Origin of the sequence: Mesorhizobium sp. M4B.F.Ca.ET.143.01.1.1 (genome assembly GCF_004792275.1) — a bacterium.
GTDB lineage: Bacteria > Pseudomonadota > Alphaproteobacteria > Rhizobiales > Rhizobiaceae > Mesorhizobium > Mesorhizobium abyssinicae.
This window is the reverse complement of sequence record NZ_SRSR01000008.1, coordinates 114,361-229,703: the sequence shown is the minus strand read 5'-3', so window position 1 is coordinate 229,703 and position 115,343 is coordinate 114,361. Positions and strand designations below refer to the sequence as shown.

Here is a 115,343-nt window from a genome sequence, read left to right as displayed (position 1 = left end):
CCGAGACCATTTTCGCAGCTGAGGCGGCCGGGCTTGCCGGCTGCTCGATCGAGGACCACACCGGCGATCCGGAAAAGCCCATCTATGAATTTTCGCACGCGGTCGAACGCGTCGCCGCCGCTGTCGAGGCGGCGCGGGCGCTGAAGCATGACTTCGTCTTCACCGCGCGGGCCGAGAATTTCCTGTGGGGCCGGACCGATATCGACGATACGATCAAGCGGCTGCAAGCCTTCGAGCAGGCCGGCGCCGACGTGCTCTATGCGCCAGGGTTGAGCGACGTCGAGACGGTGCGGATCGTCTGCTCGTCGGTGAACAAGCCGGTCAACGTCATGGCGCGGCCAGGCTTCACCACCGCCGACCTTGCCCAGGCGGGCGTCAAGCGCATCTCGCTCGGACCGTGGCTGACCAACTTCGCCTTCGGCATGCTGGAGACGGCGGCGCGCGAGATCCAGCAGGACGGCACGTTCGGCTTCACCCGCTCCGCGATGCCGTTCGGCAAATTGCAATCGCTGTTTGGCAAGCCGGGCGACTGACGGCCGGATAGAGTTACGCCTTTTCCCGTGCCGATACCGCCTTGTGCAGGTTGACCATCATGGCGGCGGCGAAGAGCGGGGTCAAAAGATTGAGCAACGGCACGGCGAGGAAGGCGGCAATGACCAGGCCGGCCAGGAACACCGTGCCGGCATGTTTCCTGCGCAGCGCCTTGGCCTCTGCCTCCGGGCGGAAGCGCATGGCGGCGAATTCGAAGAACTCGCGCCCGAGCAAGTAGCCGTTGACGATGAAGAAGGCGGCGATGTTGATGCCCGGCACCAGGAGCAGCAGCAGGGCGACTATGTTGCCGAGGACAACGACGCCGAAGAATTTTATCGCCAGCACCAGCGCGTGCAGCGCTGGCACGGGACGGCCCGGCGGATCATCCGGATAGTCGATACGCTCGACCACTTCGGCGATGTCGTCGAGGAACAGGCCGGCGATCACGGCCGTCACCGGCGCGACAAGAAGAGCCATCCCCATCGCCAGAAGGATGCCGGCGACAATGGCGCCCAGCCATCCGGCCCAGGACGGCAGGCCGGGCCCCTGCAGCCACGGCCAAGCCAGCCATTCGAGCAGGCTCTCGATGCCGAACCAAAAGGCCACCAGCGCCAGCAGGGTCAGCCCCAATGTCTTAAGGAAGACGGAGCGGAATTCGGGCGAGAACAGCCGGCTGGCGGCGGCGCGGGCAGCGTCGAGGATCACGGCGTCTCCAACCTCTCATCGACAAAGACGCTTCCGAGATAGGCACCCTTGTCGAGCGGCGCAACTATTGCGCAAGCTTCCTCTGCCGCGCGGGGATGGTCATCGCCGCGACGCCGACGACGACGAAACCCATGCCGAACCAGGCCGTCGGACCGAGGCTCTCGCCCAGGAAGAGCGCGCCGATGCCGACGCCGATCGGCACGCGCAGATAGGCCTGCGACGTGGTGCCGACCGAGCCAAGCGTGTGGATGAGGCGGAAGAAGATCGAGAAGGCGAGCGCGGTGGAGAAGACCGAAAGTCCAATCAGCGCAAGGATCGATGCCGTCGATGGCGAGAGCGTCCACGGCCGGTCGAAAACAAGGCTCAGCGGGATCAAAATCGCGGCGCCGCAGATCATCGAGCCGGCGGCCGGCAGCATCGGGTCGAGCCCCCTGAAGTTGCGCCCGAAAATTGCGGCGCCCGCATAGCTGACGGTGGCGGCGATGACGGCAAGCTGCGCCCATAGCTGATGGCCGAGGCCGCCGAGCGCCTCCGTGCCGACGATCAGGCAGATGCCGGCAATACCGGCGCCGACGCCGACCAGCTTGCGCAGCGTAACCGGCTCGTGGCGGGTGATCAGCGCCGTCAGAAGGAAAGTGAAGATCGGCGATGTGGCGTTGAGGATGGTGGCGAGGCCGGCATCGATGGAGCGCTCGGCGGCGGCGATCAGGGTGAAGGGTACGACGCTGTTCAGGCAGGCCTGGAAGGCGAAGCGACGCCAGGTTGCGGCGTCCCTCGGCATGGCGAGACCGCGCCAGCGGATGATGGCGAGCAGGATGGCGCCGGCGATCAGGGTGCGCGCGGCGATGAAGGTGACCGGCGGGATCGTCTCGACGCCGACCTTGATGAAGCTATAGGACGCGCCCCACAGCACGGCCAGCACGCCAAGAAGAGCCAGTTCGGTGGTCATGTCGGTCTTTGCGGGCATTGCCGGTTCGCGCTTTTCAGAAACTTCGATCGGATCGCTTCTAGCCGACGGCCAGGCGGAAATGTTTCGATCCCGATGCAACCATAGCCGCCATCGTCACGGCCGATATGGTCCAGTTTGATGCGATGGCTGAAGCAGCCGGCGAATAAGCGCAGCCATTGGCCGGCATGGCGGAACCCGATGCCGATTTTCGGGGTAGGCAAAAGGACGGCAACTCGCTAGACCCGCGCCCGGCCGGCATGGCAGAAAGCCGGCAGGTTCCCAGGCGGAGAGATTGATGCCGGATTATGACGTGCTTTGCATCGGCAATGCCATTGTCGATATCATCGCCCAGTGCGACGACGCCTTCCTCGAGACCAACGGCATCATCAAGGGCGCGATGAACCTGATCGACACCAGGCGCGCCGAATTGCTCTACAGCCGCATGGGCCCGGCGATCGAGGCGTCCGGCGGCAGCGCCGGCAACACGGCGGCGGGCATCGCCAGCTTCGGCGGCCGCGCCGCCTTCTTCGGCAAGGTCTCGAACGACCCGCTCGGCGAAATCTACACCCACGACATCCAGGCCCAGGGCGTCGCCTTCGACACCAAGCCACTCCAGGGCCAGCCGCCGACGGCGCGCTCGATGATCTTCGTCACGCCGGACGGCGAGCGCTCGATGAACACCTATCTCGGCGCCTGCGTCGAGCTCGGTCCCGAGGATGTCGAGGCCGACAAGGCCTCCGGCGCCAAGGTTACCTATTTCGAGGGCTATCTGTGGGATCCGCCGCGCGCCAAGGAAGCGATCCGGCAGACGGCGAAACTGGCGCATGAAGCCGGACGCGAAGTGTCGATGACGCTGTCGGACTCGTTCTGCGTCGACCGCTACCGCGACGAGTTCCTCGACCTGATGCGCTCGGGCACCGTCGACATCGTCTTCGCCAACAGCCACGAGATCAAATCGCTCTACCAGACCTCGTCCTTCGAGGACGCGCTGGCGGCGATCCGCAAGGATTGCAAGATCGCAGCCGTCACCCGCTCGGAAAAGGGCTCGGTCATCGTGCGCGGCGATGAGACCGTCACCATCGAGGCAACGACGATCCGCGAACTGGTCGACACCACCGGCGCCGGCGACCTCTATGCCGCCGGTTTCCTCTACGGTTACACTGCTGGACGCAGCCTGAAGGATTGCGGCAACCTCGGCTCGCTGGCGGCCGGGCTGGTGATCCAGCAGATCGGGCCGCGGCCGCGGCAGAATTTGCGCAGCGCGGCCCAGCTGGCGGGGTTGCTTTAGGTCTCTTAGCTCTCCCCTTGTGGAAGAAGTCGGATTGCCCCGATTTGTCCTTCACAAATCGGCTGGCAATCCGGGTGAGGTGGATGCTGGCGCCAAGCTGGAACACCCCTCAACCGTCTCGACGCTGCGCGCCGAACCACCTTCTCCAACAGGGGAGAAGGAAGAACGCGATTTGTCGCACGCCTGTCATAGAGCACACCTACACGCAGACTGAGGCGTCCCGTGACTGACATTTCGGGATGTCCAGTTGGGGTGCAAGAAATGCAAGACAGCAACCTGTCGGGTCGCTGTGTTTGTCGTTGCTGCCATTTTCGCTTCCTGCTGTAGCCATTTCAATCGGCCGCAGCTGGGGAGGAGCGCGCGTGGCCTGCAAGACAGATACATGACCAGATTTCAAAATCCGACGGATGCGATATCGCAGGATGCCCTGGCGGGCCTCGTGGCCGAGGCGGTGCAACAGGCACTAATCCAGCATGGGGTCGTTCTTGACGCACAGACCCTGGGTTCAACCAGCGCCTTCGCCGGCAATGTTGCCGCAAGCCTGCCTTTCCTTCCGCAGGCACAGCGGCTCGCGATTGGCTCTTTCAAGGGCGAATGGAGCGCCTTGGCCTCGGAACTGGTCCATGCAGTAACGGCCGCACAGCGCGACATGGCGAATACCTCGGATGACATCGCTGCTTTGGCATCGGCAGGCGACAGCCGGAAACCCGCTTCCCCCGACCCGCGCGAGCGAACCAACGATCTCCAATCGGTGCTGATCGAGGATTGGGCCGGCGAGGTCGCAGGGTCGACCTATCTGGAAGAGAATTTCCGCATACCGCGCTCGACCCTGCATCGCTGGCAACGGCGAAACGAGGTCATTGCCTTGCGCAAGGGCGGTCGCAAGCATGTCTTCCCGCTCGCCCAGTTCGTCGACGGCAGGCCGGCGCCGGGGATCAGCGAGGTGCTTTCGCTAATTGCCAATCCAAGGCTGGCCTGGTTCTGGCTGATCCGCCCTTCGCCCGATCTCGGTGGTCGCACTCCCATTGAAATGCTCAAGCACGACATGGTGCGCGAGGTGGTGCAGGCCGCACGCGAGTTTACATCGGCAGACAGTCTCAGCGGCGCTTCAGTCTGATTTTCGGGCTTCAAATCAAACGGTTGGCCAATTGTTGATGCCTCGGTTAATCGACTAAATTCCCCTCATCAGATAGTCATATTTAAGCTTACTCTAGGTTGTGCAAATCTATCTTACTGTTTCATTCGTACTGTTTGTTCCGTTTGTGCCAAATTCGGCGAGATATTCGTGGTATTTGCGCAACAATACTTTTCGAAGAATCCAAAAGCCGTTTTCCAGACATGATCTCTGTTGAATAGCGCTCCCGCTTGGGCCATGTCGGGGACGAAAAGGGCGGCGCGATGCGCGTCATTTTCAACAGTGGGGACGGGGCGGCAACGCTTGCCCTTCAGCAAAGATATCAAACCCGTTTAACTTTTGTCTGGAGATCAGAAAATGAACATCAAGAGCCTTCTTCTCGGCTCAGCTGCGGCCCTGATCGCAGTTTCCGGTGCGCGCGCCGCCGACGCCGTTGTCGTCGCCGAGCCGGAACCGGCCGAATACGTCAAGATCTGCGACGTGTACGGCTCGGGCTACTTCTACATCCCCGGCACCGAAACCTGCCTGCGCATCGGCGGCTATGTCCGTTACGACGTCGGCATGGGCGACGTCGGCTCGTTCGACGGCGCGAAGTCCTTCGACCACCAGGACGGTGACCAGCAGGACACCTGGAAGAAGAATGCCCGCTTCACCTTCAAGACCTGGACCGGCCAGGAAACCGAACTCGGCACCTTGAAGACCTACACCGAAATGCGCTTCAACTTCGGCAACAGCAACGGCTATGGCACCCTCGCCTCCGGCAATCCCGCCGTCGACAAAGGCGTCTCGGTGAAGTTCGCCTGGATCCAGCTCGGTGGTCTGCGCGTCGGTAAGGACGAATCGGCCTTCGATTCGTTCATCGGCTACGCGGGCGCCGTCATCCAGGATACCCTGGTTCCGTACGGCGATTTCGACACCAACGTCGTCCAGTACTACTTCGACGCCGGCAACGGGTTCTCGGCCGTGGTCTCTCTCGAAGAAGGCTCTGGCGTCGTCGGGACGATCGACAGCTATGTTCCGCATGTCGTCGGCGGCGTGAAGTACACGCAGGGCTGGGGCGCCATCACCGGCGTCGTCGCCTATGACAGCAACTATGAAGAAGTCGCCGGCAAGGTCCGTCTCGACGTCAAGCCGATGGACAACCTGTCGCTGTTCATCATGGGCGGCTACGGCACCGACGACAATCTCAACGACGACGCCGGAAACGTCATCGACGCGCACGGTCGCGGCTTCTACAAGCAGTGGAGCGGCAACTGGGCAATCTGGGGCGGCGGCACCTATACCATCAACGAGAAGACCTCGCTCAACGCCCAGCTCTCCTATGACGAAGGCAAGAACTTCGGCGTCGCGGCCAACGTTGCCTATGAAATCGTCAAGGGCTTCAAGATCACGGCCGAAGTCGACTATCTGCATGTCGGCGAGGACACCGTCACCAACTGGACCAAAGCCGACAAGGAAAACAGCGTCGGCGGCATCCTCCGCTTCCAGCGCTCGTTCTGATCAGTCCTACAGTCTCGAAAGAAGGGCCCGCAGCACGTCGCTGCGGGCCTTTTCGTTTCAACTCAAGCCGGCCTGCCTTAGCGCTGAATAGACCCGCTGGCGCAGATCGTCCGGCACCTGGCCGACGACCGCGTCGAACGAGGCGACCGTCAGCCCCTGGTCCATGCGCCTTGCCTCGGCGATGACGGTCCTGGCTTCCTCCGCGCGGCCGAGCGCGACAAGGGCGGCGGCCAGCCCCAGCCTCGACCAGGTCTCGCGCGCATTGAGCGCGGTGGCACGCCGGGCGGCAGCCTCGGCGGCGGCGAAATCGTCCAGCCAATAGTGGCAGAACGACTGCAGCGTCATGAACATCGAGCCGAGCGGATCCCTGGGGTTCAGCCGCACCGCCTGGCCGATATGATGCAGCGCCTCGCGCGGCCTGCCCGACCAGAAGTGCAATTGCGCCATGCCGAAATAGGCCTGCGCGAAACTCGGGCTGAGATCGATCGCCATCGAAAGATGGTGGGCGGCGCGCGGCCGTTCGCCGATGAAGGTCAGCAGGCGTCCGAGCACGACATGGCTGAAGGCGTCGCCGGCATCGAGCGCCAGCGCCTTCTCGGCCTGCGCTATGCCGGCGCCGAGCGTCTGCCCGACATCGGCGGTGAAGTGCCAGGTCACCGCCGACAGGCAGACATAGGCGAGGCCGGCATAGGGCAGGCTGAACCCCGGCTCCAGCTCGAGGGCACGCTCAAAATGCCCCTGCGCCAGCTGATGATCGTCCCTGGTGAACCGGTAGGCATGCCACATGCCGCGATGGAACAGTTCCCAGGCATCGAGGTTTTCCGGCCGCTTGCGCGCCGCGCTTTCGCGCTCCGCCGCCCGCACCTCGGCGTCGATGTTGGCGATGATGCGCCTCACCACCTCGTCCTGCAGGTCGAAGACGTCCTGCGCCGGCCGGTCATAGCGCTCCGCCCAGACGCAGCGGTCGCCGGACGCATCGATCAGCTGCACGGCAACGCGAAGCTGGTCGCCGCCGCGCCGCACGCTGCCGGCAAGGATGTATCTGACGTCGAGGTCGCGCGCGGCGATGCCAGCCTCGCCGGCGCCGCTGCCATAGCCGACGGTCGACTGCGGCGCGATGACCAGGAAATCGCGCTGCCGCGACAATTCCGTGATGATGTCCTGCGAGATGCCGTTGGCGAGGAAATCCTGCTCGCCATCGCTCTTGCCGGCAAAGGGCAGGACGGCGATCGACAGGCCGCGCGGCCGCTCGGTCGGCCAGCTTGGGGCTGTCTCCCGGGCCGCTGGTGAACCGGGGCCGTCCGCCGGACGGACGGCCGCATCCCCCGCCGAGGCAGCATCGGACGCGATCTGGCGCGAAAGCCGCACTGTTTCCTGCGACGGCTCGACGCCGAGCTCGCGCTTGAGCAGTTCGCGGCAACCCTGGAACTGGGCCAAGGCACGCGAGCGTTCGCCTGCCCTGGCGTAGAGGCGCATCAGCAGCCGGTGGCTTTCTTCGCGCAGATTGTCGATGGCGAGCAGGCGCTGGCCGACGGACTGTGCCTGCGAAAGGTCGCCGGCATCGGCCAGCCGGAGCGCCATGCCTTCGAGAACGGTCTGCGCCAGATTGCGGCAGCGGGTGCGTTCGAAGGTCAGCCAGTCGGAGAACTCGGCGCTGGCCGACGGACGGCTTTCGAGGAATTCGCCGTAGCGCCAGACCGGAGCAGCCCCTTCGACTATCCCGGCCGGGTTGCTGGCAAGGCTGGCGAGCCGGTCGGCGTCGACGGCAAGCGCGGCCGGATCGAGGGTGACGGCATCGCGGTCTCCGCCGAGCGCCTGCGGCCCGAGCGCGGCGCGCAGCGACGACAGCGCCTTCCTCAGGCTGCCGCGCGCCTGCTCCTCGTCGCGATCGCTCCAGAACAGCGCCGCCAGCTTGTCGCGGCCATGCAGCCGCCCGGCGGGCATGGCCAGATAGGCCAGCAGCAATTCGCATTTGCGTGTCGGCAGTTCGACAGGCTGCCCGGCCGCGTCGCGCAGCGAAAACCCGCCCAGCAGGCACAGTTCGAACGGCCCGCGATCGGTCGTCGGGCTCGCCCTGTCATGCGCCGGGACGCTTTCCCCCACCCGCCACAGCTCCTTTTCGCGACGATTTCCCGAAGATTTCACGCTTCGCGAACGCCGGCTTCCCGGCCGTCGCCGATATCCGGCCCATAGCGATCACGGAGATCGCGCCAAACCGGAGAAGACCAATGACCCTGCATAGCATGAAAGACACCCTGCCCCTAGCCGCGACGCCGGCCGGATGGATGTCCGGCATTCTGCGCCGCACCATCACGCGCTCCGTCAGCGACGCGGCGCGGGATGAGGCCGTTCGCCGCAGCCTGCGCCATGTCGGCGGCTTCGACGACCGCCTGCTCCGCGACATCGGCGTTGGCCGCGACGAGATCTTCAACGTCGTCGCGCTCGGCATCAAGCCGGCCAGTCGCCTCGGCTGAGCCAACCAAACAAACAAATCCAAGGAAAGATGAGATGTTCACCAAGACAAATACGTCCAACCTCGCCGGCGCCGTCATCGTGCTGGCGGCGATCGTCGGTGCCGGCGCGCTCACGAGCGGCGCCCATGCCGGAGATTTCAAGGTCAAGCACGGCATCGCGCATGCGGTGACGCAGGGCGGCGGGGTAAATGTGCATGGCCGCCCTGCACCCAGCCCCGGCGGCTTCAAGGCGGCGAGCAGACTGCCGTCGCTGGTCGACAGGGTGCAGCCGCGCATCCACGCCAAGATCGACTGCGTGCCCAACGGCTGCAAGTCGGGTCCGCCCGACCTCTACAAGCACAAGAAGCTGCCGTGCGAGCTCTTCGGCTGCAAGCCCGACCATGGCGGCCACCATCACGGCCACCACAAGCACGGCGCCTGGGGCTGGGGCGGAGTGACCATCGTGGCCTCCGACCACGGCGGCTGCGGCTATGAATTCTGGAAATGGAAGGTGACCGGCTGGCGCTTCTGGAAGCACGCCTATCTCGCCTGCCGCGACTGGGAGTAGGGTTTCGCAACGCCTTCAAATGCCTTGCCTTCCCCTCGCCTTGCGGGGGGAAGGTTTTCGGCCGGTCCGTCCTGCTCGATGGATGCCCCGCCCGTCGGGGCTAGGCGATGCGACGCTGGCGGCGCGACGACTGGCCGCCGCTGGCCCCGGACTGCTCCAGCGCCAATTGGTCGGAAGTGACCAGCCGGCCACGGCCTTCCTTCTTGCCGACATACATCAGCCGGTCGGCGAGCGCGACCAGCGCGTCGGGATCGGCGGCTTCCGTCGGATAGATGGCGACACCGACGGTGCAGCCGACCTGGATGTCGCCGTTCGGGGCCGGAACCTTGATGCGCAGCCGCTCCAGCACGCGCTCCGCTACGCGCACCGCCTTCTCGCTGGCCAGGTCCGGCTTGCCTGAGAACAGGAAGGCGAACTCGTCGCCGCCGAGCCGCGCGACGAAGTCGGCGCTGCGCAGGATCGTGCGCAGCTTGTCCGACACGCGCTGCAGGAGCGCATCGCCGGCCTCGTGGCCAAGCGTGTCGTTGACCTCCTTGAAGCGGTCGAGGTCGATGAACAGCAGGCCCGCCGCGTCGCCGGTTGCGGCGCAGCGGCCGATCACCGATTTGAGCTCGTTGTGAAAGGCGCGCCGGTTGGGCAGGTCGGTCAGAAGATCGTGGTTGGCCGAATGGTCGCTCTGCTGCTTGGCCAGCTCGATCTCGCGCTTTTGCACCGACAGTTCCTCGTTGGCAGCCTTGAGGTCGAGCAGCAGCTGGGCGTTGAGGTCCTCGACGACCTTGCGGTCGCTGATGTCGACGACGAAACCCTCGAGAAATTCGAGCTCGCCGGCCTCGTCCCAGACACCGCCGCCGATCTCGCGGACCCAGAGCGGCTCGCCGACCCTCGGCACGATGCGGTAGTCGACGTTCCAGTTGCAGCGCGCCTCGAGCGCGTTGTCGACGGCGGCGTAGACAGCGGCGAGATCGTCAGGATGGATGGCCGAGACGTAGTCGCGCACCGCATTGTGGATGAAATCGCTCGGCCGGTAGCCGCTGACGGTGAAAATGCCGTCGCTGATATAGAGCATCGTGTAGGACTGGTCGTTGCGGCAGCGGTAGAGATAGCCGTCCATGCGACCGGTGATGCTGAGCAGCGCGTCCAGCCGCTCGTCGTGGTGGCCCCCCTGGCCGACCGCGGATGCAGAAACCCCGTCATGCTTCATGGCCGCACCCCCGAGTTGGCGGTCTGAGCGCGCCGTAGATGCCGTTACGGCAAGTCGGCAAGAGGTCTTCTATATCAGGTGAGTATTATCAATCTGTTATGGCGATGCGCCCTTAGTGCACCGCTTCTCAGTTGCCCGCCGTGTAAGCCGCGATCGCCGCCATGTTGACGATGTCTGAATCCTTGGCATTCAGCGAGACGATCTGCACCGGCTTGTTAAGGCCGACCAGCAGGGGGCCAATGACGGTCGAGCCGCCGAGCTCCTGCAGCATCTTGGTCGAGATCGAGGCCGAGTGGAACGCCGGCATGATCAGCACGTTGGCCGGGCCGGTCAGCCGGATGAACGGGTACTGCGCCATGGCGCGGGCGTTGAGCGCCACGTCGGCCGCCATCTCGCCGTCATACTCGAAATCGACGCGGCGCTTGTCGAGGATGCGCACCGCCTCCTGCACGCGCTCGGAGCGCTCGCCCTGCGGATGGCCGAAGGTCGAATAGGCGAGCATGGCAAGTCTCGGCTCGTAGCCCATGCGGCGGGCGAAGCCTGCCGCCTCCTCGGCGATGTCGGCGATCTGCTCGGCGTTCGGCATGTCGTGCACGGCGGTGTCGGCGACGACGACGGTACGGCCCCTGGCGAGCACGATCGAGACGCCGATGACGCGGTGGCCGGGCTTGGCGTCGATGACGCGGCGGATGTCGTCGAGCGCGGTCGAATAGTTGCGGGTGACGCCGGTGACGATACCATCGGCATCGCCCAGCGCCACCATGCAGGCGGCGAAATGGTTGCGGTCGTTGTTGATCAGGCGCTGGCAGTCGCGGAACAGGAAACCCTTCCGCTGCATGCGCTCATAGAGATAGTCGGTGTAGATGCCGTTGCGGCGCGACAGCCTGGCATTGATGATCTCGATGCCCTGCTTGTTGAGCTCGATGCCGGCGTGCTTGGCGTTTTCCTTGATGACGTCGTCGCGGCCGAGCAGGATCGCGGTGCCGAGATTCTGGTTCACATAGGAGACGGCGGCGCGCATCACCTGCTCCTCCTCGCCCTCGGCGAAGACGATGCGCTTGGGCTGGCGGCGCACACGGTCGTAGATGCGCTGCAGCGTCGAGGCGATCGGATCGCGGCGGGCGGAAAGCTCCTGCGCGTAGCGGCCGAGATCGAGGATCGGCTTGCGGGCGACACCGGACTCCATCGCGGCCTTGGCGACAGCCAGCGGGATCGCCGCGATGAGGCGCGGGTCGAACGGCACCGGGATGATGTAGTTGGGGCCGAATTTCGGGCGGTTGCCCTGATAGGCGGCGGCGACGTCGTCGGGCACGTCCTTGCGCGCCAGCTCGGCCAGCGCGCGGGCGGCGGCGATCTTCATCTCGTCATTGATGGTGGTGGCCCGGACATCCAGCGCGCCGCGGAAGATGTAGGGGAAGCCGAGCACGTTGTTGACCTGGTTCGGATAGTCCGAACGCCCCGTGGCCATGATGGCGTCGGTGCGGATCTCGGCCACTTCCTCGGGCGTGATCTCGGGATCGGGATTGGCCATGGCGAAGATGATCGGGTTCTTGGCCATCGACTGCACCATGGCGGTGGTCAGCGCGCCCTTGGCGGAGAGGCCGAGGAAGACGTCGGCGCCGTCCAGCGCCTCGGCCAGGGATCGCGCCTCGGTCTTGACGGCATGCGCCGACTTCCACTGGTTCATGCCCTCGGTGCGGCCCTGGAAGACGACGCCCTTGGTGTCGCACAGAATGATGTTTTCCGGCGAAAAGCCCATCGCCTTCATCAGCTCGATACAAGCGATGCCGGCCGCGCCGGCGCCGTTGCAGACCATCCTGGTGGTCTTCATGTCGCGGCCGGTGATCTCCAGCGCGTTGATCAGGCCGGCTGCGGAGATGATCGCGGTGCCGTGCTGGTCGTCGTGGAAGACGGGGATGTCCATCAATTCGCGCAGCCGCTGCTCGATGATGAAGCATTCCGGCGCCTTGATGTCTTCGAGGTTGATGCCGCCGAAGGAGGGGCCGAGGAAGCGCACGCAGTTGATGAACTCGTCGGCGTCCTCGGTGTCGACCTCAAGGTCGATGGAATCGACGTCGGCGAAGCGCTTGAACAGCACCGACTTGCCTTCCATCACCGGCTTGGAGGCGAGAGCGCCGAGATTGCCGAGGCCGAGAATGGCGGTGCCGTTGGAGATGACGGCGACCATGTTGCCGCGCGTCGTGTAGTCGAAGGCGCGGCTCGGATCCTCGGCGATGGCGCGAACCGGAACGGCGACGCCCGGCGAATAGGCGAGGCTGAGATCGCGCTGCGTCGCCATCGGCTTGGTGGCGACGATCTCCAGCTTGCCGGGGCGGCCCATGGCGTGGAATTCCAGCGCCTCCTGCGCGCTGACGGACGGACCGCTGTTTTCGGTTTTCCTGGCCATGATCTCTTGATTTCCTCACCGGTGCGGCGCCCTTGAGATGGGCGCCATGTTATTGAGCTTCCGGATTAAGGCCAGAGGCCGCCGCTGTAAACCGCCAAGCTCGGCAAAGCTCGCCCTACGCAGACGAAGCCGCCCAGGAACGTCCCGCAGCCGCCGCGGATGCCGCGATCTCGCGCGCATGTTGGCGTACCGTTGCGTAGCGCCGCAACGACCCGGTTCCGGGAAAGGGCCATTGCGAAAGCGTTGGCTCGGCGCTTCCCATGCGCTCGCGCAGCGCCGACAGGAATTCCATCAGCTCCCGCCGCTGCGGCCACACCTTGGCCATGGTGCGGCTGCGGATCTCGTCGCGCGGTATGGCGCGGTCGCGCAAGGTTTCGACGGCGCGCCTGATCGCCGCCGGTTCGGGCTCGGCGATGATGCAATAGTCCGGATCGAAATAGACATCGCGGCCGCCGACGCTCGGCGTGCTCACCACCGGCAGCCCGGCCATGAGATATTCCATGCTCGAGCACATCGCCCCCTCGACGGCCGACAGGCAGAGCCCGACCGCGGCCTGGGCGTAGACGCGATTGACTTGTTGCGGCGTCAGCCGGCCGGTCCGGCCATCGACGATCGGATTGGCGATCCGGTGCAGCGGCGACTGCGCCTGCAGGCGCCGGATGAAGGCGCGGTCGCCGGCCGGCGGCAGTTCTCCGATCGAGATGGCAATATGGACCAGCCTTTCGATGTCGAAGCCGAGATAGTGGCGCTTGGTGTTCGAGATGCGGCCGTTGTAGACGGCATCGAATTCGACCGGGACATCCGGCAGCGGCCGGAAGATGTCCTCCGAGACCATCAGATTGTGGTTGGAGAAAATCGCCGTGCCCCCGACCGCGGCAACGAGGCGGCGCTCCGCCTCGTTGTTGCAGAGAAAAATCAGCTCGTGGAGCGGGAAGTGCTCGCGATACCAGGCGATGTCCTGGCCGAGCCTGGCGATGACGTGCGGCCGTTCGAGTGTCCAGCTCGGCATCAACAGGAATGCGGCGCGCCGAGAGGCAAGGTGCCTGCCGATCGCCGCAGTCAAGCTGAGCGGGCGCTCGCCGCCGATCGGCATGTAGATCAGCAGCGGATCATGGCTGAGCACATGGATCGCGACCTTCATGCCGCCGCCGAGGCCGGACAGCGGGCCGTGGCCGGGAAGCAGGAAAGGCAATCGCTTTTGCACCGACTGATTGAGACGGCCAAGCCTGTGGCCGGCGCGCCGCTGCAGGCGGTCGAGCGGCGTGCCGGCCGACCCGACCATTTCCTCGAATGACTCCTGACCGAACCTGTCCATCGACCCCGCCCCCGAGCTCCATGGATGATTATGCCGGCCGCCGGCGCGTTGCAATGCCGGCACGCCCTGGCCGCTGCCGGCCGGAGCTACGCGGTCTTCCCCTGCTTTTCGAGCAGCCGGCATTAAACCCGGCAACCACATCTGCTAGCGTGCCCCAATGAACATGCACATGCCGACCGATAACGACGCCCCGGACACGATGGCGCCGGCGCCCGCAGTGGGCGGCGTCACGCCGATGATGGAGCAGTATATCGAGATCAAAGCGGCGAACCCGGATTCGCTCCTGTTCTACCGCATGGGCGATTTCTACGAGCTGTTCTTCGACGATGCCGAGAAGGCAAGCCGCGCGCTCGGCATCGTGCTGACCCGGCGCGGCAAACACCAGGGCCACGACATTCCGATGTGCGGCGTGCCGGTGCATGCGGCGGATGACTATCTGCAGAAGCTGATCGCGCAAGGCTTCCGCGTCGCCGTCTGCGAGCAGACCGAGGACCCGGCGGAGGCCAAGAAGCGCGGCTCGAAATCGGTGGTGCGGCGCGACGTGGTGCGGCTGGTGACGCCCGGCACCATCACCGAGGACAAGTTGCTGGCGCCTTCCGAATCGAGCTTCCTGATGGCGCTCGGACGCGTGAAAGGTGTGGCGGAGCATGCCTTCGCGCTGGCCTGGGTCGAGATCTCGACCGGGGTCTTCCGCGTCGCCGAGACCACCGCCGACCGGCTGCTCGCCGACATCTTCCGCGTCGACCCGCGCGAGCTGATCGTCGCCGAGCCGGTGTTTTACGACCCCGAGCTGAAGCCGCTGTTCGACGTCATCGGCCGCGTCGCCAGCCCGCAGCCGCCGTCGCTGTTCGATTCGGCCTCGGCGGCGGGACGCATCGCACGCTTCTTCGCGGTGGCGACGCCGGACAGTTTCGGGACGTTTTCGCGCGCCGAGCTGTCGGCCATCTCAGGCACCATCGCCTATGTCGAGAAGACGCAGAAGGCCGAGCGGCCGCCGCTGTCGCGACCGGAGCGCGAGGAGAGCGGCTCGACGCTGTTCATCGACCCGGCGACGCGCGCCAATCTTGAGCTCTTACGCACGCTGTCGGGCAGCCGCGACGGCTCGCTGTTCAAGGCGATCGACCGCACGGTGACCGGCGGCGGCGCGAGGCTCTTGGCCGACCGGCTGATGGCGCCGCTGACCGATCCGGCGGCGATCGGCGCCAGGCTCGATTCCGTGTCGTTCTTCCGCGCCGAGACGCGGCTCTGCCAGGCGGCGCGGACAAGCCTGAAGAGCGTCGCCGACATGCCGCGCGCGTTGTCCAGGCTGGCGCTCAATCGCGGTGGTCCGCGCGATCTCGGCGCGTTGCGCGCCGGCTTCGAGGCGGCCGACGCAATCGTGCATCTGTTTGCGGCGACCACCCTGCCGCGGGAACTTGCGGCGGCGCTGGCCTCGATCAAGGCCTTGCCGCGCGATCTGCGCGACCATCTCAGCCAGGCGCTGGACGAGGAATTGCCGCTGTTGAAGCGCGACGGCGGCTTCGTGCGGTCGAGTTACAATGCCGAGCTCGACGAGATGCGGGCGCTGCGTGACGAGTCGCGCAAAGTGATCGCCGGGCTGGAGCGCTCGCTGATCGAGGAGACCGGCATCCGCTCGCTGAAAATCCGGCACAACAACGTGCTCGGCTACTACATCGAGGTCACCGCCAATCACCATGCAGCGATGACCGGCAGCGACGAGGCCAAGGGGCGCTTCATCCACCGCCAGACCATGGCCAACGCCATGCGCTTCACCACGACGGAGCTGGCCGAGCTGGAATCGAAGATCGCCAACGCCGCCGACCGGGCGCTGAGCATCGAGCTCGCCGCCTTCGACCGGCTGACGGCCGAGGTTGTCGGCGAAGCCGACAGCATCCGCGCCGGCGCCGAGGCGCTTGCCGCGCTCGACGTGTCGGCCGCCCTTGCGCTGCTTTCGGAAAGCGAGGCCTGGTGCCGGCCGGAAGTCGATTCCAGCCTCGCCTTCGAGATCGAAGGCGGCCGGCATCCGGTGGTCGAGCAGGCGCTGCGGCGATCGGGCGAAGGCCCGTTCGTCGCCAACGACTGCGACCTTTCGCCGGAAGGCGGCGCCAAGGCCGGCGCCATCTGGCTGCTGACCGGTCCCAACATGGGCGGCAAGTCGACCTTCCTGCGGCAGAACGCGCTGATCGCCATCCTTGCCCAGACCGGCTCCTTCGTGCCGGCCGAGCGCGCCCACATCGGCGTCGTCGACCGGCTGTTCTCGCGCGTCGGCGCCTCCGACGACCTGGCGCGCGGCCGCTCGACCTTCATGGTCGAGATGGTCGAGACGGCGGCGATCCTCAACCAGGCGGGCGAGCGGGCGCTGGTCATCCTCGACGAGATCGGCCGCGGCACGGCGACCTTCGACGGCCTGTCGATCGCCTGGGCGGCAGTCGAATATCTGCACGAGAAGAACCGCTGCCGGGCGATATTCGCCACCCATTTCCACGAGATGACGGCGCTGGCCGGCAAGCTCCCGCGCCTCTCCAATGTCACCATGCGGGTCAAGGAATGGGAAGGCGAGGTGGTGTTCCTGCACGAGGTCGGCAAGGGCGCGGCGGACCGTTCCTACGGCGTGCAGGTGGCGCGGCTCGCCGGCCTGCCGGAAGCCGTGGTCGCCCGCGCCAAGGAGGTGCTGCACCAGCTTGAGGAAGGCGAGGTTTCGGGCAAGGCCAACCGGCTGGTCGACGACCTGCCGCTGTTTTCGGTGGCGGTGAAGCGGGAGGCGCCGAAGCCGGTGAAGAACGACGCGCTCGGCGCCGCGCTCGGCGACATCAACCCCGACGAGATGACGCCGCGCGAGGCGTTGGAAGCGCTATACCGGCTGAAAGGATTGATCGGCAGTTAGCGCGAGAAGTCTACGCTCAAAGAGATTTTTGACGGCCGCCCGCCTTGGTGATTTAATATATCTTCACAAGAAGACATGAGCGCTCTTACGTTCTTTTCCGAGAGGATGTGCGTTCTCGCGACCTCATCCGCCAGATACATGAAAAGGATGTGATCCTCGCTATCACTGTTTTCATTTACGATACTTATCGAGGCATAATTCGTATTTCTTATGTCGTATAGATTTTCTGTTTTTATAAAATTGTATCCGTATCTTTTGAAGATCGACCTGATAACTTGTTTCAGCACAGCAGCGCTCCAGACAGACAGTCAGGCAGGCAGGCAAATTTGGTCCTCATCCGAGTCGGCGTGCAAAAACCCTCGACGAGAGGCGACAAAGCCATAGCACGCTATTCGACTTGACGTCATTGTACCGGTCGGTACAATCTCTCATCGAAATTGCCCAATGGAACACCGCCATGAGCCGTCCGCCGCTGCCGCCCTTTACCGCCGAAACCGCCGCACAGAAGGCGCGCATGGCCGAAGACGCCTGGAACAGCCGCGACCCCGAACGGGTCTCGCTCGCCTATACTGAGGACAGTACCTGGCGCAATCGCGCCGAGTTTGTTTCAGGCCGCAGCGAGATCGTCGGTTTCCTCACCCGCAAATGGGCGCGCGAACTCGACTATAGGCTGATCAAGGAGGTCTGGACCTGGAACGAGAACCGCATTGCGGTGCGCTTTGCCTATGAATGGCGCGACGACAGCGGCCACTGGTTCCGCTCCTACGGCAATGAGAATTGGGAGTTCGACGCGGCCGGGCTGATGCGCCGGCGCGTCGCCAGCATCAATGACCTGCCAATCACCGAGGCCGAGCGCAAATATCACTGGCCGCTCGGCCGCCGGCCCGACGATCATCCGGGCCTGACCGAACTTGGCTTGTAAGGCGCCTATGCGCAGGATCGCGCCCGAGCGCGCCGATCTGCCCTCCATCATCGGCGAGGTCTTTCGCGAGCACGGCTATGAAGGGGCGAGCCTGGCGCTGATCGGCGCGGCGACGGGATTGGGTAAGGGCAGCCTCTATCACTTCTTTCCCGGCGGCAAGGAGGAGATGGCGAGAGCCGTCATTGCCCATATCGACGGCTGGTTCGAGGACAATGTCTTTGCGCCTTTGCGCGACAACGCCGATCCGCGGGCCGGGATCGAGCACATGTTCGAGGCGACGGACAGCTTCTTCCGCTCGGGGCGCCGGGTTTGCCTCATCGGCGCCTTCGCGCTGGATGATTCGCGCGACCTGTTTTCCGGCCAAATAAGGGACTATTTCGGCCGCTGGGTCGCGCGTCTCGCCGAAGCGCTGACGCGATCCGGGTATCGACCGGGCGAGGCCAGCGAGCTGGCCGAGGAAGCAGTCGCCGTCATCCAGGGTGCGCTCACGCTTGCCCGCGCCGCCAACGACCTCGATATATTTTCAAGGGCATTGCGGCGAGTGCGCATGCGGCTTGAGCCTCCGGCCAAGATCTAGCCGGAACCCCTACAAAGGCTCGAAGCGGAAGGCTGTCTCGGTTCGAAAAATCCGACCGACGCCCGGTGAATCGAGATGCGCTCCCGCCACGCACCAGGCATTGTCGGCGGCAAGGGCAAAGATATGCAGCCGGCTCGCCCGCGCCTGCGCCTGGTCGGCGTCGAATTCCCATGCGACCTCCGGCCGATCGAACTGAAGCGACGGCACATGCACGAGGTCGCCCCAAACCAACAATGTTCCGCCGTCGCTCGTGACACGAAAACATGTGTGACCAATTTCGTGGCCTGGCGCCGCGACCGCCTCGACATTCGCGCTCAGGCGCTGCCCGGGGTCCAAAGGTTCTGCTCGATCATGGAAGCCGCTCAACCTCGCTACCGACCGGAACATGTCGAGCTCGGCTCGAGGCACGAGCAGGCGGGTGAGTTGCGGGAAACTGTCCCGGCCATCCGGACGGACGATCCCGTGGATATGATCGAGATGGGTGTGGGTGAAAGCGACCGTCCGAACTCGGCCAATGGCGATCCTCGCCTCGCTCAGCGCCTGCGGAAGAAGCCCCATCGTCGGGTGCCAGGCGTTCGAGGACCCCGTGTCGATCAGCATGACGTCTTGGCCGTCGTCGATCGCAAAGGCATTGACCGACAATCTCAGCGCGCCGTCGAAGAGCGGCACCTGCGACGGGAGATCGTCGCCAAAGGGCTCGTCTCCCGGATGGCGCAGTCGGCGGATCGGCATGTCGACATAGCCGTCGCGCAACGACGTGACGCTAATGCCCCCGATCTTGTACGTCGTGTGATGCGGCCCGGCTGAGATTCGTTCCAACGCTTGCTCTCTTTACCACGATTGCGAATGCAGATTTCGCTCAAATCATCTCCAGCCCGCGCTTGCGCGTCGGCGGCGGGAAGGCGCGGTCGAGATCGGCGAAATCCTCGGGCGTCAGCTTGATATCAAGCGCGGAGGCGTTCTGGCGAACATGCTCCTGCCGACTAGCCTTCGGAATGGCGATGACGCCTTCCTGTGCCATCACCCAGGCGAGGGCGATCTGCGCGGCCGTCACGTTGTGGCGGGCGGCGATGGCTTCCAGCCTGGCATTGCGCGCCAGCGCGCCCTGCTCGACCGGCGAATAGGCCATCAGCGGAATGCCGCGCTCTCGGCTCCAGGGCGCGAGATCGAACTCAGGGCCACGGCGCGAGAGATTGTAGAGCACCTGGTTGGTCTGGACGTTGCCGCCGTCCCGCAGGCCGACCAGTTCCTCCATCTCATCCGTGTCGAAATTGCTGACGCCCCAATGGCGGATCTTGCCGGCCGCCTTCAGTGCCTCGAAGGCCTCGACGGTCTCGGTCAGCGGCACGCTGCCCGGCCAGTGCAGCAGATAGAGGTCGATGCGGTCGGTGGCGAGGCGCTTGAGGCTGTTCTCGCAGGCCCGCCGGACGCCGGCGCGCGAGGCGTTGGAGGGCAGCACCTTCGAGACCAGGAAGGTCTCGTCGCGGCGCCCGGCAATCGCCTCGGCCACCACCTCCTCGGCGCCGCCGCTGGCATACATTTCGGCGGTATCGATCAGCGTCATGCCGAGATCCAGCCCGAGCCGCAGGGCCTTCACCTCGTCGGCGCGGCGACGGGCGTCCTCGCCCATCTTCCAGGTGCCCTGGCCGAGCACAGGCAAGGGTTCGCCCGAGGGCAGCGTGGTGGTTCTGACGGTAGATGCCATGGCAGGCTCTCATTGACGGCGGGATCGCATCACAGGCGAAGCAAGAAATCCAGTCCCAAGCCCCGCCCGGACTTCCGGCGTGCTAAATCTAGTCCGCCTGATGGGCCGCGAGCCAGGCCCGCATCTCCTTGATCTCGGCCTCCTGCGCCTTGATGACCGCTTCGGCCATCTTGCGGATTTCCGGGTCCTTGCCGTTGGCCAATTCCACCTTGGCCATGTCGATCGCGCCCTGATGATGCGGGATCATGCCGCGGACGAAGTCGACATCCGGATTGCCGGAATAGACATTTGCCATCATGTCGGCATGCATCTTGTCCATCGCCGCCTTGTAGCCGGCGGTCGATGGGCTCTCCGCGCCCATCGCCATGCCGGACATGTCGTGCTTCATCTCCTGCGATTGCGCCGGAACGCTTTCGAGGAAGACGGCGAGCAGCATTCCGGCCGCCATCAAGAGCAGCACAATCTTCTTGGCCAAGGTCATCCATGATCTCCTGTTGATGGACTGTCGTATTTGGGGGCTTCGCTCAGAGTTTCAACGTTCTGAGGCGCAAGGCGTTGCCGATGACCGAGACCGAGGACAGGCTCATCGCCGCCGCGGCCAGCATCGGCGACAAAAGCGTGCCGGTGAGCGGATAGAGGACGCCGGCAGCTATCGGCACGCCGAGCACGTTGTAGAGGAATGCGAAGAACAGGTTCTGGCGAATGTTGCGGATCGTCGCCCGGGCCAGCGTACGGGCCCTGACGATGCCGTTGAGGTCGCCCTTGACCAGGGTGATGCCGGCGCTCTCGACCGCGACATCGGCGCCTGTGCCCATAGCGATGCCGACATCGGCGGCGGCCAGCGCCGGCGCGTCGTTGACGCCGTCGCCGGCCATGGCGACGCCGGCGCCCTTGGCGCGCAGTTCCTCGACCAGCGCTCCCTTCTGCTCGGGCAGCAGGCCGGCGCGCACCTCGTCGATGCCAAGCTTGCCGGCGATGGCGCGCGCCGTGCGCTCATTGTCGCCAGTCGCCATGATGATCCGCAAGCCGCTGTCGTGCAGCGCGCCGATCGCCGCAGCCGTTGTCGGCTTGACCGGGTCGGCGACGGCGACGAGGCCGGCGAGCACGCCGCCGACGGCGACGAACATCGCCGTCTTGCCCTCGCCCCGCAGCGCGTCCGCCTGCGCCGAAATCGAGACCGTGTCGACGCCGAGGTCGGCCATCATCGCCGCATTGCCGAGCGCGACCTTGCTGCCGGCCACCGTGCCGGACACACCCTTGCCGGTGACCGCCTCGAAATCGCCGGCATCGGCGACCGTCACGCCGCGTTCGACCGCGCCCTCGACGATCGCCTCGGCGAGCGGATGCTCCGAACCCTTCTCAAGCGCGGCGGCCAGCGCCAGCAGTTCGTTTTCCGCGATGCCCCCGGCGGCGAAGACGTCGGTGAGCTTTGGCCGACCCTCGGTCAAAGTGCCGGTCTTGTCGACGATCAGCGTATCGACCGAAGCGAAGCGCTCGAGCGCTGCCGCCTCCTTGATCAGCACGCCGGCATGGGCGCCGCGCCCGGTCGCGGTCATGATCGACATCGGCGTCGCCAACCCCAGCGCGCAGGGACAGGCGATGATCAGCACCGACACCGCCGAGACGATGGCGAAGATCAGGCTTGGCTGTGGGCCGAGGATCGCCCAGGCGGCGAAAGCGGCGAGCGCGACCAGCACAACGGCCGGCACGAAATAGAAGGAAACGCGGTCGGCCAGGCCCTGGATCGGCGCCCGCGAGCGCTGCGCCTTGGCGACCAGTTCGACGATGCGCGACAGCGTCGTCTCGGCGCCGATGCGCTCGGCGCGCATGACCAGCGAGCCGTTCTTGTTGAGCGTGCCGCCGGTCAGGACGTCGCCCCCGGTCTTCTCGACCGGCAGCGGCTCGCCGGTGATCATCGATTCGTCGATGGCCGAGCGTCCCTCGAGCACGACACCGTCGACCGGAACGGCATCGCCGGGACGGATGCGCAGCCGGTCGCCGGCCTTGACCGTGTCGAGCGGCACGTCGCTTTCGGAGCCATCAGCGCCGATCAGCCGCGCCGTCTTCGGCGCTAGGTCGAGCAAGGCGCGGATGGCCGAGCCGGTGCGCTCGCGGGCCCTGAGCTCCAGCACCTGGCCGAGGAAGACCAGCGCGACGATGACGGCGGCGGCCTCGAAATAGACCGGCACGGCGCCGCCATGGCCGCGGAACTGGTGCGGGAAGATGTCCGGGAACAGCGTGGCCGCGATGCTGTAGAGATAGGCCGCGCCGACGCCGAGCGAGATCAGCGTCCACATGTTGGGACTGCGGTTGAGGATCGACTCCCAGCCGCGATGGAAGAAGGGAAAGGCCGCCCACAGCACGACCGGGCTCGCCAGCGCCAGCTCGGCCCATGTCTTTGTCCGGTCGTCGATGAGGCTGTCGAAGCTTAGGCCGAGCATCGGCGCCATGGCGATGACGAGCAGCGGCAGGGACAGCACCGCGCTGACCCAGAAGCGCCGCGTGAAATCGACCAGTTCGGGGTTCGGCCCTTCCTCGCCGGTCGGCACGCCCATCGGCTCCAGCGCCATGCCGCAGATCGGGCAGGCGCCCGGCTTGTCGCGGATGATCTCGGGATGCATCGGACAGGTGTATTGCGTGCCCTTCGGCATCGGCTGTGGTGCCGGCCGGTCGCCGAGATAATGGGCCGGCGCGGCCTCGAACTTGCCCTTGCAGCCGGCCGAGCAGAAATAGAAACCCTGGCCCTCATGGCGGACGAAGTGCCTGGCGCTGGCGCGATCGACGCTCATGCCGCAGACCGGATCGGTGGCGGTCAGGTATTTTTCCGGCTCGGCGACGAATTTGGCGCGGCAGCCCTCGCTGCAGAAATGACGGATGTGGCCACCATGCTCGGCCGTCGGCTTGCCGGCGGCCGGATCGACCGTCATGCCGCAGACCGGATCGCGAACGACCGCCTCCGCGACAGGCGCGGCGGCCTTGGCGGAGCAGCAGCCGCCGGTATGCGCGTGGTGTTCATGGTCGGAATGGGCCATCTGGAATGCCTCTGATGTCTTGATCTGAGGCCGAGGTAGGGCTTCCAGTAACTGGAAGGTCAAGGGTCGGCCGCAATTTTTCTCGCCAGGCGCATTGTCGGACGGTAAAGGCAGGGCAGATCATGCGGTGTCGTGACAGGGGCTCCCCATACCCAGCACCGCGAAAACGCGCTATAGACGCCGCCCGAAAGGCGAGGCCGACCTCAGCATATGGCAAAAATCTCCCTGAAACTCGACGAGCTGATCGACGGCGTGATGCTGCGCGGCGACATGACGAAGCTGACCGCGGCCCATGCCGGCGACGGTTCCGGTCAGGCGACGCGCGGCGCCGTTCTGCAGCTGCTCAAGGCTCGGCTGGCCGATGGCCGCAAGATCGCGGAAGCCATGCTGAGGGAGGATGGCGGCGGCACCGCCTGCGCTGCCCGGCTGTCGCATCTCATGGACGAGATCATCCGGGCGCTCTACGATTTCGCCGCGACCCACGTCTATCGCGTTAAGAACCGCTCCGCGGCCGAGCGCATGGCGGTGGTGGCGGTCGGCGGCTACGGCCGCGGCACGCTGGCGCCTGGCTCCGACATCGACCTTCTGTTCCTGCTGCCCTACAAGCAGACGCCCTGGGGCGAGCAGATCGTCGAATACATGCTCTACATGCTGTGGGATCTCGGGCTGAAAGTCGGCCATGCGACGCGCAACATCGACGAGTGCCTGAGGCTGTCGCGCACCGACGTCACCATCCGCACCTCGATCCTGGAGGCGCGCTTCCTGTGGGGCGAACAGAAGCTCTATGACGAGCTTTTGACGCGCTTCGACCATGAGGTGGTGCGCACCACCGGGCCCGAATATGTGCAGGCCAAGCTTGCCGAACGCGACGATCGCCACGCCAAGGCCGGCGAAAGCCGCTATCTGGTCGAACCCAACGTCAAGGACGGCAAGGGCGGGCTGCGCGACCTGCAGACCCTGTTCTGGATCGGCAAATATTTCTACCGGGTGCGCACCGGCGAGGAACTGGTCGAGAAGGCCGTCTTCACCGAGGCCGAATACCGGGAATTCCTCAAGGCCGAGGACTTTCTCTGGGCGGTGCGCTGCCACATGCACTTCCTCACCGGCAAGGCCGAGGAGCGGCTGCATTTCGACATCCAGCGCGAGATCGCCGAGCGGCTCGGCTACACCAGCCATCCCGGCCTGTCGGCGGTCGAGCGCTTCATGAAGCACTACTTCCTCGTCGCCAAGGATGTCGGCGACCTCACCCGCATCTTCTGCGCCGCGCTCGAGGAAGAGCAGGCCAAGCACGTGCCTGGCTTCAACCGCATCTTCCTCACCTTCCAGCGTCGCAAGCGCAAGCTGGCCGGCACGTCCGATTTCATCGTTGACAATCACCGCATCAACGTCGCCGACGACATGGTGTTCGAGCGCGACCCGGTCAATCTGCTCAGGCTGTTCTGGTTCGCCGACAAGCATGGGCTGGAGTTCCACCCCGACGCGCTGAAGCTACTCACCCGTTCGCTCGGCCTCATCGGCAAGGCGCTGAGGCGCGACGAGGAGGCCAACCGGCTGTTCCTCGACATTTTGACCTCAGACCGCTACGCCGAGCTCAATCTCAGGCGCATGAACGAGGCGGGGCTGCTGAGCAAGCTGATCCCGGACTTCGGCAAGATCGTCGCCATGATGCAGTTCTCGATGTACCACCACTATACGGTGGACGAGCACCTCATCCGCTGCATCGGCGTGTTGGCCGAGATCGAGCGCGGCGACGGCGAGAAGGTGCACCCGCTGTCGCATTCGCTGATGCCGGGGCTGAAGAAGAGCCGCGAGGCGCTCTATGTCGCCGTGCTCCTGCACGACGTCGCCAAGGGGCGGCCGGAGGATCATTCGGAAGCCGGCGCCCGCATCGCGCGGCGCATCTGCCCGCATATGGGGCTGTCGGCCGCCGACACCGAGACGGTGGCCTGGCTGGTCGAGAACCATCTCGTGATGTCGATGACGGCGCAGACGCGCGACCTCAACGACCGCAAGACGATCGAGGATTTCGCCTCGATCGTGCAGTCGGTCGAGCGGCTGAAGCTGCTGTTGATCCTCACCGTCTGCGATATCAGGGGTGTCGGGCCGGGCGTCTGGAACGGCTGGAAGGGGCAGTTGCTGCGCACGCTCTATTACGAAACCGAGCTGCTCTTGACCGGCGGCTTCTCCGAAGTGTCGCGCGCCGAGCGCACTTCCGCGGCGCGCGAGCGGCTGGCCGAGGCGCTGGCCAACTGGCCGGCAAAGGAGCGCAAGCGCTATGTCGCCCAGCACTACGAGAACTACCTGCTGACCGTCGATCTCGCCGACCAGCTGCGCCATGCCGAGTTCGTCCGCGAGGCGGACGCCGCCGACAAGAAGCTCGCGACCATGGTCAAGACGCATGAGTTCGAGGCGGTGACCGAGATCACCGTCCTGGCGCAGGACCATCCACGCCTGCTGTCGGTGATCGCCGGCGCGTGCGCCGCCGCCGGCGGCAACATCGTCGATGCGCAGATCTTCACCACCTCGGACGGCCGGGCGCTGGACACGATCCTGATTTCGAGGGAATTCGACCTCGACGAGGACGAGCGCCGGCGCGCCGAACGGGTCGGCCGGCTGATCGAGGACGTGCTGTCGGGCAAGACCTGGCTGCCGGAAATGATCGAGAAGCGCACCAAGCCCAAGCGCGGCGCCAAGGTCTTCCGCATTCCGCCGCGCGCCGAGATCCGCAACACGCTGTCGAACCGCTTCTCGGTGATCGAGATCGAGGGGCTCGACCGGCCCGGCCTGCTCTCCGAGATCACCGGGGCGCTGTCCGATCTGTCGCTCGACATCGCATCGGCGCACATCACCACCTTCGGCGAGAAGGTCATCGATACCTTCTATGTCACCGACCTCACGGGACAGAAGATCGACAGCCCGACGCGCATGGCCACCATCCACAAGCGGCTGATCGAGACCCTGGACGGCACCGCGCCGGAGCGCGGCGGCAAGGCCAGGGCGGCGGCCGAGTGACCATCACTTTGTCCCAATCGCACAGGCAGTCTCCCCGCGCATGAGCCTTGTCAAGAAATTCGCCACGGTCGCCTCCGGCACGCTGATGAGCCGCGCGCTCGGCTTCGGCCGCGAGATGCTGATGGCGGCGGCGCTGGGCACCGGGCCGATCGCCGACGCCTTCAACGCCGCCTTCCAGTTCCCCAACACCTTCCGCCGGCTGTTCGCCGAGGGCGCCTTCAACGCGGCCTTCGTGCCGCTGTTCGCCAAGGAGATCGAGACGCATGGCACCGAGGGCGCCAAGCGCTTCTCCGAGGAAGTGTTCGGCGTGCTGTTCACGGCACTGCTGGCGTTGACGATCGCAATGGAGTTCGCGATGCCGCTGATCGTGCGCTACCTGGTGGCGCCGGGCTTTGCCGACACGCCGGGCAAGTTCGAGACGACGGTCACGCTTGCGACCATCATGTTCCCGTATCTCATCTGCATGTCGCTCGGCGCCATGATGGCCGGCATGCTGAATTCGCTGCGCCGTTATTTCGCCGCGGCGGTGGCGCCGGTCTTCCTCAACATCATCCTGATCGGCGTGCTCGGATACGCCTGGTACAATGGGCTGGATGCGCACGACGTCGGCTTCGGCCTGTCCTGGGGCGTGCTGGCGGCGGGGGTGGTGCAACTCGCCATCGTCTGGGTGGCGGTGCGCCATGCCGGCATCTCGATCGGCTTCCGCAGGCCGAAGATGACGCCGAGCGTCAAGCGGCTGTTGATCCTGGCGCTGCCGGCGGCGATCACAGGCGGCATCACCCAGATCAACCAGCTGATCGGCACGGCGATCGCCTCGGCGCAGGACAGCGCCGTTTCCTCTCTGGCCTATGCCGACCGCATCTACCAATTGCCGCTCGGCGTCGTCGGCGTGGCGGTGGCGATCGTGCTGTTGCCGGAACTGTCGCGGGCGTTGAAGTCGGGCAACCTGATCGAGGCGGCCAACCTGCAAAACCGCTCGGTCGAGTTCACGCTGTTCATGACCTTGCCGGCGGCGGCCGCGTTGTGGGTGATGTCGGAGCCGATCGTGCGGCTGGTCTACGAGCGCGGCGCCTTCGCCGCCAACCATTCGACGCCGATCGTGGCCTCGATCCTGGCGATCTTCGGTCTCGGCCTGCCGGCCTTCGTGCTGATCAAGGCCTTCACCCCCGGCTACTTCGCGCGCGAGGACACGCGCACGCCGATGATGTTCGCCGCCATCTCGGTCGGCGTGAATGTCGCCACCGCGCTGTCGCTGTTTCCGTCGATGGGCGCGCCGGGCATCGCGGTGGCGTCGGCCGTGGCCGGCTGGGTCAACGCACTGATGCTGCTTGCCGTGCTGATCCGGCGCGGCCATTGGGGCCGCGACATCCCGCTGTTGAAGCGCATTCCGAGGCTGGTGCTGTCCGCCGGGATCATGGCGACCGCGCTTTACTTCGCGGAGCGGCATTTTGCGACGCAGATCGGACCCGGCTCACCGCTGGTCGTGAAAGCAACGACGGTGCTTGCACTGGTCGCCGGGGGTGCTGCGCTCTATTTCATCGCCGCCTTCGCGACCGGCGGCGCCGATTTCGGCATGATCCGCAGGAATGTGAAGCGCGGCGAGGCAAAGGCAGCGCCGCCGGTTACGGAACAGTCTCCAGATCCGTGAGCCTGAATTCGTCGGCCGTGGAAAGCATCGGAACGGCGTAGTGGCGTGCGCAAGCGTAGTGGAAACAGTCCGCCAGGTTCAGTCGGATGGCGTTGTTGCGAAACCGCGACGCGGCCTCGATGGATAGCGATGCCGCGTCCAGCGCCGGCGGCAGCTCGCGCAAGGCAATTGCGCGCTCTTCAAGAAAACGGGTCACAATCTCAGCGCTTCTGGCAACCGGTATTGCCAGCTTTTCCGGCCGGGATAGGGCCATTGAGGCTTCCCAGACAGCGATTGCGGAGGTGAATGGAGCCGAGGCGTCCACGACCGCCTGCGCGCAGCGTTCGGCCTCAGCTTCATTGCTCAGCATCGCAACGATAGCGGCTGCATCGACGAACATCAGTCCTCGCCGGACAGTTCATCATAGACCGAGCGGGGCAACGGCCTGCGCGCCTGCTCGCCCAACTCAATTCCAAACTCGGCCCTCAGCCGGGCTGCCGTCTCCAACGGCGTCTCGCGGTTGCGCCGCCGTTCGAGGGCTTCGCGCATGGCGATCACGATGGCCTCGGTGATGCCGACGCCCTCAGCTTTGGCGAAGGCGCGGGTTAGCCTGTCGGCTTCCTTGTTGTTGATATTGATGGTCATGACTACATTCTTTCGTGTAGCTTGAAACATGTAGCCACCGCATGCCAATGTCAATAGCCCGTTAATCGGCACGTTGGGTGCCTCTTGATCGGATGCCGGGCTTCGTCCATAAGCGCGCCCGTCGAAAGACTTTCGCCGCGCGCGAAACGGCCCTCCACAAGCCAATGAGGAAAAAATGTCAGCCTTCAAGCCACTCGTCTTTTCCGGCGTCCAGCCGACCGGCAACCTGCATCTCGGCAACTATCTCGGCGCCATCAAGAAATTCGTCGCGCTGCAGGACCAGTCCGACTGCATCTATTGCGTCGTCGACCTGCATTCGCTGACGGCGCAGCTCGTCCATGACGACCTTGCCGACCAGACCCGCTCGATCACCGCCGCCTTCCTCGCCTCCGGCATCGACCCCAAGAAGCACATCGTCTTCAACCAGTCGCGGGTGATGCAGCACGCCGAGCTCGCCTGGATCTTCAATTGCGTGGCGCGCATCGGCTGGATGAACAAGATGACGCAGTTCAAGGACAAGGCCGGCAAGGACCGCGAGAACGCCTCCCTCGGCCTTCTCGCCTATCCAAGCCTGATGGCCGCCGACATCCTGCTCTACCGCGCCACCCATGTGCCGGTGGGCGAGGACCAGAAGCAGCACCTCGAGCTGACCCGCGACATCGCCCAGAAATTCAACAATGACTTCTCCGACCGCATCGCCGCACTTGGCGTCGGCGTCGAGATGCAGGTCGGCGAGGAGACGGTGAACGGCTATTTCCCGATCACCGAACCGGTGATCGGCGGACCGGCGGCGCGCATCATGAGCCTGCGCGACGGGTCGAAGAAGATGTCCAAGTCGGACCCGTCTGACCTGTCACGCATCAACCTGACCGACGATGCCGACACCATCTCGAAGAAGATCCGCAAGGCCAAGACCGATCCCGAAGCCTTGCCGGGCGAGGTCGACGGGCTGGCCAGCCGTCCCGAGGCGGAAAACCTGGTCGGCATCTATGCCGGGCTTGCCGAAATCTCGAAGGCCGACGTGCTGAAGGAGTTCGGCGGCCAGCAGTTCTCGGTGTTCAAGCCGGCGCTGGCCGACCTCGCGGTGGAGAAGCTGGCGCCGATCGCCGGCGAGATGCGCCGCATCGAGGGCGACCGCGCCTATGTCGATGCGGTGCTGAAGGACGGCGGCGAGCGCGCCGGCGCGCTGGCGGAATCGACGATGCGGACGGTGCGCGACATCATCGGCCTGTTGCAGGACTGATCGATCCAATCTCGTCGATCGCTACCGCCATGAAGGCCGGCGGCTTGCCGCCGGTCCTTGGCGGTGGCAGATTGCGGCCGAATTGATACCGAGCAGACAGACATGGTCTCCAAACGTCTCAGCCGTGAAGTTGGCCACCGCCGCAAGTTCCTGGCGATCATCGACGACACGCCGGAATGCGAGCGCGCCGTCGCCTATGCCTCGAAGCGGGCGCAGAGCACCAGCGGCGTGCTGGTGCTGCTCTATGTCATCGAGCCGGACGATTTCCAGCACTGGCTGGGGGTCGAGAAGATCATGCGCGAGGAGGCGAACGCCACGGCGCGCGCCGCGCTCGATACCTACGCCAACAAGGTGCGCCAGAAGCTCGGCATCGAGCCGGAACTGGTGGTGCGCGAGGGCAAGCCGACCGAAGAGATCCATAAGCTGATCGAGGAAGACCAGGACATCGCCATCCTGGTGCTGGCGGCGGGCGCCGGCAAGGAAGGCCCCGGGCCGCTGGTCAGCGCCGTGGCCGGCAGGGGGGCCGCCTTCCCCATCCCGGTCACCGTGGTGCCGCAGAATCTGTCGGATGAGGAAATCGACAGCCTCGCTTGAGGCGTGCCGATATTCAGGTCAGGCCGACACGCCTCGCCCCATGTACCGGAGGCTTGGCAAAAACATTCCGCCAGCCAGCCGTTGCGGCGACGCGTTTCGCTTGAATGTCCCGCCGATAGCGCCTATTTAGAACCATTCCAAACTATCCGCCCGAAACGGGCATGGAGACCGCCATGTTCATCCAGACCGAATCGACGCCGAACCCGGCAACGCTGAAGTTTTTGCCTGGCAAGGAAGTGCTGCGCGAAGGCACCGCCGATTTCCGCGACGCCGACAGTGCGGCGAGCGCCTCGCCGCTGGCCGGCCGGCTGTTCGAGATCCCCGGCGTCACCGGCGTCTTCTTCGGCTACGACTTCATCACCGTGACCAAGGACGGTCCCGACTGGCAGCACTTGAAGCCGGCGATCCTCGGCGCCATCATGGAGCATTTCATGTCTGGCGCGCCGGTCATGACCAAGGCCGGCCCGGCGGCCGAGACCAGCGAGACCGGCGAATTCTACGACAAGGCCGACGAGGAACTGGTCGTCACCATCAAGGAGCTGCTCGACACCAGGGTGCGCCCGGCGGTTGCCCAGGACGGCGGCGACATCACCTTCCGCGGCTTCGAGAACGGCACCGTGTTCCTGCACATGAAGGGCGCCTGCGCCGGCTGCCCGTCGTCGACGGCGACGCTGAAGCACGGCATCCAGAACCTGCTTCGTCACTTCGTCCCCGAGGTGCAGCAGGTCGAGCAGGTCGCTTAAGCGTAAGCTCTTCCGTCAGCAGGCAACAAAAAACCGGGCCGAATTGCCCGGTTTTCTGTTTTGGGACGTCCATTTGTTGCCTAGACGGTCCGCGTACTCAACTTTTCAGGTGAGCCATGACCCCCGAATACGGGGATCGTGGTCCCTACATCACGATGACCTTGGCGCCGACAGAGGTGCGGTTGTAGAGGTCGATGATGTCCTGGTTCATCAGCCGGATGCAGCCCGACGACATCGCCTTGCCGATCGAATTCCATTCCGGGCTGCCATGCAGGCGGTAGCCCATGTCGCCGCCCTTGTTGAACAGGTACATGGCGCGGGCGCCAAGCGGGTTCTTCAGGCCCGGATCCATGCCGCCAGCGAATTTGGCGAGTTCCGGCTGGCGCTTGATCATCTGCGAGGGCGGCGTCCAGGTCGGCCATTCGCGCTTCAGCGCGATGCGCGCTGTGCCGTGCCACTCGAAGCCTTCACGGCCGACGCCGATGCCGTAGCGGATCGCCAGCCCGTCACTCTCGACGAAGTAGAGGAACTTGTTCTGGGTATCGACGATGATCGTGCCCGGCTTTTCCCTGGTGTCGTACTCCACTTCCTGTCGGTGGAAGCGCGACGGAACCTTCTCGATCGGGATGCGCGGCAACTGATAACCCGCATCGGTGACCGCGCCATAGTCGTTGGTGAACAGTCGCGCGCCGATGGTGCTGCAACCACTGATCGCGGTCGACATCGCCAAAGCAGCGACGATTGCAAGAGACTTCAAGCGCATGAATAGGTCCGATGCCCAGCCCGTTGATCGCGGCACGAGTCGGCCGCTTTTCCTGAAATCATTCATGCTGGCATTTCTTTTGCTTGCCAAGCGCGCCATGCCTATATGCAGGACCTTACCTGCCGGTAGATGCACAACTGCGTCTTTTCGGCAACAGGGCTCACAGGATTGTGAAGCAAAATCAATGGGGCCTCCGACTGGGGTCCGGATTGAGGAGAGCGCCATGAATGTCGGAGACGCCGCCGAGCGGTCCGGCCTGCCGGCCAAGACCATCCGCTACTACGAAGAGATCGGCCTGATCCGGCCGGCGCGGGCCGAGAACGGCTACCGCGACTATTCTGGCGACGATATCCACCGGCTGGCCTTCCTGCGCCGCGCCCGCAATCTCGGCTTCTCCATCGACGACTGCCGCCAACTGATGGCGCTCTACCAGGACCGCGACCGCGCCAGCCACGACGTGCGCGAAATCGCCGCCGCCCATGTCAGGGCGATCGAGGAGAAGGTGCGCGAGCTGCAATCGATGCGCGCCACCTTGCAGACGCTGGTCCACGCCTGTCACGGCGACCACCGCCCGGACTGCCCGATCCTGGACGACATGGCGGGCTTGACCGTGGACGGCGAGCACAGCAAAACGGCGAACTGATCGCCGCAGCCACGACAGGATCGCCCGCTGCGGCAAGGCGGTGAACCCGCGTCATTCCTTAGAGGGGAAGACGCGGGCCAGGTTGCCACCTGTTGCAATCACCAGCGGCGAATGCAACCGGACACAACCATTAACGATGGCTAATGTCTAGATGGGGCATGGCGCGCCCCCTATAGCCTGGTAACGGGGTTAGTCGCTGCCTGCATAGCAGTTCAGGTTCTCCGTCAGGTCGATTTCGGTGCACAGACTGCTCGGTGCGAGTGCTGCTTCAAACCCGAGTGCTGCCATGCAGCCCCGAACAAAACTAGCCTCTTGTGATTGGGTATCCGGGGTTCTGGTGCGAAAAGCCTTTGTCATTTCAGCGTGACAAATCTCAAATGAGGCTTGCCTGTCTTCATAGCGCTGGCAAGCGCCTACGGTTAGACCCAGCGCCAGTGCCGTCGCCAATCTGATGATGTCGAAAAAGCTTCCTCGCATGCGCTTTCTTATCAGCGGAGTCCGGGATCCTCCAATGAGTCTGTCGAACATACAGTCGCCAAAGGTGTCGACGCTTCCCGGTCGCGGCGCGGATGAGGTTGCGGCGGAGTAAAGCCCGATTCATCCGGTGGAACGGGACAGGGCCGGCGCGCTAAAAGCCCTTGCCTCGCAGCCAATTCCACCCACGTCCCTTACGGGTTTCGAGATCTGTCCAATAGTAGACCGCAGCCAGAATGGCCGGGATACCGATGCCGAGAATGACGACTGCCAAAGCAAACCAACTCATGGCCTAGCGCTCCTGCCGCTCGCGGTAGAGCATCCAGAGCGGCAGGGTTATGATGGCGAAAGTGATCACGGCCAACTCGACCCAGTAAGTAAATGGGTCAAGTGCTCGCTCTACGGGGTGATCCTTGAGAGGAATCCTGCCCGTCCAAAGGGATTGGGCAACCACCCAGACTAGGGCAAGCTCCAAAGCGACCATAACGGCTCGCATCATATACTTACTGGGTTTCATGCGCTTTTCATATCAGCGCACCTCGTATCAGGCGACGGGTTTGTCAAATATATAATCGCCCCTTAAAGACGGGTTCAAACCGTGAACAAAATCTGGCATGGTGCCGGCCATGCCCATCATCTCACCGATTCCCCTTAACCCCTTGATCGACGGTCGCCAGTCGGAGCGCGCCATGCTGGTGCGGCGCGGGGTGCAGCGGCTGCTTGCCGCAATGGGCGCGCATGTGCTGCCGGAACTGTCCCTCGCAACCGGCCGGCGCGCCGACCTCGTCGCGCTGACCCGCCAGGGCGATATCTGGATCATCGAGATCAAATCCTCGATCGAGGATTTCCGCGTCGACCGCAAATGGCCGGACTATCGGCTGCATTCCGACCGCTTCTTCTTCGCTACCCATCCCGGTGTGCCCTCGGAGATCTTTCCGCAGGAATGCGGCTTCATCCTCTCCGACGGCTATGGCGCCGAGATCCTGCGCGAGGCGCCGGAGCACCGGATGGCGGCGGCGACGCGCAAGGCGCTGATGCTGCGGATCGCGCGGGCGGGCGCGGCGCGGCTTTTGGCGGCGGAGCTTGCCGGCGTTTCCGTGCCGGCGCTGGATGGCGAGAGCGAGTAGCGGCCGCTTACGCTTGCTATGAATTTCCACCGTTTGCGCCGCCCCTCATCTGCCTGCCGGCATCTTCTCCCCGTGAACGGGGAGAAGGGGCGTCGTCGCGCAGGATTTCGCCAATCACCAGCGCGGCGGGAGTTGAGCGCCGACGTGGTCCCAAGCCTCTTTCTCCCCGTTCACGGGGAGAAATGCCCGGCAGGGCAATGAGGGGCAGCGCGACGCTGGAAATTTCCCATCTGTTGGCGGGAGCCCGAAGCGCTATTCGATTTCCTCCTCCACACCCCCCGCCGGCGCCATGACCAGCACTGCCGCGCCGAGCAGCGCGGCGACCAGCGAGCCGGCGAGGATGCCGACCTTGACCGCGTCTTGCAGTGCTGCATCGCTGGCGAAGGCGAGCAGGCCTATGAACAGGCTCATGGTGAAGCCGATGCCGCACAGCAGCGATATGCCGATCATGTGCAGCCAGCCGGCATTGGCCGGCAAATCGGCGAGGCCAAGCCGGATGGCGAGCGCCGACGAGCCGAACACGCCGACCAGCTTGCCCAGCACCAGGCCGGCGGCGACGCCCAATGTCAGCGGCTCGACGAGGGCGGCCATGCTCAGGCCAGCGAGCGAGACGCCCGCATTGGCGAAGCCGAAGATCGGGATGACGATGAAAGGCACTAGTCTGTGCAGGCCGTGCTCCAGCCTGTGCAGCGGCGAATGTTCGATATCGTCGCCGATGCCGGCGGCGCGCTCGAGCGGGACGGTGAGCGCCAGCGCCACGCCGGCGAGCGTCGCGTGCACGCCAGATTTCAGCACCAGCACCCAGAGCACGGCGCCGAGCACGAGATAGGGGATCAGGTTCATCACCCGCATGCGGTTGAGCGCGACGAGCGCGGCAATGACCGCGAAGGCGGCGCCGAGATAAGCGAGCGAAAGACCGCTTGTGTAGAACAACGCAATGATGATGACGGCGCCGAGATCGTCGATGATGGCGAGCGCGGTGAGGAAGATTTTCAGCGAGGCCGGCACGCGGTTGCCGAGCAGCGAGAGCACGCCGAGCGCGAAGGCGATGTCGGTGGCTGTCGGGATCGCCCAGCCGGAGAGCGCGGCCGGATTGTCGCGGTTGATCAAGACATAGACCAGTGCCGGCACCACCATGCCGCCGGCAGCCGCGATACCAGGCAGCACGCGGCGCGGCCAGGTCGAGAGCTGACCGTCCAGCATCTCGCGTTTGATCTCCAGGCCGACCAGCAGAAAGAACACCGCCATCAGCCCGTCATTGATCCAGTGCGAGACGCTGAGCGGCCCGAGATAGGCGTGGAGGAGGGCGAAATAGGATCCGGCGAGCGGCGAGTTGGCGACGATGAGGGCAAGCGCCGCCGCCGCCATCAGGATGATGCCGCCGGCCGCCTCGCCGTCGAGGAATTCGCGCAGGATGGATTTCGGCCGCTGCTCCAAATCCTGCACGTCGCCCTCCCTAATGCACTGTCCACCGCGCGATGATGCGCAAACTTCAAGGACCGGGCAAGCATCGATCCGGCAAACGGTTCGGCTTCAAAGCCCCATCTCCTTTCCGAACGCCGGCGCTGCCCCTCATCGCCCTGCCGGGCACTTCTCCCCGTATAGAGACGGGGAGAAGGGGCTGGCCGCAGCCTCGGCGCCCATTCTGCAACGCCGAAGATTGGCGAAATCGGGGATGAGAGCGCACCCTCTCCCCGTCACTATACGGGGAGAGGATGCCGGCAGGCAGGTGAGGGGCGGCACCAACTTTCGAGAATTGGCAGCCTGCACCAAAAGTTGGAAACTCCGGAGCTGTTGCCCTGGCTCTGTCTGGGACTCCCAGTCACCGCGGCGCGCGCTTGGCGAGGATCCGCTGCAGGGTGCGGCGGTGCATGTTCAGCCGGCGCGCGGTTTCCGAGACGTTGCGGTCGCACATTTCGTAGACGCGCTGGATGTGCTCCCAGCGCACGCGGTCGGCCGACATCGGATTTTCCGGCGGCGCGGCGCGTTCGCCGGAGGTGCGGGTGAGCGCGGCGAAGACGTCGTCGGCGTCGGCCGGCTTGGAAAGATAGTCGATGGCGCCAAGCTTCACGGCGGTCACCGCGGTGGCGATGTTGCCATAGCCGGTGAGGATGACGGCGCGGGCGTCGTCGCGCTTCTCGCGGATGGCGGCGATGACGTCGAGGCCGTTGCCGTCGCCGAGCCGCATGTCGACCACGGCGTAGGCCGGCGGATGGGCGCGCGCCTTGGCCACCGCCTCCTCGACGCTGTCGGCGGTATCGACCGCGAAGCCCCTGGTTTCCATGGCGCGGGCAAGCCGGGTCAGGAACGGCTTGTCGTCGTCGACGATGAGCAGCGAGGTGTCCTCGCCCTCAACCATTGCGCCAGTCGTTTCGTCTCCACTCATGGTGTCCAGAATTCCTGCTGACTTAAGCTTACGCAGATACAGTTCCGCGCCACTATTGTCCAATTTTTCGCGCCTGCAACGGGGACCGATGAGGCCACGATGCAGGTTAAAGCCGGGTTTCAGGCGGTATCGAACATGCTGGAGGACGATTCGGGGTTGAGAAAGACGCCGCGCGGCCAGGATATCTGCACCACCGCGCCCTCGCCCAGCCCGCTCGAATTGCGGAAATCAAGCGTCGCGCCGGAGCGCTCCAGCAAGGTCTTGGCGATGAACAGGCCAAGGCCGAGGCCGCCGCCGGCCTCGGTGCCCTGGCGCGTCGACATATAGGGCTCGCCGATGCGGTCGATGATCTCCGGCGGGAAGCCCGGCCCATCGTCGGTAATCGAGAAGACGACGTCGGCGTCGTCCCAGCTCCAGCTGACGGTGACGGTCTTGCGGGCGAAATCGACGGCGTTCTCGACAAGGTTGCCCAGGCCGTAGATGACGCCGGGGTTGCGCCGCCCGACCGGCTCCGGGCCGATGCGCTCGCCCGGCCGCAGCTTGATCGAGATGCCGAAATCGCGATGCGGCGCAGTCACCTCTTCGACCAGCGAGGTCAGCGGCAAGCGCGACAGATGCGCTTCGCCTTCGGACGAAAGGCTGGTTAGCCGCTTCAGGATCTCGCGGCAGCGCTCGCTCTGCGAGCGCAGCAGTTTCACGTCCTCGCCGAATTTCTGATCCTCGCCGAGCGCCTTCTCCATCTCCTTGGCGACCAGCGTGATGGTGGCGAGGGGCGTGCCGAGCTCGTGCGCGGCGGCGGCGGCGAGCCCGTCCAGCGCCGACAGATGCTGCTCCCGCTGCAGCACGAGCTCGGTGGCGGCGAGCGCGTTGGCGAGCAGGCGCGCCTCCTCGGCGACGCGGAAGGCGTAGATGGCGGTGAAGGCGATCGAGGAAAACACCGCCATCCACATGCCGGCGACGTAGATGAAGGGCATTTCCAGCGGCGCGCCGTCATACCAGGGCAGCGGCTGGTGGAAGAAGACCAGCAGCGTGGCCGTCACCATGACCAGCGCGCCCAGCACCGCGGTGAGGCGCAGCGGCAGCGACGCCGCCGAGATGACGACGGGCACGGACAGCAGCACCGAGAACGGATTGGTGAGACCGCCGGTCATGTAGAGCAGGCCGGCAAGCTGCAAGCTGTCGAAGGTCAGGATGACGAAGGCCGAGAGCGGGGTGAGCCGATGCGCCGCCGGATAGCGAAAGGTCAGCCACAGGTTCATCCACGCCGAACAGGCGATCAGCGCGAAGCACATACTGACCGACAACGGGAATTTCAGCCCGTAGGCGACGACAAGCACCGTCAGGCTCTGGCCGACGATGGCCAGCCAGCGCAGCCGGATCAGCGTGTTGAGGCGCAGCCGCTGGCTTTGCTGGAAGTCTGGTGAACGCAGGATGTTGATCATCGGCTTACGATTATCGCCGGCCACGCAGAAAGGCTAGGTGCCTCTAGGCTTGGCGCGGCTGGTGGCGGCGGCGGCGAGGGGGTTCTCCGGCCAGACATGGCGGGGGTAGCGGCCGCGCATGTCGGTGCGCACATCGGCCCAGGAGCCGCGCCAGAAGCCCCGCAGGTCGCGCGTCGTCTGGATCGGCCGGTGCGCCGGCGACAACAGCTCGAGCGTCAGCGGCACGGTTCCATTGGCGATCGCCGGGTGCCTGTCGAGGCCGAACAGTTCCTGCACGCGCACCGCCAGCACCGGCCATTCGCCGTCATAGCGGATCGGCACGTGGCTGCCCGACGGCGCATCGAAATGGGTCGGCGCCAGCGCGTCGACCTTGCGCTGCAGATCGTGCGGCACCAATGACGTGAGGCCCGCCGACAGGGCGCCGGAATTGATCGCGGCAAAGGATGCCACGCCGGTCAGAAACGGCAGCAGCCAGTCGTCGAGACGGTCGAGAAGGGCGGCGTCGGACACATCGGGCCAAGGCGCGCCGAGGCCGCGATTGAGCCAGCCGAGGCGCTGGCGCAGCGTGTCGGCCTCCTTGCCCCAGTCGAGCAGCGACAGGCCATGCTCGCGCAGGGCATCGAGGATCGCGCGATCCGCGTCGGCGCCGGACGGCGCCGGCAGCATGCGTTCGGCCAGCGTGATGGCGCCGAGCCGGGCTGTCTCGCGCACGCGCACGGCGCGCCGGTCGCGGTCGAAGCTCGTCTCGCGGTGGGTCTCGATACTATCGGCTAACGCGGCGCGGATGTCGGCCTCGTCGACCGTAGCCGCGGCGGTGATGCGGGCATTCTGCGCCTTGCCCTGCAAATCGGCGACGACCAGCCAGGTCTCGCCGGCCAGCGGATCGGCGGCGTCGAGCATGGCGCCCGAGCCGTTGGCCAGCACGAAGCGGCCGCGCTCGCCGCGCGCTCGCGCCACCCGATCCGGCCAGGCATGGATGAGGAGCGCGCCTGCGGAAGCCGGTTCGCTGCTCCTTCCCCCGCCGGCCTGCCTTGCCAGCCGTTCGGCAAGCTGGCGGGCCGAGACGGAACGCGGCGACTTCTCGGTGCGAAAGCGCATCAGACGGCGTTCGAGATCGGCGCCGTCGCCGCCGAGCCCGCGCTCGGTGAGCAGCACGGCAAGGGTGGCCGCCGCCGGCGCATGGCCGGTTGCGGCGGCTTCGGCGACCATATGGGCAAGGCGCACCGGCAGCGCGAGCTTGCGCATGGCAGCACCGGCGTCGGTGAGACGCCCGGCGTCGTCGATGGCATGCAGGGCGACCAGCAAGGCCCTCGCTTCGTTGAGCGCCGGAACCGGTGGCGGATCGAGGAAGGCCAGGCTCGTGGGATCGGCGACGCCGAAGGCTGCGCAGTCGAGCAGCAGGCCGGAAAGATCGGCCTCGAATATCTCCGGCGGCGTGAAGGCAGGGAGCGCCGCCGTCTGCTCGGCCCGCCACAGCCGGACGGCGACACCTGGCTGCGTGCGCCCGGCGCGGCCGGCTCGCTGGTCGGCCGAGGCCCGGCTGACGCGCACCGTCTCCAGTCTGGTCAGGCCGCTGGCCGGCTCATAGCGCGGCAGCCGCGACAGGCCGGAATCGATAATGACGCGCACGCCGTCGATGGTGATCGAGGTCTCGGCGATCGACGTCGCCAGCACCACCTTGCGGCGGCCCGGCGGCGACGGCCTGATCGCCGCGTCCTGCGTCTTGTTGTCGAGCTGGCCATAGAGCGGCACGATGTCGGTGTCGGCAGCGACGCGGTCCCGCAGCCGCTCGGCGGTGCGGTCGATCTCGCGCTGGCCGGGCAGGAAGGCAAGCAGGCTGCCGCTCTCGTCGGCAAGCGCCGAGCGGATCGCCCTGGCCATGGCATCCTCGATCGCGATGCCCGGCGCCCGCTCGTGATAGCGGATGTCGACCGGGAAGGCGCGGCCCTCGCTCCCGATCACCGGCGCGCCGGACAACAGTCTCGCGACGCGCGCGCCGTCGAGCGTCGCCGACATGACCAGCAATCGCAGATCCGGTCGCAACGCGCCCTGCACGTCGAGCGCCAGCGCCAGGCCGAAATCGCCGTCCAGCGAACGCTCGTGGAATTCGTCGAAGATGACCGCCGAGACGCCCGGCAGTTCCGGGTCGTCGAGGATCATGCGCGCGAGAACACCTTCGGTGACAACCAGGATTTTCGTCCGCGCCGAGGTGCGGTTCTCCATGCGCATCGCGTAACCGACCGTCCCGCCGGGCTCCTCGCCGAGCAGCTCGGCCATGCGGCGGGCGGCGGCGCGGGCGGCGAGCCGGCGCGGCTCTAGCAGCACGATCCTGCCGGCGCCGAGCCACGGCGCGTCGAGCAGCGCCAGCGGCACCAGCGTCGTCTTGCCGGCACCGGGCGGCGCTACCAGCACGGCGCTGCTCTTTGTCGCCAGCGCTTGCCCGAGCGCCGGCAGCACGGCTGAGACCGGAAGCTCCGGCAAAGGGTTTGTCCTCATCGCGCCCGCATATCAGCGCCGATAGCCGGCGCGCAACAACGCGCTGCCGGCGCCTCAAAGCCTGGTGCGCGAAAACGGGTTCCAGCGGACCGTCCCCAGCCGCACCTCCTCGCGCACCATGGAGCGTCTTTGGCGGCGACGCCGACCCGGTTGGACAGCAGGCCGGTGAGCACGAAGGTCGACCGATAGCCGGCTGACGACCGGTCGGCTGCGCTGGCCGCCGACCCATTTCCCAACGATTTCAAGCCTCGGACGCGCCATGTTGCAACGCAGCAACGAATTCGCTTGCGTTGTTTAGTAAAACGAGCATTACTAAACAAATTACTAAACATCGTCGGCGCTGAAGCGTGGCCATGTTTAGGCCCCGGAGGAGAGGGGTTTGAGGGCTCTTGAAACCGTCATCCGGACGTGTTTCGCAAATGGGAGGAAGGCATGAAATCGACCATGAAACTGACGTTGGGTCTGGCCTCGGCGATGCTTGCGTCGACCGCCGTCTCGAACGTCGCGCATGCGGAAGACCTGACGCTTTGCTGGGCCGCCTGGGACCCGGCCAACGCACTCGTGGAACTGTCCAAGGACTTCACCAAGGAAACCGGCATCGGCATGAAGTTCGAGTTCGTGCCGTGGACCAATTACGCCGACCGCTTCCTCAACGAACTCAACTCGCACGGCAAGCTCTGCGACCTGATCATCGGCGACAGCCAGTGGATCGGCGGCTCGGCCGAGAACGGCCACTACGTCAAGCTGAACGACTTCTTCGACAAGGAGAAGATCAGCATGGACGACTTCGTGCCGGCGACCGTGGTCGGCTATTCGGAATGGCCGAAGAACACGCCGAACTACTGGGCCTTGCCGGCAATGGGCGACGTCGTCGGCTGGACCTACCGCAAGGACTGGTTCTCCAAGCCGGAACTGCAGAAGGAATTCAAGGAGAAATACGGCTGGGATCTCGGCCCGCCGGCGACCTTCGACCAGCTCAAGCAGATCGCCGAGTTCTTCCAGAAGCGCGAGATCGACGGCAAGACCGTCTACGGCGCCTCGATCTACACCGAGCGCGGTTCCGAAGGCATCACCATGGGCGCCATGGATGTGCTCTACAGCTTCGGCTTCCAGTACGAGAACCCGAAGAAGCCCTACGAGATGGAAGGCTTCGTCAACTCCGAGAAATCGGTGAAGGGGCTGGAGTTCTACAAGGCGCTCTATGATTGCTGCACCCCGCCCGGCGCCTCCAACAGCTACATGGGCGAAGGCGTCGATGCCTTCAAATCCGGCCAGGTGGCGATGCACATGAACTTCGCCTTCACCTGGCCCGGCCTGCAGAAGGACGAGAATGTCGGCGGCGACAAGATCGGCTACTTCGCCAATCCCAAGGGCCCGGACGGCGATCAGTTCGCCCAGCTCGGCGGCCAGGGCATCTCCGTGGTCTCCTATTCCGACAAGCAGGAATCGGCGCTGAAATACATCAAGTGGTTCGCCAACAAGGACGTTCAGGCCAAGTGGTGGTCGCTGGGCGGCTTTTCCTGCCTGAACGCCGTGGTCAAGGATCCCAAGTTCCCGGCCAGCCAGCCCTATGCGCAGACCTTCCTCGACTCGATGGCCATCGTGAAGGATTTCTGGGCCGAGCCAAGCTACGCGCCGCTGCTGCAGGCCTCGCAGAAGCGCTTCCATGACTATGTCGTGGCCGGCCAGGGTTCGGCCAAGGACGCGCTCGACGGACTGGTCAAGGACTGGACGCAGGTCTTCCAGGACGACGGCAAGATGTAAGGCTCCTCCCGAGCTTGGCCCCAGAGCCGGATGATTTCGGGTCGAATAGACCTGAAATCATCCGCTCCGGACCAAAGAGTGGGTGAGCATGATGTCGTCCGAAAACCGCTTCACACTTTTCGGCATCATGCTCGTGGTCCCGTGCCGCCCTTGGCACGGGACGCAGTTCAGATAAATTCCATCGTCGAGACATCCAAGTGACCGAAGCAGGACTCACCATGCTCAATCGGACTGCGGACAACGTTGCCCGGGCCACGCCGGAGCCGTTGGCCCGCCGGGTCCGGGGCATCAGCGACAAGGGCCTCGCCTGGCTGTTCATCTCGCCGACGATCCTGCTCCTGCTCGCCATCAACATCTTCCCGCTGTTCTGGGCGATCTATCTGTCCTTCACCAACTTCCGGGCCAACCGCCCCAATGAGGTGGTGAAGAATCTCGGCCTGGCCAACTACAAGCGCATCCTGACCGACCAGGACATCTGGATCGCCATGCAGACGACGGCGCATTTCGTCTTCTGGATCATCCTCCTGCAGACGGTAATCGGCTTCACGCTGGCCTGGCTGATCGACCGCAAGTTCCGCGGCCATGCCTTCTGGACAACCATCATCCTGGTGCCGATGATGCTGTCGCCGGCGGTGGTCGGCAATTTCTGGCGCTTCCTCTACGAACCGCAGATCGGCCTGTTCTCCTACGTCATCTCCTTCGTCACCGGCATTCCGCCGACGAATGTGCAGATGCTGTCGAACGTCGAACTGGCGCCGTGGTCGATCATCATCGTCGACACCTGGATGTGGACGCCTTACGTGATGCTGATCTGCCTCGCCGGGCTGCGCTCGATCCCCGAATACATCTACGAGGCGGCCGAGGTCGACCGCGCCTCCAACTGGCGGCAGTTCTGGTCGATCACGCTGCCGATGGCGCTGCCCTTCATCATGCTGGCGGTGCTGTTCCGCGGCATCGAGAACTTCAAGATGTTCGACATGGTCAATCTCCTGACCGGCGGCGGGCCGGGCTCGACCACCGAGGTCGCGTCGATCACGCTGAAGCGGCAGGCCTTCGAGAGCTGGCGCACCGGCTATTCCTCGGCCTTCGCCATCATCCTTTTCGTCGCCGTGTTTGGCCTCGCCAACATCTACGTCAAGGCGCTCAACAAGGTGAAGCAGAGATGAGCCTGACATCAGCCCATTCCGTCGTCGCGCCCTCGGCGAATTCGAAGCTGGTCGCCGGCACGATCATCGTCGCCTATGCGCTGATCTCGATCGTGCCGCTGCTGTGGATCTTCGCCACCAGCTTCAAGACGCCGCCGGATTCGATCGCATATCCGCCGAAGATCGTGTTCCAGCCGAGCATCGAGGGCTATTGCAACCTGTTCACGACGCGCACCCGGCAGACGCCGGAATACATCAACTCGCTCGGACCGGCGACCGGCTTCTGCGACGAGACCGTGCGCAAGCGCAACATGGTGATCGCCGGCCCGTCCAACTTCCTGCCGCGCTTCGTCAATTCGCTGATCATCGCCTTCGGCTCGACCTTCTGCGCGGTGTTCCTCGGCACGCTCTCGGCCTACGGCTTCTCGCGCTTCAAGGTGCCTTTAGCCGACGACCTTCTGTTCTTCATCCTGTCGACGCGCTTCATGCCGCCGATCGCGGTCGCCATCCCGATCTACCTGATGTACCGCGAGCTCGGCCTCTCCGACACCGCGCTCGGCATGATCCTGCTCTACACGGCGGTCAACGTCTCGCTCGCGGTGTGGCTGCTCAAGGGCTTCATCGACGAGATCCCGCGCGAATACGAGGAAGCGGCGATGATCGACGGCTATACCCGCCTGCAGGCCTTCTGGCGCACCGTGCTGCCGCAGGCGACGACCGGCATCGCCGCGACTGCCATCTTCTGCCTGATCTTCGCCTGGAACGAGTACGCGTTCGCGGCGCTGCTGACCTCCGGCTCCGCCCAGACCGCGCCGCCCTTCATCCCGACCATCATCGGCGAAGGCGGCCAAGACTGGCCGGCGGTGGCCGCGGGCACGACGATCTTCCTGGTGCCGATCCTGGTCTTCACCATCCTGCTCCGCAAGCAATTGCTGCGCGGCATCACCTTCGGCGCGGTGCGCAAATGATTGATGTGGGAATAAGTCGACCCCCGCTCCGTCGAGCTTCGCTCGACACCTCTCCCCCGATCGACGGGGGAGAGGAAGGGCGCGAACTTCATTCAGCGAGGGTCCCTTCCTCTCCCTCCGGAGGGGGGAGAGGTGGCGCTGCGAAGCAGCGACGGAGTGGGGGAACCACCTGGCAACCATCTCTCCCCGTGAACGGGGAGAAGGAAGGGGGTGTCGCATGAGCCGCACTGTTGTCTCCAAGCGCTCCTCATGGCCCCGCTGGGCGCGGCGCGGCATGCTGGAGAATATCGCCACGGCGATCATCGCCATCGGCTTCCTGATGTTGTTCCAGCCCTTCGCGCTGTCGCTCTACACCTATTCCTTCATCACCATGCTTGCAGGCACCTTGATGTTCATCATCGTCTCGAAATTCCCGGAGTAGGACGATGGCCGAAATCCGCGTCCAACATCTTAGGAAAGCCTTCGGCGATTTCGTCGCCGTGCAGGATTCCAACTTCGTCGTCGAGGACGGCGAGTTCTTCGTCATGCTGGGGCCGTCGGGCTGCGGCAAGACCACGACCTTGCGCATGATCGCCGGGCTTGAGTTGCCGACCGGCGGCAAGATCCTGCTCGGCGGCGAGGACGTCACCATGCGCCGGGCGCGGGAGCGCGACATCGCCTTCGTCTTTCAGCTCTTCGCGCTCTACCCGCACATGAACGTGCGCAAGAACATCGGCTTCCCGCTCTTGGCGCAAGGCATGCCTTCGGCCGAGATCCGCCAGCGGGTGGAGGAGACGGCGAAGCTGCTCCGCATCGATCATTTGCTCAACAAATCGGTCTCCGGCCTTGCCGGCGGCGACCGCCAGCGCGTCGCGCTCGGCCGCGCCATCGTGCGGCGGCCGAAATGTTTCCTGATGGACGAGCCGCTCGGCACCCTCGATACCGAGTTCCGCGATCTGATGGTGCATGAACTGCGCGAGCTGCACAGCCGCATCCACGCCACCACCGTCTACGTCACGCACGACCAGATGGAAGCGATGTCGATGGCCGACAAGATCGCCGTCATGAACCACGGCATCATCGAGCAGTTCGGGACCCCGCGCGAGATCTACGACCGCCCGGCGACGATGTACGTCGCCGAGTTCATCGGCTCGCCGCCGATGAATTTCCTCAGGTTCGGCGGCGGCCTTGCCAAGGGCGCGAAGGAGATACTCGTGCAGGGCGCCAAGGTCACCGTGCCGGAGGTGCGCGAGGACATCGCACCCGCCGACATGGCGCTGGGCATCCGCCCCGAGCACATCCGCTTTGACGAGACCTCGAAATTGCGCGGCGCCATCTACGGCACCGAATATCTCGGCACCACGCAGATCGTGGCGGTGGAGACGGCGGACGGCATCATCAAGGCGCGGGTGCCGGCCGAGATCCGGCTCAATCCGGGCGAGCCGGTCGGCCTGTCGCTCAGCAGCGCTCGGCTGTCGCTGTTCGAGAAGGGCTCGGGCCGCGCGGTGAAGACCGCCATGTATGACAAGGCAGCGGAGGCGCGCCATGGCTGACGTGCACATCAAGGGCGTGAGCAAGAGTTTTGGCGAGACCGTCGCCGTCGACAATCTCGACCTGCAGATCAAGGACGGCGAGTTCGTCGTGCTGCTCGGCCCGACCGGCGCCGGCAAGACGACGACGCTCAGGCTGGTCGCCGGGCTGGAGCGGCCGGATAGCGGCACGATCCACATCGCCGGCCGCGACGCCACGGTGCTGTCGCCGGCCGAGCGCGACACGGCCTTCGTCTTCCAGCAATATTCGCTCTATCCGCACCTCTCGGTCTTCGACAACCTCGCCTTCCCGCTGCGCTCGCCGGCCCGCAAGCTCAGCGAGGACGCGGTGCGACGCCGCGTCGAGGAGGTGGCCAGGCTGGTGCGCATCCACCACAAACTCGACAACCGCTCGACCAAGCTCTCCGGCGGCGAGATGCAGCGCGTCGCCATCGGCCGGGCGCTGGTGCGCAAGCCGTCCATCTATCTGATGGACGAGCCGCTGTCTTCGCTCGACGCCAAGCTGCGCGCGGATCTCAGGCTCGAGTTGAAGCGCATCCAGTCCGAACTCGGCGCCACCATGCTCTATGTCACGCACGACCAGATCGAGGCGATGACCATGGCCGACCGCATCGGCATCCTCTCGGAAGGAGAGTTGGTGCAGATCGGCACGCCGCGCGCCATCTATTCGGAGCCGGCAAACCTTCATGTCGCCGCCCGCCTCGGCCAGCCGGCGATCAACCTTCTGCCTGCAGGGCTGCTGCCGGATGGCGGCGCGCCAACCGGTACCAGGACGATAGGCGCGCGCACCGAACACCTGTCGATCGAGAAGGCCGCGAACGGCCATGCCGACGGCGTCGTCGACTGGGTCGAGCATCTCGGCGACCAAAACCATCTGCATGTGACGGTCGGGCCGAAGAAACTGGTGACGCTGACCGATCCCGACACGCCGCTCGAGAGGGGAGACCTGGTGACGATCCGCTATCGCACGCCGCTTTATTTCGGTTCGGACGGACAGCGGCTGACGTAGCTGGCTCGATCGCAACATTCGCCAAACACCTATTGACGACCGCAGATACGGACTGGACGAAATCCATGAAGCACTTTTTCAACCGCAAAGACTCGATCGTCACCGAAGCGCTGGACGGCTTTCTCGCCACCGCGGGCTCCGGCACGCTGGCGCGCCTCGACGGCTATCCGGAGATCAAGGTCGTGCTGCGCGCCGACTGGGACAAGACCAAGGTCAGCGTGGTTTCCGGCGGCGGCGCCGGGCATGAGCCGTCGCATGCCGGCTTCGTCGGCGCCGGCATGCTGACGGCGGCAGTCTCCGGCGAGATCTTCGCCTCGCCGAGCGTCGAGGCGGTGCTGGCGGCGATCCGCGCCACGACCGGGCCGGCCGGCTGTCTGCTGATCGTCAAGAACTACACCGGCGACCGGCTCAATTTCGGCCTCGCGGCCGAGAAGGCGCGCGTCGAAGGCTTTGCGGTCGAGATGGTGATCGTCGGCGACGACATCGCGCTGCCCGACATCGCGCAGCCACGCGGCGTCGCCGGCACGCTGTTCGTCCACAAGATAGCTGGGCATCTTTCCGAAACCGGCCGTGACCTGGTGTCGGTAGCAGCGGCAGCGCGGGCGGCGGCAAAGGACATTTTTTCGCTCGGCATCTCGCTCTCCTCCTGCTCGATCCCCGGACAGGCGCATGAAGACCGCTTCGGCGCCGAAGACGGCGAACTCGGCCTCGGCATCCATGGCGAGCCGGGCGTCGAGCGCATCGCCTTGCAGAGCGCCAGCTCACTCGTCGCCATCATGGCCGAGCGCCTCGCCGCGCGGCTCGATGCCGGCAGCCGCTACGCGCTGCTGATCAACAATCTCGGATCGGTGCCGCCGCTCGAAATGTCGCTGATCGCCAATGCGGTGCTCGCCTCGCCGCTGGCCAAGGCGGTGACGCTGACGATGGGTCCCGGCCATCTGATGACCGCGCTCAACATGAACGGCTTCTCGCTGTCGCTGATCAGGCTCGATGCCGAACGCGAGGCGGCGCTGCTGGCGCCGGTCGGTCCGCATGCCTGGCTGCCGGCGAAGCCGGTTCGCCAGCCGCTCGTCGTGGCGGCGGCCAAGCCGGCGGTTCACGCCACCGCGAAGGCGGCGAGTCGCGACGCCGCCGCCGAGCGGTTGATCACCGTCGTTTGCGAGAAGCTGATCTCGCTGGAGGAGCCCTTGAACGGGCTAGACGCCAAGGCCGGCGACGGCGATACCGGGTCGACGGTGGCGACCGGCGCGCGCAGCGTGCTCGAGCGTCTGGACACGCTGCCGCTTGCCGACCGGGCGGCAGCGCTGGCGGCAATCGGCGATACGCTGGGGACCGCGATGGGCGGTTCGAGCGGTGTGCTTTTGTCGATCTTCTTCACCGCAGCGGCGCAGACTTTGGGTTTTGGCGCGACTCTGCCCAAGGCGCTGCTCGCCGGCCTCGACCGGATGACCTTCTACGGCGGCGCCAAGATCGGCGACCGCACCATGGTCGATGCGCTGGAGCCGGCGCTCAAGGCGCTCGATACGGGCGGGCTGGAAGCAGCCGCGACGGCCGCGCGGCATGGCGCGGAGGCCACGGCCGCGATGCGCAAGGCCAAGGCCGGACGCTCCGCCTATATCGGCCGGCAGCTTGACGGCGTCGCCGATCCCGGCGCCTTTGCTGTAGCGGAAGTGTTCGCGGCCGTTGCCGCCATGTTCGCCCCGGCTTGAAGGACAGAGAATGGCCGCATCCGATTTCTCCAGCTTGATCGCGGCGGCGGCGGACACGATCGCGGCGCATGCCGAAGAACTAACCGCGCTCGACCAGGCGATCGGCGACGGCGACCATGGGCTCAACATGAAGCGCGGTTTTGAGGCCGTGCGCGCCGAGGCGGACGCTTTCGCGGCAAAGCCGCTGCCCGACGCGTTGAAGGCGGTCGGCACCAAGCTGGTGATGACGGTTGGCGGTGCATCCGGCCCCTTGTTCGGCACGCTGTTCATGGCGCTCGGCAAGGAATTGCCCGCTACGCCGGACCGCGACGGGCTGACGGCGGCGCTGGGCAAGGCCATCGAGGCGGTTGCGGCGCGCGGCAAATCGCAGCCGGGACAAAAAACCATGCTCGACGTGCTGCAGCCGGTGTATGAGGCGCTGGCGCAAGGCAGAACCGGCAAGGAGATCGCCGATGTCGCCGACAGGGCGGCGGACGCCACCGTGCCGATGAAGGCGTTGCGCGGGCGGGCCTCCTTCCTGGGCGACCGCTCGATCGGGCATATGGACGCCGGGGCGCGCTCGACCGCGCTGCTGGTGCGCGCAATCGCTGAAGCCGTCGAGGACCACCAATGAGCAATGTCGGTATCGTCATCGTGTCGCATTCGCCGCTGGTCGCCGAGGGCACGGCTGACATGGTGCGCCAGATGGTGGGTGACGAAGTGCCGCTTGCATGGTGCGGCGGAAACGGCCATGGCGGGCTCGGCACCAGCGTCGAGGCGATCATGGGCGCGATCGAAAAGGCATGGTCGGAGGCAGGCGTCGCCATCCTCGTCGATCTCGGCGGCGCCGAGACTAACTCAGAGATGGCGGTCGAGATGATCGGCGAGCCGCGCTCGCATAAGATCGTGGTCTGCAACGCGCCGATCGTCGAGGGCGCGGTGATGGCGGCGACGGAAGCGTCCGGCGGCGCCTCGCTCAAGGAAGTGGTGGCGACGGCGCATGAATTGTCGCCGTCGTGAATGAACGGGAACCGACTGAATGTCCGCATCCGCCGAAGCCACCGTCCTGATCACCCACACCGTGGGTCTGCACGCGCGCCCTTCGGTGAAGTTCACCAAGCTCGCCAAATCGTTCGCGGCCGAGGTCGAGGTTGCCGTCGCCGCCAACGGCCCCTGGTTCGACGCCAAGAGCATCGTCAAGGTGATGGCGGCCAAGGCGCCTAAGGGAACGCTGCTGCACATCCGGGCCAAGGGCGACCGCGCGAGCGAGGCGGTCGACGCGCTGGTCGACCTGGTGCAGCGCGATTTCGACGAGGATGCGGACCATGCCCGGTCCGCTTGAGACCGACTTGCATGTCCGTCCGGCCGCAAGGAATGCGGACGATGCGCATTGAGGGTATCCCGGCTTCCGCCGGCTATGCCGAAGGGCCGCTGTTCGATCTCGACCGGCCGCCTGCCGCCTACACAAGCAAGTCGAGCGCGGTGGAGGAGATTGCGGCGCTGGAGACCGCGATCGGCAAGGCGGTAAGCCGGCTCAGCGCAATGATCGAAACCGCCGACGGCGATGCCGCCGGCATCCTGGAATTCCATATCGCCATGCTGCAGGACGATGCGCTGAGCGCGCCGGCCTTCGCCTCGATCGGCGCCGACCAGGCCGCCGATGTCGCATGGCGGGCGGCGCTCGACGCCGAAATCGCCGGCTACGACGCGTCAGACCAGGACTATTTCCGTGCGCGCGCCGCTGATCTGCGCGACATACGCGACCAGGTCCTGCGTGCGCTGAGCGAGGACGGAGAACCCACGGCACCCCTCGGCGCCATCTTCCATGGCGAGGACGTCGCGCCGACGCGCTTCCTCGAAATCGACTGGAGCGCCGGTGGCGGCATCGCGCTCAGGGCCGGCAGCACCGCCAGCCATGTCGCCATGCTGGCGCGTGCGCGCGGCGTGCCAATGGTGGTCGGGCTCGGCACCTTCCCGGCCAGCCTAGCAGGCATGGCGTTGCTCGATGCCGAGCATGGCGCGATGGTGCTCTCGCCATCACCGGCCGAGATCGACGCCTTCCGGCAATCATCGTCCGCCTTCGCCGCGCGCCAGGGCGCGGCGCAGTCTTTCCTGACCCGGCCGGCGGTGACCAAGGCGGGCACCGCCGTGCGCGTGCAGGTCAACATCGCCAACCCTTCCGATGTCGACGGCATCGACATCTCGACCTGCGACGGCGTCGGGCTGATGCGGACGGAGTTCCTGTTCGGCAAGACGCTTCCCGACGAGGAGACGCAGTATCATGCCTACCGCAAGGTGCTGGAATGGGCAGGCGGCAAGCCGGTGACCATCCGCACCGTCGACGCCGGCGGCGACAAGCCGGTTGCCGGCTTCACCGTCGCGGAGACCAACCCCTTTCTCGGCCTGCGCGGCATCCGGCTGTCGCTCAAGCGGCGCGACATTTTCCGGGTGCAGATCAGGGCATTGCTGCGCGCCGCCATCCACGGCAATCTGAAGGTCATGTTTCCGATGATCGCCACGCCCGAGGAATACAGCCAGGCCGCCGCGCTGTTCGCGGAGGAGCAGGCGAGCCTCGCCGCGCGCGGCGTCGCGCACACGATGCCGCCGCTCGGCATCATGGTCGAGGTGCCTTCTGTGGCGATTGCGCCGGAGGCTTTCGCAAACGTCGCCTTCTTCTCGATCGGCTCCAACGACCTGACGCAATATGTGATGGCGGCGGCCCGAGACAATGCCGCCGTCACCTACCTCAACTCGGTTCGGCATCCGGCGGTTCTTAGGTTGATGGAAGCGGTGGTGCGCTTCGGACGCGAGACGGAGATCCCGGTCAGCCTGTGCGGTGATGCCGGCGGCGATCCGGCCGCCATCCCGGCGCTGCTCGAAACCGGCCTGCGCGACCTCTCGGTCGCCCCAGCCCAACTCGCAATGGCGAAAGCGGCCATTGCGGAAGTCCCGGTCTAGGCGCTGCATGGCCGAGGCGGAGAAGATACCCGAAGCCGGCTCGGAAGAGGCGATCCGCGCCTACAAGACGATCCTGTCGCACGTCATCGACCAGCGGCCGTCCGGCATGCGCCAGCGGCTGGCGGACGCGCTCGGCAAGCATCGCAGCTTCGTCACCCAGATCTCCAGCCCGGCCTATTCGATCCCGATCCCGTCAAAGCATCTGCCTTCGATCTTTTCCGTCTGCCATTTCAGCCCGGCCGAGCGCGACCAGTTCCTCACCGCCTATCACCAGGCGCATCCGGGCAAGATGTCGGCGGCCTCCGGCCTGCGCAAGACGCGCCATGTCTCGCTCATCGTGCCGGATTTCGGCGACGACAAACAGAATGCGGCGCTCGACCGGGCGATCAACGACTTCATCCAGAAGATCACCAGCATCGCCGGCAAGGGCAGCGGCTAACCAAGCAATTCCAGGAAAAGCAGCGGTTTTCCGTTCGGAATTGCATAAAAATTCGAGACTGTTCCGGGAGGACAGCCATGAAGAAATTCATCAATGCGGTGGACACGGTGCTGACCGAGAGCCTCGACGGCTTCGTCGCCGCCCATTCGGATATCCTTGTGCTGGGTGACGAGCACAAATTCATCCGCCGCAGGGCGCTGAAGCCGGGCAAGGTGGCGCTGATCTCGGGCGGCGGCTCGGGCCACGAGCCGCTGCATGGCGGGCTGGTCGGCCACGGCATGCTGGACGCGGCCTGCCCCGGACAGGTGTTCACCTCGCCGACGCCCGACCAGATGCTTGCGGCGGCCGGGGCCGTCGACACCGGCGCAGGCTGCCTGTTCATCGTCAAGAACTATGAAGGCGACGTGATGAACTTCGACATGGCGGCCGAAATGTCGGAAGGCGTGCTGCAGGTAGTGACCAATGACGACGTCGCGGTCGAGAACTCGTCCTACACGACCGGACGGCGCGGCGTCGCCGGCACGCTGGTGGTGGAAAAGATCGTCGGCGCGGCGGCCGAGCAAGGCATGGCGCTGAAGGAACTCAAGGCGCTCGGCGAGCGCGTCAACGGCGCGACGCGCTCGATGGGCGTGGCGCTGACCAGTTGCACGGTGCCGGCGGCGGGCAAGCCGACTTTCGAGATCGGCGACGGCGAGATGGAATTCGGTGTCGGCATCCATGGCGAGCCCGGCCGGCGGCGGGACGCCCTGAAGAGCGCCGACGCCATCGCCGAGGAAATCTGCGCGGCGATAACAGGCGATCTCGGCGGCCGCAGCAAAGGCCCGGCGCTGCTGTTCGTCAATGGCTTCGGCGGCACGCCGTCTATGGAGCTCTATTTGATGTACAACTGCGCCCGCAGGATCTTCGAGACAAGCGGTATCAGCGTTGCCCGCTCGCTGGTCGGGTCTTATGTCACGTCGCTCGACATGGCCGGCTGCTCGATCACGCTGACCATGCTCGACGACGAGATGACGACCCTGTGGGACGCGCCGGTGCATACGGCGGCGCTGCGCTGGGGGATGTAGCCTCCAGGGATACCTCTTCGCCAAGTCAAATCAGGCGTGAGCTTTGTTGCCGTCGCACTGGTTTCCATGGTGCTTTTCTGCAACCATATTGGCGACACAAGTCCTCCATCGCGCAAACACCGAACGGGTTGATGCTGCCACCACTTGCGCCTGCCGACGAAAAACTGCTGCTGAATTATGCGGACCCCGAGGCCCAGCCGGCCGAGGTTCCCACGGCGGGAACCCTGCTGGCCCTGCTCGACAATGCCGAATTCCACGGCGTTCTGCCGATCATGCTGCGCAAGCTCAAGGAGCGCGGCGACGCCCATTTGCCGCAAGATGCTGCCCTGCTAGCGAGATTGACCGAACTGCGCGAGGCATCGACGCTGGTCACCGGCCAGTCCATGCTGCTGCAGTACCATGGCGAGCGCATCATGAAGGCGATGGCGGCGAAGGCCATTCCGGCGCGGATCGTCAAGGGGCCGGTCTTCGCGCGCAAGCTCTACAAACATGTCTCGGATCGGCCGTTCACCGACATCGACATCCTGGTCGAGCCGGCCAGCATCAACGACGCCAATCAGGTGATCGGGGCCTCCGGCTTCGAGCTCCACAGCGGCGAAGCCCAGTCACACGATTTGCAGGAGTTCAAATGGCTGGAAAAGGAGAATTCGAGCCTGCTGATCGAGCTGCACGGCAATCTGGTGCATGATTCCGGCATGCGGCGGCGGCTGTCGCTGGGTTTCCGCGAATTGCAGGCCATCGACGGCGACGGGACCGACACGCCGGCGGCGCTGCTGACCATCGCCATCGTGCATGCCGCCGGCGGACACAAGTTCCACCGACTGCAGCTATGCGTCGACGTGCTGCAGGGCGTGCGGGCTTTGCCATCACCGGAAGCGGAAGCGCAGTTGCTGGAGGCCGCGCGCATGACCGGCATCGAACTCGAACTGGCGACGGTGCTCGACGTGACCGGCCGGCTTTTCGACGAGGCGCGCGCGCTCGACCTCGCCGACCGGATCAAGCCTGATCTCGGCATCCGGCTGGCCAGGCGGCTGATCACCCGCGAGACCCTGCTCGGCGTCAATTCCAGGGACAAGATGCGCTCGCGGCTGCGCCGCGACGCATTCCGCTGGATCCAGCGGCTGGCGAGGCCGAGGCCGTATCGTGCCTGATCACGCAGCAGCCCCGGACAAGCCGATCTCGGCCGTGTTCATCATCGAAATCACGCCGATCACCGCCCCGATGCTCGCCGGCTGGGTGGAGAAGGGCCACCGCGTCGCCGCGATCGTCGTGCCTGGTCCGCGGCCCGGCAAACAGTCGAGCTTCGGCACATGGCGGCGACGCTGGAGACGCAGGCTTGTGCTTAGGCAGCATCTCGTTCCCGCCGAAGTGCCGGTGATCGAATTCGGCCGCCCGCATGACTGGGCGGCACTGTGCCAACGCCTCGCCGGTTTCAACGCGGACGTCCTCATCACTTTCGGGTTTCCTACCCTTATTCCGGAGACCGTGCTGAAGCTGTTCGCGAAGGGCGGGCTGAACCTGCATCCGGCGCTGCTGCCCAACTACAAGGGCCCGCATCCGATCGCGCGGCTCGTCCTCGATGGGCAAGATGAGACGCATGGCGGGGTCAGTCTGCACAAGATGACGTCCGGCTTCGACGAGGGCGACATCCTGGCCCAGATCGCGTTTTCTCCCGGAGATTGGCAGTCGACGGCGACACTGTCGCGGGCGCTGGCCAGCGGAATGAAAATGCTGGTGGCGGAGGCCGCGCCCGATCACAGCGCCGGCGTGCTCGAAGGCATGCCGCAGCCGGAGGGCACCTTCACCTGGGCGCAAGTCGGCCGCACGCCGGTAGTGGTCGGCAGTCAATGGTCGAGCGCCCATGTCGCCAAGATCTGGCGCGTCGTCGGGCGCGCCGTCGCCCTCTATGTGCCGATAGACGGGAAGCTCGCCCGGCTGGCGCACCCGATCCGCCGGCTCGGACCGGCGACAGGCGAACCGCCGGCAAGGCGGTGGGGCATGATCGAATTCGATTGCGCCGACGGCCGCGTCGCGCATCTTGCCTATAGTGGCTTCGCGCGGCAGCTGACGCGCTGGCAACGCGCGTTCGGCCGGATCCGGCTCGGCCAGCGGTTCTTTGAAATACGCCGCTTTGGGGAGCGGACCGAAGGATCGCGCTGATTCAGGCCGCGGACAGGGTGGACTGGATCAATCGCGCCGCATCGGCCGGCCGCGCGCCCACTTCCAGGGTGAAGGTCGGCACCGTGGTGACCAGCCTGGCGATCGCCGCCAGCCGGTGTTTCTGCACCTGCAGCAGGCCGGTCATGCCGGTCCTGACATTGTCGGCGGCCAGCGCGACCATGGCGTCGGTCCTGGCCATGGGATGAAGCCTGCTCTCGCCATCGGCGGAGCGGGCAAGATGCAGCAGCGCCGAGACCGGCCTGGCGACAATGCTTTCGACGCGCAATATCTCGCCGAGGCGCTCGAGCGACACGGCCTGTTCGCCATTGCGGTCCCAGGAGGGGCCGAGGCAGGGCAAGACGAACGGGACAAGTTCGGCGGTCTTGCGGTGGATCTTCACATGGCGAGGCAGGCCCCAGGCAACGGCCTTGTCCCGCGCCACGTCGAGGATCATGGAATCGTCGGCGCAGAGGCCGAAGCCTTGCGAGGCCAGCGCCAGCGATGTCGTGGTCTTGCCGGTGCCGCTCGGCGCGTGGATGAGGACCACGGCATCGCTGCCCGGCAGCGTCAGGCCGGCGGTGTGCAGCATATACTGCCCACTGGCGTCGAGCGCGGCATCCAGCACCAGCATCCACGCCGTCCAGGTGACCCTGACGCCCGGGCCGGTGCGGATTTCGGCCCGGCGCTGGCCGGCATGGATGGAAATCGTCTGCCGGCCGGGAAAGACCAGGTGGACGACGTCGCCGCCATCGATCATCCGGCAATGGCCGTCCTCGGGCACTTCGCCGTCGAAGGCAAGCGTTCCCTCCGGCGTCTCGGCCAGCGTCGGTGTCTCGACGATGTCGATGCGAAAGCCGGCATCGACGGGTTCGGTGGCGCTCAGGCCCGAGAGCATCCGGTCGAGATCGCGCCAGAGCTCGGCGCGTTCGGCCGATATGCCGACGACCTGACCGTTGAGGGCGTAGCTGACGGAAGCAGTCAAGCGGCGCGCGCCTTTCCGGGCTCGGCATAATGGCGGTAGATTTCGACCATACCGGGAAGGCTGTCGCTGACCACCGGCCGGCCCTCGAGGCAGACCCAGCAATGCGCCGACAGGCGCGGCGCATGCAGCGATTGCGGATCGACGCCGAAGCGCAGGTCCGGATCGAAGCCGGCGAGACGCAGGAAGCGATGGGCGAGCAGGCCCTCCCTCAGGCATCTGCGGTCGCGCATCAGCCAGGGATGCCTGACCGCGCGGTTGACGCTGGCGACGATGTAGGCGGACGGCAGGCCGCGATAGGGAGTCGGCGATGTCAGCGGCGCCCATTTCAGCACCGCTTCGAAGTCGCGCTTGCCGACGAGGGCCGGCATCAGCCGCGCGCTGGCCCACAGATGGGCGCGAAACAACGCCCGCAGCAGCGGCCCGTCAGCCATCATGCACCGGGGTCGGCGAGGATGCCTTCCGCCACCAGTTCCGCGGCAAGCGCCGCCATGTCCTGGTCGAGCATATCCTTGTCGACCTCGAACTCGTCGGAAAGCAGATCGACGATCTGGTCGAGGCTGCGCGCGCCGTCGACCTTGTCGAGAAAGGCTTCGGTGGTGCCGTTGCAAGTATAGAGCTGGCCGCTGCGCGCCAGAAGCACGACGGCGCCATCGCCGACATGCTGCACCGAGGCGTCGTCGGCCAGCCGCAGAACCATCTCAGATGCGATTTCGACCATGGGCCATCTCCAGTCCATGCAAAAATGCTGGAGAGCCATTAGCGCGGCAAGGCGGTGCTGTCCATTGCTCTGACGGCCTGCCCGCGACGGGCTGCGGCCCGGTTGGCGAGGAAAATCACGCGCGTGAGGGTTGCGGCGCAGCGGTCACGGCGGACAGCTTTTCGCGCTTGCTCCACACCGCCCTTTGGTAGGCCTCTTCATGGCAACCCCGGAAACGACCGACGACCGCAACTGACAATGAACGCCATTGCCCGGCAAGCTGGCAAAAACCGGGGGGTGTTGCCTTCTTTCCCCTAAGTAAGCTATGGAATCGCCGGGGTTTGGGGAAAGGGTGACGAGTATGCGTTACAATTGGGATAGGGCTCCGACGGCGTTCGAACGCCATCGGAGAGCACTTGCGGCTGCGATACTGATCGCCGGCGGCGTCGGGTTGATGCTCGCGGCCTTGCCGCTTTAAGCCGGCAAACAGTGCCGACAGTCAGGAACGGTGCCGTGGCACCGTCGCCAGGGTTTGCCTGCCCCGGCCGCGCCGGCGCTGTTCAGCGCGCCTGGCCTGTCACCGCGATGAAGCCGCTGTCGCGACCCCTTCGAAGCCCTGGCTGAAGCGCAGCACCAGCACGGCGATGACCGCCGGCTTGCCCTCGGGCGCGAATTCGTAGGCCTCCGACGGGAGTAGGAGGTCGGGCAGTTCCCCGAGCCCGGCACCGCCTTCTCCTCGTGCAATATCTTCAACGGCTTGCCGTCCTGGCCCTGCAACGTCAGCCGGAAGCCGAGCGCCTTGCCCGATACGCCATCTTGCTGCGTCTCGAAGCTAGCCGAGCAGTCCGCCGTGCTCGCGGCCTGGCCCAACGCATGGCGGGCAGCTATCGGCATGCCAAGGTGCCGGATATTTGCGACCGAGGCGAGATCGGCCATCGACGAAATTCGGGGAAGACATGGCCGGCCGGAAGGGCATAGGCTATTTGGGGGTGGCAAATTTTCCGGGGAGGAAGCTGGATGGCGTCACGCTACCACGAGGTCTATGAGAGCTGGAGGCGCGACCCCGTAAGGTTCTGGGCCGAGGCGGCCAAGGAGATCGACTGGTATTCACCGGCCGAACGCGTCTTCGACGCCGAGGCCGGCGTCTATGGCCGCTGGTTCACCGGCGCGACCTGTAACACCTGCTTCAACGCCATCGACCGCCATGTCGCCGGCGGCCGCGCCGACCAGGTGGCGCTGATCCATGACAGCGCGATCACCGGCACGATCCGGAAATATACCTATGTCGAACTCAAGCGCGAGGTGGTCGCGCTTGCCTCGGTGCTGAAGAACCGGGGCATCGGCAAGGGCGACCGCGTCATCATCTACATGCCGATGGTGGCGGAGGCGGCCATCGCCATGCTCGCCTGCTCGCGCATCGGCGCCGTGCATTCGGTGGTCTTCGGCGGGTTTGCCTCGCATGAGCTTGCCACCCGCATCGACGACGCCAAGCCGAAGCTGATCATCTCGGCATCCTGCGGGCTAGAGCCCGGCCGTGTCGTGCCCTACAAGCCGCTGCTCGACAAAGCGATCGAGATGTCCAGGCATAAGCCCGATGCGTGCCTGATCCTGCAGCGCGAGCAGCTGCGCTGCGAGCTGAAGGACCACTACGACATCGACTATGCCGACGCGGTTGCGCGCGAGCGGGCCGCCGGCGCCAATGTCGACTGCGTTCCGGTGCTGGCCACCGACCCGCTCTACATCATCTACACATCGGGCACGACCGGCCAGCCGAAGGGCATCGTGCGCGACAATGGCGGCCACATGGTCGCCTTGAAATGGACGATGGAGAACGAGTTCGGCGTCAAGCCGGGCGAGGTGTTCTGGGCGGCCTCCGATGTCGGCTGGGTGGTCGGCCACTCCTACATCGTCTACGGCCCGCTGCTGCATGGCGCGACCAGCATACTTTTCGAAGGCAAGCCGATCGGCACGCCGGACGCCGGCACCTACTGGCGAGTGATATCGCAGCATGGCGTGGTGGCGCTGTTCACCGCGCCGACCGCGTTCCGCGCCATCAAGGGACAGGACCCGCGGGGCGAGTTCGTGCCGAAATACGATTTGTCGAAATTCCGCACGCTGTTCCTCGCCGGCGAGCGCGCCGATCCGGAAACCATCAAATGGGCCGAGCAGAAGCTCGCCGTGCCGGTCATCGACCACTGGTGGCAGACCGAGACCGGGTCGCCGATGACCATCAATCCGGCCGGTCTGGGGCTATTGCCGGTTAAATACGGTTCGCCCGGCGTACCGATGCCAGGCTACGACATCCGCGTGCTCGACGATGCCGGCCACGAAGTGGCGCGCGGCACGCTGGGCAATGTCGTGGTCAAGCTGCCGCTGCCGGCCGGCTGCCTGCCGACGCTGTGGAACGCCGACGGCCGTTTCCGTCAGGCCTATCTCGAGGAGTTCCCCGGCTTCTACAAGACGGCCGACGCCGGCATGCTCGACGAGGACGGCTACCTCTATGTCATGGCCCGCACCGACGACATCATCAACGTCGCCGGCCATCGGCTGTCGACAGGCGCGATGGAGGAAGTGCTTGCCGCGCATCCCGACGTCGCCGAATGCGCCGTCATCGGCATCGCCGACGCCATGAAAGGCCAGGTGCCGCTCGGCTTCGTCGTGCTCAACGCCGGCGTTTCGCGCGATACCGCCCTCATTGAAAGCGAGGTGGTGGGACTGGTGCGCGAGCGCATCGGCCCGGTCGCCGCCTTCAAGACGGTGGTGACGATCAAGCGTCTGCCCAAGACCCGCTCCGGCAAGATCCTGCGCGGCACCATGCAGAAGATCGCCGACAAGGAGGAATGGACGATGCCGGCGACCATCGACGACCCCGTCATCCTCGACGAGATCACCGCGGCGCTGAAGGGGCGCGGCATCGGGGTTTAGCCGGCCTGCATCATCGCCTGCAACTGCGGGACCAGCCCAGGCGCAAGGGCGATTGCCAGCCGATGACAGCGAGGCCCAAGACGGCTTAACTGCCGGTTCCCCACGCCTGAAGTAACGAACGAGTAATGTTCGCGCCGGTATGGAAATTCCGGCCGAGCATGATATCGAGGCTTCATGCGTGCCGTGTGACATGCTCCCTGAAACTGGGATAGACCCCTAGCGAGCATCGAGCCTCAATCCGTGAGCCTGTTCCAGCGATCGAGACGACCCCGGACCGCGCCGCGCGACCGCCTGGAAATGGATATGCAGGACACGGTCGTCTATGCAATCGGCGACGTGCACGGCTGCTACAACGAATTGCGGTCGCTGGAGCAGAAGATCCTGCTCGATGCGCTGCCCTTTCGCGGCCGCAAGATCATCATCATGCTCGGCGACTATGTCGACCGCGGCCCGAACTCGAAGCGCGTGCTCGATCATCTCGTCGCGCCGGCGCCGAAAGGTTTCCTGCGCGTCTGCCTGGCGGGAAACCACGAGGTCGCGATGCTCGGCTATCTCGACGGCTATCTGTCGCGCGAGCTGTGGCTGGCGATCGGCGGGTTGGAGACCCTCTATTCCTACGGAGTCGACCCGGCGCGGCTCTCTGACCTCTACGGCTCAAGCGACGAGGTCGACCGGCGCATCCGCGAAGCCATTCCCGCCAGCCATGTCTCCTTCATGCGCACACTGCCGGTGATGGTCTGCTCGCGGAAATTCGTCTTCGTCCACGCCGGCATCAGGCCCGGCATCGACCTCGTTGACCAGGACGAGGACGACCTGCTCAACATCCGCACGGAGTTCTTCGAGCAGGCTCACCTCCTCGACCGCTGGGTGGTGCATGGCCACACGATCGTCGATGCGCCGAAGTTCGAGGGCCACCGGCTCGGCATCGATACCGGCGCCTTCCGGAGCGGCCGGCTGACCGCGGTCAGGATCGTCGGCAAGCACGGCAAGCTGCTGTCTTCGGCGAGTTAAGGAAGAGCACGGCGTCGCCGCTCTCAGATCGGCGCAAGCTCGGCCTCGGCGGCGGCGCCATAGGACAGCAAGTCGCCCTGCCATTTGCTGCGCTTGAGGAACTGTTCCCAGGTCAGCGCATTCGGATCGATCTTCCGACTCCAGGTCAGATCGCGCCCGGGAGCATAGTAGCCATATTCGACGGCATATTCGACCATGCCCACCAATTCGCGCACCAGATGCTCGTTGCTGGCGAAACCCGGAAAATGGCGCAACAAGTCTTCGCGCGAGTATGCAGAGGCGTAGCGCGCGCGCTTGCCGGTGACGCGCACAAACGTGTCCACCATTTGCTGCGCCGAGATAAACTCGCCGATCACGGGCAGCGCCTCCCCGGCGTATCGCGCGGGGTGATCGAAGATCTCGCGCACCGCTGGACCGGCCGCAGTGAGCGGGTCGCAGAACGGCACGGGGACGTCCGGAGGCAAGTATATGGCGAAATCTATGCCGTCCTCCACACCTTGCGGCACGTAGTATTCCAGGAAATTGGTGTAATAAAACGCCAAGTATACAAACGAGCTGCGAAGGGGTAAGCTGCGGATGTAATCCTCTACCTTTGCCTTGTCCGTGAAATGCGGTGCCCACTTGGTGCCGCCGGTGATCGCTTCGACATTTTCGAGCGCGCTGAAAACCACGTGTTCGACACCAGCGGCCACTGCCGCGTCGGCCAACTCCTTTCCGAGGTTGAGTTCGGGTTCCGCCGGCGGCACCTTGACGATCGGCGGCGTCATCAAGAACGCCCCGGCCGAACCTCTCAGTGCTTCGGTCAGTTCGGCCTGCCGGCCGAGTTCCAGGGGCGCCACCACGACCTCGGCCCCCTTCTTCGCCAAGGCTTGCGCTGGTTGGCTGTCGAGACGTCGAGTCAGGGCGCGCACGCGGTAGCGTCCACTGTCGAGCAGGGACTTGGCGACGCTGCGACCCTGCTTGCTCGAGGCCCCGACAACTGTGATCAGGGGTTTGGAGGTATCGATCTGGCTCATGCTGATTATATCCCGGCTTGAGGGCGAAATCGCTTCGGCCCCGGACAGACGACCACGCCTGGCCGCCGAAAAGCGTGCCGCGACGTTTGGCTCAGCAAGAGTCTCGGACGATTCTACGTATTTTTGAAATCGCATAAGTGATCGGCTACTATCCATTCCATGGATACCAAACGCCTTGATCTCAATCTGTTGGTTACGCTGGAGACGCTGCTGATCGAGCGCAACGTCACGAAGGCGGCTGCCCGACTGCATCTGAGCCAGCCAGCGGTAAGCGCCCAGTTGAACCGCCTCAGACAAGAGTTCGACGACCAACTGCTGATTCCCGCCCAGCGAGGGATGACGCCGACGGCCAAAGCAATGGAACTGCTCGACCCGTTGCGCCAAACCCTTGATCAAGTTCGCGCCACGGCCAGCTCGCATCGGAACTTCAATCCGGCGAAGGCCAGGCTGATCTTCGCGATTGCCTGTACGGACTATCTGCAAGCTGCGATAGTCAGGCCGCTTGTCGTGGAGCTCAGGACGCTAGCACCGGGCGTTCGCGTTGCGATACGCAATCTGGACCTGCCGCAATTGGAAGCGCAGATGGCGCGCGGTGATGTGGATTTGGCACTGATGACGCCGCAGGAGGCCCCGCAAGGTCTTCGCGCTCGACATCTATTCGATGAGCGCTACGTGCTTATCGGCCGCAAGAAGCATCCGCGGCTGCGGGAAGGAATCACGGTCGCTGAATTTGCCGAGTTGGAGCAAGTGGTCGTGTCCCTGGAAGGCGGCGGCTTCGCGACACCGGTAGACAGTGCTTTGGCCGCTCTCGGACACAAGCGTAATGTCGTGCTCTCCGCGGCTTCGTTCCTGTTCGTCCCCGAGATCGTGTCTCGCTCGGATTTCGTCGCGCTGGTCCCGGAACGGCTGGTGCGTGATTCCGTGGACAAGCTTGACGTGATGGACTGTCCGTTTCCCGTTGAAGGCTTTGCGGTGGGAATGGTGTGGCATGAGCGCAGCCATGGACACAGCGGCCAGCGCTGGATCCGTGAGACCGTAGTCTCGCTTGTCGCGCATGAATCCTCGTCTCGGGCGCGCCATGGTTCCAACTAGACCGGTTCGGCGTTCATTGAAACGCCGAACCGCTCTGTCTCTTTGGCGCGATTTCGGACGGAAAACCGTCCACGCCTTTTCAGGAATTGCGTCACGCAGCCTGTTTGGTGCGCGCGTCCGACTTCTCCAGATAGTAGGTCGAATAGCGGTCGAAGAATTTCTCGGAGCCACCGAGCGATCCGTATTTCGCCAGCCGCTTCAGATCGACCTTGTTGAGCACGGCGCCAATGATCTTGTTGGCGACGTAGGGCTCCGATTCCAGCATCGAGCGCACCATGGCGCGCGGCGTGCGGCCCCATTCGGTGACCAGCACGAATCCGTCGACGAGCGGTGCGAAGGCCTTGGCGTCAACCACGGGACCGAGCGGCGGCAGGTCGACGACGATGTATTCGAACGTTTCCTTGGCGTTGTCGATGAAGCGGCGCATGCCGGCCGAGGAGAGCAGCTCGCTGGTGTGCGAGAACTGGCCGCGCAGCACCGCCGGGATGATCGCCAGCTTGGTCTGCCGGTCGACCTTGCCGACCGACTGCCAGGTCTGGCCGCTGACCACCGCTTCCATCAGCCCTTGCTCGGTTTCCATGCCAAGGCTGCGGCTGAGGCCGGGATTGCGCAGATCGCCATCGATCAGCAGCGTCCTGGCGCCGTTGGCGGCCAGCAGCCCCGCCAGATTCGCTGCCACCGTCGACTTGCCCTCGCCGGGCAGAAGCGAGATCACGCCGATGACGCGGCTGCCCTGACCTTCCATCACCACGTCGAAGGCGATCTTGGCGTTGCGCAGCGTTTCGGCGAACATCGATGCCGGCGCATCGATGCTGACCCGCATGCGCGCCCGTTTCTCCGCCGCCGACAGGCTGGCGACCTTGGGATCGGTTTCGGCGTCGTCGGGCTTGTTGTCCTTGCCGGACCTGCCGCCGCCGATCGTCGGCAGGTAGCCGAGGAATTTGAGGCCGACGCGGTCGCGGATGTCGTCGCCGGTCCTGAAGAAGCGCTCGTTGAACTCGTTCAGGCCGCCAAATCCGGCGCCGGCCAGCACACCGAGCACGAGGAAGAGCGCCAGCACCTTGGACGTGCGCGGGCTGGCGGCGGAGAGCGGCATCGTCGCATCGGAAATGATGCGCACCTTGCCGACCGGGAAGGACTGCTGCTGCGAGGCCTCCTCATAGCGGCCGAGGAACGTCTGGTAGAGCGTGGTGAGCGCCGTCGCCTGCTGGGTCAGATCGCGCAGCTTGACCTGCGACTGGTTGTCGATGGAGCTCTTGCCGGCCGCGTCGGCGATCTTCTGCCTGAGCGCCGTCTCACGTGTCTGAGCCACCTCGTACTCGTTGCGGTAATTTTCGGTAAGCTGCTTCAACTCGCCGAAGATCTGCGCCGACACATCGGCCTTCTCCTTGGCAAGCGCCACCGCCTGGGGATGGTCCGCGCCATAGTTGGCCGAAACGTCCTGCAGCCGCTTGGCGATGGCGAGATAGCGGGTCTTGAGCGTCGTGATGACCGAGCTGCTCGGCTGATCGCTCGCGATGGCGGAATCGTTGAAGGCGTTGTCGGAGCCGCTGTCGACGATCGCCTTGTATTGCTGATAGCGGGCGCTGGCGCGAGCCGTGTCGGCCTGCGCGACGATGAGCTGGGCATTCAGGTCGGCGAGCTGCTTGTCGCTCATCAGCTGCCCGTCGCTGTTGGCGGACAGTCCGTGCTCGGCCCGGAACATCTCGACCGCCATCGACGCCTTCTGCGAGCTTTCGCGAAGCTCCGTCAAGCGGCCCTGCAGCCAGACCGCCGCGCGTTCGGTGGCGTCGAAGCTGGCGTTGAGCTGGTCGGCCAGATAGGCCTCGGAATAGGCCTTGGTGATCGCCGTCGCCAGCGCCGGATTCGGCGACTGGTAGGCGATGGCGATGACGTAGCTGCGGCCGTTGCGCTGCGCCAGCACCTCGTTCTGCAGCTTCAGCACGGCGTAGTCGTGGCTCGCTTCCTTGATCATGGCGTCGCGCGTGGCGGCGTCGACATTCTCGATGCCGGGGAGCTGGTCGGCGGAGCTGCTGCGGAAATAGCCGATCACGCCGCGCACGAAACCGATGCCCTTGGCCAGAGCCGATTGCGGCGGGTTCATGAAGTCCTGGTTCTGGTCGAGCTTCAGCTTGTCGACCACCACCGAAGCCAGGCGCGCCGAGTTGATGATCTCGATCTGGCTGAGCAGGGCGGCGTCCGTCTGCATGGTGACGGAGGCGGCGGAGATGTCGTCGACGACCTTGTTCAAGCCCTCGTCGATCAGGACGCTGGCGACCGACATGTACTGCTTGGGCGTGGTCTGCAGATAGAGCACGCCGAGGAACAGGCCGATGACGGCGCACACCGCCACCACCTTGACCTGCCGCGCGGCCATGCCGAGCAGGCGTTCGATGTCGATGAAGTCCTCACCTTTTTCCGCGTCCGCGCTGGGCAATGGCATCCTCTTGTCGAGGGGAAAATTGGCATAGTTCATCGTCGGTCCAATTCCAGGTTGCAGGCTCTATCGGCCTTCGAAGATTGGCGTCGTCACCAGAAAAGACCACGCAACATTCATGCCAGAAAGCGCTTGGCCGGGTCGGCCAAGCGCGGCGGCGTTTGTCGCGCCATCATCGATACGCATATGCACCCAAAAGATGGGCATTATGCGGCTTCTTCCCGGCGCTCGTGCGTCCGGACGAATTGCTGCAGCATCTCGAAGACCGGTCCTTTCATGTCGTCGCGCGCAAGCGCAAAGGCGATGGTGGCCTCGATGAAGCCTTCCTTGGAGCCGCAGTCGAACATGCGGCCATTGAAGGGCTGGGCATAGAAGGACTGGCTCTGCGCCAGCCGCACCATGGCGTCGGTGAGCTGGATCTCGTTGCCGGCACCGCGCTGCTGGTTGCCGAGCAGGGCGAAGATCTCCGGCTGCAGGACATAGCGGCCGTTGATGTAGAAGTTCGACGGCGCATTGGCGGGCGCCGGCTTCTCGACCATGGCGGTCACCTCGAAGCCGCTGCCGATCTCGGCGCCGCGGCCGACGATGCCGTATTTGCTGGTCTCGCTCGGCTCGCAACGCTCGACGGCGATGACGTTGCCGCCGGTGCGCTGATAGAGGTCGACGGTCTCGGCAAGGCAGCCGCGGCCGCCGAAGGAGACCATGTCGGGCAGGAGCAGGGCGAACGGCTCGTCGCCGATCACCTCGCGCGCGCACCACACCGCATGGCCGAGGCCCTGCGGCGACTGCTGGCGGATGAAGGAGGTGGCGCCGGCGACGGGCAGCAGGCTTTCCAGCAACTGCAACTGCGCCTTCTTGCCGGTCTGCTCGAGGGTCCCGATCAATTCAGGATGCAGGTCGAAATAGTCCTCGATGACCGCCTTGTTGCGGCCGGTCACGAAGACGATGTGCTCGATGCCTGCCTCGAAGGCTTCGTCCACCGCATATTGGACGACCGGCTTGTCGACCACGGGCAGCATTTCCTTCGGCATCGACTTGGTCGCCGGCAGGAACCGCGTTCCAAGCCCCGCCACCGGTATGACTGCCTTCCTGACTTTCTTCATCGCATAGTCCTTTTGAGAAGATCGATTTCAATATGCCGCAGGCTCCGAACCCACTCTCCGTCAGCCCGCACTCTCACCTCCCCGCCCCACGGCAAACTGTGCCGCAACCCTTCGCAGCCGGACGGCGATCGGCATGCTCATATGCCTGACCGCCGCCGGATCACTGAGCGCCGTCCATATCGCCTTGAGCGGCGACCGCGCCTTGATGTGCTGGACCAATGACAGGAACGAAGCCGCCCGGCGCAGGCTGCGGCCGCGCCTCAGGAACGCAGCCTGCGCCTTGCCTTCTATGGAATTGGAATAAGTGCTCGCGAAAGCGGCATCCGCCCCAAGCATCGCCTCGACATGATGCAGCTCCAGCACGCGGGAGATCGATCCGGTACGGATGTGGTAGACGTAGCCGGTCGTCGGCTCGACCACACATTTGCCGCCCCTCGCGAGCGCGCTGGCGAGCAGGATGTAATCCTCGCCGATGATCAGCTTCTCGTCGTAGCGAAGGCCGTTCTCCTCGAGGAAATCGCGCTGGAAGATCGGCTTGAGATAGCCGAGATTGAAGCGCGACTCGAAGACGATGTTGCCGGCGATGTAGTCGGCGAGCGAGATTTCGGCCAGGCCCTCGAGATAGTCGGCCGGGAACATCGTGTCCTCGGGCACGCCGTCCTCGCGCACGACCTGGAGGTTGTCGACCGCGATCACCGCGCCCGCCTTCTCGGCCCGCGCGATCATCGTGCATATCCGGCCGGGATAGACGGCATCGTCGGAATCGAGCACCGCCACCCACCGGCCCCGCGCGGCCTCGAGGCCGGCGTTCCTGGCGCCACCGGGGCCGCGATTGCGCTGAAGCGCGACGACGCGCACGATGTCCTCGGGATAAGAGCGCGCCACGTCGAGCGTCCGGTCGCGCGAGCAGTCGTCGACGACAATGACCTCCACGGAAACGTCGCGCTGGGCCATGGCGCTGGCGATCGCCCGGTCGAGCGTTGCCTCGGCGTTGTAGGCGGCGATGACGAAGCTGACGTCAGGCTGCATGCTTGCCCCCCTGCTGCGGCGAGGACAGGCCGTACTGGCGGATCTCGCGCACGCCGACGAGGCCACTGACGACGCCGACATGCATGATGCCGCGCAGCACGCTGCGGTTCCTGCGCACCGGGCTGATCGCGGTCAGCGCCGCCATGGCGAAGCAGTAGGCGGCCTTGGCCGAGGCGAGGCCGACTTGCGCGACGCGCCTGATGCCGCTCGCGCCGTGCCCGATGAGGTGCCCGTGCGTCTGCCCGAAACGGAAGCGGCGGCGGCGCAGCCAGTCGAAGGCCGCCCTGGCATGCGGCACGACTTCCTCGACCAGCGCATCCGGCGCAAAGGCGATGCGGCCGCCGTCCCTGACCATGGTGTCGAAGAACTCGGTGTCCTCGCCGCCGGTCTGGCCACGCGCCAGGCTGAAGCGGCGGCCGCGCAGGCTCGCTTCGCTGGTTCTCAAGAGGACATTGCAGGTATAGCCGGTGCGGATCTCGCCGCGCACCCAGACCGGCAAGGTCGAGTGGAAATCGCCCTCGCGCATCCAGGCCGGCGCTTCCGATCCGTAGCGCGCCCGCACCGGCCCGAGCACGGCGGTGGCGCCGCTCGCCTCGGCAGTCGCCACGAGCTCCGCCAGCCAGCGCACCGAAGCGGTCTCGTCGTCGTCGATGTAGGCGACAAGATCCGACACGCTGGCGTCGAGGCAGGCGTTGCGGGCGATCGAGATGTTGCGCGCCGGCGCGTGGCGGTAGCGGATCGGCAGCTTCAGTTCCTGCGCCAGCGCCTTCACCAGCGGCTGGGCGCTCGGCTGGTCGTCATTGTCGGCGACGACCACGCCGATCTCGAAGCCGGCGGGCTTGTCCATGGCGGCGATGGAGCGCAGCGTGTCGGCAAGCTCGGGCCGCCGGAACGTGCAGACGCAGATATCGATGGAGCGGGTGTTGCCGGCCATCACGCCACCCCGCGCTGCGATCGGCGCCCCAGGAGCTGCAGCCAGAAGCCGACGGACCAGCCGAAATGCATGACCATTGCCGACACGCCGACAAGCGTAAGGCCTGGGTTACGCTGCCGGATGGCGGTCGCGAGGCCATAGCCGAGGCAGACCGCCGCCCACACCATGAACGGCACCGCCGCCAGCCAGTGGACGAAGGAGAAGGCGGCAAGCAGGACGACCGGGAACACCAGCAGCGGGATCATCTGCCGCAGCTTGGGCACCATGCGGTGCTTGAGCACGTTCCTGGCGCGGCCGCGGCCGTAGCCGAGATACTGGAAATAGAGGCTCTTCAGCGACGAGCGGGGATAATAGATCATATGCGTCCTGCCGCTCATCCAGATGCGGTGGCCGGCCTGGCGCAGCCGGTAGTCGAGCTCGGCATCCTCATTGTGGCTGAAGGTCTCGTCATAGCCGCCGACCGCGGAGAAGGCCGCTATGCGCATCAACGCGTGGTGGCCGTGATCGACCCATTCGCCGGCCGACTGATGCCGGTGCTTGGAGCCGCCGGTGCCGAGCTTGGAATTCTGTGCCGCCGCCACCGCCTTCTGCACCGCCCCGGTGCCGCTGGTCAGCATGGAGACGACGACCGAATCGGCGCCGGTGGTCGAAGCCTCCTCAACCAGCCGGTCGCAATAATCGTCAGGGTAGCCGCCATGCGCATCGATGCGGATGAGGTAGCGCGCGCCATCGCCATGGCTGGCGACCGCGAGATTGATCGCGGCACTCTGGATGCGCTTCGGATTGTGCATGAGCACGACCCGCGCATCCTGCCGGGCGATCCCCTCGACGATGCCAAGCGTCCCGTCGGTGCTGCCGCCGTCGGCAACGACGATCAGGGCGCCGAGCCTTTGCGCGGCGGGTCGCAACTGCTCGAGCAGCGCTCCGATATGGGCGGCCTCGTTCAGGCACGGAATCACGATCAGATTCGATGCAGGCACTGCGTTTGACGTCATGCGGTTCTTTCCATCCTATGCCAGCGCTTCGGCCGCGAAGGGCCCGGGCGCCGCCACAAGGCCGCGCAGCTTGTCGACGAAGGCGCGGCAGTCGCTGCGGTCGTAGCTCCAGGTCCTCGGATTGCGGGCCAGCACGCGGGTCTTGAGCTTGCCGAAGCGTTCCTGCTCCATCCGTCCGAGCGCCGTTTCGAGCCCTTCGGGCGTGGCCTCGGACAAGAGGACGCCGATGTCCTGCTGGTTGAGGAAACGGCCGGTTTCGGTGTGGCCCATCGAGATCGGCACGGCGCCGAAGCGGCAGCCCTCGTAAAGGCGGTTGGGCAGCAGCCATTCGGAGTTCTGCCCGGCTTCGAAGAAGTCGATGGCCCAGGAAAAATGCACGTCGCCATAGATCGCCGCCATGTCCTCCGGGTTGCGGTAGGGTCCGCGAAAGGAGAGCCAGGGCTCGGCCTCGACGAAAGCGTGGAAATCGGGAAATTCGGAGAGCGCCGGACGGCCGCGCAGGACGACCTCGAAACGTCCTTCGAGACGCCGGGTGAACTCAGCCAGCAGCTCCAGCGAGCGGCGGCAGCGCAGGGCGCCGAACCAGCCGATGCGCCAAGGGGGTGCGGCGGGATTCTGCGCCTTCAATCGTTCATCAACGGCCACGGACGCGGTGTCGAAATATTTGTTCTCGACCAGTTCGACGGGCGCGGCGACCTGACCGAACGGCTTGAAATAATTGGCGATGAAGGCCGGAGACGAGGTCACGAGGAGCTTAACGTCGCGGGCGAGATAACGTTCCGCGCCGCGCAGCGCCTTGCCGACCAGATCGTCGCGCAGCACCAGGCGATGGATGTCGAGGCATTCGTAGACGAGCGGAACCCTGGCGCCGAGCGCGGCCTTGGCGCGGCGGGCAAGCGCCAGCATTTCGAGGTTGCGCGCAATGATGAGGTCGGGCCTCGGCATCGCCGCCAGCTTAGCGCCGATCCCGAACGCCGCTTTGGCGACCGCCGCCAGACGCTGGCCGAATCGGCCGTCGCGCGTCGCGCCGAGATCGATCGGGCGCAATCCTTCGATGTCGGCAACCGGGCTGGTGGTGCGGCGGAAACCCGCCAGCGTCACCTTGGCGCCGCCTGCCCTGAGCATTGTGATCCGCCGGCGAACCGCCGGGTCGGATACGTCATGCACAAGGTACAAGACATGCAGCATGAAACTCGACCGCTGTTGGCCCACCCACGGCGAAGTTAGTACAGCTCTTGCTGCATCGCAACATTTTTGGTGCAGTGTAGCAAGAAAGCGAGCATTTTTGTTGCGCTGCAAAAAACATCCGTTAATCTTGGCTGTGCTCGAGCGCCAGCCAACCGTTGGCCCTATGCCGCGCTTGGACGGCTACACGGATGCCGACCAGATCCAGCTGCCTGACCGTAGAACCAACTCACGAATGGGGTGATACGATGAACATCGTCGTTGAAAACACAGTCTGCCTGAATACCGGGGATGCAGCAATTCTGCTGGCGATCCGCCATATCCTCAAGGCAGTTGTCGGCGACGAACCGCGGTTCTTCGTCTTCGACAGCCAGCCTGAAGTCGCCGCAAAACTCTACCCGAAGAAGGATTACCCGGATCTCGAATTTCACAAGCTGCTGTCGGAAACCATGTTCCGTTACAGCTACGGCAGCGGGCTGAAACACCGGCTAAAACCGCATTATAACCGGCTCGTTCTTCAGGTTTTGCAGCGTTTCGGCACCGAAAGCTTCATCAGCCGCATCTTGTTCGGCGAAAGCGCCCGCCGCAGCCTCGAGATCTATCGGAACGCCGGTCTCGTGGTCACGACAGGCGGCACCTATCTGGTCGAGAATTACAATCTCGAAAGGCGCCTGAACCAATTCCGTGTCGATGCGATCCTCGGTAAGGATCCGGTTTTCTTCACGCAATCCCTCGGTCCGTTCAACAAAAGTTACAATCGACAGGAACTGGGCCCGATCTTCGACCGGAGCCCGCTCATCCTGCTTCGCGACGAGCGCTCCAGAAACCACATACTGGACATGGTGAAGGAGCCCGGTAAGTGCCACGTTGTGGCCGATGCCGTCTTTGCGCTCGCCGATACAGACAGGATCGGGAAACGGCTGGCTTCCGCCCAACCGCCGGTGGAAACGGGCCGCGTCGCCATCTCCGTCCGCCACTGGAACTATGTCAATGACGGTGAAGGCGGCATGCGCCGCTATCTCGATTCGGTGCGCGAAATCGCAACCATCCTCGTCAGGGATCACGGCAAGGAAGTGACCTTCGTCTCCACGTGCCAGGGCGTGCCGGAATACGCGCATGACGATTCCAAGACGGCGCGCGCAATCGTAGCCGAGCTTGATCCGGAGATCGCCAAGCATGTCAGCGTGGACGCTTCGTTCCACACCCCGGACCAGTTGATGGCGCTGGTGAAAGGCTTCGACTTCGTCGTCGCGACGCGCATGCACATGATGATCATGTCGCTTTGCGTCGGCACGCCGGTGCTGCCGATCGCCTATGAATTCAAGACCAAGGAAGTCGCCAAGCGCGTCGGTGTCGCAGACCTGTTGCTCGACATCGACACGGTGACGCCGCAGGAGGCAGCCGAAAAGCTCGGCAGGTTTGCCGCCAACCTCGACCAGTATCGCCGTACCAGCCTGCAGGCCGTGCTTGAAGAGCATGCTTCGGCAATGTCGGCCACAGGCTTGCTGAAGCCACTTATTCCAGGTGCTTCAGCGGATGTTGCGCGCGATGTTGGGAAGGGTGGCGGAAAGCATCCTGCGCGATTGGGGAAGGATCAGCATCAGGACGAGGGCAAGCCCGTAGTTGAGGCATAGCGCCAGGGCCACGGCGAGAAGGTCTGACTGGCCCGTGAGCGACGCCGGCAGCCCCAGATAGGCCAGCCAGGCGAGCAGGGACGAGACGATGAAGAGCCCCTGCATGATCAGGAAATCGCCGGCAGTCACCGGGCCGACACGGTGGACCAGCACGGCAAGCACCGGAACGCGCAGCACGTAGCCGCTGATCGCGTAGGCGGCCGCGACGCCGACAGCGCCCCAATGCAGGCCGACGATGAAGGAGGCGACCGTCGTCAGCGACGAGTAGATGCCCCAATGAAACATGGTCTTGGTCTTGCCTTGGCAGATGAATATCCACCCCGTCGTGCTTGAGATGGACTGCGTCAGGCTGGCGATGCCGAGCCAGGCAAAAATAGGCGCCACGGCGGTCCAGCGCGGCCCGAAAAGGAGCGCGACCACCTGATCCGAGGTCAGCGTCAGCGCTGCGATACCAGGCATGGTTACGGCCGCCAGCATCCAGTTGGTTCGCACGTAAAGGTCGCGAAACCGCGCCTTGTCCTCGTGAATTCGGCTGAGCAGAGGCACCATCACGCGCGTCAGCGGCTGGGTGATGTTCTGCAATGGAAACAACAGCAGCTTGTAAGCGCGGTCGTAATAGCCGAGCTCAATTGCACCGGAATATTTTCCGATGAGGATGTTGTCGAGATTGCGCGAGAAAAAGTTGACGAGGTTGAAGCCGGTCAGATTGGCGCCGAACGACAATATGTCGCCGTCGACCTTCAGGTCCGGCCGCGACGGCGTCCAACGGACCACCAGCCATGCTGCCGCCAGCGCAACGACTGCCGCGACAGCCGGCCCCAACACCAGCGACCAGTAGCCCATTCCCGCCCAGGCCGCGAGCGCGGCGGCGAGAAGTCCGGCAGCGGCGGTTACGACATCGTTGAGCGCCAGCTGGCCGAATTGCAGGTGGCGGTTCATCAGCGCCAGCGGCACCGCGGCAATACTGCCAAGCAGCAGCGGCAGAGCAGAGGCAAGTGTGATGCCGAGCATGCGCTGATCGCCGTAGAAGGCGGCAATGGCCGGCGCGAGGGCTGCAACCACCACGGAACTGCCCAATCCGACAAGCGCGCTGACCCAGAATACCTGATTGAGCTGTCGGTCGCTAATGTCCTTGCGCTGGACCAGCGCCTGCTGCAGGCCAAGGTTTTGCAGCAATCCGACAAAGGCAACGATCGGTCCGACGGACGCCACCAGGCCGAAGTCCTCGGGCACAAGAAGTCGGGCGAGGATGATGACCGAGATGAACTGGATCACCATCTTGAAGCCTTGCGAGCCGGCCGTGACCAGCCCGCCTCGCAGGGCGACGCGGCCGAACTGAGGAGGCGGGTTGGCATTCATACGGGCGATCTCATCTTACAAAGCTGCGTTGCCATCTGGGCGAACCGCTCGTTGAGCATGTCCGCATTGAAATCCGCCTCGATCTTCTTTCGCGCAGCGAGCGCGATAGGCTCACACAGCTTTGGGTTCTCGGCGATCCAGGAGAGTTTGCCGGTCAGCGCCGCGACGTCCCGCTCGGGCGCGAGAAAACCTGTCTTCTGGTCCTCGATCAGCTCGGGAATGCCCGAATGATAAGTGCTGACCACGGTCAAGCCGGCGGCCATGGCCTCCATCAGGGCAACCGGTATGCCCTCGAGATCGCCATCGCGCGCGCCGACGCTTGGCAGAACAAACACGTGGGCATCGCGCAGGCGCTGCTTGACCTCGGCATGCGGGCGTGGGCCGAGGAAAGTCACCCTGTCGGCGATGCCGAGATCGGCGGCAAGGCGCTTCAGCTCTTCCAGCAGTTCGCCGCCGCCGATCACCGAATAGATCCAGTCGCGGCGCGGCAGGGCGGCAAGCGCACGAAGCGCATACTCGATGCCCTTCTTCTCGGTCAGACGGCAGACAGAGATGAATGACAGCGTGTCCCGCTCCCAGGACCGCCACCGGTACTCTATCTCGCCAGGCCGCACGCCCATATGGTGCACCACGACCTTCGCTGGCGGTGCCCCGACATCGATCAGGGCGTTGCTGAAAAAGGCATTCACCGGCATTTGGAGAACGCCTTCTTCGAAGACGGTCTTGTAGCGTGCAAGCGTATTGTCATGCATCGGCCCGCCGACATCATTGCCATGGAATATCGTCACCAGCGGTGCGGAAATCCTGCCCCGCTTGATGACGCGGGCGACGCGCAGGCCGTTGGTGCCGAAATGCGCAACGATGACGTCGGCCTTCCGCAATTTGTGCGCGTTGACGAGATCGAGGGCGGTCGAGAGCTTGTCCCACAGCCTGCCTGACCATTTCCTGAGGAGCGGTCGATAGCGGCCGAGGCTACCCCACCAGCACACGACCTTGCCGGGCAGCGCCTGCCAGCGCCGATCGTCGATATTGTGTTCCTTGCCGAAGGTCGTCTCGTTGCAGACGACGCCGACTTCCATGCCGTGTTCAAGGCATCCGGCTATCTGGTCGAGGACGAAAGTCTCGGACAATGAAGGAAACTTGTCCACCACGAAGCAAATCTTCATCGGCAGGATGCGCTCGCGCGGATATCGACCAGGCGCCCCGTTCCGCACGACCACGCGATGGGTCGGACAGGACGTGCGCAAACCTTGCGGGATGGCTGTAGGACATCATCTTCGAACGCGCCGGGAGCCGGTGTGCTCTCAATGACAGCCGGGCCGGAAACGTCGTGCCCGAGGCACAAGACATGCAGCATGAAACTCGACCGCTGTTAGGCCCACCCGCGGGCGACGTTAGTACAGGTCTTGTTGCACTGCAACATTTTTGCTGCAGCGTAGCAACATTTCCCGCAATTTCACGCCGCCGTTGAATCAATCACTGAGGCGCAGTGTCAGCCGGCAGGCTGCCCGTAAGGACCTTGGCAAAGCTGATTTGCCTGGTGGATTCATTTGCTGACCCTAGCGCGGCCAGTTGGGTAACGATCCGCGCAAAACGTTCATTCAGCTCATCTGCGTTGAACTCTTCCTCGACCTTGCGACGAGCGGCAAGTGCAACAGCTTCGCATTCCTTCGGGTGTTCGGCGACCCAGGCAAGTTTGCCGGCAAGCGTCGAAACATCCCGCTCGGGTGCGAGAAATCCTGTCTCCAGGTCCTGGATCAGCTCAGGGATCCCCGAGTGAACCGTGCTGACCGCAATCAGCCCGGCGGCCATGGCTTCCATAAGCGCGACCGGGATGCCCTCCATGTCCCCGTTGCTGGCGGTGACACTCGGCAGCAAAAAGAGATGCGCCGCGCGAAGCCGTCGTTTCACCTCCATGTGGGGAAGACTGCCAAGGAATGTTACGCGTCCCGTCAACCCCAGCTCCGCGGCCAGCCTCTCCAAATCCATCCGCAGTGGACCGTCCCCGATAATATCGTAGCGCCAGTCTATCTGCGGATGGGAGGCCGCGAGTGCGGCCAAGGCACGCAAGGCGAACTCGACGCCCTTCTTCTCCACCAGGCGGCAAACCGTTGTCACGATCAGCGGGGTGCCCTCCCACGATTCCCAGCGGTAGCTGATCTCGCGGGCATCGATTCCCATGTGGTGGACCGTAGTGCTCGCCGGGGACATGCCGGCTTCGAGAAGAAGCCCGCGGAAGAAATCGTTGACCGTCAGGTTCAAGGTCCCATGCTTGATGAGCCCAGCATATTGTGTTGCAAGCACTGCCTGCCGCGACGGGATGGCGACATCTGCGCCGTGAAAGATGGTTATGACCGGCGGCTTGAGGAACTTCCATTTCTTCAGCGCAGCAGCTCTCTCGCCGTTCTGTCCGAAGTGAGCGACAATCACGTCACAGCGGTTCAGGCGGCGCGCAAAAACCATATCAAGAGCGGTCGAAACCTTGTATCGCAGGCCCGGCGGCAGCCGCCGTACGAATTCGCGGATTCCAGCGGCCCAACTCCACCAATGCCGGGTTCTGGCCAGCAGCGTCGCCATCGGCTCGCTTTGCCGGTCTATTCGGTCGTCACCTTTCATCCTGTCGCACACGACCTCGACCTCGAAGCCGCGCTCCAGCAGCCCAGCCATCTGGTCCGCAACGAAAGTTTCCGAGAGAAGTGGGAATTCGCCCACGACAAAGCCCACGCGCATCGCCCGCCTGCAAGGTTGGGACTTGGCCAGACCCCCAAGCGGTCCGCGTCGCGCAAGCCCTAATGTAGACGGACAGAATACACGTTGATTGCTGCGATGCCACAAGAATATTGCACTGCAACATCACAAACGAGATAGCCAGGCAATGCCTGGAACCGGGGGCATGAGGCCTTGCGCAACAGCCCGCGCCCGCGGCGCTAGCGAGGCCTATCTGCGAGCGCGGATCCGGCTAGTGCATGTCGCCCCCAGGACGGGTTTCAGGCGGCACGCTCCAGCCCGCTTCGCCTGGCATTGTCGAGGACATTAAGGAATGTCGCGAACTGTTTGTCCGGATTCATCTGCGGCCGTTCTGAAAACAACAGCGCCGCTGCTGAAAGCCGGTCGTACTCGGCCTTGTCGTTCCACAATTGCCTGATCGTCGCAACCCAGTCGGCGAGCGGAGCGTCGTAGTCGAGCACGACGCCACCGGCGCCGATCGCTTCCGGCAGCCCGCCGCGCCGGGACCCGACGACAGGGATGCCGCTGCAATGGGCCTCGGATGCTACCCTGCCCCAGGCCTCTTCCCATTTGCTGGGCGCAAGCAGAATCTTCGTGCGGCCGTAGACCGTCTTCATATCGCTGGTGCGGCTTTCCAGGGTGGCGTTGCCCAGCGGAGCAATGGTTCTTTCGATCTCAGCCCGGTGGTCGTCGTCAAGCATCCAGCTCTCGACGAACAGGAACGGAATTTCAGGGCATTCGCCGGCAATGCGGACCGCCAGTTCGAATCCCTTTTCGTTGTAGGGGTTGATCATCGTCACGAACTCGCGGGTCGTCGGCGTGCTGTAAGTTCCGGGATTGATGGTGGGCGGAATCACCGTCGAATCGATGCCGAATTTTTCCTTGTAGGTGCGGGCGGTGAACTCCGAATTGGCGATGTAGAGCGCCGAGCGCAGTTCGCGCAGGTCGCCAGCCAGTTCATGGAATTCGACATTCCTCAGATAGACAACCAGCGGCACGCCCAGCGCCTGCAGTTCCCTGCCAATCGGCACCGACTTGTGGCACTGGACCACCGCGACATCGGGCTTCAACCGTTCGACCGCGAAGCCCGCCGCCTCCCAGGGGAACCATGCCCGCACCACCGGGTAACCGGGAAAGGTGTCGATGACGGCGCGCTGGCGGAGCAGTTTCATCTTGGCGCGCGCCTTGAAGCCGAACATGCCGTCGCCGAACAGCGCCGCCAGGACCGAGGCCTCATGACCGTTTTCGCGCAGCTGCTCGACCAGATGGTGCGTGCTCGACTGAACACCGCCGCTGAATTGTGGCGTGTAGCCGTTGCCGCCTGCAAACAGAACTTTCATGGACCCTGGCTCCTTGTTGTGCCGCCCTGCCCTCACGCCGCCATCCTGCCGATGCTGAAATATTCGATGCCGTAGCGGGCGATGACCTTGGGATCGTAGAGGTTGCGGCCGTCGAAGATCACCGGCGTGGTCAGCGCATCCTTCAGCGCATCGAAAGAGGGCGCGCGGAAGCTCTTCCATTCGGTGCAGATCAACAGCGCGTCGGCGCCGCGCAGCGCCGCTTCCTTGGTGCCGCACAGCAAAAGGTCGTCGCGCAGGCCGTAGATGGCCTGGCATTCCTGCATTGCCTCGGGATCGTAGGCCTGCACGTTGGCGCCGGCCTGCCAAAGCGCCTCCATCAGCGTGCGCGCGGGCGCCTCGCGCATGTCGTCGGTGTTAGGCTTGAAGGCCAGGCCCCAGAGCGCGAAGGTCTTGCCCTTGAGGTTGCCCTTGAAATAGCGGTGCACCTTGTCGAACAGCACCGACTTCTGCTCGTTGTTGCGTTCCTCGACGGCGCGCAGCAGCTTGGCGTCGAACTTGACGCCTTCGGCGGTCTTGATCAGCGCGCGCACGTCCTTTGGAAAGCACGAGCCGCCATAGCCGAGGCCGGGATAGATGAAGTGGTAGCCGATGCGCGGATCGGAGCCGATGCCTTTGCGCACCTCCTCGATGTCGGCGCCCAGTTGCTCGGCCAGGTTGGCCATCTCGTTCATGAAGCTGATCTTGGTCGCCAGCATGCAATTGGCGGCGTATTTGGTGAACTCGGCGCTGCGCACGTCCATCACGATCATCTTCTCGTGGTTGCGGTTGAACGGCGCATAGAGTTCGCGCATCACCGCCTCTGTATCCTCGCTGGACGTGCCGACGATGATGCGATCGGGCTTCATGCAGTCGGCGACGGCCGAGCCTTCCTTGAGGAATTCCGGATTGGAGGCGACGTCGAAAGCGAGATCCTCGCGTCCTCTCGCCTTAAGCGTTTCGGCGATCCGGGCCTTGATCTTCTCGCAGGTGCCGACCGGCACCGTCGACTTGCCGACGACGATCTTGGGCGCCTCCATCTCGCGGCCGATGGCCTCGGCGACGGCGAGCACATATTTGAGATCGGCCGAACCGTCCTCGCCGGGCGGGGTGCCCACGGCGATCATCTGGATCTGGCCGTGCTTGACCGCGGCGACAGCGTCGGTGGTGAAGCGGATGCGGCCGGCCGCGTGGTTCTCCTTGACGAGCGCTTCGAGCCCGGGCTCGAAGATCGGGATCAGGCCCTGGTTGAGCCGCTCGACCTTTTTCTCGTCGATGTCGACGCACACAACCTGGTGCCCGACCTCCGCCAGCACCGCGGCCTGCACGAGGCCGACATAGCCAATTCCAAAGACGGTCAAATTCATTCGGTTTTGTTCCTGTTCAGGGCCGTCTTCGGTCCGGCCGGTTCAATGTTGCCTGGCCGTGATCCCCACGGCTGTTCCTGTTTGAGCGAACCTAAGGCCTGCGCGGCAAAATCGGTTCCTGGCTTTGCCGCGTCGACCTTGGGTTCGGATGATAACCCTAGTTGCTGTTGGCGCCGCTATTTATGCCGCACGCCAGCGATTCCTTGAACTGGCATGGTTCGCCCAATGCCGTGAACGCGACGCGCTCGACCTGCATTGTGACCTTGCGGCCAGGGTCCGAAAAGGGGCCCATCCAGTTGGTCAGCTTTTCGCTGCCCCAGAGGCTGAAGAATATCTTCTGCGAATGGGTCGGCAATTCCGCGGGGTTGGTCACTTCCTGGACCAGCTTGCCGTTGACGTAGAAGCGCAAGCGCTCCTTTTCCCAGACAAAGCCGTAGTCGTTGAAGCCCTTGTCGGTGCCACCCTCGACATCGGCGAGCTTCTCGTTCTTCGGCTTGCCGGAAATGTAGGTGTTGACCTGGACCTTCGAGGTGTCCTTGGTCAGGACCTCGAAGTCGATCTCGTCCCAGGGCTGCTTGTCGGCGGGACCGATGTAGGAAAAGAAGGCGGCGTTGAGGCCGGATCCGGTGTCGGTTTTCATGCGCGCTTCGTACGTGCCGTAGCCGTAGCGCTTCTTGGTCTGGACCTCGCCGCAGGCGAATTCGCGGTCCTTCACCTGGCGCTTCTCGAAACCGAGCGTCAGCACGCCGTCGGAAAGCTCGACCAGGCTCTTCGACCAGGTGCAATTCTGGTGGGGGCCGTTCGACCAGCCGTCGGAAACATACCAGCGCGAATGATCGAAACTGGTGAAATCATCGACGAATGACGGCGCGCTCTGCACGTCCTGCGCATGCGACGGATGCGGGGCTGCGACCAGGCTTGCGGCAACGGCCAGAAGAAGCGCGCCTGCCGAGCAGAACCGCCGCAGGGCCGCTTGCCGTTGTGACGGCATGGCATCGGCCGCGACGATGGGGGTAGTCTTCGGATATGCGTTCATACCAACTCACCTTTGTGCTGTCCGCCCCAACCCAAAAGTCACCAAATGGCCCGCCCGCGCGAGCCGCTTGAACCTCCGCCCCTAGAACTCCTTAACTGTGCCTCGTACCAAACCTGTGCCTGCGGCCCCGTGCTCGCGCCGTCAGCGTCCGCCTGCCGACTTGACGAAACCGGTCCGCGAATCGCGACCTTGCGCACTCTCGTCGACAATCGCGTCGATCGAATGACGCAGTTCCTTCATCACGCCGTTCTGGCGGGCAAGCTCGGCAATGCGCCGCTCGCAATTCAGGATCGACTTCGTCAATTCGCTGACTTCCGACGACTTGCCTGTCGACGCCGAACCGTTCTCCATCGCCTCGACCAGGAAAGCGGCATTCGTCGCCTTCGTCCGGTAGCGATTCTCAAGCCCGGTCTTCTCCGCCTCGATCTCGCCGGCGATCTGATCGAGCAGCCTTGCCAGACGATCGAAGCGCTGGAGATCGGTCTGCCGGTCCCGGGCCGGATCCCTGGATCTGAAGCCGAATATCGAAGCCATCCGGTTGGCCTTCCAAAATTGCTGCACCGCAACATACACTGCCATTCCGAGGACGAGTAAGCAACCTCGGAGTTTGGCAATGGCGATTTTTTCGCGTTTTGGCCCACCGCGGCGCTGCGGTCCGGCTTACTTTTCAACAGCTTGCGCGTTGGCGGCCATGAGGAAGCGCATCGGCGGCACCGGCCGCTTGGGGGCAAGGCCGGTCTGGCGAAACAGCGCCTCGAACTTGTCGGCGGCAACGCCCAGGACGATGGGCAAGAGGTTCGACTGGCTGGCCAGCGCGTAGGCGGCGGCCGATGCCAGACCGCGCTCGGCCTTCACGTCGAGGAAATTGCGCAGCCGGTATTTGTCGCGCACGTGACGCTCGTGCTTTCTCAGCGCCGCCTTGGACGTTTCCGGCAGGCTGTCGATCGCAAGCAGCGCCAGGTCCGCATCGGCCAGGCGCTTCAGATCCTGCGTCTTGTGGCGACCGCTGAGCGAATCGGCGCGCACGATGGCGCCGTAGCCGCAGGACCTGATGACCTTGAAGCGCGCGCCGCAGGCGACCGCCCGGGCATAGAGCTCATAGTCCTCGCCGAGGCGCAGCTTCTCGTCGTAACGCAGCCCGTGGCGATCGAGGAAGGCCCGGCTGATGACGGGCTTCAGGAAGCCAAGTTCGCCGCGCTGCACGCGGCGCCTGGAGATGTTGCCTTCGACGAAGCGCTCGAAGTCGAGGAACTCCGGATCGGCCGAAAAGGGCGGGGCGACGACCTTGGAGACGTCGGTGGCCGTATCGTCCCTGATCAGCATGATGTTGTCGGCGGCGAAATCCCAGTCGGCGCTGGCGAACAGCCTGCGAAAGCGGCCCTCGAGGAAGAAATCGTCGGCGTCGAGAATGCTGATGAACGGCGCGCTGGAGCCGGCAATCGCGGCGTTGCGGGCAAAGGACGGACCACGGTTGACGTCGAGACGCATGACCTTGAGCCTGTCGCTGCCGTCATCGGCGGCGCGCGCGACCTCGGCGGTGTCGTCGGTGGACGCGTCGTCGACGACGACGACTTCGGCCACCTCCGGTTCGCGCAGCGCCGAAGCGATGGCGGCCGGGATGGTCCGGGCGGCGTTGCGGGCGGCGATGATCACGCAAACCCGGGACATTGTGCTGGACATCAATTCACCTCTCGATTGAACGAGTTCTTCCAAATTTGCTGCCCCTTGATGCCCAAGACGTTCGTCACCGGCTGCCCGCCTCGCCGACTGCCGGCCGTTCGAAAATGCGCCGGCTGAGATCGGCCGAGGCTGCCCAGCCGGCTCGGCCAGATAGCGCACCGGCGCGCGGCCGCACAATTCCCAAAGCACCGTGCGGCGCTGCGGCCAGCGCAACGACGACAGCCAGGGCGCGATCACCATGTGGAGCAGGTCGGCATTGTCGATGCGCGACAAGATCCGCGTGGCGCGCTCCGACAGCAGCGTGCCCGCTCCACCAAGCAGCACGTCGGCGGCGCGAAGGCCAAGCAGCAGCGTGTCCGCCAGCCCCTGCTCGATTGCGTAGTCGAGCACGTCCCGCTGCTCGGCCTCGCTCAGGCGACCGGCGCTCGCCCTGACGTCGCAGACATAGCCGGCGCAGGGTTCGCGGTTGAAGAACGCCTTGGCGACGCTGATGCAGGACAACAGCAATGTGTCGGAAGCCGAGATGAAGGGCACATGAGCGCCGGCGATCCCGACCTCGCGCTTGCGCCGCAGGAAACCATCGGTGTCGCGGGGGCTTGGCGAGCCGGGCTGCTGCAGCCGGTAATGGAGGTCGACGGTGGACGCCTTAGCGTCACCGCCGCGGATCATGTGCTGCTCGCCGAGAAAGCGCAGCCACCACAGCGAGCGCGACTGGCCGGCGACCTCGTAGCCGATCGCGCGCAGCGCCTCGCGCGCCTTGGCGAAGCCCGCCTGCGAGACGAGGATGTCGACATCGCCCGACGGCTTCATGAAGTGATCGCCATAAAGCAGTTGCTGCTGGAACGGTCCCTTCAGGAACACGAAATCGATCTGCCGGTCGCGCAGCACCTGGTGGATGGCCAGCGAATCCATGATGCCGGACGAGTTCATCGAGACCGTGCGGCGGCGGTAGGTGTCGAGCCAGCCAAGCAGTTCGGACGGCCCCTCGCCGGCCCCGGCACGGGACAAGGCCTTGAGGACGAAGATCGCGACCTTGTTCAGCCTGGCGATGTCGGCAACCGTGGCGATGGAGATGGACGGCGCCGACGCCCCGCCTGCCACCGCGCCCATGGCGGGTGAGAAGAACAGCCTCAGGCAGGCCTGCACATAGGCGACCTCATCGGCGCAGTCGGCGGCGCGCAGCCTTTGGTAAGCACTTTCCTGCACGGCCATTCCCGACAAGGTCCTCGCAAAAATCCGCCCGACGCGTTATATTGCACCTGCGAAGAAAAGCATCGCTAAAATCATCGCCGCCGTCCAGCTTTTCCTCCGGCGGAGCGGCTGGCTGCAACTGTAGCGTTTACACGCCATCGCACGGCGGCGACCCGGCTGACGGTCCGGCCCAGGGTCCGGGACCGGCAGGAGTTCGGCACCTCGCGCACAAAATTCTACATGCCTACAATGCAGGCATGTGAGTCAAAAAATTTATCATAATTAAATCATATGCTTAAATAGGCGTCACGGACGCGTCGTTGAATTCCCTTATGAGGTGAGGCCAGGATGGTGCCTGCGAAAGGTTTGATCACCAACCAAGGCAAGCGCAACCAAGAATTGATTAATGGTTGGTAAATCAGGCTTGACTCATTTAGGGTGCCATGCAGCTATTGCGATGCAGCATAGAAATGTGCTGCCGGCACTCGACAGGCCGTTTCCAGTCCTATCGGAGAGTAAAATGGAACAGAATGTTGAAAAGCAAGAGTACGAGACGCCAAGCCTGACGGTTCACGGTTCGATCGAAACGATCACGCAAGGCGGCTCGGGTACGACGGCGCTCGACGCGGCATTCCCCGCGCACACGCCTTTCGACCAGCTTACGTTCTCTTGAGCTTGACTGTGTTCCGGGGCGAAGAAGTTGGGGCTCCGAATACATCTTCTCGGAGAGCCGGGGGATCCATTCCCCCGGCTTTCTGCCCGGAGCCAGAACTGTCCCGGTGAACCGGGAAGAGACCTCGGCTTCTGTTCGACCATGGCCTCTCCTGGACGGATCGGCTGAGATCCATCGATCCTGTCCCGGAACTGACGAAGCGTAGCGTTTTGTAGGGAGGTTTAGGATGACCTGGGATCCGGCGGATCAAGACCGCGTAACCGCCACCAGCGATGCCGTGGCTTGTGAATTCGGCAGCGGACTGGCGTTGCTCAACCTGAAATCCAACATCTACTACAGCCTGAACAGCGTCGGCGCCTATATCTGGGAACTGATCCAGGAACCGCGGCCGATCGCCGACATCCGCACCGCGGTGCAGACGCGCTACGACGTCGATCCGGAGCGCTGCAAGGCCGATGTCGACGGGTTGTTGAAAGGCCTGGCCGAGGCAGGGCTTGCGAGGCTCCACCATGAGGAACTTGTCTAGGCTCCTCTCGCTGAGCGGCCCGCAGGTGCTGTTTCTGGCGCGCTGCCTGCTGGTGGTCGCCGCCGCGCGGCTGGGGCTGACGCTGTTTTCCTTCAACCGTGTCCGGAGCCTGGTGACGCGGCTCGACGCGCGCGAGGCGGCCAGCGTCGCCGATCTGAGACACATCGCCTGGGGTGTCGCTGCGGCCGCTCGCCTTGTCCCCCATGCAAGCTGCCTTACCCAGGCGCTGGCGGGCCAATACCTTCTCGCCCGCAAGGGCAAGGCCTCGAACATACGCATCGGCATCGAGCAGAACACGGGCGCCGAGCTGAAGGCGCATGCCTGGCTGATGAGCGGCAACCACATCGTGCTGGGTGGCTCGCTTGCCGGATTCGCCCATCTCGTCGACCACGGTCACTAGACGATGAGCGGCGTGGCCGGAATCCTGTCCAGGCGCAATGGCAAGCCCGCCCCCGCGGCCGACATCCAGCAGATGCTGGCGCGCATGCGGCACCGCGCCCGCGACGGCGCCTCGTGGTGGTCCGACACGATTATCACGCTTGGCCATGCCTGGCTGAACACGACGGACGAGGCAGGACCGGGCCCGCTGACGATGGCCGGCGGCAGGCTGGCGATCACCGCCGACTGCCGGCTGGACAACCGCGACGAATTGCTGGCCAGGCTCGGTATCCGGGACAGGTCGGTCGCCGACGCCACGCTGGTGATGCGCGCCTATCTCAACTGGGGCGAAGCCTGCCCCACCTATCTGCAAGGCGACTTCGCCCTCGCCATCTGGGACAGCGAACGCCAGGCGCTGTTTTGCGCCCGCGACCATTTCGGGGTCAAACCTTTCTACTATCATGTGAGCGACCGGCGGTTTGCCTTCGCGTCGGAGATCGGACCGCTTCTCGGCCTCGATGAGGTCGGCACCCGCCTCAGCGAGCACCAGATTTCCGGCTTTCTCGCAGGGCTGCCGGATGATCCGCAATCCACGGCTTACACCGACATCTTTCGCTTGCCGGCCCGCCACAGCCTGACGGTGACGGACAGCCAGGTGGCGCTGCGCCGCTACTGGCAGATCGAGCCGTCGCGACGGCCGCTTCGATCGGATGCCGCCGAAGAATTCCGGCACCTGTTTTCGCAATCCGTCCGCAACCGCACGCGCGGCACCGATGCGGTTGGCGCGATGCTGAGCGGCGGCCTCGATTCCTCCTCGATCGCCTGCGTGGCCGGGCTGGAGAATACGGCGCAGAGAAAGCCGAAACTGCCGACCTTCTCGCTGATCTTCGAGAAGGGATCCTCGATGGACGAAAAGCCCTTCATCGACGCGGTGCTTGGCAAGCCGAGCCTCGACGGCACGTTGATTGCCGTCGGCAACTATGCGCCGTTCGCCGAGTTCGAGCGCATCCTGGAGGAGCAGGAAGGCACCTTCCTGGCGCCCGGCCTGTCGCTGACGCGCAGCATCTACCGGACCGCGGGCGCGAAGGGCGTGAAAGTGCTGCTCGACGGTCATGGCGGCGACGAGGTGGTGTCGCAGGGCCACGGCCATCTGCACGAACTGGCCGATGCCGGCAGATGGATGGAGCTGTGGCGCGAATTGCGCGGCGCCTCCAACACCTATGGCGACGGCATGCTCGGCATGTACTTCAAATTCCTGACCGTCTACGGACCAGCCTGGCGGATCGCCAAATTGCGCGGGATGGCCAATCGCATCCTCGGCAGGCTGCGGCGCGGGCCGGCGCCGGCGCCGAGCGGCTGGGGCGGCCTGGTCAATCCGGAGCTTGCCCGGCGCACCGAGCTTGCCGAGCGGTTCCACAGGGCCGGCTACATGCCGTCCAGCGTCAGCGCCAGCGAGGCGCTGACGCATCGCTGGATCCTGTCGACGGGGCTGGTGCCGCACGCCTTCGAGGTGCTCGACAAGGCCGCCGCCAATTTCGGCATCGAGCCGCGCTATCCGTTCTGGGACAAGCCGCTGGTCGAGTTCTGCCTGGCGCTGCCGGGCGAGGAGAAGCTGAACCGAGGCTTTGGCCGCTACGTGCTGCGCCGCGCCATGGACGGCATCCTGCCGCCCGCTGTGCAGTGGCGACGCGACAAGATCGATTTCACGGCCAACCTGGTCAAGGGCATGGTCGGCAACCACCGCGACCTGCTGGACAGGGTGCTGGTGTCGGACGCCGGCCTGATTGAGCCCTATGTCAATCTGCCGGAGGTGACCGCCGCCTATGCCCGCATCCTGCGGCGGCCGGACGAGGCGGAGCCGCTGGACGTGCAATATGTCTGGCGCTCGACCTCGCTGTCGCTCTGGCTGCGTCAGGTCAAACTCGGCGGGAGCCACGCATGATGTCGTTCAACGGTTCGCTTGCGCACGATCTTCGACAGGACCCGGCCCGGCCGGCGGCCGAGAGCGGCCGGGAGCGCCGCTTCTACCGCGCCTATGGGCTGACGATCAGTTCGGAGGTGGCCTTGCCCGAGCTGGAGGCAACGGCGCCGGCAGCCGCCGACGTCGTGATCGCGGTCGGCCCGATCGACTATCCAAAACCCCGGTCCGAAGCCGGAATCGCCTTCCGCTTCGAGCCTTCGCGCCAGTATCTGGCCTGGGATGCGGTTGGCGCCTTCCTGGTCAGCGATGCCCGCCGCATCGACATCGAGCCGGCGCCCGGCATTGACGACCAGCTGATCGCCTTCCCGCTGCTGGGGCCGGTCATGGCGCTGCTGCTGCATCAGCGCGGCCTGCTCGTGCTGCACGCCAGCGCGATCGCCGTCGGCGGCAGCAGCGCGATCTTCATGGGCGACAAGGGCGCCGGCAAGTCGACCACCGCCGGCGCCATGATCAGCGCCGGACACCGGCTGCTGAGCGACGATGTCGTGGCGCTGGACCTGTCCAGGCCGGACGAACCGGTGATCGTTCCCGGCTTTCCGCAGCTGAAGCTTGCCGCCGATGCCGCCGCCGCCATCCCGATCCGGCAAGCGGAAGTGCGTCCGCAAGCGCATCCGGCGATCGACAAGGCGCAGCATCGCCTGCATGGCGAATTTGCCGGCGACGCGGTTTTGGCAACGCGGATCTACATCCTGCAGCGCGGCGACAAGGCCGCGGCCTCGCGCCTGCCCGGGCCGGGCGCCTTGTCGGCGATCATCAAATTCTCCTACATGACGCGCTTCGGCCGCGCAGCACTGGTCGGCGACTTCGCCGCCACGCATCTGCGCCAATGCGCGGCGCTCGCCAGCCAGATCGGCGTTTACCGCCTCGAAGTGCCGACCGGGTTGGAGCGCATCGGCGAGGCCGTCGCCCTGATCGAGCGCGACCTGGCGGTCGGCGACGGGTCCCGGTGAGGCGAGCCATGGCTTCGATCCTTCGCCTGTCGCTGTTTCGGGATATCGCCGGCTTCGGCGCCGTCATGGCCCGCATCGGCGGGCGGCGGACATGGATCGCGCTCGCCTTCCTCGTCCTCGGCAGCCTGACCGAAGGCGTCTCGATCCTGCTGCTCATCCCGCTGCTGCATCTGATCGGCAAATCCGACCAGGATTTCGCCATCAGGCTGCCCGACAATGCATTGCTGCACTGGCTGGCGCCTGGCGGGACGCTTGGGCTGGCGACGGTGCTTTGCCTGCTCGTCGGCCTTGTCGCGCTGCAGGCGGGCTTCAACCGCTTCAAATCCGTTTACATGGCGCGGCTGCTCTACGACTTCGTCAACCGACTGCGCATGGATCTGTTCGAGGCCATCGGCAGGGCGCGCTGGGGCATCTTCGCGCGCACGCGCAGCTCCGATCTCGACCACGCGCTGACCGGCGACATCGACCGCGTGCAGGCCGCCGCCTTCTCGCTGCTGATGCTGGCGCAGACCGCCGTGCTGCTGGCCGGTTATCTGGTGGTGTCGCTGTTCATATCGCCGGTGATGACCTCGTTCGCCATCGTCATCGGCGTGCTGATGTTCGTGGCGCTGCGGCCCTTCCGCTCGCGCGCGACCGCCTATGGCCGCGTGCTCACGGCCAATCGCCAGGACCAGTACCGCACGGTCTCGGAGTTCCTCGGCGGCATCAAGGTGGCCAAGAGCCTGAATGTCGAGGCGAGCTACTTCGCGCAGTTGCGCGCGACGCTGGAGAAGATGAAGGCCGACAACCTCAACTACGTGCGCAACAGCACGATCGGCACCGCTTTGTTCCAGGTGGCGAGCGTCATCGGCCTCAGCCTGTTCATCTACATCGCGCTCACCCGCTTCCACCTCTCGCTGGCCGAGATCGTCGTGCTGCTGCTGGTCTTCATGCGCATCGCCCCGCGCTTCATGGACATGCAGACGCAGGCGCAGCAGCTGCTGATCAACCTGCCGGCCTACGCCTCGATGCAAGGCCTGCAGACGCGCTTCGACGCCGAGCGCGAGCCGGCGGGAAGCCAGAGCACGCAAGGCGCGAGGCTCAGCCTCGATGTCGGGCTCAACATACGCGATGTCTCGCTCGCCTATGGCGGCCTTGCCGATGCCGTGGAGGGCAAGGCGGTCGTCAGCGGCATCACCTTCGGCCTTCCCGCCGGCAAGGTCACCGCGCTGATCGGCCCCTCGGGGTCGGGCAAGAGTACGATCGCCGACATGCTGCTTGGCCTGCTCGAACCGTCGCAAGGCAAGATCCTCGCCGACGGTGTCGAGATCGGGCCCGGAAACCGCAGGCTTTGGCGCGACCAGGTGGCCTATGTGCCGCAGGACGTGTTCCTGCTGCACGATACGATCGCGGCGAACCTCCGGCTCGCCGCGCCGCAAGCCAGCGACGCGGAGCTGTGGACGGCGCTGCGCTCCGCGCATGCCGCCGATTTCGTCGAGCGGCTGGAGGAGCGCCTGGACACCGTGGTCGGCGACCGCGGCATCCGGCTCTCCGGCGGCGAGCGCCAGCGGATCGCGCTGGCGCGGGCATTGCTGCGCAAGCCGTCGCTGCTCATCCTCGACGAGGCGACCAGCGCCCTCGACTGGCAGAATCAATCGCTGATCGCCAAATCGATCGACGGGCTGCGCGGCACGATGACGATCCTGACCATTGCACACCGGCCTTCGATGATCGCTTTCGCCGATTGGGTCGTGGCCATCGAGAACGGCCACATCGTCGAGGTCGGGCAGTATCAGCGCTTGAAGGCGAAATCCGGCAGCCGGCTGTCCAGGATGCTGTCGGGCGAGCAAGCGGAACGAGAGGTAGCCGACGCCGGCTGAGGGCGCTCGGTCGGCCGTTGCTGCGGGATGCCGCATTGGAGCGGTTCAGCGTTTCATAGAATCGCCGGCCCGCTCTACTCGCTACGCAATTTTCCTGAAATTGTTCTAGCGGATGCTGCGCCTAGCGCTGAACTTCTCGCCTTCGGCAGCCTTCGGTGCGCCCAGGCTTCTTTCAGCCTCGCGCATCCTGTCGGCCGTGGTCGGCGCGCTCCTGGCAACCATGAGAAAGACCATCACAAAATAGCCGGCCTGGATAATGGCGGCGCAGATCACGGCACGCAGCACGATCGTGCCGAGCGAGGCGCCTTCGAAATAGGACCACGAGATCACGATCGCGAGGGCGAACAGCATCCCGAAGATGAATTTTGGCAGTGACATCTCCGTCGATCCATCAACCGACGCGAGCATGCAAAAGTGACGACTTACCCACCCGAGTATCTCCCCATGCGCCACGCGAGCTATTCCTGCTGCTCGCTTTCGACCGGTTGCTTCCGGCCTTCCCAACCTATCCAAACTCTAACAGGAACATTTTGCGACTCTATTAAGGCGGGGACGCGCGGGCAAGGCCAACGGCAAATAATTTCGAATGGGTTTTCGGCTTCGACTCTGCCATGCTGCGTCGCACACGCAGGCTTCACAGCCGATTGCGAAAAGCGGATTATGCTGCAGTAGAATTTACAATATTAATTAGTATTTTACTGGAATAACTTGGCCATGCGAGTGATTCGGAGGTGAGTTTAAGCGATCCCCTCTGCGACAAGGAACGATTCGCCCAAAAATGGCCTCAAAAAGGCACTACATTTCCTGGTGTTGCTCATATCTTGTCACAAACGTGCCATAAAGGTGAATTTTTGGGCAGCGCACGTTTATTATTTAGTCAATTCATGACGTGACTATTTCATCGCGATGGGAAATTGTGTGTTGCGCTGCAGCATTTTTTTGATATCGTGCCGTAAACCATTCGTTCAACGTATGGAGTTGCGGCATGAGGGATATTGCCAAGCCGGCCGATGCGGGTTTCTCGCATGCCGGCATTGATTTTCCGCCACCGATCGGCGGCCTGCTTAAGCGCAGTTTCGACATCGTCGGCTCATTGGCCGGGCTGGTGCTTCTCAGCCCGCTGTTCCTGATGGTCGCGATGCTCGTGAAGCTGTCCGACGGCGGGACTATCTTCTATGGCCACAAGCGCATCGGCCGCGGCGGCCGCATCTTCCCCTGCCTCAAGTTCCGCACCATGGTCCAGGACGGCGAGCGGGTGCTGGCCGCGCATCTTGCTGCCAATCCGGAGGCCAACGCCGAATGGATCGCGACGCGCAAGCTGAAGAACGACCCTCGCGTCACGCGTGTCGGCCAGGTGCTGAGGAAGCTCAGCCTCGACGAACTGCCGCAGATCATCAACATCCTGCAGGGCGACATGAGCCTGGTCGGGCCGCGCCCGGTCGTGCGCGACGAACTGGAGATTTATGGCAGCGCGGCGGTCTACTATTTGAAGTCGCGTCCGGGACTTACCGGGCTGTGGCAGGTCAGCGGCCGCAACGACGTGTCCTATGACAGCCGGGTTGCCTTCGATCGGCACTATGTCGAGAACTGGTCGCTGTTCGAGGACATTCGCATCATCTTCAAGACAGTGCCTGCAGTATGGATGTCACGCGGCAGCTACTGAGCCGCAAAGCCGGGCTCCGCAAGGAGCGCGGCACCTTCGATTGGGACGCCGTTTCGCATCGGATCGGGCGTCCGGCAGCAAGCTCATCGGGCGATGGGGCAAGCGGATCGGAAACGTTCAGTTGAAAACAGACATATTCGGACTCCTTCGCGACAGCCGTCTGTCGCGCCCCATGATGCCGGCGCGGCTTGCTGTCGCCGGCCTTGCGCTTCTGCTTGCCGTCCCGGCGATCGCCGGCGACTACCAGCTTGGACCGCAGGACAAGCTCAACATCCGCATCGCCGAATGGCAGACCGTGGAGGGCACCTTCCGCGACTGGTCGGCCATCAACGGAGAGTATTCGGTCGGCCCCGCCGGAACCCTGTCGGTGCCGTTCGCGGGAGAATTGCCGGCCGCCGGCAAGACCACCGCCGAAATCGCCGCGGCGATCAGCGAGACGCTGCAGCGTAAGCTTGCGCTTTCGGACAAGCCGGAAGCCTCGGTGGAAATGGTCCAGTTCCGGCCGTTCTACATTTCCGGAGAGGTGCAGAGCCCCGGGCAATTCCCGTACGTGCCGGAACTGACCGTATTGAAGGCGATCAGCGTCGCCGGCGGCATCCGCCGCAACGCGGAAAATGGCCCGCAGCAGGATCGCGACCTGATCACCGCCAAGGGCAATTTCGACATCTACGACGACCAGCGGCTTCGGCTCGTCGTCAGGCGCGCCCGCATCGACGCCGAGCTCGCCGACAAGACGACATTCGAGGCGCCGAAGGAAGTCGCCGACGATCCGAAGGTGGCGACGATCGTCGCCGACGAGATGGCGGTGCTGACCTCCGACCAGAAGAAGCTCAAGCTGAAGCTGCAGGCGCTGGACGATCTGAAGAACCTTCTGCAGAACGAGATCGAGTCGCTGCAGAAGAAGATCGTCAACCAGCAACGCCAGGTGGACCTCGCCAAGGAGCAGCTCGACAGCGTCGGCGCGCTGGCGCAGAAGGGCCTCGTCGTGCAGACGCGGGTGCTGAATTCGGAACAGACCATCGCCGACTTGCAGGGGCAGATCCTGGACTACGAGACGGCGATCCTCACTGCCAAGCAGTCGATGAGCAAGGCGACGCAGGACGCCACCGACGCCGAAAACACGCTGAGATCGAGCCTCGCTTCCGACCGGCAGCAGGTCGAAACCGACCTGAAGGAAGCAGAACTCAGGGTGGGCATGCAAAAGGGCCTGATGACCGTGGCCTCGGACCCCGCGACGCAGGCGGCCATGACCAACAGCGATCAGCCCGCGCTTCAATATGTGCTGGTTCGGGTGGTCGACGGCAAGACGAGCGAGATCGCGGCGACCGAGGAGACCCCGGTGCTGCCTGGAGACGTGATCAAGGTGAAGCTGGCGCCGATGACCAGCCAGTAATGCATGCCGCCCAAAAGCGCGCAGCGATTTTGGGACAACGACATGCATAGGAACAACACCTGAGGCGCGACGCGGCTCAGGTGTTCGACAGGCCGGACGAGTGGGGCGCCGGCAAGAGTTGAAAAGGCAGCATCGAGTGCCGCCCGGCGGGCGCAGGAGTGCCGCCGAAGAAGTCGCGCAGCGATCCGCTGATGAAGGCCACGAATGCAGCCGGCAGCCCGTCACGTCTACCTCAATCTCGACGCGTTGCGCGGTGTGGCCGCGATCTGCGTGATGCTCTACCACTTTTCACCGTTCATCGCCGACGGCAAGGTGCTGCCGTCGAGCTACCTGGCGGTCGACCTGTTCTTCCTGCTCGGCGGCTTCGTCATCGCCCACGCCTATGACCGGAAGATCGAGGCGGGGATGGGATTCGGAACCTTCCTGCTGGTGCGGCTGATCCGGCTCTATCCGCTCTACCTCGCCGGCACCTTGCTCGGCGCCTTCTACCTGCTGATCAAGAACACGCTGATGCCCGGCGACTACATGCCGATGTCCGACATCGCCATGATGCTGACGACGGGCATGCTGTTCATCCCGCTGGTCGGCAATGCCTATCACACGATCTTCCCGCTCAATCCGGCCTCATGGTCGCTGTTCTTCGAGCTGCTGGTGAACATCGCCTATGTGCTCCTGTTCTTCGCCCTGTCGAAGCGTGTGCTCTCGGCGCTCGTCGCGGGCAGCCTCGCGCTGTTGATCGTCGCCGCGATGTTTTCCGGCACGCTCGATTTCGGCATGACCGGCGCGACCATCGCCAGCGGCCTGCCGCGCGTCGCCTTTTCGTTCTTCCTGGGTGTGCTGATGTGCCGGTCGATGGCGCAGGGAGGCCTCGGTTTCCTGCGGCGCGGCTACTGGGCCGAGATGGCGCTCCTTCTGACGCTGGTGATCTTCGCCATAGCGCCGGCCGGCGGCGGCGCGCGCGCTGGCTATGATCTGATCTGCGTGGTGCTGCTGTTCCCGGTCATGGTGACGGTCGGGGCGGCGGCGCCCACCCGGCCCGGCCTGGCGAAGCTGTTTGGCTGGCTCGGGCGGATCTCCTACCCGATCTACATTATCCATACGCCGATGCTGATGATCATCGCGGGAGCGGGCAAGGCCGCCTCCATCGATCCGTTCGCCAACCATCCCTGGTTCGGCATCGCCATGGCGGGCGCCGTGATCGTCATCGCCGACGTCGCGACACGCATCTATGACGAGCCGGTGCGGCGCTTCCTGCAGCGGCTGACCCAGCGCTCGCGCGCCATCGCCTGAGTTTTTCTCAACGAGAGCAGGCGCTCAGCCGCTTACGGGCTTCGCTTCCTGGATAGCGACGCGCGCGCGCTGCGGCCGCGCCGCCACGGGCGCCGGGCGCAGCTTGAACAGGCCGTAATAGACGACGAACGAGGCCGTGAAATACGGGCCGAGGATCTCGACCTCGAAGAAGGAGCGGAGCAGCATCAGGCCCACCGCGCCGGCAAGCACGACCGAATCGACGCGCCAGTCGCGGAAGATCACCGACGAAACGTGCCCCCAGAAGGACCGCAGGATGACCAGGGCAATGAGCGTCACCCCGACGAAGCCAAGCTCGACCAGCGTCTCGATGTAGGTGTTGTGGAAGTGGAAGCCGGTGCGGGTAGTGATGTAGAACTCGGCCCACAGCCGCTCGGCCTCGGCGAAGCCCTGCACCCAGTAGGCGGCGTAGCCGTAGCCGAGAATCGGGAATTGCTGCGCGGCCTCCCAGCCCTGCTCCCACAGATAGGTGCGCCCGGTAAGCGTCGAATCCTTACCGAAGATGCCGAGCACGAAGTCGAGCAGGCCGAGATTGAGCGCAGCCATGACCGCGCCGACCAGCGCGCAGGTACCGACCGTGAACAGCACCCGCCGATAGCGGCGCGACAGGACCTTGCTCACGCCGAGCAGCAGGACGACGCCGACGGCCGCCGGCAGCGACGCCACCGAGGTGGCGGAATGGGCGATCGCCAGCATATAGAGGGACAGCAGGCCGATCGGCGCCGTCCACACCAGGCTCTGCCAGCCGCGCCGGTAGAAGATGGCAAAGACAAAGCAGAAATAGAGGCCGAGCGAGGCGAAGAAGCCGACCTGGTTCTTGGAGCCGAAGGCGCCGACGAAATTGGTGGTCCCGTCGATGGTGTCGAGCGCGTAGCCGCCGACGCGCAGCGAATAGAGCAGCACGAGGAAGATGCCGATCAGCGAGCCGACCACCAGCGTGCGGACACTGACCGTGCGCGCGGCGACATAGGCGCACAATATGTGCGAGAAATACTGCAGCGCCGCCCGCGCCGTTGTGCCGGGCGCATGCGACCAGAACACCGAGAAGCAGATATAGGCGGCGAACAGCAGCGGCAGCCAGGCGTCGGAGAGATGCCGCAGGAACCGCCGGTAGTCGACCAGGATCAGCGGCAGCCAGACCGCATAATAGGCGAGGATGAGAACCTTGCCGAAATTCGTGGAATAGGCGAAGGCGATGACCGAGATGGCAACGGCAAAGGCGCCGTAGACGGCATTCCTGTCCGGATCGATCAACAAGGATTTTGGAATCTTCATATCCCTACCGGATATCTCTTTCGCTGAGCCCTTGGGAGCAGGCTGTCAAAGGCCGGTGCGAAGCCCGGGGCATTCCCCGATCCGGGCTTCCATTGTGCAGTGCAATATAACTTACCGTCCTATCGTGCGGCACTCAACGACAAATGTTGTCGCGGGCAAATGAGCGCCTGCAAGCCATATGGCACAAACGCATGGCGCGAATGCGGCGACGGCGCGTGTCGAGGCGCTGCCGGCCACGCTCGCGCGCCGGCGCTACCACAAGGCGCCGCCGGTGATCTGGATGTTTTCCATGGTGATGCCCCTGGCGGCGTCCGAGCACAGGAACACCGCGAGCGCGGCGATCTCGTGCGGCTGCAACATGCGGCCCTGGGGATTGCCCTTCCTGAGTTCGTCCATCGCCTCCTCGACGCTGCGGCCCTTGCCTTCGCGCGCCACCACCTGGGCGACGTTGCGGCGCATCAGCTCGGTCTCGACCCAGGTGGGGCTGATCATGACGCAGGTAACCCCGTGCGGCGCGCCTTCCAGCGCGACGCAACGGGTGAGGCCGAGCAGGCCGGCCTTGGAGGCGCAGTAGGCGGGATTGTCCTTCCAGCCGACGGTGGCGGCGGTGGAACCGATGTTGACAATGCGGCCCCAGCCGCGCTCGATCATGGCGGGTAGCACGGCGCGAGTGACGCGGAAGGCGCCAGTCAGGTTGGTGTCGACGATCTTGTCCCAGAGCGCGTCGGAATGACCGCAGACCGGCTGCTCGGCGGTGGTGCCGGCAGCGTTGACGAGGATATCGATCGACCCGAGCGCGGCTTGCGCCTCGGCAACGAAACGGTTGGTGAGATCGCTGTCGCGCACATCGAGATGCGCGGCGTGCACCCTGGTGCCATGCGCGGCCAGCGCCGAGCGGACGCGTTCTATCTCTTCGGCGCCGGGATAGTAGGCGGCATCGGTCCCGCCCGAATCTGGAGCGGCCACGTAAGAGCCGACGGCGACGCTTGCCCCGGCCTGGGCGAGCGCGGTGGCGATGGCGAAACCCATGCCGGAAAAACCGCCGGTGACGATCGCGCTGCGGCCGGACAGATTGGTCATCGAGCACCTCCGGGATCAGACGGCTGCATAACCTCCCCGCCCATCGCCATCAACCTCCCGTGCTTGACGGCTCCAGCGGCTTGCCCAGCCAGTCGCGATAGAAGCCCGCGAGGTCCGGCTCGAAATCATGCACGATCGGATAGCCGGGCGCCGCCGCCTCGACCTCATGCAGCGTGCCGCATTCGGGGCAGATGAATTCCCGGATCTCCATCCATTCGGGATCCGGCAGGTCGCTGTTCGGATAGATTTCGCGCAGCGTCTCCTCTGTATCGCGCACGATGATCGCGGCCTTCAGCTTCCAGTTCCGGCGGTAGTCGCCGAAGGAATGGCCGCATTCGCATTTCGTCACCCGCTCGCCACCGCTCTGGCAGATGAAGAGGTGGTCGCCGACCGGCAGCAGGATCGGATCCTTCCAGCCGACGCGATCCTGCAGCACCGCGACATACTTGAAGAAGCGGTCGTCGTCCTTGTAGGCGCTCATGATGCGACGCGTCTGCGGCCAGGGCAGCGTGCCGGCTACCAGATCGGCGATGACTTCCTTGCTGTATGAGGTCATGTCCCCTACTCCACGCCGAAGGTCGATTGGGCATCGACATCCCAGAAGGTCGAAAAATCCCTGGTGAAGCGCGCGGAAAGCTTGATCGCGCTGGCATACATCTTCTTCACCTCGGGCGCGAAATCGGCGGCCTTTACCCGCTCGCGCTCCTTGGCCATCCACTCGGAAACGGGCTTGGCGCGCGCCAACCGCTTGGCCCGCATCTCGGCGCGATGGCGCTTGGTGGCTTCGATATTGGCGACCGGGAAGCCCTCCCCGTCCTCGTCGAGCACGATGCCGAAGATGCCTTCGGCCGCTTCCCTGGTGAGAAAACCGTTCTCGACGTCCCAGGCGGTCTTGAGCGGATCACGCTCCAGCACGTCGCCGTAACCGCCGCCGCCATTGTAGGAATGGGTGAAGACGTCGCCGGTCTTGTGCGGCGCGGTGATGTATGGCCCTTCCATCGTCACATGCTGGCCTTCGAGCCGCACCTCCAGTTCCGAGCGATACGGATTGGTGCCGGTGTGGTGCGCCAGCGGCGCGCCCTTTTCGGCAAGCTCGAAGATGTTGGTGTCGCGCACCGCGCGATGTTTCTGGCAGGTCGGCGCCGGATAGCCGCCGCACAGGCCGCCATTGTCGAAGACGCGCGAGGAGTGCTCGGAGGTGACCAGCCGCAAATGGTCGGTCTTCGAAACCAGCCAGGTCGACAGGAAGGAACAGCCGCCGCGATATTTGCCGGCGCCGCCGGAATTGGGAACGATGGAGCGGCCGATATAGAGCATCGGCATGTTCTGTTCCCAGATCTCGATGTTGCCCATGTCGGATTCCGGGTTCCAGCCGACATAGGCGGTGTCGAGACCGTCCTTGATGGCAAGTGCGCCGGAGCCGGCGGCGGCGCATTCGAAATGCGCCATGCCGAACAGCGTGCCGTACTGGCTCTGGCCGCCCATCTCGATCATCGGGCTGTTGACCTGACCGACGAAAGCCTCCTCGACGAAGCCGCGGGCGATGAAGGAGCGCGACAAGAGCCGCTGGAAGACGCCATAGGCGGGCAGCAGCAGCGCCCAGGAGGTGGCGGTCGCCACCATCTCGTTGTCCGGATTGGTCCAGGTGCCGTGCGGCAGCTTCAGCTCCGTCGCCATCCAGGCGCCGTCATTGACGAGACCCTCGAAATTCATGTGCTGGGTCAGGGTCACGAACATGCCGCCATCCATGCCGGCCGGCGTGCAGTTCATCGAATGGTAGCCCCAGGGCTGGGTGCCCTCGAAGTCCATGATGATCTTGCCGTCGGTGGTGATCTCCATCTCGATCGGCATGTTGTAGAGCCAGTCGGGATCGCCGAGCGGCTGGTAGCCCGGCTTGCCGGCGGTGACATGGCCGTAGAAGGTGTGGCCGCGATAGATGCCGGGCACGGTGAGCTGGCGGGTGCGGGCGAGCTGGGCGCGACGGCCCTCCTCGATGAATTCCTTCGACACCTGCATCCAGTAGTCGAGACCGATCTCGTCGATCAGCGCCTTGACGCTCTCGCGCATGTCGATGCACGAGGCGACCTTGGCCTTCTCGTCGAGCACCCAGTAGATCGGCATTCTGAGATTGCGTTCGCAGCGGATGACATAGTCGCGGCGCAGCTCATCGTTCTCGCCGACCTTCTCGGCGCAAACGAACAGGCCTTCGGTGAAGCGCTCCTGCGCCAGCGCCACGTCGCCGCCGGGGGTGATGCCACCGGCTTCGAGCTCGTGGCAGACAGCACCGGCCCAGCCGACAAGCTTGCCGGAATGGAAGATCGGCACCACGTCCATCACATCCGGCACCTGCACGGTGCCGATGAAGGCGTCGTTGTTGGCGAAGATGTCGCCGTCGCCGATCTGCGGGTTCTCCTCGTAGCCGTTGCGGATCATCCACTTGATGAAGCGGCTCATCGTGTGCACATGCACCATGATGCCGTTGGAGAGCGCGATCGCGTCGCCTTCCGGCGTGTAGATGGCGACGACCATCTCGCCGACCTCGCGCACGCCGGGCGAGGCCGAGATGCGGCGGGCCATCTCGCGCGCCGACACGCAGTAGGCGCGCAGCTTGGTGTGCAGCGTCTCGAACTTCAGCGGGTCCTGGTTGCGCAGCTCGAGCTCGGTGATGCCGTCATAGCAGCCGGTCTCTTCCATCAGCCTTTCGGATTCGATCAGCCGCTCGCGGATGCGGAGCGCGGAGGCGGGTTTGTCCAGCATGGCGTTCGCCCTTCTCAAGCGTGGGAGTAGTGGAGCAGCGTCCATTCATCGACGAAGACGCGGTCCTGCGGGTGGACGACGAGCGTCGTCGCCGGATGTTCGATGATGGCCGGGCCGATGACTTCGTGGCCGGGCTGCAGCAGGTCCATCTCGTAGAGATTGGCCTTGTGCCAGCGGCCGCCGATATAGGCTTCGCGCACGCCCTTGTGGGCAGAAGCCGGATCCGGCTTGCCGAGCGGCCGCTTGACCAGCATCGGTTTGACCTTGTCGGCGGTGGCGATCAGCCCGAGCTCGGTGATCGAGAAGCCGGCTTCGCCATAGCGCGAGACGCGGTGGTTGACCTTGGCGTAGACCGCCTCGAACTCGGCGATGACCCTGCGCATGTCGTCGGCCGAAGCGATTGCCGACAGCGGCGCCATCACCTCGACATCCTCGAGCTGGCCGGTGTAGCGCATCATCAGGAACGGCACGGTCCTGACCTTGTCCAGCGCATGGCCGTCGGCAACCATTTCGTCGACCGCCGCCCTGGTCAGATCGTTCCAGACGGCCGTGACCTTGGCGCCGAAGGCCCGCAGCTCGTCGTCGCTGGCGCGCGCGCCGATGTCGATCTGCGTCGACACCGAATGGCGGCGCATGAAGTCGGCGGTGGTGCAGCCGAAGGCCGAGAAGGCTGCGGCGAACTGGAAGGTGATGATGTCCTTGAAGCCGATGCCCCTGGAGCAGCCGGCCAGATGCAGCGGCCCGGAGCCGCCATAGGACAGAAGCGTGAACTCCGACGGATGGATGCCTTGTCCGGAGATGACGCGGCGCAGCGCGTTGTTGGCGTCGGCCTCGAGCATCTCGATCATGCCTTCGGCGGCTTCCTCGACGCCGACGCCGAGCACCCGCGCGCATTTCTCCTCAAAGGCCTTCCGCGCCTTCTCGACCTGCAGCACGACCTTGCCGCCGAGGAAGTAATGCGGGTTCAACCGGCCCAGAATGGCGTCGCAGTCGGCGATGGTCGGCTCGGTGCCGCCCTTGGCGAAGCAGATCGGTCCGGGATCGGAGCCGGCGCTTTCCGGTCCGAGCGAAACCTTGCGGGTGAGCGGATCGACCTTGAGGATCATGCCGGCGCCGGCGCCGATCGTATCAAGATGCAGCGTCGGCACGTTGAGCTTGAAACGGTCCATCAGCGGCTCGTTCTCGATCCGCGTCTGGCCGCGCGTGATGACGCCCATGTCGAAGGAGGTGCCGCCCATGTCCGAGCAGATCAGCGAGTCGTTGCCGATCAGCTTGCCGACATAGGCAGCACCCAGGATGCCGCCGATCGGCCCGGAGATCATGGTCTCGTGCAGGCGCGGATGGTTGATCGAGGTCAGGCCGCCGAACGAGAGCAGCGTCTGCACGCCGTATTTGAAGCCGTATTTCTTGGAGACGTCCTCGATGCCCTTGAGCTGCTTGCGGCCGCGCGAAGTGGCGTAGGCCTCGATCAGCACCGAGTTCAGCCGCGACTGCTCGCGGATGACCGGGCGCACCTCGTGACTGGTGTAGACGAGGATGTCGGCGCCGGCGGCGGCGATCTCCTCGCGGCAGATTTCGGCGATGCGCTTCTCATGCGCCGGATTGACGTGCGAGAAGACGGTCATGATGCAGATCGCCTCGACCTTGTCGGCGATCAGCTTCTTGGCCGCCGCGTGCGCCTCGTGCTCGTAGAGCGGCAGGATGACGTCGCCGAACTGGTCGATGCGTTCGGTCACGCCATGGGTGCGGCGGCGCGGCACCAGCGGATCGGGATGGTGATGGGTGACCGCATGCAGGCGGTCGGCATAGGAATAGTCCGCCCAGGCCTGCAGGCCGCGGCCCATCAGGATCATGTCCTCGAGGCCTTTGGTGGTGATCAGGCCGAGCTTGCGGCCGGTGCGCGACAACAGCGTGTTGAGCATGCCGGTGCCGGAGTAGAGCACCACGTTGACGCCCGAAAACAGGTCCTGCAGCGAGATGCCCCAGGCATCGGCCGCGTCCTCTGCCGAGGCGAGGAAGCCCTCGGCCTCGTTCTTCGGCGTGGTCGCCGACTTGCCGATCTTGAAGTGACCGTCCTGATCGACAAGGATCGTGTCGGTCATGGTGCCGCCGGCGTCGATGCCGATGACGATTGGATTGGTGGTGATCTGGTCCACGGGTCGCTTTCCCTTGCCGAGAATGACCGCAGGCTAGATTCGATCGGCCCGATCGCGCCATATGCCTAAAGACACAATGACGCTTGGGCCGGGTTCGCCGAGAAAAGGGCATGCGCATGGGCACTATCTGGGCGCCGCTGGCCAGGGCGATCGCCGCCACCGGCACGGACCGGCATGTCGACTGCCTGATCGACCTGATCGGCGCCGATATCGCGCATGACCTGGTCACGGTCACCCGCTATTCGGCGACGACGACGCCCGAATTCGTCAAGCATCGGCGCTTTTCGGACGAGATGGTGCGACGCTATCTCGCCAGCTACTACATCTTCGACCCGTTCTATGCCTCCTGGCGGCAGGAGCGGCGGCTGGGCATCCTGCCTCTGAAGCATTTCGCCGACGACAAGGCCAAGCGCGGGCAATACATAGCCGGTTTCCTGGCGCAGTCGGAGATCTGCGACGAGGTCGGCATCATGCTGGCCGATGGCGGCGACTGGTGCCTCGGCATCTTCCTCGATCGCTCGACCGCGTCGTTCAAGGACAGCGAGATCGCGCTGCTCGTCGAGCGGCTGCCGGTTTTCGAGGCACTGCATGCGCTCGACATCAAGGCGCGCGGCAGCGCGTTTTCCCGAACATCGACCCCGACAAGCCCCGGTGCCTCGCCTCAGCAGAAACCGACTGTCCCGGCGAGCCTCTGGCCGGAACTGTCGCGGCGTGAAAGAGAGCTGGTCCAGCTGGTGCTGGCCGGGCATCCGACCGCCAACATCGCCGAGCGCCTCGGCATCACCGTCGGCACCGTCAAGAACCATCGCCGGCGGATCTATGAGAAGCTCGACATCACCACCGAGCGCGAGCTGTTCCTGCAGTTTTTCCAGCACCGGACAGAGGGATAGCGGCAACACGTCATCGCACTGCCGTCGTTGCCATGAGATAGGTCATCCGCCTACGCTATGGTGAGTGTTCGTTGCGCCGGAGGGAACGGAATGGCCAAACCTCGAATTTTCCTCGGTTCGTCGGGGAAGCAGAAGAAGCTGTTGCAGGCGCTGACGCGCGGCCTCGAGGACATCGCCCATGTCGAGCCGTGGACGACGGTTTTCAATCCAGGAACGACAACGCTGGGACGCCTCCTCGAGCTGACGCGCGAGGTCGACTTCGCCGCGTTCGTGTTCGCTCAGGACGACTGGACGAGCGCGGGCCAGCCGGAATCGACCGGCACCTCCCCTGCCCAGGCTTCGCCGCGTGACAATGTGGTGTTCGAGGCCGGGCTGTTCGGCGGGGTGCTGGGGATGCGGCGGACATTCATCCTGCATGCCAATGGCGCCAAGCTGCCGAGCGACCTGCTCGGCCTGACGTCGGTACGCTATGGCGAGGCCACGAGCGCCGCGGAGACGCGGGCGATCAACCAAAAACTGCGGAACGCCATCGAAAATGAGGGACGGGTCGCCCGTATCGAGGGATTCTGGTGGCAATTTTCCCTGACGGAACGCACAGCGAGGGAGCCTTCCGCCGTCAGCCTGCTCAGGGTTTCGCGGGACCGCAACGGCGCGCTGGAGCTGAACGGCCGCTCATGGCAGGAGAATGGCAGCCTGTCAGCCAGATACTGGAGCGAGGCGACGAAGGAGAAGGGAGAGTCTGCCGGCATCTTCTACTATTGGAACGGCGAACGGCCCCTCGACGCAAACGCGCCGCAGCTCTACGGGACGGGCGAGATAAAGCTGGAGTCCGCCGCTCGCGCATCCGGGTACTTCACGACGCGTTCGGATACGAACTCAGAGGTGAATGCACGAACGTCGGGCGTCTATCTGCGCGCCGATCCGGAGGACCTGACCATCCTGGACGGAAACGACAATCAGCGGCGCGTGGACTTGATCGCCGAGCGCCTGAACCACTGGAAATCGATCAAGAACATTTGAAGTTGGGTTCTCCGCCGGTCCACCCGACAGCCATAGACGGCGGCCTGAACGCGGTCGCGCCCGATCGAGATGCCCTGCACAATCGCGTGAAGGGACTGGAAGCGGAAAGCAGCCAGGCGGCGGCGAATGCGCCAATGCTTGACGAACGGGCTGTTCGGCTAAAGAGATTGGGCAGGGAATTCATGGTCGCGGAACATTTGTCGGATGCAGCCCCGAATACTGACCGACTACGCAGTCCGGCTGCTGACGCAGGGCTATGTCTGCCTGCCGCTTCGTGCCGGCGGCAAGCATCTCGACCTCGCGGCGATGGGCTATGACCCCTTGCATCTGCCCAGCCAGCGCAAGGATCTGAAAGAGCTTGCCTTCTGTTCTATAAGCTTTCAGCTGTCGCAGAAACCGCCAAGTGCCGACGATGTCGGACGCTGGTTTGACGACTTCTCCGGCAATGTCGGCCTGCTTGCGGGACTGGCCAATCTGTTGATCCTGGATTTCGACGACATTGCCGCCTACCTGAGCTGGCGCCGCCGCCATGACGCCGTGGCAAGCCGCACACCGGTGGCAAGATCGCCGAGCGGCTTCCATGTCTATCTGCGGACGCGCGAGCCGATGGTGTCGTCGAGCCTCTATTGCGGCATACGCAGGATCGGCCACCTCAAGGCGCTTGGCGGCTATATCGTTGCCAGCCCCTCCGTGCTGAGGGACGGCTCATCCTATAGCTGGCTGGAGGGCCAGTCGCCCTTCGATGTCGAGCCGCAGCCGATCGAGAGCCTTGCCAGCCTGTCGCTGCGCCAGGTCTCGCCGTTCAAGCACTATTACGACCACATGCTGAAGCGCGGCTTCTTCGAGCGGCAATGAGCAGGGAAGCAGCCGCTGATATCACGGTCGTCATTCCGGCGAAGAACGCCGTCGCGACGATCGACGCCGCGCTGGGCAGTCTTGCCCCCGACGGCGCGCTGATCCGCGAGGTCCTGCTCGTCGACGATGGTTGCGACGATCGGACGGCGATTGTCGCGGCCGAAAGCGCGGTGCGGCACGGCTTGCCGCTGGAGGTCGTGGCCGGGCGCTTCGGCGGGGCGGGCGCCGCGCGCAATGCCGGCATGGCGCGCGCATGCGGCAGGTTCCTGTTCTTCCTAGACGCCGATGACGAGGTGATCGAGGGCGGCCTGACGCAACTGCGTGAGGCGTTCGAGCGCCATCCGAAAGCAGGCCTCGCGGTCGGGGCCAGCATCCGGCGCACGGCGGGGCGACCGGACAAGATGAAGACACCGCACGGCTACGGCAGCGACAGGACCGAGAATACCCGGCGCTACCTCCGCAACGAGCTGTGGCCGATCGCCATGGGAAGCGCGCTGGTGGCGCGAGCGGCGACGGCCGGCATCCGCTTTCCGGAGGCGATCGGCCTCGACGAGGACACGTGCTTCTGGACAGCCGTTCTGGCGCGCGCCGACGTCATCAGCATCGCGGCGCCGGTGCTCCTCTATCATCTCGACGAAACCAGGATGGCGCGGCGCTTCATCACGGCGCCGCGCGCGACGTTCCTTGCCGTAGCGCTGGCGCTGAACCGGCTCGCGGCTCACGGCGTCGACCGGAAGGCGCTGCAGTGGCGAAAGGCCTGGATCGCGCAGCGGATCGCGCGCCAGCTGATCAAGCACAGGATGATTGCCGACGCGGGCGGCATGATGCGGGCCGTGCGCGCGCACGAAGCGTTGGGCCGAGCCCGGAAGGCATGGCAATACCGCGCCCGCATCCGCCTGGCGCGGCTGGCCCCGGCAAGGCCCCCGGCGCCATCGCTTCCGGCATCCGGCAGACCGAGGCGGACCCTGGTGGTTTGCCACGAACCGGCCTTCCCGCCGGTGTCGGGCGCCGATCTGCGGAATTTCGACAATGCCATGGCGGCGGCCGAACTCGGACCGGTCCGCCTCGTCTCGATCCAGCCACGGGCCGATGATGCGCAGCCGCTCGTCAGCGCTATCCGCGTGGCGGCGCTGACGAATGCGGGCGAACCGCGCGCTCCGGCGCTCGGCTGGCGGCGAGCCAGGGGCGAGGGCCGGATTCCGCGCCCTGCGCTCACCCGCCTCAAGGCGCTCGTTCGCGAATTTCGCCCCGACACCATCATCGTCGAGGGCATTGCGCTGTTCCGATTGCTTCGGCCGCTGCGACCGCTGGCCGGGCAGCTCGTCCTCGACATGCACAATGTCGAATCGGATCTCGCCGGACAATTGGAGCGGGCCGATGGTTCGCCGGTCAGCGCGCCCGGCCTCAACCGCCTCGAGCGAAAGGCCGCCGGGATCGTCGACAGGATCTGGGTCTGCTCTCGTCTCGACCGTGAAAGGCTGTCTTCCGGAACGGCGCCGATCGACGTCGTTCCGAACGGCATTCCGCGGGCCGAGGCCATGCCGGCGGCGTTGCCGGCGCAGCCCACGTTTGCAGACGGGTTTCCGGTTGTTCTGCTTGTCGGCCATCTCGGATACAGGCCGAATGTCGAAGCCGCCGAGCGCCTGGTGCGCAACATCCTGCCGCGCATCCGGCAGGCGCTGCCGGCGGCGAGCGTTGTCCTTGCCGGCCGTTCGCCCAAGCCGGCCGTGCGGGCGCTCGCCGGGCTGGACGGCGTTTCGCTCGTCGAGGAACCGGGCGACACCAGGCCACTCCTGGCCAAGGCTCACCTCAGCATCGTTCCGCTGTCGTCGGGCGGCGGCACGCGCATCAAGATCCTTGAGGCGATGGCTTGCGGCGTTCCGGTGGTGGCGACGCCGCTGGCCGTGGAGGGCCTCGATCTGATCGAGGACGAAGAGGTGCTGCTGTCGGAGTCGGACGAGGGGCTGGCGGATATGGCGATCGCCCTGTGCAGCGACCCGGCCCGCCTCGCCCGACAGCGCGCTCGCGCGCATGCGACCGTCTGGGCACGATTCGGGCCGCAAGCTATAAGAGACGCCGTCCGCGACGGCCTTGGACCGGACGGAGCCGGCCAATGACGACAACAGCGTCTTCAGCGTCCCGCCCGATGAGCCGCCGATGATCCCCAAGATCCTGCACCAGACCTGGAAGACCGACAGCATCCCGGACCGCTTCCAGGCCTATGTCGAGAGCTGGAAGCGGCTTCATCCCGACTGGACGGTGATGTTCTGGAATGACCGGATGCTGCTCGAATTCGTCGCCCGGCACTATCCGGACTTCCTGCCGATCTTTTGCAGCTATTCGCAAGGTGTGCTGCGCGCCGACGCGGGACGCTATCTGCTGCTGCATCATTTCGGCGGCGTCTATGCCGACATCGACTGCGAATGCGTGGCACCCTTCGACCTCTTGACGGGCGAGGATCGCATCGTGGTCTGCAGGGAGCCGGACACGCATGCGCGGGTGCAGGCGGGTTTCCGCGGACTGCCTTACCTGTTGTTCAATGGTACGATCGCCAGCCCGCCCGGTCACCCGTTCTGGCTGCATCTCCTGTCCTTCCTGCCGGGATTGGCCCACGCCAAGGAAGCGATCGACGCGACCGGTCCCAGCGTGATGACCTCCGCCCAGCTCTGCTATGGCGATCCATCGGCGTTCGCCATCCATCCTTCGGCGCTGTTCGCGCCGGTGGACTCGTCGGGGTGCAGAGACGGCGACGACGGGCCGACGCTGTCCATTCACCATTGGGCGGGCACATGGTGGACGCCCATGCCGGCGCCGCGATGGCGGGACAGGGTCCGCACTCAGGTCTACCGATACTGGCACCAACTGAGCCGTGGCGCGTATCTGGATGAGGTGACGGCCAAGCGCAGCGTCAGCCAGGCGGTGCTTTCGGCGCCGCCGCCGACGGGCCGCAACGTCGCCATGCTGGTGCCGCTGCGCGACGCGGCCGACCATATCCGGCCGTTTCTCGACGCCGTCGGCGCGCTCGACTACCCGAAGGACAGGATCAAGCTGGTCTTCTGCGAGGGCGACAGCGCGGACGGAAGCTGGGAACGATTGCAGCGGGCGGTGGCGCCGCTTGCCGGGACATATCGCGACATCGTTCTGCTGCAGAAGCAGACGGGCATCAGCCTCGATCGCGCGAAGCGGGCGCGGCCAAAGCTGCAGCGCGTGCGGCGCGGCGCCATCGCCAAGGTGCGCAACCACCTGATCGACCATGGCCTGGCGCCGGATGATGACTGGGCGCTCTGGGTGGACATCGATGTCTGGCGGTTCCCGGACGATGTTCTAAGCCGGCTTGTCGGAACCGGTCATCGCATCGCGGTCCCGCATTGCGTGAAGATAGCCGGCGGCGACAGTTTCGACCTGAACTCCTTCATCAGCGTTCGGCCGGAAAAGGACTATCGCTACTATCGCCAGATCCATGGCGGCCTCTACCAGCCGCCGGCGCGGTCCTACAGCCGCCTCCATCTCAGCGATCTCAGGCATCTCGACATTGTCGGGCTCGACGGCGTCGGCGGAACCATGCTGCTCGTCGACGCGGCCCTGCATCGCGGCGGTCTGCGCTTTCCCGAAATCCCCTATCACGACCTGATCGAGACCGAAGCCTTCGGCGTGCTGGCCAACGAGCTGGGCATCCGGCCGGTCGGCCTGCCCAAGCTCGAAATCCTGCACGTGCCTTGGTGAACGGCCGTGCCCGCCCCGCATTCAACGGCGACGGTGCGCCTTCCGCCAGCGGCGCAGCCTGGTGCGCAGGAAGGAGAGGCCGCCAAACGGCAGTGACGGCCGGCCGGCCGACAGGCCCTGACCTCGCTGAAGGCGCTGATGTATACGCTCGGCCAGCCGGCATTTTGCCGGCGTTTCCAGGAGCGCCAGACGGCTGGCGAGGGGTCCCGGCATTGGTTGCGAGCGCCAGGCGAAATAGGCCTCGTAGGCCTGAGGCGTCTCCAGCAGATGGCGGAGATAGGCGGCAAGTTCGGCCGGCGTGCCGAACGCCGTCGCGTCGATGTAGGAATTGGCAGGGACGAACTCGCCGACATTGGGGGCGCCGAGATAGACCGGCACGCTGCCGGCACAGAGCGGATCGAAGATCTTCTCGGTGACGTAGTCGGGCGCGATCGAGTTCTCCAGCGCCAGGCAGAAGTGGTATCGCCCTATGGTCTTGATCTTGGTCCGCGATCCGAGATCGGGGCCTTCGATCTGTCGCGTGGGACGATAGCGGCCGTAGGAATCCAGGCCGATATGCGCGGCAAGCTCGGCTGCGAACGCCCCACGGCCGCTAAGGTCGATGTTTGCGGACTGGAAACGCACCACCGGGGCGCTCTCGGTCTTGGAGGGTATCGCGCTGTTGCGGATCGTCTCCCACCAGCTCGCCTCCTGAAGATAGGGTGTCCAGATGTCCGACCCGGACTCATGCGTCATCGTGAGATCGAAATGCCGCATGAAGCCGGGAGCGGCGGCGCGTGGATAGTTCTGCGGGTTCTCCATCGACCACGCGACCCATGTCTGGCCGGGATATTTGCGGGCGTCGCCGATCTCGCGGTAATCCGGAAGGTGGAACACCACCGCCGCGGCTTCGGCAAGGCGGCGGCGGTCATTGGTCCATTCGACTGGCACCGCGCAAGCGGGGATGGCCGATATGTCGACCGGCTTGCCGAAGAAGGTCGTGTAGAAAAGGATGAGCGGATGGTTCGATGGCATGAAGACGCTTTCAAAGCGCGGGAGCCGCTTCCGTATACGCTTTGGGCCCAGCTTCAGGGAAGGACCTCCGATTATCCGCTCGGCCAAGGCGGCCCTAGTCGTGAAGCTCCCTGGCAATGGGCGGACCGATCGAAAAATCCGAAAAGGTGACCTCGAAGCCTTCACGCTGCGGCGAGCAGCACATCATGCCGACATCGACCGATTTCGAGGGCGGGAAATAGGCGAGCCGCACCGGCCTCCAATGGCCGTCGGCGGCGTCCAGATACTGGATGCGGATAGCCTCGGCGTGGCGGGTCAAGCGGATCCTGACGCCGTTGGGATCAACAGGAATGCTGACCAGCGACCAGTCCGAGGTATCGTTGGTAACGACGACCGAGAAATAGGCCAGCCCGTCGGTGTATTCGATGCCCGCCTTGATCCAGTGCGTTTCGCTCAGCCGCACCATCAGCCCGGCCTGGTCGTAGAGCACCCGATAGTCGCCCTTGACCGTGACCTCGGCGCTGAAATCGCCGGCGACCGGCCGATAGAGGAAATGGCCGTTGTCGCGCCGGAAGCCATAGAAGGTCTCGCGCCAGAAGTCGGTCTCCTTGCCGGTGCGCACATGCACGGTGCCGCCGGCAAAGTCGTGGTGCGGCGGCGGGTTGAGCCAGGTCAGGTCCGCTTTCCAGTCTGTCGTCGACATGCTCGCCTCCCTGGTTCCTCCCGTCGTCGCCAGCTTGCGGCGAAGTCGCCGAGCTCAATCGTTTCACACTTTTCCTGGAATTGCTTTAGCCAGCGAATGTATAGGCCGTCTTCACGGTGGTGTAGAACTCCATGGCGTAGCGGCCCTGCTCGCGCGGGCCGTAGCTCGAGCCCTTGCGGCCGCCGAACGGCACGTGGAAGTCGACGCCGGCGGTCGGCAGGTTGACCATGACCATGCCGGCTTCCGAATTGCGCTTGAAATGCGTGGCGTGCTTGAGGCTGGTGGTGCAGATGCCGGAGGTCAGGCCGAACGGCGTATCGTTGGCAACAGTCAGCGCCTCGTCATAATCCTTGACGCGGATGACGTTGGCGACCGGTCCGAAGATCTCCTCGCGCGAGATGCGCATGGCATTGGTGGCGCCGACAAACAACGCCGGCTGCAGGTAGAAACCCGGCGTCTCGCGGCCCAGCCGCTCGCCGCCGAAGGCGAGCTCGGCGCCTTCCTGGCGGCCGATGGCGATGTAGTCCTCGTCCTGCTTCAACTGTGTGGCGTCGACGACCGGCCCAATCTGGGTCTTGGCATCGAGGGCGTCGCCGATGACGAGCTTCTCCATGCGCTCCTTCAGCGCGGCGACGAAGCGGTCGTGGATGCCGTCGGTGACGACGAGGCGAGACGAGGCCGTGCAGCGCTGGCCGGTGGAGAAATAGGCGCCGTTGAGCGCGCAATCGACGGCGACCGCCAGATCGGCGTCATCGAGCACGACGAGCGGGTTCTTGCCGCCCATTTCGAGCTGGAACTTGCGCATGTGCTCGACGCTGGCGGCGGCGACGCGTTTTCCCGTGCCGACCGAGCCGGTGAAGGAGATGGCGTTGACGTCCGGGCTGTCGAGCATGGCCTGGCCGACCACCGAGCCCTTGCCCATGACCAGGTTGAGCACGCCCTTGGGCAGGCCGGCGCGGTGCAGGATGTCGACGATGGTCCAGGCGCTCTCCGGCACCAGCTCGGCCGGCTTGAAGACGATGGTGTTGCCGTAGGCCAGCGCCGGCGCGATCTTCCAGGCCGGGATCGCGATCGGGAAATTCCACGGCGTGATGATGCCGACCACGCCGACGCCCTCGCGGGTCATCTCTACGCCGACGCCGGGCCGCACGCTCGGCACCAGCTCGCCCGCCAGGCGCAGCGTCTCGCCGGCGAAGAAGTCGAAAAGCTGGGCGGCCCGGATCGTCTCGCCAATGCCTTCGGCGAGCGTCTTGCCTTCCTCGCGCGCCAGGCTGCGGCCGATCTCGTCCTTGCGGGCCATGATCTCATCGGACGTCTTCTTCAGCACCGCGTGGCGGGCGAGCGGCGCCGAGCGCGACCAGGTCGGAAAGGCCGCCTTGGCGGCGGCGATGGCCTGACGCGCCTCGCCTGCGCCGGCGGAGGCATATTCACCGACGACATCACCGGTGTTGGAGGGGTTGATGTTGCGGGAGCCGGCCTCGCCCACCCATTCGCCATCGATGAGGTTCTTACGAAACAGGGTCATGGTCTTTCCTTGTGAAGCTTTGCTGGCGGCCTTGTCCGCCGCGGTCATTTCTCAGTCAAGCCATTTATCAGACAAATGATGACAACGAGAAGGCGGGCATGGATCGGAATAGCCGATGGCGCGGGCCGATGAAAGCCCGCGCCTATCCGCCTTGCCGAACCGACATATGGGTGGTCAGGCCGGGAAGGTCCAGAACAGGCAGGCCAGCGTCGCCGCGGCAAAGACGACGAAGAACAGGCTTCTCAGCAGGATATTGCGGCGCAGCTCGTTCATGGCGAGGTGGGCCGCGACGATGGCCGCGACGAACAGGAAGCGCCAGTTGACCAGCGCCCACAGCACGCCGCCCTGGCCGAAGGCCCATCTGGCGACGAGGCAGCCGACGATGGTGGCAAACAGCGCGACCGTCGCCCAGAACAGCGCATCGGCGGCGTTGGTAAGCACGATGCTGGCGGCGCGCAACGGCAGGATCATCATCAAGAGCGCGCTGAAGAAATAGACGGCGGCTAGCGGAATGAAGGAGCCGGCATCGGCGATGCCGTCGAGGCGTTTCACGCCGAAAGCGCCGTAGGGATAGCCGTGCCTGGCGACCGCCAGCGAAAGCGCCATGAGCAGAGCGGTGAGCACCGCGACCAACGCGAAAGTGGTAAGGGCCTTGCTCATGCCGTTCCTGCTCCTGCTCTCCGGGCCATGACCGGGGACGAATCAAACAGGGACGATCTTAATCGAATGCGCTCGTAAAATTACCCGCAAGCTTCAAGGCAGCGGCAGGTCTTGAGACTGCCACTCAGGGCTTCTGCGTCGCCGTGACCAGCTCGGCCTTGCGCCGCGCCGTCTCCAGCCCGACCGCGATGAAGCGGCGGGCATGGCGGGCGAGCTCCATATTGTCGGTCCACAGATTGCGCCAGATCGCCGTCTTCTTCGACAGGTTCTCGTCGACGATCTCCGAGGAGAAGGATTCGAAGCTGAGGTCGTCGTCGTAGCCGATGGCGGTCAGCGCATCGAAGATCCCGGCGAAATCGATGCTGCCGGTGCCGAGGAAGCCGCGATGGCTCTCGCCGATATGGACATAGCCGATCCTGCCCGCGGCGTTGCGGATGGCCAGGGCGGCATCGGCCTCCTCGACGTTCATGTGGAAGGTGTCGAGGTGCAGGAAGATGTTGTCGGAGCCGGTGTCCTTGATGAAGGCCAGTCCCTGCGCGGCGGTGTTGAGCAGATTGCTCTCGAAGCGGTTGACGATCTCAAGGTTCAGGGTGACGCCGGCGGCCTTGGCCGTCTCCGCCACCTTGGCCAGCGTTGCGGCGCTGCGGGTCCACTGGTCGCGCGTCGGCGCCTCGGTCTGCAGGCCGTGGCTGGTCGACAGTATGCCGCCCACCTTGCGGCCGCCGAGATCGCGGGTGAGCGCGATGGTGCGGTTGAGGATGTCGACGCCGCGCGCGGCGACCGCCCTGTCGGCGCTCGAGATATCGCCGTCGGCCGGCAGCCCGATGCTGATCGCGACGCCAAGATCGAGATCGGCGATGCGCCTGGCGAGCCGGCCGATATCGACATTGGCGGGGTCGAGATAGGAGAACTCGATCAGGTCGAAGCCGGCTTCCTTCGTGTTGGCCAGCGTGCGCTCGAGATCCGCTTGCGCCGAGCTCGCCGACCAGACGAAGGAGTGGATACCAATGCGCGCCATGATCGTCTCCATCTGCTCAAATCTATCGTGCCGCAGTGCGGCCCTTGCCGTTCTCGGCGCCGATCGCAAGATCGCGCCAGCGATCACGATAGCCGGCTAACCCGGCAAAGTGCGCGGCATCAACGGGCTTCGGCGTTTCGGCCGCCATGCCGCGACCGGCGCTCTCGAAGGCGAGCGCGGCGGCGCCCGTGGCGCTGCCTTCCAGCGTGGCGCCCTGCAGGAAAGGCTGGCCGGGCCGTAGCTGCGCCAGCAGGCTGGCGAGCAGGCCGCCCGCGTTCAGCCCGCCATCGACGATGACGGTGTCTTTGGAATGGATCAGGTCGAGCGACAGATCGACCATTAGCGCCACATAGAGCAGTGCCACCGCAGCGCGTCCTTCGCTGTCGGGCGCACCGCCGATCACTTCGCCGACGCGATCAGGCATCGGACCGCCCGGCGCGAAGCTGGGCAGGGCCATGATGCCGGCGTCGATCACCCGCTGTATCGAAGCCGGCGATATCGCGCCTTGCCAGCCGGCGCTGATCACCGCGAATTCGCGCCCACCCATGAAGCGGATGGTCGGCACCGGACCGCCGTCGACATCGATATTGACCAGCATGTCGCGGTCACGGTCGAGCACGTCCAGCGGACAATCGGGGTTGAGCACGACCACCCAAGTGCCGGTCGAGACCACGGTGAGCGATCCAAGCTGCTGCCGGCGATAGGCATGGAGCGCGGCATTGGAGTCATGGACGCCGTTATGGATGGCGACCGGCCTGCCGGCCTTGCCGAAGTTCCGCTCGCCGATAACGGCGCCGGCGCGCCCGAAGGCAGGCATGCGGCCGCGCCAGCCCTCGGCATCGACCAGCGAGGAGAAGTCGCGCCGGCGCGGCGCCCACAGATGCGAATGGCAGCCGAGATAGGACACTTCCGAGACGGCGCGGCCGCCGAAACGCCAGCTCCAATATTGCGGATAGCCGAGGATCGATGTCGCCGAGGCGAAGGCGCCGGGCTCGACCTCGTTCAGCCACAGCATGTGGCGGCCATAGTTGAAGCCGAGCGGCAGGCGCGGCGAGAAGGTCTCGGAGAAATCCGGGATGCGGCGATCGATGCGCGCCGCGACCTCGGCAGGCGGCTCCTGCTCGTAGTCGAGGATCGGATGCGTCAGTGCCGTATCATCGACCAGGGCGAAGGTGCAGCCATGGCCGGACACCATCAGCCCTTCGACGCCGTGACTGTCGACCGCTTCGTCGACGGCAGCGAGCGCCCAGTCATGGAGTGCTGCCTGGTCGAGCACGCTGAAGTTGCCCGCATGTGTCCAGACCGGCTTGGTCCGGCGCTCGCCGAGGATGCGCCCGTCCTCATCGAAGACGAACAGCTTCGAATTGGTCTTGCCGAAATCGAGCACGGCCAGTTTCACTGGATGGCTCCCGAGGACGTGGCGATACGGACCGTGACGCCGGCATCTTCCAGCATGCGCGCGTCGGTGTCGGACAGGCCGTCATCGGTCACCAGCGTGCCGACGCGCGACAGCGGCAGCGCGACATTGCGGGCATGGATCGACAGCTTGCGGCTGTCGGCGAGCACCACGATCTGGTCGGCGCACAGGCTCAAATCGACGATCGAGCGGACCAGCAGCGGGTGCGATTCCAGCACGCCTTCCTGGCTGAGCCCCTGGGCGCCGAGGAACAATTTCGAGGCGTAGAAAGGTGCCGCCTGGGCGAGCGAATGGATGATGCCGGGCTCGCGATGCAGGTCGCCGCCGGCGATCGTCAGGCTGCAATGGCCGTGATCGCTGAGATAGGCGGCGAGCGGCATGGAATTGGTGAAGAGGCGGATGTTGCGGTCGGCAAGCCTGACGCCGAGATGGAAGCAGGTCGAGCCGCCGTGGACGATGATCGCCTCGCCGTCGCGCACCATAGTCGCGGCAAGCGCGGCGATGCGCCGCTTGGCCTCGACCGCGAGATCGCGGTTCTCGTCATAGGGCCTGGCGTAGGCGATGCCGGCCTGCGCGGCGCCATCGAGTGCCGAGATGCCGCCATAGACCTTGCGCGCCTCGCCGGCGCCGTCAATCTTGTCGATGTCGCGCCGGATCGTCGCCGCCGAAACGCCAAGCCGCTGCTGCAACTCGCGCACCGAGGCGAACGGGCGGTCCCGCAAGATCTCGACGATCTGACGTTGGCGGCCGGAGTCGCTCAACTTTTCCTCCCGGATGTCGCTTGGCGTAACTTACTCAAGCTGTACGTGACAGCAAGGCCATTTCTGACGAAGGAAGATCATGATTGACGTAGATCGCTCGCATCTGCGATACCGACGTCGGTTCCCTTGCAGGGATTTCGAGCGGAAAGCGCGACGCGGCCGGCAGTTGCGAAGGACAGCGACATGGCGCCATTGGCCATAGGCATCGACATCGGCACCTCGGGCGCGCGCGCCGTCGCCATGCGTCCGGATTTCTCCATCGCCTCGCGCGCCGCCGTGCCGCTCGACCGCTTTGGCGCCAACGGCCGCGACCCCGCCGTCTGGTGGGCGGCGGTCGAGGCGACATTGAAGGAACTGCTCTCCGGCATCGATTGGACGTCGGTGTGCGCGATCGCCGTCGACGGCACCTCGGGCACCGTGCTGCCGGTCGACTCCGCCGGGCGGCCGCTGGCCGAGCCGCTGATGTACAACGACAAGGTTTTGGACGACGCGATCCTCGCCGCGATCGCCCGCGAGGCGCCGGAAGCAAGTGCGGCACATGGCGCGACATCGGGCCTCGCCAAGGCGCTGGCGTTCCAGCTCGTGCCCGGCGTTGCCAGGATGCTGCACCAGGCCGACTGGATCGCCGGGCAATTCTCGGGCCGCTTCGATGTCAGCGACGAGAACAACAGCCTCAAGACCGGCTACGATGTCGAGGCCGGCCGCTGGCCGGACTGGATCGCAGCGACCGGCATGCGCATGGAGCTGCTGCCCGAAGTCACCAGGCCGGGCAGCGTGGCCGGCAGGCTCACCACTGAGGCAGCCGAGCGGTTCGGCCTTGCGCGCGACGTCGCGGTGGTCACCGGAACGACGGATGGCTGCGCCTCGTTCCTGGCCACCGGCGCCACGGCCGCCGGCGAAGGCGTCACCGCGCTCGGCTCGTCGCTCACCATCAAGATCCTCTCCGACCGG

100 protein-coding genes and 1 pseudogene (2 of these 101 only partly in view) are annotated in these 115,343 nt (G+C 65.0%); 50 read left to right on the top strand and 51 right to left on the bottom strand.

The features are described 5' to 3' along the window. Positions 1–533, top strand: the 3' portion of a protein-coding gene (locus tag EN786_RS21410; RefSeq protein ID WP_127282481.1) for an oxaloacetate decarboxylase. It extends 271 nt beyond the left edge of the window; the window shows 533 of its 804 coding nt (coding positions 272–804); its start codon lies off the left edge, out of view; its stop codon occupies positions 531–533. A gap of 13 nt (positions 534–546) precedes the next feature. Here the strand turns inward: EN786_RS21410 and EN786_RS21405 are convergent, their stop codons facing one another. Beyond that, the gene (locus EN786_RS21405) at positions 547–1,236 is read right to left on the bottom strand and encodes a sulfate transporter family protein (RefSeq protein WP_127282482.1); all 690 of its coding nucleotides are present in this window, start codon (positions 1,234–1,236) and stop codon (positions 547–549) included. A gap of 64 nt (positions 1,237–1,300) precedes the next feature. Further along, the gene (locus tag EN786_RS21400) at positions 1,301–2,203 is read right to left on the bottom strand and encodes an EamA family transporter (protein WP_127282483.1); all 903 of its coding nucleotides are present in this window, start codon (positions 2,201–2,203) and stop codon (positions 1,301–1,303) included. A gap of 277 nt (positions 2,204–2,480) precedes the next feature. Between EN786_RS21400 and EN786_RS21395 the strand changes: the two genes are divergently transcribed. The 3 genes from EN786_RS21395 (at position 2,481) to EN786_RS21385 (ending at position 6,108) form a co-directional block, all read left to right on the top strand. Then, positions 2,481–3,473 (top strand): adenosine kinase, encoded by a 993-nt coding sequence (locus tag EN786_RS21395; RefSeq protein WP_127282484.1) that lies wholly within the window; start codon positions 2,481–2,483, stop codon positions 3,471–3,473. 382 nt (positions 3,474–3,855) lie between these two features. Beyond that, positions 3,856–4,590: an antitoxin Xre/MbcA/ParS toxin-binding domain-containing protein gene (locus EN786_RS21390; protein ID WP_127312119.1), complete on the top strand. Its 735-nt coding sequence runs from the start codon at positions 3,856–3,858 to the stop codon at positions 4,588–4,590. A 375-nt stretch (positions 4,591–4,965) separates the two neighbouring features. Beyond that, positions 4,966–6,108 (top strand): porin, encoded by a 1,143-nt coding sequence (locus tag EN786_RS21385; RefSeq protein ID WP_135908826.1) that lies wholly within the window; start codon positions 4,966–4,968, stop codon positions 6,106–6,108. A 57-nt stretch (positions 6,109–6,165) separates the two neighbouring features. Here the strand turns inward: EN786_RS21385 and EN786_RS21380 are convergent, their stop codons facing one another. Continuing rightward, positions 6,166–8,211: a BTAD domain-containing putative transcriptional regulator gene (locus EN786_RS21380; protein ID WP_246688746.1), complete on the bottom strand. Its 2,046-nt coding sequence runs from the start codon at positions 8,209–8,211 to the stop codon at positions 6,166–6,168. Between the two features lie 125 nt (positions 8,212–8,336). On the opposite strand from EN786_RS21380, the gene EN786_RS21375 reads away from it, so the two are divergent. Both EN786_RS21375 and EN786_RS21370 read left to right on the top strand, forming a co-directional pair. Beyond that, positions 8,337–8,582, top strand: a complete 246-nt coding sequence (locus EN786_RS21375) for a DUF1127 domain-containing protein (protein ID WP_127286075.1) — start codon at positions 8,337–8,339, stop codon at positions 8,580–8,582. A 34-nt stretch (positions 8,583–8,616) separates the two neighbouring features. Then, entirely contained in the window at positions 8,617–9,129 is a 513-nt protein-coding gene (locus tag EN786_RS21370; protein ID WP_127286076.1) for a hypothetical protein, read from the top strand. Positions 9,130–9,229: 100 nt separating this feature from the next. Here the strand turns inward: EN786_RS21370 and EN786_RS21365 are convergent, their stop codons facing one another. The 3 genes from EN786_RS21365 to EN786_RS21355 all read right to left on the bottom strand — a co-directional run bounded on the left by EN786_RS21365 (position 9,230) and on the right by EN786_RS21355 (position 14,052). Next, positions 9,230–10,330 (bottom strand): sensor domain-containing diguanylate cyclase, encoded by a 1,101-nt coding sequence (locus EN786_RS21365; protein WP_127310363.1) that lies wholly within the window; start codon positions 10,328–10,330, stop codon positions 9,230–9,232. Positions 10,331–10,457: 127 nt separating this feature from the next. Then, complete coding sequence (locus EN786_RS21360) at positions 10,458–12,737, bottom strand: NADP-dependent malic enzyme (protein ID WP_127310364.1); 2,280 nt, start codon at positions 12,735–12,737, stop codon at positions 10,458–10,460. A gap of 115 nt (positions 12,738–12,852) precedes the next feature. After that, complete coding sequence (locus EN786_RS21355; RefSeq protein WP_127310365.1) at positions 12,853–14,052, bottom strand: glycosyltransferase; 1,200 nt, start codon at positions 14,050–14,052, stop codon at positions 12,853–12,855. A gap of 169 nt (positions 14,053–14,221) precedes the next feature. Between EN786_RS21355 and mutS the strand changes: the two genes are divergently transcribed. From mutS to EN786_RS21340, 3 genes are all read left to right on the top strand, one after another. Continuing rightward, positions 14,222–16,936 carry a DNA mismatch repair protein MutS gene (mutS, locus tag EN786_RS21350; RefSeq protein ID WP_245478281.1) on the top strand — a complete coding sequence of 905 codons (2,715 nt, stop codon included), beginning with the start codon at positions 14,222–14,224 and terminating at the stop codon, positions 16,934–16,936. Between the two features lie 457 nt (positions 16,937–17,393). Then, positions 17,394–17,858: a nuclear transport factor 2 family protein gene (locus tag EN786_RS21345; RefSeq protein WP_127391416.1), complete on the top strand. Its 465-nt coding sequence runs from the start codon at positions 17,394–17,396 to the stop codon at positions 17,856–17,858. A gap of 7 nt (positions 17,859–17,865) precedes the next feature. Then, complete coding sequence (locus tag EN786_RS21340; protein WP_127283984.1) at positions 17,866–18,435, top strand: TetR/AcrR family transcriptional regulator; 570 nt, start codon at positions 17,866–17,868, stop codon at positions 18,433–18,435. A gap of 9 nt (positions 18,436–18,444) precedes the next feature. Here EN786_RS21340 and EN786_RS21335 read toward each other — a convergent pair whose 3' ends face one another. From EN786_RS21335 to EN786_RS21320, 4 genes are all read right to left on the bottom strand, one after another. Further along, a complete protein-coding gene (locus EN786_RS21335; RefSeq protein WP_245494511.1) occupies positions 18,445–19,188 on the bottom strand; it encodes an MBL fold metallo-hydrolase in 744 nt (247 codons plus the stop codon). 106 nt (positions 19,189–19,294) lie between these two features. Then, positions 19,295–20,140, bottom strand: coding sequence for an aldo/keto reductase (locus EN786_RS21330; RefSeq protein ID WP_127283982.1), 846 nt, complete (start codon positions 20,138–20,140; stop codon positions 19,295–19,297). Between the two features lie 88 nt (positions 20,141–20,228). Beyond that, entirely contained in the window at positions 20,229–20,621 is a 393-nt protein-coding gene (locus tag EN786_RS21325; protein WP_127283981.1) for a DUF305 domain-containing protein, read from the bottom strand. A 43-nt stretch (positions 20,622–20,664) separates the two neighbouring features. After that, positions 20,665–23,172: a heavy metal translocating P-type ATPase gene (locus EN786_RS21320; RefSeq protein WP_127283980.1), complete on the bottom strand. Its 2,508-nt coding sequence runs from the start codon at positions 23,170–23,172 to the stop codon at positions 20,665–20,667. A 210-nt stretch (positions 23,173–23,382) separates the two neighbouring features. Between EN786_RS21320 and EN786_RS21315 the strand changes: the two genes are divergently transcribed. After that, the gene (locus tag EN786_RS21315; protein ID WP_127283979.1) at positions 23,383–26,184 is read left to right on the top strand and encodes a [protein-PII] uridylyltransferase; all 2,802 of its coding nucleotides are present in this window, start codon (positions 23,383–23,385) and stop codon (positions 26,182–26,184) included. 40 nt (positions 26,185–26,224) lie between these two features. Then, on the top strand, positions 26,225–27,832 hold the full coding sequence (gene murJ, locus EN786_RS21310; RefSeq protein WP_127283978.1) for a murein biosynthesis integral membrane protein MurJ: 1,608 nt from the start codon (positions 26,225–26,227) through the stop codon (positions 27,830–27,832). On the opposite strand, the gene EN786_RS21305 is transcribed toward murJ, so the two are convergent. Both EN786_RS21305 and EN786_RS21300 read right to left on the bottom strand, forming a co-directional pair. After that, positions 27,807–28,211, bottom strand: a complete 405-nt coding sequence (locus EN786_RS21305) for a type II toxin-antitoxin system VapC family toxin (protein WP_127283977.1) — start codon at positions 28,209–28,211, stop codon at positions 27,807–27,809. The genes murJ and EN786_RS21305 overlap by 26 nt on opposite strands. Beyond that, positions 28,211–28,456 carry a type II toxin-antitoxin system VapB family antitoxin gene (locus EN786_RS21300; protein WP_127283976.1) on the bottom strand — a complete coding sequence of 82 codons (246 nt, stop codon included), beginning with the start codon at positions 28,454–28,456 and terminating at the stop codon, positions 28,211–28,213. The genes EN786_RS21305 and EN786_RS21300 overlap by 1 nt, the downstream gene beginning before the upstream one ends. A 175-nt stretch (positions 28,457–28,631) precedes the next feature. Between EN786_RS21300 and trpS the strand changes: the two genes are divergently transcribed. The 3 genes from trpS (at position 28,632) to EN786_RS21285 (ending at position 31,036) form a co-directional block, all read left to right on the top strand. Then, complete coding sequence (trpS, locus tag EN786_RS21295; protein ID WP_127283975.1) at positions 28,632–29,699, top strand: tryptophan--tRNA ligase; 1,068 nt, start codon at positions 28,632–28,634, stop codon at positions 29,697–29,699. 102 nt (positions 29,700–29,801) lie between these two features. Then, entirely contained in the window at positions 29,802–30,293 is a 492-nt protein-coding gene (locus EN786_RS21290) for a universal stress protein (RefSeq protein WP_127283974.1), read from the top strand. A gap of 173 nt (positions 30,294–30,466) precedes the next feature. After that, entirely contained in the window at positions 30,467–31,036 is a 570-nt protein-coding gene (locus tag EN786_RS21285; RefSeq protein WP_127283973.1) for a NifU family protein, read from the top strand. 145 nt (positions 31,037–31,181) lie between these two features. Here EN786_RS21285 and EN786_RS21280 read toward each other — a convergent pair whose 3' ends face one another. After that, the gene (locus EN786_RS21280) at positions 31,182–31,799 is read right to left on the bottom strand and encodes a L,D-transpeptidase (RefSeq protein ID WP_127283972.1); all 618 of its coding nucleotides are present in this window, start codon (positions 31,797–31,799) and stop codon (positions 31,182–31,184) included. A gap of 223 nt (positions 31,800–32,022) precedes the next feature. On the opposite strand from EN786_RS21280, the gene cueR reads away from it, so the two are divergent. Beyond that, a complete protein-coding gene (gene cueR / locus EN786_RS21275) occupies positions 32,023–32,442 on the top strand; it encodes a Cu(I)-responsive transcriptional regulator (protein ID WP_127283971.1) in 420 nt (139 codons plus the stop codon). A 189-nt stretch (positions 32,443–32,631) separates the two neighbouring features. Here cueR and EN786_RS21270 read toward each other — a convergent pair whose 3' ends face one another. Both EN786_RS21270 and EN786_RS21265 read right to left on the bottom strand, forming a co-directional pair. Then, positions 32,632–32,970: a hypothetical protein gene (locus EN786_RS21270; protein ID WP_127283970.1), complete on the bottom strand. Its 339-nt coding sequence runs from the start codon at positions 32,968–32,970 to the stop codon at positions 32,632–32,634. Between the two features lie 238 nt (positions 32,971–33,208). Next, positions 33,209–33,433 (bottom strand): hypothetical protein, encoded by a 225-nt coding sequence (locus EN786_RS21265; protein WP_127311437.1) that lies wholly within the window; start codon positions 33,431–33,433, stop codon positions 33,209–33,211. Positions 33,434–33,542: 109 nt separating this feature from the next. Between EN786_RS21265 and EN786_RS21260 the strand changes: the two genes are divergently transcribed. Further along, on the top strand, positions 33,543–34,043 hold the full coding sequence (locus EN786_RS21260; RefSeq protein WP_187331495.1) for an MmcB family DNA repair protein: 501 nt from the start codon (positions 33,543–33,545) through the stop codon (positions 34,041–34,043). 252 nt (positions 34,044–34,295) lie between these two features. On the opposite strand, the gene nhaA is transcribed toward EN786_RS21260, so the two are convergent. The 4 genes from nhaA to hrpB form a co-directional block, all read right to left on the bottom strand. Continuing rightward, positions 34,296–35,489 carry a Na+/H+ antiporter NhaA gene (nhaA, locus tag EN786_RS21255; protein WP_127311438.1) on the bottom strand — a complete coding sequence of 398 codons (1,194 nt, stop codon included), beginning with the start codon at positions 35,487–35,489 and terminating at the stop codon, positions 34,296–34,298. Between the two features lie 376 nt (positions 35,490–35,865). Continuing rightward, complete coding sequence (locus tag EN786_RS21245; RefSeq protein ID WP_127283968.1) at positions 35,866–36,429, bottom strand: ActR/PrrA/RegA family redox response regulator transcription factor; 564 nt, start codon at positions 36,427–36,429, stop codon at positions 35,866–35,868. Positions 36,430–36,548: 119 nt separating this feature from the next. Beyond that, entirely contained in the window at positions 36,549–37,871 is a 1,323-nt protein-coding gene (locus tag EN786_RS21240) for an ActS/PrrB/RegB family redox-sensitive histidine kinase (protein WP_127311439.1), read from the bottom strand. A 33-nt stretch (positions 37,872–37,904) separates the two neighbouring features. Further along, positions 37,905–40,367: an ATP-dependent helicase HrpB gene (gene hrpB, locus EN786_RS21235; RefSeq protein ID WP_135908824.1), complete on the bottom strand. Its 2,463-nt coding sequence runs from the start codon at positions 40,365–40,367 to the stop codon at positions 37,905–37,907. A 432-nt stretch (positions 40,368–40,799) separates the two neighbouring features. On the opposite strand from hrpB, the gene EN786_RS21225 reads away from it, so the two are divergent. From EN786_RS21225 to EN786_RS21155, 15 genes are all read left to right on the top strand, one after another. Then, positions 40,800–42,131, top strand: a complete 1,332-nt coding sequence (locus EN786_RS21225) for an ABC transporter substrate-binding protein (RefSeq protein WP_127311667.1) — start codon at positions 40,800–40,802, stop codon at positions 42,129–42,131. Between the two features lie 218 nt (positions 42,132–42,349). Continuing rightward, complete coding sequence (locus EN786_RS21220) at positions 42,350–43,297, top strand: sugar ABC transporter permease (protein ID WP_135908848.1); 948 nt, start codon at positions 42,350–42,352, stop codon at positions 43,295–43,297. Next, complete coding sequence (locus EN786_RS21215) at positions 43,294–44,244, top strand: carbohydrate ABC transporter permease (RefSeq protein WP_127286270.1); 951 nt, start codon at positions 43,294–43,296, stop codon at positions 44,242–44,244. The genes EN786_RS21220 and EN786_RS21215 overlap by 4 nt, the downstream gene beginning before the upstream one ends. Before the next feature lie 217 nt (positions 44,245–44,461). Further along, positions 44,462–44,665 (top strand): hypothetical protein, encoded by a 204-nt coding sequence (locus EN786_RS21210; RefSeq protein WP_127311618.1) that lies wholly within the window; start codon positions 44,462–44,464, stop codon positions 44,663–44,665. 4 nt (positions 44,666–44,669) lie between these two features. Further along, a complete protein-coding gene (locus tag EN786_RS21205) occupies positions 44,670–45,776 on the top strand; it encodes an ABC transporter ATP-binding protein (RefSeq protein ID WP_127311619.1) in 1,107 nt (368 codons plus the stop codon). Beyond that, positions 45,769–46,782: an ABC transporter ATP-binding protein gene (locus EN786_RS21200; RefSeq protein WP_127311620.1), complete on the top strand. Its 1,014-nt coding sequence runs from the start codon at positions 45,769–45,771 to the stop codon at positions 46,780–46,782. Before EN786_RS21205 ends, EN786_RS21200 begins: the two co-directional genes overlap by 8 nt. Positions 46,783–46,847: 65 nt before the next feature. Then, complete coding sequence (locus EN786_RS21195) at positions 46,848–48,491, top strand: dihydroxyacetone kinase subunit DhaK (protein ID WP_135908822.1); 1,644 nt, start codon at positions 46,848–46,850, stop codon at positions 48,489–48,491. A 10-nt stretch (positions 48,492–48,501) separates the two neighbouring features. Then, entirely contained in the window at positions 48,502–49,104 is a 603-nt protein-coding gene (gene dhaL, locus EN786_RS21190) for a dihydroxyacetone kinase subunit DhaL (protein WP_127309344.1), read from the top strand. Then, a complete protein-coding gene (dhaM, locus tag EN786_RS21185) occupies positions 49,101–49,490 on the top strand; it encodes a dihydroxyacetone kinase phosphoryl donor subunit DhaM (protein ID WP_127287338.1) in 390 nt (129 codons plus the stop codon). Before dhaL ends, dhaM begins: the two co-directional genes overlap by 4 nt. Positions 49,491–49,509: 19 nt before the next feature. Beyond that, complete coding sequence (locus tag EN786_RS21180) at positions 49,510–49,812, top strand: HPr family phosphocarrier protein (RefSeq protein ID WP_127287337.1); 303 nt, start codon at positions 49,510–49,512, stop codon at positions 49,810–49,812. Between the two features lie 41 nt (positions 49,813–49,853). Next, positions 49,854–51,428 (top strand): phosphoenolpyruvate--protein phosphotransferase, encoded by a 1,575-nt coding sequence (gene ptsP / locus EN786_RS21175; protein WP_189340305.1) that lies wholly within the window; start codon positions 49,854–49,856, stop codon positions 51,426–51,428. 7 nt (positions 51,429–51,435) lie between these two features. Next, positions 51,436–51,867 carry a hypothetical protein gene (locus EN786_RS21170; protein ID WP_127309342.1) on the top strand — a complete coding sequence of 144 codons (432 nt, stop codon included), beginning with the start codon at positions 51,436–51,438 and terminating at the stop codon, positions 51,865–51,867. A gap of 77 nt (positions 51,868–51,944) precedes the next feature. Beyond that, positions 51,945–52,931 (top strand): dihydroxyacetone kinase subunit DhaK, encoded by a 987-nt coding sequence (gene dhaK, locus EN786_RS21165; RefSeq protein WP_127309341.1) that lies wholly within the window; start codon positions 51,945–51,947, stop codon positions 52,929–52,931. A 131-nt stretch (positions 52,932–53,062) separates the two neighbouring features. Next, positions 53,063–54,082: a nucleotidyltransferase family protein gene (locus EN786_RS21160; protein WP_127309340.1), complete on the top strand. Its 1,020-nt coding sequence runs from the start codon at positions 53,063–53,065 to the stop codon at positions 54,080–54,082. After that, positions 54,075–55,091: a formyltransferase family protein gene (locus EN786_RS21155; RefSeq protein ID WP_127309339.1), complete on the top strand. Its 1,017-nt coding sequence runs from the start codon at positions 54,075–54,077 to the stop codon at positions 55,089–55,091. The genes EN786_RS21160 and EN786_RS21155 overlap by 8 nt, the downstream gene beginning before the upstream one ends. Position 55,092: 1 nt before the next feature. Here EN786_RS21155 and EN786_RS21150 read toward each other — a convergent pair whose 3' ends face one another. Genes EN786_RS21150 through EN786_RS21140 form a run of 3 tightly spaced genes read right to left on the bottom strand, consistent with a single transcriptional unit; the run spans position 55,093 to position 56,791 of the window. Next, positions 55,093–56,073, bottom strand: a complete 981-nt coding sequence (locus EN786_RS21150; protein WP_127309338.1) for a serine kinase — start codon at positions 56,071–56,073, stop codon at positions 55,093–55,095. Next, entirely contained in the window at positions 56,070–56,504 is a 435-nt protein-coding gene (locus EN786_RS21145) for a lasso peptide biosynthesis B2 protein (RefSeq protein ID WP_127309346.1), read from the bottom strand. Before EN786_RS21145 ends, EN786_RS21150 begins: the two co-directional genes overlap by 4 nt. Next, complete coding sequence (locus EN786_RS21140; protein ID WP_127309337.1) at positions 56,504–56,791, bottom strand: PqqD family protein; 288 nt, start codon at positions 56,789–56,791, stop codon at positions 56,504–56,506. Before EN786_RS21140 ends, EN786_RS21145 begins: the two co-directional genes overlap by 1 nt. A gap of 996 nt (positions 56,792–57,787) precedes the next feature. On the opposite strand from EN786_RS21140, the gene EN786_RS21130 reads away from it, so the two are divergent. Both EN786_RS21130 and EN786_RS21125 read left to right on the top strand, forming a co-directional pair. Beyond that, positions 57,788–59,695 carry a propionyl-CoA synthetase gene (locus tag EN786_RS21130; protein ID WP_127309336.1) on the top strand — a complete coding sequence of 636 codons (1,908 nt, stop codon included), beginning with the start codon at positions 57,788–57,790 and terminating at the stop codon, positions 59,693–59,695. 303 nt (positions 59,696–59,998) lie between these two features. Next, complete coding sequence (locus EN786_RS21125) at positions 59,999–60,706, top strand: metallophosphoesterase family protein (RefSeq protein ID WP_245478161.1); 708 nt, start codon at positions 59,999–60,001, stop codon at positions 60,704–60,706. A gap of 23 nt (positions 60,707–60,729) precedes the next feature. Here the strand turns inward: EN786_RS21125 and EN786_RS21120 are convergent, their stop codons facing one another. Beyond that, positions 60,730–61,722, bottom strand: coding sequence for an NmrA/HSCARG family protein (locus tag EN786_RS21120; RefSeq protein ID WP_127284766.1), 993 nt, complete (start codon positions 61,720–61,722; stop codon positions 60,730–60,732). Positions 61,723–61,881: 159 nt separating this feature from the next. Between EN786_RS21120 and EN786_RS21115 the strand changes: the two genes are divergently transcribed. Then, positions 61,882–62,814: a LysR family transcriptional regulator gene (locus tag EN786_RS21115; protein ID WP_135908820.1), complete on the top strand. Its 933-nt coding sequence runs from the start codon at positions 61,882–61,884 to the stop codon at positions 62,812–62,814. A gap of 91 nt (positions 62,815–62,905) precedes the next feature. Here EN786_RS21115 and EN786_RS21110 read toward each other — a convergent pair whose 3' ends face one another. The 6 genes from EN786_RS21110 to EN786_RS21085 form a co-directional block, all read right to left on the bottom strand. Continuing rightward, entirely contained in the window at positions 62,906–65,290 is a 2,385-nt protein-coding gene (locus EN786_RS21110) for a polysaccharide biosynthesis tyrosine autokinase (protein ID WP_127284768.1), read from the bottom strand. 167 nt (positions 65,291–65,457) lie between these two features. Then, positions 65,458–66,354: a UTP--glucose-1-phosphate uridylyltransferase GalU gene (gene galU / locus EN786_RS21105; RefSeq protein WP_127309334.1), complete on the bottom strand. Its 897-nt coding sequence runs from the start codon at positions 66,352–66,354 to the stop codon at positions 65,458–65,460. Between the two features lie 60 nt (positions 66,355–66,414). Beyond that, positions 66,415–67,383, bottom strand: coding sequence for a glycosyltransferase family 2 protein (locus tag EN786_RS21100; protein WP_127287326.1), 969 nt, complete (start codon positions 67,381–67,383; stop codon positions 66,415–66,417). Beyond that, complete coding sequence (locus EN786_RS21095; RefSeq protein WP_127309333.1) at positions 67,373–68,317, bottom strand: glycosyltransferase family 2 protein; 945 nt, start codon at positions 68,315–68,317, stop codon at positions 67,373–67,375. The genes EN786_RS21100 and EN786_RS21095 overlap by 11 nt, the downstream gene beginning before the upstream one ends. Beyond that, positions 68,317–69,312 carry a glycosyltransferase family 2 protein gene (locus tag EN786_RS21090; RefSeq protein WP_127287317.1) on the bottom strand — a complete coding sequence of 332 codons (996 nt, stop codon included), beginning with the start codon at positions 69,310–69,312 and terminating at the stop codon, positions 68,317–68,319. The genes EN786_RS21095 and EN786_RS21090 overlap by 1 nt, the downstream gene beginning before the upstream one ends. 15 nt (positions 69,313–69,327) lie before the next feature. Continuing rightward, the gene (locus tag EN786_RS21085; protein WP_127309332.1) at positions 69,328–70,500 is read right to left on the bottom strand and encodes a glycosyltransferase; all 1,173 of its coding nucleotides are present in this window, start codon (positions 70,498–70,500) and stop codon (positions 69,328–69,330) included. Positions 70,501–70,745: 245 nt separating this feature from the next. Between EN786_RS21085 and EN786_RS21080 the strand changes: the two genes are divergently transcribed. Continuing rightward, positions 70,746–72,131, top strand: a complete 1,386-nt coding sequence (locus EN786_RS21080; protein WP_127287204.1) for a polysaccharide pyruvyl transferase family protein — start codon at positions 70,746–70,748, stop codon at positions 72,129–72,131. On the opposite strand, the gene EN786_RS21075 is transcribed toward EN786_RS21080, so the two are convergent. The 9 genes and pseudogenes from EN786_RS21075 to EN786_RS38700 all read right to left on the bottom strand — a co-directional run. After that, positions 72,027–73,490 (bottom strand): lipopolysaccharide biosynthesis protein, encoded by a 1,464-nt coding sequence (locus EN786_RS21075; protein ID WP_135908818.1) that lies wholly within the window; start codon positions 73,488–73,490, stop codon positions 72,027–72,029. The two genes, EN786_RS21080 and EN786_RS21075, sit on opposite strands and share 105 nt — an antisense overlap. Continuing rightward, complete coding sequence (locus EN786_RS21070; RefSeq protein ID WP_246688745.1) at positions 73,487–74,620, bottom strand: glycosyltransferase; 1,134 nt, start codon at positions 74,618–74,620, stop codon at positions 73,487–73,489. The genes EN786_RS21075 and EN786_RS21070 overlap by 4 nt, the downstream gene beginning before the upstream one ends. 346 nt (positions 74,621–74,966) lie before the next feature. Then, on the bottom strand, positions 74,967–76,220 hold the full coding sequence (locus EN786_RS21065) for a glycosyltransferase (RefSeq protein ID WP_127311794.1): 1,254 nt from the start codon (positions 76,218–76,220) through the stop codon (positions 74,967–74,969). Positions 76,221–76,477: 257 nt separating this feature from the next. After that, positions 76,478–77,557 carry a glycosyltransferase gene (locus EN786_RS21060; RefSeq protein ID WP_127286255.1) on the bottom strand — a complete coding sequence of 360 codons (1,080 nt, stop codon included), beginning with the start codon at positions 77,555–77,557 and terminating at the stop codon, positions 76,478–76,480. 32 nt (positions 77,558–77,589) lie between these two features. Further along, positions 77,590–78,921, bottom strand: coding sequence for a UDP-glucose/GDP-mannose dehydrogenase family protein (locus tag EN786_RS21055; RefSeq protein WP_127286256.1), 1,332 nt, complete (start codon positions 78,919–78,921; stop codon positions 77,590–77,592). Positions 78,922–79,078: 157 nt separating this feature from the next. Then, positions 79,079–79,912 carry a family 16 glycosylhydrolase gene (locus EN786_RS21050; RefSeq protein WP_245478379.1) on the bottom strand — a complete coding sequence of 278 codons (834 nt, stop codon included), beginning with the start codon at positions 79,910–79,912 and terminating at the stop codon, positions 79,079–79,081. Positions 79,913–80,098: 186 nt separating this feature from the next. Further along, positions 80,099–80,491: a hypothetical protein gene (locus EN786_RS21045; protein WP_127286258.1), complete on the bottom strand. Its 393-nt coding sequence runs from the start codon at positions 80,489–80,491 to the stop codon at positions 80,099–80,101. Positions 80,492–80,617: 126 nt separating this feature from the next. Then, a complete protein-coding gene (locus tag EN786_RS21040) occupies positions 80,618–81,637 on the bottom strand; it encodes a glycosyltransferase family 2 protein (protein ID WP_127286259.1) in 1,020 nt (339 codons plus the stop codon). Between the two features lie 372 nt (positions 81,638–82,009). Then, positions 82,010–82,747 (bottom strand): annotated as a pseudogene (locus tag EN786_RS38700) (nucleotidyltransferase family protein); the annotation flags it as partial. A 601-nt stretch (positions 82,748–83,348) separates the two neighbouring features. Between EN786_RS38700 and EN786_RS21030 the strand changes: the two are divergent. The 6 genes from EN786_RS21030 (at position 83,349) to EN786_RS21005 (ending at position 89,195) form a co-directional block, all read left to right on the top strand. Next, positions 83,349–83,501, top strand: a complete 153-nt coding sequence (locus tag EN786_RS21030) for a lasso peptide (RefSeq protein ID WP_126056859.1) — start codon at positions 83,349–83,351, stop codon at positions 83,499–83,501. Between the two features lie 226 nt (positions 83,502–83,727). Continuing rightward, positions 83,728–84,027: a PqqD family protein gene (locus tag EN786_RS21025; protein WP_127311118.1), complete on the top strand. Its 300-nt coding sequence runs from the start codon at positions 83,728–83,730 to the stop codon at positions 84,025–84,027. After that, positions 84,011–84,427: a lasso peptide biosynthesis B2 protein gene (locus EN786_RS21020; protein ID WP_127311117.1), complete on the top strand. Its 417-nt coding sequence runs from the start codon at positions 84,011–84,013 to the stop codon at positions 84,425–84,427. Before EN786_RS21025 ends, EN786_RS21020 begins: the two co-directional genes overlap by 17 nt. A 3-nt stretch (positions 84,428–84,430) precedes the next feature. Next, positions 84,431–86,347, top strand: a complete 1,917-nt coding sequence (locus EN786_RS21015; RefSeq protein ID WP_135908814.1) for a lasso peptide isopeptide bond-forming cyclase — start codon at positions 84,431–84,433, stop codon at positions 86,345–86,347. Then, positions 86,344–87,336: a serine kinase gene (locus tag EN786_RS21010; protein WP_246688744.1), complete on the top strand. Its 993-nt coding sequence runs from the start codon at positions 86,344–86,346 to the stop codon at positions 87,334–87,336. Before EN786_RS21015 ends, EN786_RS21010 begins: the two co-directional genes overlap by 4 nt. Before the next feature lie 8 nt (positions 87,337–87,344). After that, a complete protein-coding gene (locus tag EN786_RS21005; RefSeq protein WP_127309731.1) occupies positions 87,345–89,195 on the top strand; it encodes an ABC transporter ATP-binding protein in 1,851 nt (616 codons plus the stop codon). 105 nt (positions 89,196–89,300) lie between these two features. Here the strand turns inward: EN786_RS21005 and EN786_RS21000 are convergent, their stop codons facing one another. Beyond that, the gene (locus EN786_RS21000) at positions 89,301–89,603 is read right to left on the bottom strand and encodes an exopolysaccharide production repressor exox (RefSeq protein WP_348642244.1); all 303 of its coding nucleotides are present in this window, start codon (positions 89,601–89,603) and stop codon (positions 89,301–89,303) included. Positions 89,604–90,180: 577 nt separating this feature from the next. Between EN786_RS21000 and EN786_RS20995 the strand changes: the two genes are divergently transcribed. The 3 genes from EN786_RS20995 to EN786_RS20985 all read left to right on the top strand — a co-directional run bounded on the left by EN786_RS20995 (position 90,181) and on the right by EN786_RS20985 (position 93,541). Continuing rightward, positions 90,181–90,858 carry a sugar transferase gene (locus EN786_RS20995; RefSeq protein ID WP_127309729.1) on the top strand — a complete coding sequence of 226 codons (678 nt, stop codon included), beginning with the start codon at positions 90,181–90,183 and terminating at the stop codon, positions 90,856–90,858. 172 nt (positions 90,859–91,030) lie between these two features. Next, a complete protein-coding gene (locus EN786_RS20990; protein ID WP_127283227.1) occupies positions 91,031–92,251 on the top strand; it encodes a polysaccharide biosynthesis/export family protein in 1,221 nt (406 codons plus the stop codon). A gap of 204 nt (positions 92,252–92,455) precedes the next feature. Next, complete coding sequence (locus EN786_RS20985) at positions 92,456–93,541, top strand: acyltransferase (protein WP_135908812.1); 1,086 nt, start codon at positions 92,456–92,458, stop codon at positions 93,539–93,541. 24 nt (positions 93,542–93,565) lie between these two features. Here the strand turns inward: EN786_RS20985 and EN786_RS20980 are convergent, their stop codons facing one another. The 5 genes from EN786_RS20980 to EN786_RS20960 all read right to left on the bottom strand — a co-directional run bounded on the left by EN786_RS20980 (position 93,566) and on the right by EN786_RS20960 (position 100,827). After that, positions 93,566–94,834: an O-antigen ligase gene (locus tag EN786_RS20980; RefSeq protein ID WP_127309727.1), complete on the bottom strand. Its 1,269-nt coding sequence runs from the start codon at positions 94,832–94,834 to the stop codon at positions 93,566–93,568. Between the two features lie 252 nt (positions 94,835–95,086). Further along, on the bottom strand, positions 95,087–95,914 hold the full coding sequence (locus EN786_RS20975; protein ID WP_127309726.1) for an SDR family NAD(P)-dependent oxidoreductase: 828 nt from the start codon (positions 95,912–95,914) through the stop codon (positions 95,087–95,089). Positions 95,915–95,963: 49 nt separating this feature from the next. Then, positions 95,964–96,470 carry an acetone carboxylase subunit gamma gene (locus tag EN786_RS20970; RefSeq protein WP_127309725.1) on the bottom strand — a complete coding sequence of 169 codons (507 nt, stop codon included), beginning with the start codon at positions 96,468–96,470 and terminating at the stop codon, positions 95,964–95,966. A gap of 5 nt (positions 96,471–96,475) precedes the next feature. Further along, the gene (locus tag EN786_RS20965; RefSeq protein WP_127309724.1) at positions 96,476–98,671 is read right to left on the bottom strand and encodes a hydantoinase B/oxoprolinase family protein; all 2,196 of its coding nucleotides are present in this window, start codon (positions 98,669–98,671) and stop codon (positions 96,476–96,478) included. 14 nt (positions 98,672–98,685) lie between these two features. Then, the gene (locus tag EN786_RS20960) at positions 98,686–100,827 is read right to left on the bottom strand and encodes a hydantoinase/oxoprolinase family protein (protein ID WP_127309723.1); all 2,142 of its coding nucleotides are present in this window, start codon (positions 100,825–100,827) and stop codon (positions 98,686–98,688) included. A gap of 110 nt (positions 100,828–100,937) precedes the next feature. Here EN786_RS20960 and EN786_RS20955 point away from each other — a divergent pair, with 110 nt between their 5' ends. The 5 genes from EN786_RS20955 to EN786_RS20935 all read left to right on the top strand — a co-directional run bounded on the left by EN786_RS20955 (position 100,938) and on the right by EN786_RS20935 (position 107,315). Then, positions 100,938–101,717 (top strand): LuxR C-terminal-related transcriptional regulator, encoded by a 780-nt coding sequence (locus tag EN786_RS20955; RefSeq protein ID WP_127309722.1) that lies wholly within the window; start codon positions 100,938–100,940, stop codon positions 101,715–101,717. 90 nt (positions 101,718–101,807) lie between these two features. Further along, entirely contained in the window at positions 101,808–102,737 is a 930-nt protein-coding gene (locus tag EN786_RS20950; RefSeq protein ID WP_127309721.1) for a TIR domain-containing protein, read from the top strand. A 204-nt stretch (positions 102,738–102,941) separates the two neighbouring features. Then, on the top strand, positions 102,942–103,592 hold the full coding sequence (locus EN786_RS20945; protein WP_127283215.1) for a bifunctional DNA primase/polymerase: 651 nt from the start codon (positions 102,942–102,944) through the stop codon (positions 103,590–103,592). Further along, on the top strand, positions 103,589–105,709 hold the full coding sequence (locus EN786_RS20940) for a glycosyltransferase (protein ID WP_127283214.1): 2,121 nt from the start codon (positions 103,589–103,591) through the stop codon (positions 105,707–105,709). Before EN786_RS20945 ends, EN786_RS20940 begins: the two co-directional genes overlap by 4 nt. Before the next feature lie 40 nt (positions 105,710–105,749). Beyond that, complete coding sequence (locus EN786_RS20935; protein WP_135908810.1) at positions 105,750–107,315, top strand: glycosyltransferase; 1,566 nt, start codon at positions 105,750–105,752, stop codon at positions 107,313–107,315. 21 nt (positions 107,316–107,336) lie between these two features. Here EN786_RS20935 and EN786_RS20930 read toward each other — a convergent pair whose 3' ends face one another. The 7 genes from EN786_RS20930 to EN786_RS20900 form a co-directional block, all read right to left on the bottom strand. Next, positions 107,337–108,329, bottom strand: coding sequence for a glycosyltransferase family 10 fucosyltransferase (locus EN786_RS20930; protein WP_127311921.1), 993 nt, complete (start codon positions 108,327–108,329; stop codon positions 107,337–107,339). 94 nt (positions 108,330–108,423) lie between these two features. After that, a complete protein-coding gene (locus tag EN786_RS20925) occupies positions 108,424–109,011 on the bottom strand; it encodes a DUF1349 domain-containing protein (RefSeq protein WP_127311922.1) in 588 nt (195 codons plus the stop codon). A gap of 85 nt (positions 109,012–109,096) precedes the next feature. Next, positions 109,097–110,536 carry an aldehyde dehydrogenase family protein gene (locus tag EN786_RS20920; RefSeq protein WP_135908808.1) on the bottom strand — a complete coding sequence of 480 codons (1,440 nt, stop codon included), beginning with the start codon at positions 110,534–110,536 and terminating at the stop codon, positions 109,097–109,099. A gap of 174 nt (positions 110,537–110,710) precedes the next feature. Then, positions 110,711–111,196, bottom strand: a complete 486-nt coding sequence (locus EN786_RS20915) for a hypothetical protein (RefSeq protein ID WP_127283209.1) — start codon at positions 111,194–111,196, stop codon at positions 110,711–110,713. A gap of 124 nt (positions 111,197–111,320) precedes the next feature. Continuing rightward, positions 111,321–112,214, bottom strand: coding sequence for a sugar phosphate isomerase/epimerase (locus tag EN786_RS20910; RefSeq protein WP_127311351.1), 894 nt, complete (start codon positions 112,212–112,214; stop codon positions 111,321–111,323). Positions 112,215–112,236: 22 nt separating this feature from the next. Continuing rightward, on the bottom strand, positions 112,237–113,613 hold the full coding sequence (locus EN786_RS20905; RefSeq protein ID WP_127311350.1) for a carbohydrate kinase: 1,377 nt from the start codon (positions 113,611–113,613) through the stop codon (positions 112,237–112,239). Then, positions 113,610–114,392 (bottom strand): DeoR/GlpR family DNA-binding transcription regulator, encoded by a 783-nt coding sequence (locus EN786_RS20900; RefSeq protein WP_127311349.1) that lies wholly within the window; start codon positions 114,390–114,392, stop codon positions 113,610–113,612. The genes EN786_RS20905 and EN786_RS20900 overlap by 4 nt, the downstream gene beginning before the upstream one ends. Positions 114,393–114,575: 183 nt before the next feature. Between EN786_RS20900 and EN786_RS20895 the strand changes: the two genes are divergently transcribed. Then, positions 114,576–115,343, top strand: partial view of an FGGY-family carbohydrate kinase gene (locus tag EN786_RS20895; RefSeq protein WP_127311348.1) — the 5' portion only. It continues 507 nt past the right edge of the window; 768 of the gene's 1,275 nt are visible here — the first part of the coding sequence; the start codon lies at positions 114,576–114,578; the stop codon falls past the right edge of the window.

Coding starts and splice junctions, on each gene's coding strand:
- EN786_RS21065 (WP_127311794.1), bottom strand. CDS start 76,220: ATGCGCGTGGGCTTTGTCGTGGGCGAATTCCCACTTCTCTCGGAAACT.
- EN786_RS21040 (WP_127286259.1), bottom strand. CDS start 81,637: ATGTCCAGCACAATGTCCCGGGTTTGCGTGATCATCGCCGCCCGCAAC.
- EN786_RS21170 (WP_127309342.1), top strand. CDS start 51,436: ATGGCCGAGGCGGAGAAGATACCCGAAGCCGGCTCGGAAGAGGCGATC.
- EN786_RS21120 (WP_127284766.1), bottom strand. CDS start 61,722: ATGAGCCAGATCGATACCTCCAAACCCCTGATCACAGTTGTCGGGGCC.
- EN786_RS21050 (WP_245478379.1), bottom strand. CDS start 79,912: ATGCCGTCACAACGGCAAGCGGCCCTGCGGCGGTTCTGCTCGGCAGGC.
- EN786_RS20945 (WP_127283215.1), top strand. CDS start 102,942: ATGCAGCCCCGAATACTGACCGACTACGCAGTCCGGCTGCTGACGCAG.
- EN786_RS20915 (WP_127283209.1), bottom strand. CDS start 111,196: ATGAGCAAGGCCCTTACCACTTTCGCGTTGGTCGCGGTGCTCACCGCT.
- EN786_RS21140 (WP_127309337.1), bottom strand. CDS start 56,791: ATGGTCGAAATCGCATCTGAGATGGTTCTGCGGCTGGCCGACGACGCC.
- EN786_RS20950 (WP_127309721.1), top strand. CDS start 101,808: ATGGCCAAACCTCGAATTTTCCTCGGTTCGTCGGGGAAGCAGAAGAAG.
- EN786_RS21260 (WP_187331495.1), top strand. CDS start 33,543: ATGCCCATCATCTCACCGATTCCCCTTAACCCCTTGATCGACGGTCGC.
- EN786_RS20910 (WP_127311351.1), bottom strand. CDS start 112,214: ATGGCGCGCATTGGTATCCACTCCTTCGTCTGGTCGGCGAGCTCGGCG.
- EN786_RS21075 (WP_135908818.1), bottom strand. CDS start 73,490: ATGAATGCCAACCCGCCTCCTCAGTTCGGCCGCGTCGCCCTGCGAGGC.
- EN786_RS20955 (WP_127309722.1), top strand. CDS start 100,938: ATGCGCATGGGCACTATCTGGGCGCCGCTGGCCAGGGCGATCGCCGCC.
- EN786_RS21300 (WP_127283976.1), bottom strand. CDS start 28,456: ATGACCATCAATATCAACAACAAGGAAGCCGACAGGCTAACCCGCGCC.
- EN786_RS21025 (WP_127311118.1), top strand. CDS start 83,728: ATGACCTGGGATCCGGCGGATCAAGACCGCGTAACCGCCACCAGCGAT.
- EN786_RS21340 (WP_127283984.1), top strand. CDS start 17,866: ATGCGCAGGATCGCGCCCGAGCGCGCCGATCTGCCCTCCATCATCGGC.
- EN786_RS21355 (WP_127310365.1), bottom strand. CDS start 14,052: ATGGACAGGTTCGGTCAGGAGTCATTCGAGGAAATGGTCGGGTCGGCC.
- EN786_RS21125 (WP_245478161.1), top strand. CDS start 59,999: ATGCAGGACACGGTCGTCTATGCAATCGGCGACGTGCACGGCTGCTAC.
- EN786_RS21325 (WP_127283981.1), bottom strand. CDS start 20,621: ATGACCTTGGCCAAGAAGATTGTGCTGCTCTTGATGGCGGCCGGAATG.
- EN786_RS21370 (WP_127286076.1), top strand. CDS start 8,617: ATGTTCACCAAGACAAATACGTCCAACCTCGCCGGCGCCGTCATCGTG.
- EN786_RS20940 (WP_127283214.1), top strand. CDS start 103,589: ATGAGCAGGGAAGCAGCCGCTGATATCACGGTCGTCATTCCGGCGAAG.
- dhaL (WP_127309344.1), top strand. CDS start 48,502: ATGGCCGCATCCGATTTCTCCAGCTTGATCGCGGCGGCGGCGGACACG.
- EN786_RS20990 (WP_127283227.1), top strand. CDS start 91,031: ATGATGCCGGCGCGGCTTGCTGTCGCCGGCCTTGCGCTTCTGCTTGCC.
- EN786_RS21210 (WP_127311618.1), top strand. CDS start 44,462: ATGAGCCGCACTGTTGTCTCCAAGCGCTCCTCATGGCCCCGCTGGGCG.
- EN786_RS21045 (WP_127286258.1), bottom strand. CDS start 80,491: ATGGCTTCGATATTCGGCTTCAGATCCAGGGATCCGGCCCGGGACCGG.
- EN786_RS21385 (WP_135908826.1), top strand. CDS start 4,966: ATGAACATCAAGAGCCTTCTTCTCGGCTCAGCTGCGGCCCTGATCGCA.
- EN786_RS21285 (WP_127283973.1), top strand. CDS start 30,467: ATGTTCATCCAGACCGAATCGACGCCGAACCCGGCAACGCTGAAGTTT.
- EN786_RS21395 (WP_127282484.1), top strand. CDS start 2,481: ATGCCGGATTATGACGTGCTTTGCATCGGCAATGCCATTGTCGATATC.
- EN786_RS21305 (WP_127283977.1), bottom strand. CDS start 28,211: ATGTTCGTCGATGCAGCCGCTATCGTTGCGATGCTGAGCAATGAAGCT.
- galU (WP_127309334.1), bottom strand. CDS start 66,354: ATGAAGAAAGTCAGGAAGGCAGTCATACCGGTGGCGGGGCTTGGAACG.
- EN786_RS20925 (WP_127311922.1), bottom strand. CDS start 109,011: ATGTCGACGACAGACTGGAAAGCGGACCTGACCTGGCTCAACCCGCCG.
- EN786_RS20980 (WP_127309727.1), bottom strand. CDS start 94,834: ATGAAGATTCCAAAATCCTTGTTGATCGATCCGGACAGGAATGCCGTC.
- EN786_RS21090 (WP_127287317.1), bottom strand. CDS start 69,312: ATGACGTCAAACGCAGTGCCTGCATCGAATCTGATCGTGATTCCGTGC.
- EN786_RS20995 (WP_127309729.1), top strand. CDS start 90,181: ATGAGGGATATTGCCAAGCCGGCCGATGCGGGTTTCTCGCATGCCGGC.
- EN786_RS21390 (WP_127312119.1), top strand. CDS start 3,856: ATGACCAGATTTCAAAATCCGACGGATGCGATATCGCAGGATGCCCTG.
- EN786_RS21055 (WP_127286256.1), bottom strand. CDS start 78,921: ATGAATTTGACCGTCTTTGGAATTGGCTATGTCGGCCTCGTGCAGGCC.
- EN786_RS21000 (WP_348642244.1), bottom strand. CDS start 89,603: ATGCTCGCGTCGGTTGATGGATCGACGGAGATGTCACTGCCAAAATTC.
- trpS (WP_127283975.1), top strand. CDS start 28,632: ATGTCAGCCTTCAAGCCACTCGTCTTTTCCGGCGTCCAGCCGACCGGC.
- EN786_RS21130 (WP_127309336.1), top strand. CDS start 57,788: ATGGCGTCACGCTACCACGAGGTCTATGAGAGCTGGAGGCGCGACCCC.
- EN786_RS21015 (WP_135908814.1), top strand. CDS start 84,431: ATGAGCGGCGTGGCCGGAATCCTGTCCAGGCGCAATGGCAAGCCCGCC.
- EN786_RS21100 (WP_127287326.1), bottom strand. CDS start 67,383: ATGCAGCCTGACGTCAGCTTCGTCATCGCCGCCTACAACGCCGAGGCA.
- EN786_RS21005 (WP_127309731.1), top strand. CDS start 87,345: ATGGCTTCGATCCTTCGCCTGTCGCTGTTTCGGGATATCGCCGGCTTC.
- EN786_RS21320 (WP_127283980.1), bottom strand. CDS start 23,172: ATGGCCCATTCCGACCATGAACACCACGCGCATACCGGCGGCTGCTGC.
- EN786_RS21205 (WP_127311619.1), top strand. CDS start 44,670: ATGGCCGAAATCCGCGTCCAACATCTTAGGAAAGCCTTCGGCGATTTC.
- EN786_RS21195 (WP_135908822.1), top strand. CDS start 46,848: ATGAAGCACTTTTTCAACCGCAAAGACTCGATCGTCACCGAAGCGCTG.
- EN786_RS21315 (WP_127283979.1), top strand. CDS start 23,383: ATGGCAAAAATCTCCCTGAAACTCGACGAGCTGATCGACGGCGTGATG.
- EN786_RS21280 (WP_127283972.1), bottom strand. CDS start 31,799: ATGCGCTTGAAGTCTCTTGCAATCGTCGCTGCTTTGGCGATGTCGACC.
- dhaM (WP_127287338.1), top strand. CDS start 49,101: ATGAGCAATGTCGGTATCGTCATCGTGTCGCATTCGCCGCTGGTCGCC.
- EN786_RS21330 (WP_127283982.1), bottom strand. CDS start 20,140: ATGGCATCTACCGTCAGAACCACCACGCTGCCCTCGGGCGAACCCTTG.
- EN786_RS21145 (WP_127309346.1), bottom strand. CDS start 56,504: ATGGCTGACGGGCCGCTGCTGCGGGCGTTGTTTCGCGCCCATCTGTGG.
- EN786_RS21085 (WP_127309332.1), bottom strand. CDS start 70,500: ATGCTGCATGTCTTGTACCTTGTGCATGACGTATCCGACCCGGCGGTT.
- EN786_RS21080 (WP_127287204.1), top strand. CDS start 70,746: ATGAACATCGTCGTTGAAAACACAGTCTGCCTGAATACCGGGGATGCA.
- EN786_RS21200 (WP_127311620.1), top strand. CDS start 45,769: ATGGCTGACGTGCACATCAAGGGCGTGAGCAAGAGTTTTGGCGAGACC.
- EN786_RS20965 (WP_127309724.1), bottom strand. CDS start 98,671: ATGCTGGACAAACCCGCCTCCGCGCTCCGCATCCGCGAGCGGCTGATC.
- EN786_RS20970 (WP_127309725.1), bottom strand. CDS start 96,470: ATGACCTCATACAGCAAGGAAGTCATCGCCGATCTGGTAGCCGGCACG.
- EN786_RS21365 (WP_127310363.1), bottom strand. CDS start 10,330: ATGAAGCATGACGGGGTTTCTGCATCCGCGGTCGGCCAGGGGGGCCAC.
- EN786_RS21215 (WP_127286270.1), top strand. CDS start 43,294: ATGAGCCTGACATCAGCCCATTCCGTCGTCGCGCCCTCGGCGAATTCG.
- EN786_RS21375 (WP_127286075.1), top strand. CDS start 8,337: ATGACCCTGCATAGCATGAAAGACACCCTGCCCCTAGCCGCGACGCCG.
- EN786_RS21220 (WP_135908848.1), top strand. CDS start 42,350: ATGCTCAATCGGACTGCGGACAACGTTGCCCGGGCCACGCCGGAGCCG.
- EN786_RS21400 (WP_127282483.1), bottom strand. CDS start 2,203: ATGCCCGCAAAGACCGACATGACCACCGAACTGGCTCTTCTTGGCGTG.
- EN786_RS21180 (WP_127287337.1), top strand. CDS start 49,510: ATGTCCGCATCCGCCGAAGCCACCGTCCTGATCACCCACACCGTGGGT.
- EN786_RS20920 (WP_135908808.1), bottom strand. CDS start 110,536: ATGACCCTGTTTCGTAAGAACCTCATCGATGGCGAATGGGTGGGCGAG.
- EN786_RS21360 (WP_127310364.1), bottom strand. CDS start 12,737: ATGGCCAGGAAAACCGAAAACAGCGGTCCGTCCGTCAGCGCGCAGGAG.
- EN786_RS20975 (WP_127309726.1), bottom strand. CDS start 95,914: ATGACCAATCTGTCCGGCCGCAGCGCGATCGTCACCGGCGGTTTTTCC.
- EN786_RS21110 (WP_127284768.1), bottom strand. CDS start 65,290: ATGAACTATGCCAATTTTCCCCTCGACAAGAGGATGCCATTGCCCAGC.
- EN786_RS21030 (WP_126056859.1), top strand. CDS start 83,349: ATGGAACAGAATGTTGAAAAGCAAGAGTACGAGACGCCAAGCCTGACG.
- murJ (WP_127283978.1), top strand. CDS start 26,225: ATGAGCCTTGTCAAGAAATTCGCCACGGTCGCCTCCGGCACGCTGATG.
- EN786_RS21095 (WP_127309333.1), bottom strand. CDS start 68,317: ATGGCCGGCAACACCCGCTCCATCGATATCTGCGTCTGCACGTTCCGG.
- EN786_RS21240 (WP_127311439.1), bottom strand. CDS start 37,871: ATGATCAACATCCTGCGTTCACCAGACTTCCAGCAAAGCCAGCGGCTG.
- EN786_RS21060 (WP_127286255.1), bottom strand. CDS start 77,557: ATGAAAGTTCTGTTTGCAGGCGGCAACGGCTACACGCCACAATTCAGC.
- EN786_RS20935 (WP_135908810.1), top strand. CDS start 105,750: ATGATCCCCAAGATCCTGCACCAGACCTGGAAGACCGACAGCATCCCG.
- EN786_RS21290 (WP_127283974.1), top strand. CDS start 29,802: ATGGTCTCCAAACGTCTCAGCCGTGAAGTTGGCCACCGCCGCAAGTTC.
- EN786_RS21265 (WP_127311437.1), bottom strand. CDS start 33,433: ATGAAACCCAGTAAGTATATGATGCGAGCCGTTATGGTCGCTTTGGAG.
- EN786_RS21010 (WP_246688744.1), top strand. CDS start 86,344: ATGATGTCGTTCAACGGTTCGCTTGCGCACGATCTTCGACAGGACCCG.
- EN786_RS20930 (WP_127311921.1), bottom strand. CDS start 108,329: ATGCCATCGAACCATCCGCTCATCCTTTTCTACACGACCTTCTTCGGC.
- mutS (WP_245478281.1), top strand. CDS start 14,222: ATGCCGACCGATAACGACGCCCCGGACACGATGGCGCCGGCGCCCGCA.
- EN786_RS21115 (WP_135908820.1), top strand. CDS start 61,882: ATGGATACCAAACGCCTTGATCTCAATCTGTTGGTTACGCTGGAGACG.
- EN786_RS21225 (WP_127311667.1), top strand. CDS start 40,800: ATGAAATCGACCATGAAACTGACGTTGGGTCTGGCCTCGGCGATGCTT.
- EN786_RS21020 (WP_127311117.1), top strand. CDS start 84,011: ATGAGGAACTTGTCTAGGCTCCTCTCGCTGAGCGGCCCGCAGGTGCTG.
- EN786_RS21245 (WP_127283968.1), bottom strand. CDS start 36,429: ATGAGTGGAGACGAAACGACTGGCGCAATGGTTGAGGGCGAGGACACC.
- EN786_RS21160 (WP_127309340.1), top strand. CDS start 53,063: ATGCTGCCACCACTTGCGCCTGCCGACGAAAAACTGCTGCTGAATTAT.
- EN786_RS21270 (WP_127283970.1), bottom strand. CDS start 32,970: ATGTTCGACAGACTCATTGGAGGATCCCGGACTCCGCTGATAAGAAAG.
- cueR (WP_127283971.1), top strand. CDS start 32,023: ATGAATGTCGGAGACGCCGCCGAGCGGTCCGGCCTGCCGGCCAAGACC.
- dhaK (WP_127309341.1), top strand. CDS start 51,945: ATGAAGAAATTCATCAATGCGGTGGACACGGTGCTGACCGAGAGCCTC.
- ptsP (WP_189340305.1), top strand. CDS start 49,854: ATGCGCATTGAGGGTATCCCGGCTTCCGCCGGCTATGCCGAAGGGCCG.
- hrpB (WP_135908824.1), bottom strand. CDS start 40,367: ATGAGGACAAACCCTTTGCCGGAGCTTCCGGTCTCAGCCGTGCTGCCG.
- EN786_RS20985 (WP_135908812.1), top strand. CDS start 92,456: ATGCAGCCGGCAGCCCGTCACGTCTACCTCAATCTCGACGCGTTGCGC.
- EN786_RS21345 (WP_127391416.1), top strand. CDS start 17,394: ATGAGCCGTCCGCCGCTGCCGCCCTTTACCGCCGAAACCGCCGCACAG.